89 protein-coding genes and 1 tRNA gene (2 of these 90 only partly in view) are annotated in these 115343 nt (G+C 62.0%); 23 read left to right on the top strand and 67 right to left on the bottom strand.

Annotation, left to right across the window (positions count from 1 at the left end; translation table 11 throughout):
* A protein-coding gene (locus EKO19_RS24705) for a CocE/NonD family hydrolase (protein WP_129779561.1) crosses the window boundary here: on the top strand, window positions 1-1371 show its 3' portion. Its footprint begins 540 nt before the window's first position; only the last 1371 of its 1911 coding nucleotides appear in the window; the start codon falls outside the window, past its left edge; the stop codon is at window positions 1369-1371.
* Between the two features lie 81 nt (window positions 1372-1452).
* Here EKO19_RS24705 and EKO19_RS24700 read toward each other — a convergent pair whose 3' ends face one another.
* The 5 genes from EKO19_RS24700 to EKO19_RS24680 form a co-directional block, all read right to left on the bottom strand.
* Window positions 1453-3897 carry a M20/M25/M40 family metallo-hydrolase gene (locus tag EKO19_RS24700; protein WP_129779559.1) on the bottom strand — a complete coding sequence of 815 codons (2445 nt, stop codon included), beginning with the start codon at window positions 3895-3897 and terminating at the stop codon, window positions 1453-1455.
* Entirely contained in the window at window positions 3894-4886 is a 993-nt protein-coding gene (locus tag EKO19_RS24695; protein WP_157995423.1) for an alpha/beta hydrolase, read from the bottom strand. Before EKO19_RS24695 ends, EKO19_RS24700 begins: the two co-directional genes overlap by 4 nt.
* Before the next feature lies 1 nt (window position 4887).
* Window positions 4888-7359, bottom strand: coding sequence for a TonB-dependent receptor (locus tag EKO19_RS24690; RefSeq protein WP_175597175.1), 2472 nt, complete (start codon window positions 7357-7359; stop codon window positions 4888-4890).
* A gap of 86 nt (window positions 7360-7445) precedes the next feature.
* Window positions 7446-8414: a FecR family protein gene (locus EKO19_RS24685; RefSeq protein WP_129779553.1), complete on the bottom strand. Its 969-nt coding sequence runs from the start codon at window positions 8412-8414 to the stop codon at window positions 7446-7448.
* Window positions 8387-8956: an RNA polymerase sigma factor gene (locus EKO19_RS24680; RefSeq protein ID WP_129779551.1), complete on the bottom strand. Its 570-nt coding sequence runs from the start codon at window positions 8954-8956 to the stop codon at window positions 8387-8389. Before EKO19_RS24680 ends, EKO19_RS24685 begins: the two co-directional genes overlap by 28 nt.
* An 819-nt stretch (window positions 8957-9775) precedes the next feature.
* Here EKO19_RS24680 and EKO19_RS24675 point away from each other — a divergent pair.
* The gene (locus tag EKO19_RS24675; RefSeq protein ID WP_129779549.1) at window positions 9776-11005 is read left to right on the top strand and encodes a hypothetical protein; all 1230 of its coding nucleotides are present in this window, start codon (window positions 9776-9778) and stop codon (window positions 11003-11005) included.
* A 43-nt stretch (window positions 11006-11048) separates the two neighbouring features.
* On the opposite strand, the gene EKO19_RS24670 is transcribed toward EKO19_RS24675, so the two are convergent.
* From EKO19_RS24670 to EKO19_RS24660, 3 genes are all read right to left on the bottom strand, one after another.
* Window positions 11049-11351 carry a LysR substrate-binding domain-containing protein gene (locus tag EKO19_RS24670; protein WP_129779547.1) on the bottom strand — a complete coding sequence of 101 codons (303 nt, stop codon included), beginning with the start codon at window positions 11349-11351 and terminating at the stop codon, window positions 11049-11051.
* A 201-nt stretch (window positions 11352-11552) separates the two neighbouring features.
* Window positions 11553-12992, bottom strand: a complete 1440-nt coding sequence (locus EKO19_RS24665; protein ID WP_129779546.1) for an amidohydrolase family protein — start codon at window positions 12990-12992, stop codon at window positions 11553-11555.
* Between the two features lie 38 nt (window positions 12993-13030).
* A complete protein-coding gene (locus EKO19_RS24660) occupies window positions 13031-13834 on the bottom strand; it encodes a tryptophan 2,3-dioxygenase (RefSeq protein ID WP_129779544.1) in 804 nt (267 codons plus the stop codon).
* A gap of 131 nt (window positions 13835-13965) precedes the next feature.
* On the opposite strand from EKO19_RS24660, the gene EKO19_RS24655 reads away from it, so the two are divergent.
* Window positions 13966-14421, top strand: coding sequence for an Lrp/AsnC family transcriptional regulator (locus EKO19_RS24655; RefSeq protein WP_175597174.1), 456 nt, complete (start codon window positions 13966-13968; stop codon window positions 14419-14421).
* A gap of 3 nt (window positions 14422-14424) precedes the next feature.
* Here the strand turns inward: EKO19_RS24655 and EKO19_RS24650 are convergent, their stop codons facing one another.
* The gene (locus tag EKO19_RS24650) at window positions 14425-15573 is read right to left on the bottom strand and encodes a serine hydrolase domain-containing protein (RefSeq protein ID WP_157995422.1); all 1149 of its coding nucleotides are present in this window, start codon (window positions 15571-15573) and stop codon (window positions 14425-14427) included.
* A gap of 153 nt (window positions 15574-15726) precedes the next feature.
* On the opposite strand from EKO19_RS24650, the gene EKO19_RS24645 reads away from it, so the two are divergent.
* Window positions 15727-17001 (top strand): O-acetylhomoserine aminocarboxypropyltransferase/cysteine synthase family protein, encoded by a 1275-nt coding sequence (locus tag EKO19_RS24645; RefSeq protein ID WP_129779540.1) that lies wholly within the window; start codon window positions 15727-15729, stop codon window positions 16999-17001.
* A gap of 1 nt (window position 17002) precedes the next feature.
* Here EKO19_RS24645 and EKO19_RS24640 read toward each other — a convergent pair whose 3' ends face one another.
* The 4 genes from EKO19_RS24640 to EKO19_RS24625 all read right to left on the bottom strand — a co-directional run bounded on the left by EKO19_RS24640 (window position 17003) and on the right by EKO19_RS24625 (window position 23335).
* Complete coding sequence (locus EKO19_RS24640; protein ID WP_175597173.1) at window positions 17003-19069, bottom strand: prolyl oligopeptidase family serine peptidase; 2067 nt, start codon at window positions 19067-19069, stop codon at window positions 17003-17005.
* Window positions 19066-21645, bottom strand: a complete 2580-nt coding sequence (locus EKO19_RS24635) for a TonB-dependent receptor (RefSeq protein ID WP_175597172.1) — start codon at window positions 21643-21645, stop codon at window positions 19066-19068. Before EKO19_RS24635 ends, EKO19_RS24640 begins: the two co-directional genes overlap by 4 nt.
* Before the next feature lie 105 nt (window positions 21646-21750).
* A complete protein-coding gene (locus EKO19_RS24630) occupies window positions 21751-22806 on the bottom strand; it encodes a FecR family protein (RefSeq protein WP_175597171.1) in 1056 nt (351 codons plus the stop codon).
* The gene (locus EKO19_RS24625) at window positions 22799-23335 is read right to left on the bottom strand and encodes an RNA polymerase sigma factor (protein WP_157995421.1); all 537 of its coding nucleotides are present in this window, start codon (window positions 23333-23335) and stop codon (window positions 22799-22801) included. The genes EKO19_RS24630 and EKO19_RS24625 overlap by 8 nt, the downstream gene beginning before the upstream one ends.
* Window positions 23336-23804: 469 nt before the next feature.
* On the opposite strand from EKO19_RS24625, the gene EKO19_RS24620 reads away from it, so the two are divergent.
* From EKO19_RS24620 to EKO19_RS24615, 3 genes are read left to right on the top strand one after another with little or no spacing between them, the layout of a single operon-like run.
* The gene (locus tag EKO19_RS24620) at window positions 23805-25430 is read left to right on the top strand and encodes an SMP-30/gluconolactonase/LRE family protein (RefSeq protein WP_217705555.1); all 1626 of its coding nucleotides are present in this window, start codon (window positions 23805-23807) and stop codon (window positions 25428-25430) included.
* Complete coding sequence (locus EKO19_RS38400; RefSeq protein ID WP_157995420.1) at window positions 25427-25597, top strand: hypothetical protein; 171 nt, start codon at window positions 25427-25429, stop codon at window positions 25595-25597. Before EKO19_RS24620 ends, EKO19_RS38400 begins: the two co-directional genes overlap by 4 nt.
* 28 nt (window positions 25598-25625) lie before the next feature.
* Complete coding sequence (locus EKO19_RS24615) at window positions 25626-26279, top strand: hypothetical protein (protein ID WP_129779530.1); 654 nt, start codon at window positions 25626-25628, stop codon at window positions 26277-26279.
* 36 nt (window positions 26280-26315) lie between these two features.
* Here the strand turns inward: EKO19_RS24615 and EKO19_RS24610 are convergent, their stop codons facing one another.
* The 13 genes from EKO19_RS24610 to EKO19_RS24550 all read right to left on the bottom strand — a co-directional run bounded on the left by EKO19_RS24610 (window position 26316) and on the right by EKO19_RS24550 (window position 46355).
* Window positions 26316-29081 (bottom strand): TonB-dependent receptor, encoded by a 2766-nt coding sequence (locus tag EKO19_RS24610; RefSeq protein WP_129779528.1) that lies wholly within the window; start codon window positions 29079-29081, stop codon window positions 26316-26318.
* A 261-nt stretch (window positions 29082-29342) separates the two neighbouring features.
* Complete coding sequence (locus EKO19_RS24605) at window positions 29343-29900, bottom strand: helix-turn-helix transcriptional regulator (protein WP_129779526.1); 558 nt, start codon at window positions 29898-29900, stop codon at window positions 29343-29345.
* Window positions 29897-31228, bottom strand: coding sequence for an efflux transporter outer membrane subunit (locus EKO19_RS24600; RefSeq protein WP_129779524.1), 1332 nt, complete (start codon window positions 31226-31228; stop codon window positions 29897-29899). Before EKO19_RS24600 ends, EKO19_RS24605 begins: the two co-directional genes overlap by 4 nt.
* A gap of 2 nt (window positions 31229-31230) precedes the next feature.
* Window positions 31231-33180: a MacB family efflux pump subunit gene (locus EKO19_RS24595; protein ID WP_129779522.1), complete on the bottom strand. Its 1950-nt coding sequence runs from the start codon at window positions 33178-33180 to the stop codon at window positions 31231-31233.
* On the bottom strand, window positions 33180-34370 hold the full coding sequence (locus EKO19_RS24590; protein WP_217705554.1) for an efflux RND transporter periplasmic adaptor subunit: 1191 nt from the start codon (window positions 34368-34370) through the stop codon (window positions 33180-33182). Before EKO19_RS24590 ends, EKO19_RS24595 begins: the two co-directional genes overlap by 1 nt.
* A gap of 97 nt (window positions 34371-34467) precedes the next feature.
* Window positions 34468-35958, bottom strand: coding sequence for a serine hydrolase domain-containing protein (locus tag EKO19_RS24585; RefSeq protein ID WP_129779520.1), 1491 nt, complete (start codon window positions 35956-35958; stop codon window positions 34468-34470).
* A gap of 25 nt (window positions 35959-35983) precedes the next feature.
* Window positions 35984-37663 carry a serine hydrolase gene (locus tag EKO19_RS24580; protein WP_129779518.1) on the bottom strand — a complete coding sequence of 560 codons (1680 nt, stop codon included), beginning with the start codon at window positions 37661-37663 and terminating at the stop codon, window positions 35984-35986.
* 14 nt (window positions 37664-37677) lie between these two features.
* On the bottom strand, window positions 37678-40086 hold the full coding sequence (locus EKO19_RS24575; protein ID WP_129779516.1) for a TonB-dependent siderophore receptor: 2409 nt from the start codon (window positions 40084-40086) through the stop codon (window positions 37678-37680).
* Between the two features lie 68 nt (window positions 40087-40154).
* Window positions 40155-41123, bottom strand: a complete 969-nt coding sequence (locus EKO19_RS24570; RefSeq protein WP_129779514.1) for a FecR family protein — start codon at window positions 41121-41123, stop codon at window positions 40155-40157.
* Window positions 41120-41698: an RNA polymerase sigma factor gene (locus EKO19_RS24565; protein ID WP_129779512.1), complete on the bottom strand. Its 579-nt coding sequence runs from the start codon at window positions 41696-41698 to the stop codon at window positions 41120-41122. The genes EKO19_RS24570 and EKO19_RS24565 overlap by 4 nt, the downstream gene beginning before the upstream one ends.
* A gap of 81 nt (window positions 41699-41779) precedes the next feature.
* On the bottom strand, window positions 41780-44005 hold the full coding sequence (locus EKO19_RS24560) for a S9 family peptidase (RefSeq protein WP_129779510.1): 2226 nt from the start codon (window positions 44003-44005) through the stop codon (window positions 41780-41782).
* Between the two features lie 18 nt (window positions 44006-44023).
* The gene (locus EKO19_RS24555; protein WP_129779508.1) at window positions 44024-45766 is read right to left on the bottom strand and encodes a CocE/NonD family hydrolase; all 1743 of its coding nucleotides are present in this window, start codon (window positions 45764-45766) and stop codon (window positions 44024-44026) included.
* 91 nt (window positions 45767-45857) lie between these two features.
* Window positions 45858-46355: a helix-turn-helix transcriptional regulator gene (locus EKO19_RS24550; RefSeq protein WP_157995419.1), complete on the bottom strand. Its 498-nt coding sequence runs from the start codon at window positions 46353-46355 to the stop codon at window positions 45858-45860.
* Between the two features lie 185 nt (window positions 46356-46540).
* Here EKO19_RS24550 and EKO19_RS24545 point away from each other — a divergent pair, with 185 nt between their 5' ends.
* Both EKO19_RS24545 and EKO19_RS24540 read left to right on the top strand, forming a co-directional pair.
* A complete protein-coding gene (locus tag EKO19_RS24545; protein WP_129779503.1) occupies window positions 46541-47242 on the top strand; it encodes a response regulator transcription factor in 702 nt (233 codons plus the stop codon).
* Entirely contained in the window at window positions 47239-48552 is a 1314-nt protein-coding gene (locus tag EKO19_RS24540) for a HAMP domain-containing sensor histidine kinase (RefSeq protein ID WP_129779501.1), read from the top strand. The genes EKO19_RS24545 and EKO19_RS24540 overlap by 4 nt, the downstream gene beginning before the upstream one ends.
* On the opposite strand, the gene EKO19_RS24535 is transcribed toward EKO19_RS24540, so the two are convergent.
* From EKO19_RS24535 to EKO19_RS24510, 6 genes are all read right to left on the bottom strand, one after another.
* Window positions 48549-50171: an amidase family protein gene (locus tag EKO19_RS24535; protein ID WP_129779499.1), complete on the bottom strand. Its 1623-nt coding sequence runs from the start codon at window positions 50169-50171 to the stop codon at window positions 48549-48551. The two genes, EKO19_RS24540 and EKO19_RS24535, sit on opposite strands and share 4 nt — an antisense overlap.
* A gap of 11 nt (window positions 50172-50182) precedes the next feature.
* Window positions 50183-51649 (bottom strand): serine hydrolase domain-containing protein, encoded by a 1467-nt coding sequence (locus EKO19_RS24530; protein WP_157995418.1) that lies wholly within the window; start codon window positions 51647-51649, stop codon window positions 50183-50185.
* Window positions 51650-51737: 88 nt separating this feature from the next.
* Window positions 51738-53270, bottom strand: a complete 1533-nt coding sequence (locus EKO19_RS24525) for a serine hydrolase domain-containing protein (protein ID WP_129779495.1) — start codon at window positions 53268-53270, stop codon at window positions 51738-51740.
* A 17-nt stretch (window positions 53271-53287) separates the two neighbouring features.
* Window positions 53288-55855 (bottom strand): TonB-dependent siderophore receptor, encoded by a 2568-nt coding sequence (locus EKO19_RS24520; protein WP_175597170.1) that lies wholly within the window; start codon window positions 55853-55855, stop codon window positions 53288-53290.
* Window positions 55856-55963: 108 nt separating this feature from the next.
* On the bottom strand, window positions 55964-56956 hold the full coding sequence (locus tag EKO19_RS24515) for a FecR family protein (RefSeq protein WP_129779491.1): 993 nt from the start codon (window positions 56954-56956) through the stop codon (window positions 55964-55966).
* The gene (locus EKO19_RS24510) at window positions 56953-57435 is read right to left on the bottom strand and encodes an RNA polymerase sigma factor (protein WP_129779489.1); all 483 of its coding nucleotides are present in this window, start codon (window positions 57433-57435) and stop codon (window positions 56953-56955) included. Before EKO19_RS24510 ends, EKO19_RS24515 begins: the two co-directional genes overlap by 4 nt.
* 203 nt (window positions 57436-57638) lie before the next feature.
* Here EKO19_RS24510 and EKO19_RS24505 point away from each other — a divergent pair, with 203 nt between their 5' ends.
* The 3 genes from EKO19_RS24505 (at window position 57639) to EKO19_RS24495 (ending at window position 61545) form a co-directional block, all read left to right on the top strand.
* Complete coding sequence (locus EKO19_RS24505) at window positions 57639-59192, top strand: leucyl aminopeptidase (protein WP_129779487.1); 1554 nt, start codon at window positions 57639-57641, stop codon at window positions 59190-59192.
* A 32-nt stretch (window positions 59193-59224) separates the two neighbouring features.
* Window positions 59225-59446, top strand: a complete 222-nt coding sequence (locus tag EKO19_RS24500; RefSeq protein ID WP_129779485.1) for a hypothetical protein — start codon at window positions 59225-59227, stop codon at window positions 59444-59446.
* 296 nt (window positions 59447-59742) lie between these two features.
* The gene (locus EKO19_RS24495; RefSeq protein ID WP_217705553.1) at window positions 59743-61545 is read left to right on the top strand and encodes a glycoside hydrolase family 18 protein; all 1803 of its coding nucleotides are present in this window, start codon (window positions 59743-59745) and stop codon (window positions 61543-61545) included.
* Between the two features lie 60 nt (window positions 61546-61605).
* On the opposite strand, the gene EKO19_RS24490 is transcribed toward EKO19_RS24495, so the two are convergent.
* From EKO19_RS24490 to EKO19_RS24450, 9 genes are all read right to left on the bottom strand, one after another.
* Window positions 61606-61947 carry a hypothetical protein gene (locus tag EKO19_RS24490; protein ID WP_129779481.1) on the bottom strand — a complete coding sequence of 114 codons (342 nt, stop codon included), beginning with the start codon at window positions 61945-61947 and terminating at the stop codon, window positions 61606-61608.
* Window positions 61948-62121: 174 nt separating this feature from the next.
* Window positions 62122-64476: a S9 family peptidase gene (locus EKO19_RS24485; RefSeq protein WP_129779479.1), complete on the bottom strand. Its 2355-nt coding sequence runs from the start codon at window positions 64474-64476 to the stop codon at window positions 62122-62124.
* Window positions 64477-64496: 20 nt separating this feature from the next.
* The gene (locus tag EKO19_RS24480; protein WP_129779477.1) at window positions 64497-67187 is read right to left on the bottom strand and encodes a TonB-dependent receptor; all 2691 of its coding nucleotides are present in this window, start codon (window positions 67185-67187) and stop codon (window positions 64497-64499) included.
* Window positions 67188-67277: 90 nt separating this feature from the next.
* On the bottom strand, window positions 67278-68321 hold the full coding sequence (locus EKO19_RS24475) for a FecR family protein (RefSeq protein WP_129779475.1): 1044 nt from the start codon (window positions 68319-68321) through the stop codon (window positions 67278-67280).
* Window positions 68318-68842, bottom strand: a complete 525-nt coding sequence (locus tag EKO19_RS24470) for an RNA polymerase sigma factor (RefSeq protein ID WP_129779472.1) — start codon at window positions 68840-68842, stop codon at window positions 68318-68320. The genes EKO19_RS24475 and EKO19_RS24470 overlap by 4 nt, the downstream gene beginning before the upstream one ends.
* Before the next feature lie 61 nt (window positions 68843-68903).
* Window positions 68904-72119, bottom strand: coding sequence for a S8 family serine peptidase (locus tag EKO19_RS24465; protein ID WP_157995417.1), 3216 nt, complete (start codon window positions 72117-72119; stop codon window positions 68904-68906).
* A 20-nt stretch (window positions 72120-72139) separates the two neighbouring features.
* Window positions 72140-75328 (bottom strand): TonB-dependent receptor, encoded by a 3189-nt coding sequence (locus EKO19_RS24460; protein WP_129779468.1) that lies wholly within the window; start codon window positions 75326-75328, stop codon window positions 72140-72142.
* Between the two features lie 97 nt (window positions 75329-75425).
* A complete protein-coding gene (locus EKO19_RS24455; protein WP_129779466.1) occupies window positions 75426-76475 on the bottom strand; it encodes a FecR family protein in 1050 nt (349 codons plus the stop codon).
* Window positions 76453-77034: an RNA polymerase sigma factor gene (locus EKO19_RS24450; protein ID WP_129779464.1), complete on the bottom strand. Its 582-nt coding sequence runs from the start codon at window positions 77032-77034 to the stop codon at window positions 76453-76455. The genes EKO19_RS24455 and EKO19_RS24450 overlap by 23 nt, the downstream gene beginning before the upstream one ends.
* A 383-nt stretch (window positions 77035-77417) precedes the next feature.
* On the opposite strand from EKO19_RS24450, the gene EKO19_RS24445 reads away from it, so the two are divergent.
* Window positions 77418-78410 (top strand): alpha/beta hydrolase, encoded by a 993-nt coding sequence (locus EKO19_RS24445; RefSeq protein WP_217705552.1) that lies wholly within the window; start codon window positions 77418-77420, stop codon window positions 78408-78410.
* 3 nt (window positions 78411-78413) lie between these two features.
* On the opposite strand, the gene EKO19_RS24440 is transcribed toward EKO19_RS24445, so the two are convergent.
* Both EKO19_RS24440 and EKO19_RS24435 read right to left on the bottom strand, forming a co-directional pair.
* On the bottom strand, window positions 78414-78854 hold the full coding sequence (locus EKO19_RS24440; RefSeq protein WP_129779462.1) for a type II toxin-antitoxin system VapC family toxin: 441 nt from the start codon (window positions 78852-78854) through the stop codon (window positions 78414-78416).
* The gene (locus EKO19_RS24435; protein WP_217705551.1) at window positions 78851-79120 is read right to left on the bottom strand and encodes a type II toxin-antitoxin system Phd/YefM family antitoxin; all 270 of its coding nucleotides are present in this window, start codon (window positions 79118-79120) and stop codon (window positions 78851-78853) included. The genes EKO19_RS24440 and EKO19_RS24435 overlap by 4 nt, the downstream gene beginning before the upstream one ends.
* 363 nt (window positions 79121-79483) lie before the next feature.
* Here EKO19_RS24435 and EKO19_RS24430 point away from each other — a divergent pair, with 363 nt between their 5' ends.
* Window positions 79484-80083 (top strand): hypothetical protein, encoded by a 600-nt coding sequence (locus EKO19_RS24430; protein ID WP_129779458.1) that lies wholly within the window; start codon window positions 79484-79486, stop codon window positions 80081-80083.
* A gap of 206 nt (window positions 80084-80289) precedes the next feature.
* On the top strand, window positions 80290-80532 hold the full coding sequence (locus tag EKO19_RS24425) for a hypothetical protein (protein ID WP_217705550.1): 243 nt from the start codon (window positions 80290-80292) through the stop codon (window positions 80530-80532).
* Between the two features lie 131 nt (window positions 80533-80663).
* On the opposite strand, the gene EKO19_RS38715 is transcribed toward EKO19_RS24425, so the two are convergent.
* A complete protein-coding gene (locus tag EKO19_RS38715; RefSeq protein WP_175597169.1) occupies window positions 80664-81563 on the bottom strand; it encodes a Fic family protein in 900 nt (299 codons plus the stop codon).
* A 57-nt stretch (window positions 81564-81620) separates the two neighbouring features.
* On the opposite strand from EKO19_RS38715, the gene EKO19_RS24415 reads away from it, so the two are divergent.
* Window positions 81621-82157: a hypothetical protein gene (locus EKO19_RS24415; RefSeq protein WP_129779456.1), complete on the top strand. Its 537-nt coding sequence runs from the start codon at window positions 81621-81623 to the stop codon at window positions 82155-82157.
* An 878-nt stretch (window positions 82158-83035) separates the two neighbouring features.
* On the opposite strand, the gene EKO19_RS24405 is transcribed toward EKO19_RS24415, so the two are convergent.
* On the bottom strand, window positions 83036-83338 hold the full coding sequence (locus EKO19_RS24405; RefSeq protein ID WP_129779454.1) for a hypothetical protein: 303 nt from the start codon (window positions 83336-83338) through the stop codon (window positions 83036-83038).
* A 482-nt stretch (window positions 83339-83820) separates the two neighbouring features.
* Between EKO19_RS24405 and EKO19_RS24400 the strand changes: the two genes are divergently transcribed.
* Genes EKO19_RS24400 through EKO19_RS24390 form a run of 3 tightly spaced genes read left to right on the top strand, consistent with a single transcriptional unit; the run spans window position 83821 to window position 84637 of the window.
* Entirely contained in the window at window positions 83821-84036 is a 216-nt protein-coding gene (locus tag EKO19_RS24400) for a hypothetical protein (RefSeq protein WP_129779452.1), read from the top strand.
* Window positions 84033-84251 (top strand): hypothetical protein, encoded by a 219-nt coding sequence (locus tag EKO19_RS24395; protein WP_129779450.1) that lies wholly within the window; start codon window positions 84033-84035, stop codon window positions 84249-84251. Before EKO19_RS24400 ends, EKO19_RS24395 begins: the two co-directional genes overlap by 4 nt.
* Window positions 84248-84637 (top strand): helix-turn-helix transcriptional regulator, encoded by a 390-nt coding sequence (locus tag EKO19_RS24390; RefSeq protein WP_129779448.1) that lies wholly within the window; start codon window positions 84248-84250, stop codon window positions 84635-84637. The genes EKO19_RS24395 and EKO19_RS24390 overlap by 4 nt, the downstream gene beginning before the upstream one ends.
* Before the next feature lie 62 nt (window positions 84638-84699).
* Here the strand turns inward: EKO19_RS24390 and EKO19_RS40000 are convergent, their stop codons facing one another.
* The 5 genes from EKO19_RS40000 to EKO19_RS24365 all read right to left on the bottom strand — a co-directional run bounded on the left by EKO19_RS40000 (window position 84700) and on the right by EKO19_RS24365 (window position 88659).
* Window positions 84700-85014, bottom strand: a complete 315-nt coding sequence (locus EKO19_RS40000; protein ID WP_217705549.1) for a helix-turn-helix transcriptional regulator — start codon at window positions 85012-85014, stop codon at window positions 84700-84702.
* Window positions 85015-85610: 596 nt separating this feature from the next.
* Window positions 85611-86147: a toll/interleukin-1 receptor domain-containing protein gene (locus EKO19_RS24380; protein ID WP_129779446.1), complete on the bottom strand. Its 537-nt coding sequence runs from the start codon at window positions 86145-86147 to the stop codon at window positions 85611-85613.
* 60 nt (window positions 86148-86207) lie between these two features.
* Entirely contained in the window at window positions 86208-86693 is a 486-nt protein-coding gene (locus EKO19_RS24375) for a TIR domain-containing protein (protein ID WP_129779444.1), read from the bottom strand.
* 18 nt (window positions 86694-86711) lie between these two features.
* Window positions 86712-88154: an SIR2 family protein gene (locus tag EKO19_RS24370; RefSeq protein WP_129779442.1), complete on the bottom strand. Its 1443-nt coding sequence runs from the start codon at window positions 88152-88154 to the stop codon at window positions 86712-86714.
* Between the two features lie 7 nt (window positions 88155-88161).
* Entirely contained in the window at window positions 88162-88659 is a 498-nt protein-coding gene (locus EKO19_RS24365) for a TIR domain-containing protein (RefSeq protein WP_129779440.1), read from the bottom strand.
* A 927-nt stretch (window positions 88660-89586) separates the two neighbouring features.
* On the opposite strand from EKO19_RS24365, the gene EKO19_RS24360 reads away from it, so the two are divergent.
* Window positions 89587-90717 carry a toll/interleukin-1 receptor domain-containing protein gene (locus EKO19_RS24360; RefSeq protein WP_129779438.1) on the top strand — a complete coding sequence of 377 codons (1131 nt, stop codon included), beginning with the start codon at window positions 89587-89589 and terminating at the stop codon, window positions 90715-90717.
* Window positions 90718-90888: 171 nt separating this feature from the next.
* Here the strand turns inward: EKO19_RS24360 and EKO19_RS24355 are convergent, their stop codons facing one another.
* The 8 genes from EKO19_RS24355 to EKO19_RS24320 all read right to left on the bottom strand — a co-directional run bounded on the left by EKO19_RS24355 (window position 90889) and on the right by EKO19_RS24320 (window position 99120).
* Complete coding sequence (locus tag EKO19_RS24355; RefSeq protein WP_129779436.1) at window positions 90889-92601, bottom strand: hypothetical protein; 1713 nt, start codon at window positions 92599-92601, stop codon at window positions 90889-90891.
* Between the two features lie 260 nt (window positions 92602-92861).
* A complete protein-coding gene (locus tag EKO19_RS24350) occupies window positions 92862-93758 on the bottom strand; it encodes a nucleotidyl transferase AbiEii/AbiGii toxin family protein (protein WP_129779434.1) in 897 nt (298 codons plus the stop codon).
* Window positions 93755-94351 carry a type IV toxin-antitoxin system AbiEi family antitoxin domain-containing protein gene (locus EKO19_RS24345; protein ID WP_129779432.1) on the bottom strand — a complete coding sequence of 199 codons (597 nt, stop codon included), beginning with the start codon at window positions 94349-94351 and terminating at the stop codon, window positions 93755-93757. The genes EKO19_RS24350 and EKO19_RS24345 overlap by 4 nt, the downstream gene beginning before the upstream one ends.
* Before the next feature lie 140 nt (window positions 94352-94491).
* On the bottom strand, window positions 94492-94902 hold the full coding sequence (locus EKO19_RS24340; RefSeq protein WP_129779430.1) for a cold shock domain-containing protein: 411 nt from the start codon (window positions 94900-94902) through the stop codon (window positions 94492-94494).
* A gap of 118 nt (window positions 94903-95020) precedes the next feature.
* Window positions 95021-96043, bottom strand: a complete 1023-nt coding sequence (locus EKO19_RS24335) for a tyrosine-type recombinase/integrase (protein WP_129779428.1) — start codon at window positions 96041-96043, stop codon at window positions 95021-95023.
* Between the two features lie 1242 nt (window positions 96044-97285).
* On the bottom strand, window positions 97286-98605 hold the full coding sequence (locus EKO19_RS24330; RefSeq protein ID WP_129779426.1) for a tyrosine-type recombinase/integrase: 1320 nt from the start codon (window positions 98603-98605) through the stop codon (window positions 97286-97288).
* Between the two features lie 166 nt (window positions 98606-98771).
* Window positions 98772-98847 (bottom strand) — tRNA-Arg (locus EKO19_RS24325).
* Between the two features lie 33 nt (window positions 98848-98880).
* Window positions 98881-99120 carry a hypothetical protein gene (locus tag EKO19_RS24320; protein ID WP_129779424.1) on the bottom strand — a complete coding sequence of 80 codons (240 nt, stop codon included), beginning with the start codon at window positions 99118-99120 and terminating at the stop codon, window positions 98881-98883.
* Between the two features lie 147 nt (window positions 99121-99267).
* Here EKO19_RS24320 and EKO19_RS24315 point away from each other — a divergent pair, with 147 nt between their 5' ends.
* The gene (locus tag EKO19_RS24315) at window positions 99268-100926 is read left to right on the top strand and encodes a response regulator (RefSeq protein WP_129779422.1); all 1659 of its coding nucleotides are present in this window, start codon (window positions 99268-99270) and stop codon (window positions 100924-100926) included.
* Here the strand turns inward: EKO19_RS24315 and mgrA are convergent, their stop codons facing one another.
* From mgrA to EKO19_RS24295, 4 genes are all read right to left on the bottom strand, one after another.
* Window positions 100927-101943 carry an L-glyceraldehyde 3-phosphate reductase gene (gene mgrA / locus EKO19_RS24310; RefSeq protein ID WP_129779420.1) on the bottom strand — a complete coding sequence of 339 codons (1017 nt, stop codon included), beginning with the start codon at window positions 101941-101943 and terminating at the stop codon, window positions 100927-100929. It abuts the gene before it with no gap.
* Window positions 101944-102011: 68 nt separating this feature from the next.
* Window positions 102012-103259: a putative porin gene (locus EKO19_RS24305; RefSeq protein WP_175597168.1), complete on the bottom strand. Its 1248-nt coding sequence runs from the start codon at window positions 103257-103259 to the stop codon at window positions 102012-102014.
* A 191-nt stretch (window positions 103260-103450) separates the two neighbouring features.
* Window positions 103451-103735 (bottom strand): Lrp/AsnC family transcriptional regulator, encoded by a 285-nt coding sequence (locus tag EKO19_RS24300; protein ID WP_129779416.1) that lies wholly within the window; start codon window positions 103733-103735, stop codon window positions 103451-103453.
* Window positions 103736-103776: 41 nt separating this feature from the next.
* Window positions 103777-104232: an Lrp/AsnC family transcriptional regulator gene (locus EKO19_RS24295; RefSeq protein ID WP_217705548.1), complete on the bottom strand. Its 456-nt coding sequence runs from the start codon at window positions 104230-104232 to the stop codon at window positions 103777-103779.
* A 132-nt stretch (window positions 104233-104364) separates the two neighbouring features.
* Between EKO19_RS24295 and kynU the strand changes: the two genes are divergently transcribed.
* Window positions 104365-105639, top strand: coding sequence for a kynureninase (kynU, locus tag EKO19_RS24290; protein ID WP_129779414.1), 1275 nt, complete (start codon window positions 104365-104367; stop codon window positions 105637-105639).
* 20 nt (window positions 105640-105659) lie between these two features.
* Window positions 105660-107264 carry an AMP-binding protein gene (locus EKO19_RS24285; RefSeq protein WP_129780254.1) on the top strand — a complete coding sequence of 535 codons (1605 nt, stop codon included), beginning with the start codon at window positions 105660-105662 and terminating at the stop codon, window positions 107262-107264.
* A gap of 377 nt (window positions 107265-107641) precedes the next feature.
* On the opposite strand, the gene EKO19_RS24280 is transcribed toward EKO19_RS24285, so the two are convergent.
* From EKO19_RS24280 to xrtD, 5 genes are all read right to left on the bottom strand, one after another.
* Window positions 107642-107926, bottom strand: coding sequence for a hypothetical protein (locus EKO19_RS24280; RefSeq protein WP_129779412.1), 285 nt, complete (start codon window positions 107924-107926; stop codon window positions 107642-107644).
* A gap of 91 nt (window positions 107927-108017) precedes the next feature.
* Complete coding sequence (locus tag EKO19_RS24275; protein WP_129779410.1) at window positions 108018-110060, bottom strand: hypothetical protein; 2043 nt, start codon at window positions 110058-110060, stop codon at window positions 108018-108020.
* A gap of 34 nt (window positions 110061-110094) precedes the next feature.
* Window positions 110095-112482 (bottom strand): tetratricopeptide repeat protein, encoded by a 2388-nt coding sequence (locus EKO19_RS24270; RefSeq protein WP_129779408.1) that lies wholly within the window; start codon window positions 112480-112482, stop codon window positions 110095-110097.
* Window positions 112483-112622: 140 nt separating this feature from the next.
* Window positions 112623-114266 (bottom strand): glycosyltransferase family 4 protein, encoded by a 1644-nt coding sequence (locus EKO19_RS24265; RefSeq protein WP_129779406.1) that lies wholly within the window; start codon window positions 114264-114266, stop codon window positions 112623-112625.
* Between the two features lie 7 nt (window positions 114267-114273).
* On the bottom strand, window positions 114274-115343 hold the 3' portion of the coding sequence (xrtD, locus tag EKO19_RS24260; RefSeq protein ID WP_129779404.1) for a VPLPA-CTERM-specific exosortase XrtD. The gene runs 532 nt beyond the window's last position; only the last 1070 of its 1602 coding nucleotides appear in the window; its start codon lies beyond the right edge, outside the window — the gene reads right to left on this strand; its stop codon occupies window positions 114274-114276.

Below are 115343 nucleotides of genomic sequence, written 5' to 3'. Positions count from 1 at the left end.
TCCGCGGGCGCGGGCATCGGCAAGGTCGGCCGGTTCCAGGAGCAAGGCAATTGGTACACCGGCGGCGTGCCTCGCAATCTGTTCTTCGTGTGGCTGTACCACGTCGACAATCCATTGCGCGCACAGCTGCCGGCCGAGCTCGATCCCAAGATCCGCTCGCGCATCTCTCAGTACAACGACCTGGATGCGAAGAAGCCCGATGTCGTATGGACCCGGCAGATCAAACATCTGCCCGTCGACACGATGCTGACCGATCTCGGCGAGCCGCCTGGCACGTTCGAGGAGTTCATCAAACGCAGCCCGGCCGATCCGGGCTGGCGCACCGGCGGGCTTTATCACGACGACATGGGCTGGGGTGTGCCGGCGCTGTGGTTCAACAGCTGGTACGACGTATCGATCGGCCCGAATCTGGAATTGTTCAATCACGCACGCAACGCCAAGACCGATGCGGAAGCGAGCGCCAACCAATACGCCGTAGTCGCGCCCGTGGCTCACTGTCAGTACGCCAAGCTCAGCTCCGAGACTGAAGTCGGCGAGCGCTCGATGGGCGATGCGCGCTTCGACGTGGACGGCACCATCTTCTCGTGGTTCGACCGCTGGCTGAAGGGCGACAAGAACGCGTTCGCGCCGTCGACCCCTCATGTTCAGTACTTCACGATGGGCGAGAACGCGTGGAAGTCGTCGCCACAATGGCCACCGAAGCCGGCGAAAACCGTTCGTATGTATCTGCGCAGCGGCGGCAGCGCCAATAGCTTGTATGGCGACGGCCGACTGGAGCTCGCGGCTCCGCCCGCCAACGAAAAACCCGATCAGTTCTCCTACGATCCGTTGAATCCGGTGCAGACCATCGGCGGCGGCGATTGTTGTAACGGCGGCATCGTGATCCCCGGCGCGTTCGATCAGCGCGCCGTCGAGTCGCGTGCCGATGTGCTCGTGTACAGCACCGAGCCACTGAGCGAGCCGATGGAAGTCACGGGATTCGTCGATGCGGTATTGAAGGTCTCATCGAGCGCCAGGGACACGGACTTCGCGGTGAAGCTCGTCGACGTGGCGGCCGATGGCACGGCGTACATCATCGGCGACACGATGTTCCGTGCACGCTATCGCAACGGCTTCGACAAGCCGGAGCCGATGGCGAGCGGCAAGATCTACGAGATCCGTCCCACGCCGATGGCCACGAGCATTCGCTTCGACAAGGGACACCGCATCCGCGTCGAGGTCACCTCCTCCAACTTCCCGAAGTTCGTTCGTAATCTGAACACGGGCGGCGCGAACGAAAGCGAGAGCGAACCGGTGATCGCCAAGAACACGATTCATCACGCTGGCGATGATGCGTCGTATGTGGAGTTGCCGGTGGTGTCGAGCCGCTGAGCTACCGGTCCTGCATCGACGCTCGGGCAACACGCGTCATTGAGCTCGACGAGCGGGCGCCAGGGGCTCGGGCCCTTGCGCTCACCGAGCGCCGATCACGATATGGCTCATGAACAGTGAGTTCTCCGACAGGCGCGCCGGCATCGTTTCAGCCGGTGGCGCCGCGGGTAACTTCAGGCCTGCCGGCCAACCGTCGACGATTTCGATCGCGTGCACTTCGATGCGTCCGAGCGCAGTGGTATCGAAGCGGAGCGTCAGCCCCTCCGGTCCGGTCGCGTACGCGGTGAAGCGCCCCCATTCATTCGCACGAGAGAACCACTCCGCGCGAACCGGATGCCCGTTCAACGTGACATTGCGGACTTCATTCGACGTACGGATGTGAACCGCAATCTGCCGCGCCTGATGCGGGCTGCCGACCCGAATCACGACCTGCGTTCCCTCTGCCGCTGTCGTGTGTTCCGCCGCAATCGTCGGTCCGACGGCATTGGCGAACCCGGTTTCGGCGAGCCACATCGGCTGCGTGAACACCGGCTCGAGCGTCTTTTTCTCGGGCTTCGCGCCATCGATCTGCAGCGCTGACCAGGACCACTCATCCGGCTGTGGCAGCGTACTGGCGCGGTAGTAGCGACCGCCCGTCACGTCGGCGATGAAGAATGCGTCGCGCGTTTCCGGAGCATCGACGCTGGGACTGCGATCCATGCGTGAATAGGCAACGAGCAATGCTCCCGCCACGAAGGCGAAAGCACAGGCCGCCAATCCGGCACGCGCCGAAGCGCGAATCAAAGGAAACAACACGAGCACTGCAACCGTCGCGAACGGCGCCAGGATCAGCGGCAACAGGGCCCCGACGGCGCCAAAGATAGTTGCCGCCCAATAGGCCAGCTGAGCGAACAGCACCGTGCCGAGCAACCCACTCGCCAGCACTACGCGCCCATCCATCTCCTTCGGCGCTACCAACAACGTGAGAACTGCCAGGATGGCGGCGCCGAGTATCGGCCACATCAGCATGAACGCGCCGAGCGGCGCGAGCCCCTGAGCAATCGCCGCCAGAGCGGCGCAGGTTGCGAGCCCCCCCAACCAATAGCCCCACGCGGACGCTGCTTTCCGCAATGTCACCAGTCCCAGAATGCTCACGAACGCGGCAAGCCCGATCGCCACCCAATCGACACTGCCCGAGACCAGACAGGAGATCGCCGCCACGATCCATGCAGCGACGAACACCGCACGGGCGCCGGCACCGCGCAATTGAGCGATGACCAACATCACCGCTATGCCCCCCGCAAGACTCGCCGCACCGGCAAGCTCGAATGTATGTCGATCAAACAATGCATATATCTGCGAGATGGAGCTCTTCAGAATCCCCGCGCCCGCGGCCTGCAGACACAGCGCTGTGGCCGAAAGCACCAACAGCGGCGCACTGGCGCCGCGCGCGAAATCCCAGCCGGTCGCGAGGTCCATGCGACGTGTGCGAATGATTGCGAACACCACGAGCGCCATCGCCAGAATCGCCAGCCCCCAGCCGATCCAGGTCGGATACAGCATCAGCGCCTTGCCGAGAACATCGAAATGAACCACATCCGGATGCGCGGCCGGCAACTCTGAACCCTTCGCGAGCGCCAGCACGATCGGCAGCACCTGATCCCCGAGATGCTGAAGACTGCCAACATCGAGCCGCTCGGGCGTGGCCACCATCGTGTGATAACCGAACTGATCGCCGAGAAACGCAAAGTTCAGCCCCGGCAGACCGCGTTTCAACGGAACGGTCAGATCCGTGCCGTTGGGCATGCGTCGATACACGCTACCCATCAATGAATTTGCAACGGGCAGACTCGCGTGCGCGCTCCATAGCCGAACCAGATCGCCGGCACGCTCGCTCGTTTCAAACATCATGGCGCGACCGCTGGTACCCCGAGCTTCCATGTTCAGCACGACGCCGACGCGCCGGCTCAGCGGATCGCTCTCAAAGAATGCAGCTGCGCCCAGCAGCCCGACTTCCTCACCGTCCGTGAACAGGAAGATCACCGTGCGATCCAGCGGCTCGCCCGCACGCAGATTCGCGGCCAGCTCCAGTGCTGTAGCCACACCCGCCGTGTCGTCCCCGGCGCCGGGTGAAGTCGGCACGGTGTCGTAATGGCTCATGATCACGATGGCCGGCAACTCCGGCGAGCGCCCGGCTAGCACGCCGACGACGTTCTCGACCGAGGCCAGCACGGGCGGCAATCTCCAGCCATCGAAAAAGGCCTCGTCTCGCTGGACATGCGTTTGCAGGCCGAGTGTTTGCAATCGGCCGGCGATGTAATCCCGAACGCGCGCCGCGTCTGCCGAACCGATGGGATGAGGACGTTGCGCGATGACACGCACATCCTGCATCGCTCGCTCGGCGGAAAAGACCGTCGCAGGGGCCGTCGCGGCAACCGGCGCGGGCGTTTGCATTGCCGAGGCGGCGAGCATCACACCGATGACGAGACAAACCAGCAGCGGCAACGCGCTAAGGAACGAACCCTGGCGTCGAACGGAATCTTTCATCGTGGCTCACCCGCCGCCCGAGACTCTTGCACGATCTGCAGAATATTTCCGACGACCTCATCTGCATGTCTCTTCTCGCCAATCAAGGAGATGTGTCCTGCTTCCGGCAGCGTGACGTGACGGCCTCGGGTGGAAAGCGCGGCGAGCTTCGCATGCAACGCCGAGAAAACCCGCAGGTGTTCCTGCGCGCGCGCCAGTTCCTCCGGGTTCGAGTGCTTCCTCAGCTCGCCTGCGGTGATGACCACCACTGGCCGATCCCCCAGGCTGTCGACCAGCGCCGCCTCGCTGGCATCGGCATCGAAATGGTCCAGCTCGGCACGCGACGTGGCATAGGTTCGAGGGTCGTCGAGGAAGTAGTCGAGCGACACCTGTACCTGCGCAGGCAGCCGCTCGAACCAATCCCCCGCCAACTGTGAGCGAAACAATCCAGCCCCCCCTAAATGCGCTGCGACTTTCATCGCGCTGTAGAAATATTTGCCCCGTCGCTCGTCGCGCTCGTAGTTGGGGAAGCTGGCCTTCTGCTGCGGATGGCTCGAGTCGAGGAACGCCAGACCGGAGACTTCATCGGGATAGCGCCGCGTGTACGCGAGGATGAGCAATCCACCGAGTGAATGTCCGGCCATCACATAAGGCGGCGCCACGTGCGCCGCCTCCAGCAAGGCATGCAGCTCATGAACCATATGCTCTGCATCGCGTGGCTCGGAACTGCTGTCGCTCCACCCCAACCCGGCACGATCGTATGAACACACGCGCGTACGTTGTGAGACTCCGGCTTGCACCCAGTGATAGAACGCGGCCATCCCGCCCAGACCCGCTTCGATGATGACCGTAGGTTGCGCGCCCTGCGGCCCGGTGCAATACAGATGAAGCTCGACCCCGCCGATATCAACTTTCCGCCCGAGCGGAGGCGGTTCCGATGAGCAACCGGACAGAGCGACAGCACAGACCGCACCCAGCGTTGCGACTCGCGCGATCAATCTCCCTGCCACTTCAAAACTCATAACGCGCCTCGAAGCCGACGGTGCGGGGTCGCAACTGCACTGCTGTCGCAGGGAACAACAGTTGTCCCGCCAGCGACGAAGCGAGCGTGGCGGTGGTTCTGCCATCCTCGTTGAGCAAGTTGTCGACGTAGAGCATGAGATCGATCGCCGACAGCCGCAGCGTGCCGCGAAGATTCACGAGGTGATAATCCCCGAGCTTCGGGCCACTGGACGCGAAGTCCACATACGAGGCACCGACATAACCATGCTCGGCACGCACTGTCGTTGCCGCCGTCGGCCGGAACTCCAGATAGGTCGTGCTGGTGAATTCCGGCGTCGCCGGCAAGCGCTCGCCCGATCGAACGCCGAGCGCCCCGCCCGGTCGCGTGAGCGTCGGCACGTCTTCGGTCACCTCGGCATGCCCCCCGAACAGCGCCGAGCCCAGCGTCCAGCGCGAGGTCATCCGCCAGACGGCCTCGATCTCGACGCCGTAGGACTCCGCCGCACCGGCATTGCCGGTATAAGCCACGCCGCTGCGGGCCAGGCCGAGTTGCAGATCCTGCCAATCGATGTAATACAGGGCCGCGTTGAAGGCGATGCGACGATCGAGCCAGTGACTCTTCAACCCCAGCTCGTAGTTCCATAGAGAATCCGGCTCGTACGTGCTGGGAATGCCGAGCAGTGTGGACGCCGTTGCATTCGGACCGCCGGTGCGAAAGCCTTTCGCGGCCTGTGCATACATGCGCGCGCTGTCGGAGAATGCATAACTCAATGCAAATCTCGGCGTGACCGTATCCACGTCCTTGTCGCCTGAGAACGTGTTGACTCGCGTGAAGGAGCCGGTGGCGAGATATCCGGCGGCAATCGTGTCGAAGCCAATGCTGGTACGACTGGCGCGCAGGCCGGCGGTCGCGGTGAAGCGGCTGGTGATATCCCAGGACAGCTCGCCGAACAGCGCCTGTTCGCTTTGCGAAGATTGCACATCCAAGGCGTACAGATTGGGAGAGCCTACCAAAGCGGTGAGCGCTGGCGCGACGACCCACTGGCCGCCTCGCGTATCGCGATCGATATAGATCGCACCGACGGTCCAGTCGAGGACCTGCTCCCCCGTCGACGCCAGCCGCAACTCCTGCGAGAACTGGTGCGTCGAGGACGGCGTCAGCGCCGGCGTCGGCGTGGTAAGCCCCCCCGGCACGCCCAGCAAGCGGGAGATGGCGGTGAGATAGGGCGTACCGTCATCGGTGAGCGTGAACTCGCGCTCGCTATAGCTGGTCGAGGACAGCAGCGAAGCAAAGCCGAGATCGACCTGCCCGACGAAATTGGCCGCCGAGAACTCCAGCTCGTTGCGGCTGTTCACGCTCTGTATCGATTTATATTCTTCGACGGGCGCGCCGAGACCGGGAGTCACGACCGACGCAAAGCCGCCGAACGTCTTACTGTTCTGATACAGCAGCGTCGCTTGCAACGACAGCCGGTCCACCGGCTGCGCAGCCACTATCAAACGGCCGCCGCGCACATGCTCCGAATTCACATCCTCCTGACCGAGCCTGGCGTTGTCCACATAACCGCCTTCGTTGTGCGCATAAGCCACGGCACGCAAGCCGAGCCGGCCCTGCACGAGAGGTACATTGAGCATCCCGCTCACGCCTCCTCCCAGCTCACCGTCCTCGATCGATTCGCCGCGCGCCTCCGTTGTAACGTGAAACGCTTCGAGATCCGGCTTGTTGGTGATGACGCGCAGGGCGCCACTCAGCGAGCCGGAGCCGAACAAGGTTCCCTGCGGACCCCGCAGCAGCTCGACGCGCGCCACGTCGAACAAACGCGAATCGAGCGTCGTGCTCGATCCGGCGCCCGAGTCTGTCACGATTTCATCGATGAACTGGCCGACCGTCGCCTGCTGCAGAAACTGGCCCTGCGACGTCGAGATACCGCGCACGGCGATGCGTTCCCGGTTGGCTCCGGCGCTGGTCATCGAGAAGCCCGGTGAATAGCGCACGACATCCTGAACGCGGGTTGCTCCGGCCCGGGTCAGATCGTCTTGAGTGAGCGCGGTGGTGGCGATCGGCACCTCGCTCAACGACTGCTCGCGATGGGTCGCTGTGACGATCACTTCCTCGACGACGATTGCGGTCGGCCTGAGATCGGCGACACGCAGCGTGACGACATTGCCGTCCCGCGAAGCGATGATCAGCCCTGCTTCGATCAACAACCGGTCGAGCACTTCCTGCCTGGTGAGCTCGCCCTGGATGGCACGGATCTGTTTGTTCTCGACCGCGTCATAGGGGAAGAGCAACCGCAGGCCGGACTCGCGCGAGAAAGCATTCAAGGCGTCGACGACGGGCTGCGCCGGAATATCGACTCGTTGACGCGGCTCCTCGGCCACGGCGTTCTGACTGAGCAACGCGCCGAGCGCCGCGGCCACCAGGGTCTTACGCAGGCACCGGGCAATCGAGTTGTTGTTGGATTGTTTTCGTGACGACATCGACATCCTCCCCGCCAGCTGTTGCTGGGTACCGATGTCGAAACGAAGCAAGTCGCCGGAGCTGCTAGTCGGGCGTGAAATTTTTTTCAGTCGCGGTGGACCAGATACACGGTGCCATCGGCACCCTCAATGATCCGGACCGGAAAGCCGGACTGCACCGAGCGCAGGAACGCATCGGCTTCGTCGCTCGGGAAGCGCCCGCCGATCCGGATGGAGGCGATGCGCGGATCGGCAACGATGATGCGTTTGGTCCGGTATCGACTGAATTCCTCGGCGGCCTGCTCCAGGGTCTCGCCGCGCAACTCGATCACTCCTTCGCTCCAGGCGAGACGTTGGCGGAGCACATCCGGCGCAAGCTCGCTCTTGGCGACTGTTGTACGGTCGACAACCGCCCCTGAGCCGGCAGCAATCTGCCTGGCCGGGTCCGGCGGTGGCGATGTCTCCGGTGCTTCGACGACCACAACAGTGCCTTCGGTCACTGTGACCTCGGCGAGATCGCTGCGCAAGCGAACGCTGAACGCCGTGCCCAGGGCGCGGATATGTGAGCTCGCGGCTTTGACGACGAACGGACGCAACGGATTGTGAGCCACTTCGAACAGCGCTTCACCGCTGACCAGATGTAACGACCGCTCCGAGTCCGTGAATCGGACGCGCAACACGCTGGCGGTATTCAAGGTGACCCGGCTGCCGTCTTCCAAAGCGATGATCCGGCGCTCGCCGATGGCACTCTCATAAGTGTCGGGGAGCGAAAAAATCCACCACCCGGCGGCACTTGCCGCGCATAGACCGAGTCCACCGGCGAGCGCAATTCGCCGCGTCATCCGCCAGGGAGCAACCGTCTGCTCCGGCGCGAGCGATGAAACCGGCACCGCTTTGAGTCGCTCCATGCGCTCCCACGCGGCCTCCGCCCGCAGATAAGCCACCGCGTGCGATGGATCCGCATCCATCCAGCGCGCCAGTTCGTCCCGCACCTCGCGCGTGACCTCCGGCCCGTGAACTCGAGCGACCCAGGCGGCCGCCTCGCCGCTCAGCGCGTTTCCTTCACTTTGCGCCATGATCGTCCGAACCTGTGTTGGGGAGCCCGATGCTCGGCGAGCGCGCTGGTGACGAGCGCAATCGCCTTGGTCAAATGTTTCTCCACGGTTGAAATCGAGAGCGACAGCTCGGCGGCGATCTCCTGCGTCGATCTTTCCAGCACCCGGCGCAGGATGAACACCCGGCGGCATTGGGGCGGCAGCGTATCGATGATGGCTTGCAAGCGGCGCAGCTCGTCCCGCACGGTGACGACCTCCTCCGCCGAACCGCCGCCGTCCGCGACGTTGAGCACTTCCAGGTCGGCCATCAAATCGAAAGAAACCACGGCCTTGCGCCGTGCCGCGTCGGTCAGCAGGTTGCGCGCGATGGTGAAGAGATAGCTGCGACCCTGCTCGATGCGCGCCCAGTCCGTTGCCACATACGCACGAGCCAGCGTCTCGGCGACAACGTCGTCGATCTCCACGGCAGGCAGCGCCATCCGACGCAGTTGACGGCGCAGTGCCGGCTCATGCACCAGGATGATCGACTTGAACCAGGCGTTGCGGGCATCGCGGTCGTGCACTTGGCTGCTCACCTCCAGCGGCCGGCAGCCTAAGGGACGAGCCGCAGCCGCGCAACTCGCGCTTGACAGATCGCAACCGGTCGTTGCCGTGAAGTGATCCACAAAAGTTGTGGGCAACCCTGTGGATATCTTCTTGAGCACACTCTCTCGCGGCGAAAATCGGGCGTGCGCGTCACATGCTCAACTTTTGATCATCCGTGAGCTCGATGAGTACGGTTCTGCGCGCGTGCCGGCATTGCTCACCGTCGTGCATCTGGTCGTGGGCTCGCGTTTCTTCACGCCGGCGAACACCGTTACAAAGCTGATCCAGCTGTCGGATCCGGTCGTCACGTCCGGCGGCGGACGCGAAACTCGACGCCGATCGGCACGCAAGGCGCGGCGCCGATCCTGGAACTGTTGCAGGAAACGTTGCTCACTTCTGGCGGCTCGTTGCCGGAGACGACGAGGTCGACACTGTCCTCGATGAAGCTCGGTGGTCAGGGTGCGCGGATCGCAAAGGCGCTGCTGGGATAGCGACGCTGCCAGCGTGCAATTCAAGTCTTGACAGGTCGCGCGGCTTCGTCGCCGACGAGTCATCCACAAAAGTTGTGGGCAACCCTGTGGATATCTTCTGGAGCACGACCTCTTGCCGCGAAAATCCGCGACGCGCATCACGTGCTCAACTTTTGATCATTCGTCGTGCCAGTGAGCATCGATCCGCGCGACCGACCAACGGGCATGGCTCCGAACGCTGGCTCCGAACGCTGGCTCCGTCGATGGATGTCGATCGCACGCTGACTCACCACACTTCGTGACCATCTGCAACCCCAGAGGAACACGATGATGAGACGGAGTGTGGCCGCGCTGATGTGCGCCACCATCGGCGTCGCGGGCGGTCAACTCTCGAGCGACGATGGCGCCTTGACAGTCGAAGTGCCCGCGGGCGCATTCGATCGGGATCGCACGCTCTCGATCCAGCAGATCACCAACACCGCTCACGGCGCGAAGGGCCGCGCTTATCGGATTTCGCCGGAAGGTCTGAGAACCGCGACGCCGATGACGATCCGCTGGCACTACACGGATGACGACGTGCTCGGCACCGATGTCAATGCGCTGACCATTGCTCATCAGGACTCGGCGCGCCTGTGGCACGTTTACAAGGAACCGACTCGCGACACCGTGGCGCGCACACTCGCGGTGCCGACGACGCACTTCAGCGATTGGTCGCTGGTCGCGGGGGCTCAGTTGGTGCCGAATCGGGTGACGCTCAATGTCGGCCAGAGCGCGCAGTTTCAGGTCGTCCTCTGCGATGAGTTCGAGGATCCACCGGAACCGGAACCTGTGCCCGACGATGAGCTGCCGGGACGCGCAACCTACACCGCGCCGGCGACGCGCCCGACTCCTAACGTCGTCACGGTATCGGCGCGATATAGAGGCGAAGCGGCGTATCAGTTGCTGGTCGCGAACGTGACGATTCTCGATGACGCCGCGACCTGCGACCGGTTCCGCACCGTACAGGAGTTTCGAGCCGAAGCGTCCTTCGACAACTTCCAATTCAGCTCCACCGCCGACGCCCGGACGCATGCGGGAACCCATCGAGGCCGACTGACCGGCACGCTGCGCAAAGTGGATACCGGTCCGGCGATTGGATTCTGGACCTCGGCGGGCATCGCGCTGGAGAGCGGGTTCGTGAGCATCGACGACATCTTCTCGTACACACCGGCGAGCGGCGACGGTTACACCGGCAGTGTGGTGGGCAGCGGCCCGCCGACGACACCAGGCCGCTTGATCACCCTGACGCTCGACTATGCGACGTGCACCTTCGATCTGCACTCCTCGTACACCGTGGATGCGGTACTGCTCAAGAACGGCGCTACGTATCAAGGACCGCTCGGCGTCGGCGAGCTGTACCTCTACGATCAGCCGATTCCGCTCGATCAGCTGGGCGGCACCATCGAAGGCAAACGCCGCGTGCCCGCGGGCAACAATCCCGAGATGACCAACTACATTCCGGCCCACGACGTGCTGGCGGAATGGAATGAGCTCGGCAGCACTAACGCACGCTGGTAGTTGACCCCGAGGCAATAGTCGAAGTCACATCCGCGTCGCCCGACTATCGGGCGACGCGTTCACGCACGGCTGCCTTTGCAAGATCGATGAACGCCCGTGTCTTCGCGGGCGGCGCGATGTTCCCTGGATACGCCGCGTAAAGAAACATGTGGCGCATCGCCCAGCTCGGCAACAGGCGAACCAGCCGCCCCGTATCCACTTCATCCCGAAAATCCGTCGTGCAAGGGAAAGCGGAGATACCGGCGCCTTGGATCACCATGCGCAATGACGAATCGGTCATCGGGCCGATGCGGATCGAAAGATCGAAGCGCTCGGCGATCAGATCGAGCTTTCGATCCGTGGGCACGTTCAGGCACCGGACCGACTGCCGGCCTGCAGCGCCAGGAACACTCGAACTCTTCGCGGCCACAGTGTTCAAGCCTGCCTACGAGGCAGGTTTATAACAATCGTCAACGCATGCAGGCACTTGGCCAGGCCGCCCTGCGCGCCGAGAAACTGGACCCTGGCGTGCAGGCCGAGGCCACCGCTTCGTAACGTGGTTCGGCTCTCAATCGATTCCGACCGTACCAGCCAGCGTCTTCTTGATCGCGACCGGGTCATAGCCCACACCGTTCTTGAAGACGCTGGCCACGCGGTCGATTGCATTCGCATCCGCGGGCAGATCGCCATTCAACAGCACCAGATCGGCGCGCTTGCCGACCGCCACCGAACCGATCTCCCGGTCGCGCCCGAGATAAATGGCACCGTTGAGACTCATGATTCGAATCGACTCCGGCAACTGGAAGCCGCCTTCGAGCATCAGGTGCAGTTGTCGCTGCGCCGTCGTGCCAGGCACGGTGCCACCATAGCTGGTCGGATCGGAGCCGGCCATCAACAAACCGCCCGCGGCAACGAATGCACGCTCGAACTGCAGCAGCTTGGGCATGAAGCCCGTCATGATGTTGACCATCTGGCTCGGCTGCAGCCGCGTCCACATCGCATCGAAACTGCTGCGCAATCCGGGTGATAGCGGCGCGAGCGTTTCCTCGCTCGGTCGATGGCCGCGCATCAGGACTTCGGCCACGGGCAACGTCGAGGTGAGCGCCACCTTGCGATCGACCAGCAACTTGATCAGCCGCTGTATTTCGGGCCCCTGCGGGTCGAGCGCCATGAGCGAGGCCATTCGCACCTCCCATGGCGGACACTCCTCCGGTTTTTTTCCGGGCACGAAGTCGCTCGGCTCCATGAAACTGTGTTCCAGATTGTCGATGCCGGCTGCAATCGCCTCTTCGTAAGTGATCGAGCAGATGTGACCGGTGACTTTCAGTCCACGCGCGTGCGCGGCTTCGATGGCGGCGCGCAGATCCGCGCGCGAGATGTGCTCATACACTTTGAATGAGGTGACGCCCTCGTCCGCCCAATAGTTGACGAGCTCGCGCACCTTGTCGGGTCCATGCACCGAAGGCATTCGATCCAGTCGCGGCACGCCCTCGCCTTCGATATAAGGTCCCGTGACATCCATGTCGGGACCGATTCGTCTGCCACTGCCGATGGCCCGCGCGACGGCGAGGTCGGCATAGGGATCGAGTGACCCGGCGGTTCGAATCGTGGTTGCACCGGAGGCCAGGTACAGACGCGTGAACTGCTCTGGATAGGTGCCGTAGCGGCCCTTGCCGATCGGATAAAACATATGCTCGTGCATGAGCACGAATCCGGGCAGCACGGTCTTTCCCGTGCCGTCGATGACGGTCGCTTCCTTTGGAACGTGAGTGCTCGACGACGGGCCAACGGCTGTGATGCGTCCAGCGACGAACAGCACGGTCATGTCTCTGGCAGGTGCCGTACCGGAGCCGTCGATCAGCGTTCCATGGGTGATCGCAATCGACGGCTGGTGGTACGCCACGAATGCCTGGTCCGACGCCAGCCGCCCCGAACCATTCTGAGCCGGCACCATGCCCGCGATCGACATGCCGAGCAGCGCCGCGAGGCTTGGAAACAGTGCGCGCATCGTCGTACCCCCGTGCGCCCGCGTTGACGCGGCTCGAATCAGAGTGCCGTGCGCACCGAGAAAAGCTCCGGAAAGAACCGCTGTTCGATGACCTTGGCGAGGTACGGCACGCCCGGTGTGCCGCCGGTCCCGGGCTTGCGGCCGATGATACGCTCGACCGTGCGCAGATGCGCATAGCGCCACAATTGAAAGCGATCTTCCAGATCCACCAGTTTCTCGGCCAGCTCGTACAGCTCCCAGTAACGCTCGGTGTTTCGATACACCTTGGACCAGGCGATCTCGACCTCGCGCGACGGCTCATAGGGCTGACTGAAATCGCGGGAGATGTAACTGCTGGGGATGTCCAGCCCGTGCCGCTGCAAGGCGCGCAGCGCTTCATCGTAGATACTCGGCTCGTTCAACGCCTGCTGCAAACTCCGGTACGCGGAGTCCTGATCGCGAAAGCGCTCCACATGCGCCGCGCTCTTGTTGCCCAACATGAACTCGATCAATCGATACTGCTGCGACTGAAACCCCGAGCTCGTGCCCAGCCTGTCGCGGAAGCTGAGGTAATCCGCCGGCGTCATGGTGCCCAACACGTCCCAGGAATGGATCAGCTGTTTCTGGACACCCGCGACTCGCGACAGCATCTTGAATGCCGAACGCAACTGATCGCCGGCGATGCTGATCCGCGCCGCCCGCAACTCGTGCAAGCACAGCTTCAGCCACAGCTCGGAGGCTTGATGAATCAGGATGAACAGCATCTCATCGTGGCTGTCCGAGGCCGGGGCCTGTTGATCTAGCAGCGCGTCCAGGCGCAGATAACTCGCGTAGGTAACCGGCGACTGATCGGCATTCGGCATGGCTGCTCCACCTGCAATGGCTGACCAGTGTGCCGCCGGTGCCCGGAAACATTGTTCCGTTCGGAGCGGGTTTTACCCCTCGCGCGCGAACAACGGTTGTCAGCCCCGCGCCTTTCCGAAACAATATTCAGATGCTCGACAAAACCGAAATCGCCCTGCTGCGTGCGTTGGAAGACGACGCCCGCCTGTCGTTCGCCGAATTGGGCGAGAAGGTCGGCCTGTCCAAGACCCCTTGCTGGTCGCGCGTCCAGGACCTGGAGAAGCGCGGCATCATCAAGGGCTACCGCGCCGAAGTCGATCCCGCCGCGATCGGCCTGCACATCCACGCGTTCGTGCAGGTCACCATCACCTCGACCAAGCACGTGGAATTCGAGGCGGCGGCCAACCGGCATGCGTCCGTCGTGCAGTGTTTTGCCACGGCCGGCGATGGCGACTATCTGCTCCAGGTGCTGGTCCCGGGCATCGCCGACCTCGATCAGTTGCTGCGCCTGGAGATTTCGCGGCTGCCAGGCGTGCAACGAATCGTGACCACCGTGTGCGTCAAGGCCATCAAGCATCGCACGGCGACCATCGACTGCGTGCGCTGAGCGCTATTCTTTCGAAGCCAGGCTCAACGCAATCCGCTCGATCCGTTTCGTGATCTGCCCCACGCCGACCTTGGGGCCGATGCCATTGGCGATGACGGCAATCGTGACATGGTCGTCGGGAAACTCCTGCAACGACGAGTTGAAACCGAAAATGCCGCCGCCGTGTCCGATGCGGGTGTGGCCTTCGACCTTGGCGATGCCGAGCGCATAGCCATACTCGCTGGGCAGCGCATCGCCCTCTTTGGTCATCGCCGTGCTGCTCAACTTGCCGTCGTTGAGCCGGCCCGGCGCGATCATGGCCTGGAAGCTCGCGGGCTGCAGCACCTTGCCGCCGAACAAGGCGGCATTCCATTTCACCAGATCGCTGGCCGAAGAACGCATCGCCCCCGCGCCGCCGGGAATGGTCATGGAGATCAGCCGGGCGTTCTTGAATTTGCCCGGCGCCTCGGCGTCGTAGCCCGCCACTCGCCCCGCGACGATGTCCTGCTCGTTATCCAGCGCCGTCTGTTTCATGCCCAACGGCGTGAAAAAACGCGTGGCGAGCACGGTCGCCAGCGGCTTGCCCTCCACTTTCTCGACGATGCCGCCGAGCAGGAAATAAGCCGTGTTGCTGTAAGACCAGCGGGTGCCGGGCTCGAAATCCTGGGTCTTGGTCATGCGGCCGAAGCGTTCGACCCATTGATCGGTCGTCAATGTCACCGCCGCCTCGCGCCCGAGAATCACCTCATCGTCCGTGTAGTTGTGCAGGCCGGAGGTGTGATGGAGCATCTGTGCCAGAGTCACATCGGCGGCGCGCGGATAAGCGGGGTAGTACTTGGAGAGCTTGTCGTTGGTAGACAGCTTGCCCTCTTCCTGAAGTTTCAGCAGCGCAGCCGCGGTGAATTGTTTGGTCACCGACCCGATCCGAAACACGCTGTCGTTGCCGACCGGCACGTTCAATTCAAGATTGGCCGAACCATAGCCTTTCACCAGCACCGGCGCGCCATCCTTGAAGACCGCCACCTGCAGTCCCGGACTCTCTCCTGCCGCGATGGCCGCCTGGGCCGCGCGATCGATCGCCGCGGCCATCGCGGAAGTGTCCGCGCAGAACGCGGGGAATGAAACCAGAGTCAGCAGCGCCGACAGCAACAAGCCCCGAGCCGGATGGTTCACGAACAGCCCTCCCAAAGAAAACACCATTCTAGTCCGCGACCGTCCCGGCAAGAGGGACGTTGGCAATCCATGAGACAGAGATCCCGTCTGCGGTCAACCTTGCGGGACGCTACCGCATGGTGGACGATAGCTTCTTTACAGTCGAGAAAGCTCATGAAAGACCAGACGATCGCCATCCACGGGGGCTACGAAACCGAACCGACCACACATGCCGTGGCCGTGCCCATCTATCAGAACGTCGCGTTCGAATTCGACAACGCCCAGCATGGCGCCGATCTGTTCAACCTGGCGGTGCCGGGCAACATCTACACGCGCATCATGAATCCGACCTGCGATGTGCTCGAAAAGCGGATCGCGATGCTGGAAGGCGGCGTGGCCGCGCTGGCTGTTTCCGCCGGCAGCGCCGCGATTCATTACGCGATCGTCAATCTGGCGGAAGCCGGTGACAATATCGTCACGACGCCGCAATTGTATGGCGGTACGTACACCCTGTTCGCTCACATGCTGCCGAAGCTGGGCATCCAAGTGCGTTTCGCCGCCAGCGATTCCGCCGGCGATCTGGAAAAGCTGATCGACAAGAAGACCAAGGCGGTGTTCTTCGAGTCCATCGGCAACCCGGCCGGCAACATCGTCGATGTGGCGGCCGTGACCGCGATGGCGCGCAGCCATGGTGTCGCCACCATCGTCGACAACACCGTCGCCACGCCGGTGCTGCTCAAGCCCTTCGACTACGGTGCGGACGTCGTGGTGCACTCGGCCACCAAATACATCGGCGGCCATGGCACGACCCTCGGCGGCCTGATCGTGGACTCGGGCAAGTTTCCCTGGGCCTCGCACAAGGATCGTTATCCGATGTTCAACGAACCGGAAGCGTCCTATCACGGCGTCGTGTATGTCGATGCGCTCGGGCCCGCTGCATATATCGGCCGTGCGCGTACCGTGCCGTTGCGGAACACCGGTTCCGCGTTGTCACCGTTCAATGCATTCCAACTGCTCCAAGGCATGGAGACGCTGCCGCTGCGCATGCAGCGCCATTGCGAAAACGCACAGCGCGTCGCCGAGCATCTGCAATCTCACAAAGCGATTCAATGGGTGCGCTATGCGGGCTTGAAGGATCATCCGCATCACGCCCTTGCGCAGAAATATATGAAAGGTCGCGCCGCGGGCATTCTCACGTTCGGCGTCAAAGGTGGCTTCGAAGCCGGCGTGAAGTTCTACGACGCTCTCAATCTGTTCAAGCGCCTGGTGAATATCGGTGACGCCAAATCGCTGGCCTGTCATCCGGCCTCCACCACCCATCGCCAGCTCAGCGAGGACGAACAGCGCAAGGTCGGCGTCACGCCGGAGGCGATCCGGCTGTCCGTGGGCATCGAAGACATCGAGGACATCCTCGAGGATCTGGATCAGGCGCTGGCCGCGGCGCGTTGATCTATTCGTCCCAGCGATCGAGCCACGCGACTTGTTTGTGAGCGCTGTCGTTACGCAACGACGGCTCGGCAAGCACGTGGCCGGTGCGCGGATAAACGACCAACTCAGTCGGCGTGCCTGTTTGCTTGACCCCTCGGAAAAACTTCAGGCACTCCGATCCGGCGAGACTGTCGGCACCGCATTCGATCAGGAGGGGCGTGCGCACCTTGCTCACATTCGCCAGAGGTGACTGCGCCGCGAGAACATCTCGATCAGCCGGATCGAATGTATCCGCGACACCAAAGATCGAGCGCATGTGATCCATCGCCCGCGGATTGCCGGCCACGAGCGCCGCGCGAGCGATCAGATCGGCAGCGCCTTCGTTGGCCATGATCGCGCGGAACCTGTCCGTGTGCCCGGCGGTGAAATAGGAAAGCCCACCGCCATAGCTGAACCCCGCCAGCATGAGCCGACCTGGATCGGCGATGCCCAGCGCATTCACGACGTGATCCACACCGCTCATCACGTCCGAAAACGGCGCCTCGAACAGCGACTTTTCGCGCGTGATGGCTTGCGCAAACTCCAGGCCATAGCCGCCGCGCCCTCGCGTGTTCGGGATCAACACCGCATATCCCCGCAGCAGCGCGGGGCCAATTTGATGGATGCCGTTGGGATTGTAGACCGACGGGGTGACCATGCTCGGCCCGCCTGTCAGTACAACGAGCAGTGGCCGGCGGCCCGCGTGCGGCGCGGTCGGCTCGATGAGCACGCCGTGGATCGAGAACTTTTGATCCGCGCTTGGCCACGCCACCACGCTGAGCCGCGTGGCGGCGAGCACCGGATCGTTTGGCAGCGACGAGAGGCTGCTGGGTTGCCAGCGACGCGGCGACGAAACGATCAGATCGCCCCGGCTCGCAACCGACTCGCGTACCACATACACCTTGCCGTCGCGCCTCGACACAGCGGTGCCGTGACAGCTCAGATCATCGGGCGTCAATTGTCTGCTGCGCGGTGAGCCGGTGGATGACACCGCAAACAGCGCACAGCCCATGCTCTTCATGCCGACAAACATCACGTCGTCCCCCGACCAGGACGGCGCATAGGGCGAAAACCAGGGATCGTCCGCTGTCATCAGCGCACGAATGTTCCCAGAGCTCACCTCGAACAGCGCAAGTCGCGCCGGCATCCTCCACGTCTGCTTCTCGCCGGCTGTGATGAATGCCACGAAGCGGCCGTCGGGAGACCAGCGCGGCGAGCCATCACGCCCGGGTCGCTCCACGATCCGGCGCGTCGTGTTTCGCGTCCTGTCGAAAATGTAGATATCGCTGTTGTCACCTTCTGCCGGAAGTAACGACGCTGCCCGCGCGCTGAACGCAAAGGCATCCCCGCGTGGAGACCAGTCGAGCGCTTGCCCGAAGCCTTCAACGGCCATGTCGGCCGGCGTGACTGCCAGCGCGGTCCCTGAGGTCGCATCGACGATGGCGATCCGGCTGTGCTGATCGCCGCGCAATTCTCCGTCCCAATCCACCGACACACTGACCGGCCCCTGGGGAGGTGGAAGGCGCTGCTCCCTCAGCGCCACGGCCAGCTCATCCCTCACGGGAGACCATTGCACATCCATCCACATCGCCGGGTTGATAGAGGCATCGAGCTTCGAGAAATCCACCGGTAATTCACGTATCGAGCGGCGATTCACATCCACGATCGCCAGTGCCCCGCGCGTTCCATACCCAGTGATCGCGATCTGCGAAGCGTCCGGACTGAAGGTGGGATTGACTGCAAGCGTGGTCGACGCGCGACGAACCTCCAGCAGTTCCCGCGGCGGTTCACGCGATCCCACGTGAGCGATCCACAAGCTCACCCGAATCGTATTGCTCGCGATTTCGGCGCGCTCCATTGCGTACACCACCCACTTGCCGTCGCGCGAAACATCGAACTGCGGACGGCCGGTGAAATCGAATGCATTCAGAATCGATGGAGCTTCGAGCGCACCACGAATCGCAGTCTCCGTCGCCTGCTCCAAGGGGGGAGCCGCCAGCGACGGGGACGAGAGCATTGCGAGACTGACCGTGGCAAGCCACCCGCTCATCGCCATGACTTCGTCACCTGCAACGAGAGCATGCGGCCGACGACGCTCGCGTTGGTCGGATCGTAGAGCGGATAGTCTCCGGGCGCCGATGCGTACGGGCGCACGTAGGGTGGATCCTTGTCGAACAGATTGCGGACCACGAACTCCGCCTCCACGCCCGACAACACACCGCTCCAGTTTGCGAAGCTCGCGCCGATGTTTGCGTCGACAGTCGTCCAGGAGGCGACGTCGGTGGTCGGCACATAGCGCTTATCCTCGAATCGACTGACGTAGTCCACGGTCAACCCCGCCCGCATCACGCTCCATCGGGCGCTTGCGCCCAGACGACTTCTGAACTTGGCCGGAAAAAAGGCGCTGCCGACGCGCTCCACCTCGGGTGCGCTCGCCGAGATTGCAGTGAGATGATCGAGTCCGATGGTGGAGCGGTTGGACACCGTGAGCTCACCGCCCAGCGCCGGGAACGACCAGCGCGCATCGAGGTCGAGCCCGCGGACTTTCGCGACCGAGAGATTGGTGTAGCGGTTGTCGATGATGACCTCGACCTGATCCGCCGTATGCGTCATGCCAGTGAACGAGCCCACGCCGTTCACGCTCGCGAGCACAGCTTCAACCTCGCTCACGCTGGGATTGCGAACGAAATAGGGTTGCGTGTCCGGCAGATCGAGATTGAGCAGGTTGGTCACCGCCTGGGACGGATTGGCGAGCTTGTCGTCGTAGTCGACGCTGAAGTACGTGAGCCCCAGCGTCAAGCCTGCCACCGCGGCCGGCGAGAAGTCGATGCCGAAGGTGTAGTTCTCCGATTCCTCGGGGCGCACCGATGCGCTCGGATTGCCGTTCACGAATAACGCCAGCGATCGGCCCGTCGGGTTGGTCGAGTCGGTGACATATCTATACAGACCGGCACTCACCTGGCCGTGCATGTCTTTCAGCGACAGTGCGCGGAACGAAGTGGAATATGTGCCGCGGACACGCACGCCTTCCAGCGGCGTCCAGGCGATACCGAGCTTTGGATTGGTGGTGCCACCGAAATCGCTATAGTCGTCGCGGCGCACGGCGGCGGAAACCTCCAATGTATCCGCCAGGGGAATCTGCAATTCGACGAATGCCGAGCGAATGTCACGAGTCACATCGAACGGTTTTACCCCGTCGCCGAAGCCAGTGAGCTCACGCTGTTCCTCGCGGTACTCGCCACCAATGGCGGCGCGCACCGATCGACCCAACAACTCCACCACGGGGCCGGACAAGGTGGCGCCCGTCGAAAACTCAGTGCCCTTGAATATTTCATCCAGCAGCAACGCCTGACTGCCACCGGTGATGGTCGGCTTGGAGCTCGCTCCGGAGTACTGCCCGAAGGCAGTGAGGCGCCAGCGCTCGGTGAGTCGAACGTCGGCGGTCAGCGCGCCCAGAAACTGATCGGTGCTGGTATCGAACCATTGCGGCGAGCCCGTGACCAGCGTTTCACCGTCGAAGTCGCGACGCGAGTACAGTCCTTCGAACCCCAATTGCACGGCACTGCCCACGTCCTGCTGAGCATTCACATAGGCGGAATGCTGGATCTGATTCGGCATGACGTACCGATTGGAAGTCATGTTCGTGGTTCGCTTGCGCTGCCGGGCGCGCAGCTCGTCCTGATCGTCGAACTGATAGGCGAAGAACGCGGCACCGCTCGACCATTGAGTGCCCAACGCCTGACCGAGCTGCCACTGTTCGAATCCGGCCTGGGTGGGCGTGCCGAACCGGGCCCGCGATTCCACGACCGACTCGTTGCGACGCGTGATCAGGTTCACCACGCCCGCGATGGCATCGGCGCCGTACACGGGAGACGCGCCGTCCGCGAGCACCTCCACTCGTTCCAGCGCGATGAGCGGGATCAACGACAAGTCCACTGAATAGCCATTCGAGGCGGTCGGCAGACGGCGACCGTTCAGCAGCGACAACGTCGCCGCCGCGCCCAGACCGTGCAGATTCGGTGCGGTCGCACGGCTGCGGTTATATGAATTGTTGCTGAGCCCGCCGCCTTGGCCGGCGCCGGCGCCTTCGCCGCTGAAGTCGCCACTGAAGTTCGCGGGGATATCGCGGAGCGCGTCCTGCAGCGACGCGGAACCTTGTGAGCGAAGCTCGTCCCGATCGATGCGCTGGACCGGCGATGCGCTCTTGGCATCGCCGCGAATGTGGCTTCCCGTCACCACGACCTCATCCAGCTCGACGACATCGCCGCCGCCCTTGACCCCCTCCACGCCGGTCACGCCCGTCGAATCGCGCTCGGCGTTCTCGGAGAAGATGGTGATGGTGTTCTCGTTGAGATAACGAAAGCTGAGACCCGTGCCGCCGAGGATGCGCGTCAGCGCCTCATCGACCGTGATCTCCCCGACCGCCCCACTCGTTCGCAGGTTCTTGACCGCATCGGCGAAATACAACAGCTGCAGATCCCGCGACTCGGCAAATTGTTTCAGCGCCGTGCCGAGCGCCTGCGGCTCGATGTTCGTGGCACGGCGAATGGCGGCGACTGCTTCGCCGGCCGATGCCAGGCCCGCCAACGCACAACACACAGCAGCAGCAATGATAGACGTACGCACCAGCTCCCCTCCGCCTCTGACGAGGCTTGTAATAGCGAGCACCGGAACATCCAGCGCTTCGATGGAGGAATAGAGCGTTCGCATCTCAAAAGTGGGGGTAGCGAGTCAGTGAGCTCGACGTCGCGACACACGGATCTGCTCCGGCGTCTCGACAATTTCCAGGAACGGCTGGGCACGCAGGAATTCGATCAGCGCCGCCGGATCGGCAGAGGAATAGCGACCGCTGATACCGATCCGCTGCAGGTCGGCGTCGACGATCACCAGACGCTGCTCGTTATAACGGTTGAACTCTTCGGCGACGTTGTGCAGCGGTGTGTCTTCGAAGACCAGTCGCTTGTTGGTCCACGCAGTGGAGGCAGTCACGTCGACTGCCGCGATCTTCTTCATCCGCGTCGACACGACCGCGAGTTGCTCGCCGGCGGCAAGCAGAACCTCCTGCGATTCGTCATTGGGTGGCTCGTCGCGTCTCGGCTGCCACAGCGGTGCCGCCTGCCACACCGCCACTCGCCCCTCCACCACCGTAATCGTCGTGCGTTCCGGCTTGCGGTAAACATCGAACTCCGTGCCTACCGCACGAATCCGAGCAGTACCGCCGTCCACCACGAACGGCCGATGCGGATCCTTGGCGACTTTGAACAGCGCCTGCCCTGCGAGCAACGCGACCCGTCGCTCCCCGGCCGACAGCTGCACTCGGATCGCACTTTGCGCATTGAGCTCCACCGTCGAGCCATCCGCCAGCCGCAACGTACGCTGCTCGCCGGTGCCGGTGCGATACACGCTGGATTCGCGAATAGCGAGCCAGACCAGCGGAATCAGGGCGCACAGGACGACCGCAGCCGCGAGGGCACGCATCGATTTGCGGGGAGCTTTCTCGCTCGGCGATCCGGGTCGGGCCGGCAACGCGATCACGTTATCCGACGTGCCACGCGCCGCTGCGATCATGGCTTCGATGTCGAAGCGATCCTGCGCATCGGCCGACGGCAAGGCCGCCCAGGATTCCGCCACCTCCAGATAGGCACGAATGTGATGCGGCGAGGTACGGATCCATCGAGTGAACCGATCCCGGTCCGACTGGCTCAACTCACCGGTACGAAACTCGATGAACCATGCCGAAGCTTCAGCCACCGTGCCGGCGCCGGGCTGCGAGGTAGCGTTACTCATGGGAGTCTCCATACTCTTTGCCTACGCTCACGTTGCGACAGTGCTCCGCGGCCCGCGCCAGATACTTTTTCGCGGTCTCACGCGAGACCCCGAACTCATCGCCGATTTCCTGCACGGTGTAGCCGAACACTTTGTGCATGATCAGCGCGGTGCCGACTCGTGGCGGCAGATCCTTCAACATGCGCTCGAGGCTGGCGATCGCTTCGGCGCTCTCCGCTTTCGCCGTGGGCTCGTCGCCGGCAAGCGCGTGAAGTTCCGCAACCACCTCGGCGATATCCACCGTCGAGCGATCGACCGAAACACGCGACGCGTGCTGATGAAGCACATGCCTCGCCACGGTGAACAGATATGCCTCCGGACTGCGGATGCTTTCGTGCTGATCCACCCTCAGCAGGCGCAGGAACACCTCTTGCGCCAGGTCCGGCACGTCCTGCGAATTGCGCAGGCGGGTCGACAGGAATCGGCGCAACCGGCTGCCGTACCGCTTGGCGATGGCTGTGACGAAAAAGCGAGCGTCGGTCTCTGGCAAAGGTCGGTCCCGCGAAATGGCATGCCCCGACCCAGTAGAGCGATTTTTCTCAAAAGTGGGGGTAGCGCCACTGTACCCCGCCCGGTAAAAGACGGTTGAGAAGACTGACCCAGGCGCTTCCTCGGCGACCCGCGGACCTATGGCATTACGTTGCGATGTGAATTCTGATCGATCCTGAGCGCGGCTAGCCCGCTCGAACCGGCGGCCAGATCACCAACAAGGCGAGCGACGCCGCAATCACGCTCACCGTGGCCATCGCCGGCTGTAACGCCGCTTCACCGCCGAACCCGTGGCAGACGTTAGCGCCGCGATTTGTAAAGTGCAGTCAAGCGCGGTGTACTTGGCCTGGCTGGCTCTTAACCGCGATTTACTTGCGGCCGCCCGGATGTCACACGATGCTGCCCACCCGTGACCGGCTGAGAGAAGGAACGGTGCTACGAATTCACGGCAACATCATGGGAGGCGTGCGGTGAGCGGATCCACTTTGCGAAAGGTTGCGGGCGGCATTGGACTCGTGCTCGTAGCAGTCGTCGCCTACTTCTGTTTCTGGCCCGTGCCTGCAGAGCCCGTAGCTTGGGTCGCTCCAACACCGCCCGGCTATGCAGGAGCTCATGCGCAGAACACGCGTCTCGCCAATCTGCGCACCATCGACATTGGCAATGAGTTCGGCCCGGAGCACATGGTGATCGGACCGGACGGCAAGCTCTACGCGGCGATGACCAGCGGCGCGCTGTTGCGCATGGATCCCGACGGCGGCCATCAGGAAGTCTTCGCAAACACCGGCGGCCGGGTGCTCGGCTTCGACTTCGACGCCAACGGTCAAATGATCGCCGCCGATGCCATGAAGGGCCTGCTCATCATCGCCGACGGCAACGTTCGCATGCTGGCCGATCACGTCGGCCCCGATGATCCGATCGGCTACGCCAACTCCGTGGTCGTGGCATCGGACGGCATCATCTATTTCACCGACGCGTCGACGCGCTTCTCACCCTCGGAATGGGGCGGCACCTATGAAGCAAGCGTGCTCGACATTCTCGAGCAGGCCGCCTCCGGTCGTGTGCTCGCGCATGATCCTGCGACCTCGACCACCTACGTCGTGGCGCGTGGCTTCTCGTTCGCCAACGGCATCGCGTTGTCGGCGGATCAACAGACCTTGTTCGTGGCCGAAACGGGTAGATACAGCATCTGGAAAGTCGACCGCCGCGCGCGCGATCTGGAGGTGCGCAGCGGATCTCCGCAAGCGAAAGTGCTGTTCGATAATCTGCCCGGCTATCCCGACAATCTGATGCGAGGGCGCGACGGTCGCATCTGGGCGGGGCTGTTCAGACCGCGCAATCCCGCGGCGGATGGTCTCTCACAAAAGCCGTTCATGAGAAAACTGTTACTGCGGCTGCCACGGTCCGCGCTGCCCCTCGGTCAGCCCTACTCACACGTGTTCGCCTTCGATGAGACCGGTCGCGTGACTCAGGATCTGCAGGATCCCAGCGGCGCGTATCCGGAAACGACGGGCGTCACCGAAACCGCCGATCGTCTCTACATCCACAGCCTGCATGCGCCAGTGATCGGCTGGATGGCGAAGAGCGAAGTGATGGCGGACGCCGGGCGCGAGGATATCTACATTCTGCGCAGCATCCGCGAGCCCCATTCACCCGCGACCGACGAGTGCGCGGCGTCGAAGACCGGCTTCGATCCCTTTCCCACCGATGCCGAACGTTTCTTTTCTTTCTGGAGTGTCGATGCGCGAGGCGAGGACGGGAAAGTCCTCGACGCGAGACGCTCGCGCGTCGCTGAACTGCGGGGCTGCTTCGGCCCGACGCAGGATCAGGCCCGGCAGAACTTCTACGCGGAGATCCAGCTGGGCGAGATCTCTTTTCGCGGCGCCGGCGAGTGCCTCGCGCTCATGCTCGATGTTCCTCAGACCGGCCTCTTTCCGGTGCGCTGTCATCTCATCTTGAGCGGCCTGCCCGCGCCATTCGTTGGCGGGCTGCTGACAACCAACACGCTCACCAGCGGCGCCCGCTTCGGCGGCGACACGGAGCCCTCGGGATACACCCAGGCGTCGATCGCAACCCTCCGTTTGTGGAGACAGCCATGACTGCCAATCCGAACGGCCGTGCGCTGTGGTATCGCAATCGCTGGATCCATTCGACTCAGGTCAGCAAGGCACTGGGCGAAGTCGGCGAGATCCTCAACATTATCGCTTACCCCTGCAGAACCGTACCGTCCCCTCATCCTGAGTCCGTACGCCAGCCGTTGCTGTAAGCTCCCGACCTGTGAGTTCGGGGGCGCAATGACGGAAGCCGGCGATAGCATCGACTCCAAGTCCCGCGTCATCGAGGTACGCGTTGCGGAGCTGCGCCAGCTGTTCAATGAGATGGACCCGGCGCCGTTTCGCAGTCGGGACATGGACCCGAATGCCGAAGAGTTCATCGTTGCGTGGGGACGAGAGCTACCCCGCGATAGCCCGCTGGCGCTGCTGGTCCACCTCGATCGCTCCCCGGGCCGCCCCGACGAAGCGGCGATTCTTCGTGATTCAATCCATGAGTATTTCGATGGCAGGCAAGTCGCGGCCCGGCAACGATTGCGTGCTCTGTTTGGTCGCGGACGAGTCAGTCTGGTCATCGGGCTGGCGTTTCTGGCGGCGGCAATCGCGGTGAGCCAGTTGCTCGATACGCTCTATCCACGCAGCGGCTTGATCAGCATCGTGCGGGAAAGTCTCCTGATCGGCGGCTGGGTCGCGATGTGGCGGCCCATCGAAATCTTTCTCTACGACTGGTGGCCGATTCGAGCGGAGGCGCGATTGTTTGCCCGACTGGCCACGATGCCCGTGCGCATCAAGTATGGCAGCGAACACCCGACGCGGGCCTGGCAACAGGACTGGCCCGCGGCGTCACAGGATGCATCGAGCAATCCGCAACGCCAGAGTCGCGCACCGGCTCGCTGAACAGCCTCCCGCTCCAGCAGAGGGAGGCTGTGCCGCTCAGAACTTCATGCGGGCGCCGATGCTATAAATGGTCTCGTCGCCGTTGAGCTGGAAGACCACCCGTTCGCTGCCCCAGTAGCTGGCGGTCTTGTTACGCAGGATGTTGGTTCCGCCCACATCCACCCGTAACGCATCGTTCACGTCATAGCCGATGCTGAAGTCGAGACGGCCGGCGGGCCGGACATACGTCAGGAACGTCGGCACATAGGCCTCGTTGACGCGCTCCGCATCGAAAGGCCGCAGCGCCACGCCACCGGTGTTGTCGGCGTTGATGTATTTGGAACGATAGGTCCAGATCAGGCGTCCGCTCAGACCGAACTTGTCATAGAGCAGACCGGTCGTGTAGTTGTACTTGGAGACGCCGACCAGAGGATTGCCCGCGAGCGGATCGTCGCCCTTGATCTCCGAATCCGCCAGGGTGAAGGCCCCCTGCACGCCGAAGCCCGACATCGCCCCCGGCAGGAAGTCGAAGAAATATTGGGCACTGATTTCGACGCCCTGCAGATCCACCGAACCGACGTTGCGCGGGCTCGACATCAGGTAATTGAGTCCGTCGATCGTTTCCTGAGTGGTCGAGGTGACGACGCGGTCCTTGATCGAACGGTAGTAGCCGGTTACCGCGGCATAGCCGCTGTCGAAATAATATTCCGCCGTCAGGTCGATGCTGTCCGATGTCTGCGGCTTCAAGTTCGGATTGCCGCGCGTGCCGGTGTTGAGCAGGAACACGTTGCCCACCAGCGTCAGCGATTCGGTCGGATTGAGCGAGGCAAAGTCCGGACGCCGCATGGAGCGCGAATACGCCAGGCGCGTCTGGAACGATTCGGTGAACTGCAAGCGTGCCGTCGCCGACGGCAGAACGTCGACGTCCGACGTATCGGCGCGCACCGGACTGAATGTGTTGCCAGTCCGCTCGAAGCCCTCGATCGTGCGCTCGGTCTTGACCACGCGCGTGCCGATCACGCCGTCCAACATGAGCGATCCCAACGGGATTTCATAGGCGCCCTCGACATAGGCGGCGTAAGTCGGCTCCTCGGCATTGAATTCCTTGGCCGGCTCGAAGCTGGGCTGGCTCAGCGGCAAATTGAACAAGGCGCGCAGCTCGTTGCGCCCACGCTCCGAGCGCAGATAAGCCGGATTCACACCGAGGAACTCCGCCCCGCCATTGAGGCGCGGCGCCTCGCCAATGACACCCAGGAAATCGGGTGACAGCCCCAGACTGGAGACCAGCCGCGCGTTCGCCTCGGTCGCGGTACCGATGTTGCCAAAGCCGATCGACTGGACCGTGTTGGTCTGTCGCACTTCCTGGAACCGCGATTCGCGGCGGGCGAAACGCAGACCGGACTTGAGCTTGGGGAACAAGCCGCCCAGCTCGAACTCGCCGTCGAGCCGCGCCTGCAACAGCTCGCCCTCGCCCAGCGTGTAGTTCTGGTTGATCGAGTTACGCAGCGACAGGTTGGCCGAGCTCAGTGGAATCGACGGATCGATCGTGAAGGACGGGCCGTCGTCGTCGTTCATCTCCACGAAGATCGTCGGTACGCGCTGGCCGATCTCGGCATTGAAGTTCTGGAGGAACGAGCGCGACGTCTGATAGGCCACATCGAAATTGAGCCTGGCCCGATCCCGCACGAAGTTGAAGCCGGTCGCGATCATCTTGTTTCGCTGAGTCACGTCCTCCGACGAGGAGTTCTGATTGATCACGACGTTGTCGAAACGCGCGCTCTTCAGCTCGCAGACCCGGCGCACCGTGAATGGCTGGATCGACACCGTGCCGTCGGCATTGTTGATCAGCGTCGGATTGGTGCCCTGAGCGTTGACGCGGGCATCGAAGCAGTAGTCGCTGAGCGTGACATCGGAAATCCGCGAGTCGTTGGTGAACGGCTGCGGATTGAAACCCGCGAAGCCGGTGGTGCTGCGGAAATGGGTGTAGAGGCCGTCCGCATAGACCTCCAGCTCCGGCGTCGCCTGCCATTGAATGGCCGCATTCGCCTGCTTGCGATCGATGTCGCCCACGTCGGGCATGTTTCTCAGCACCTGCGGAATGAGCAGCCCGGGCTGATTGAGCGGCGCCACGCCCGAGTAGCGGCGCTCGCCGAGGTTGGACACGCTGCGGATATTTTCCGCTTTGGAATAGGTGGCATTGATCAGCGCACCGATCTCGCCGATCGAGGTGTCCGTCTTGCCCGCCGCGAGCAGGCCGAACTGCGGGTTGTGCGCTTCGGCGATGGTGGCGTAGTTGTCGCGAGCGGTAATCACCGCCGTCGGTTCGCTGAAGCTGAAAGGACGGTTGAGTCGCAGGTCGAGCGCGCCCGCCACACCACCTTCGATCTGATCCGAGGTCTGCGACTTGAACGCGTCGATCCGGGCCAGCGCCTCGGCCGGCACGTCCTGCAGGTCGAAGCCGCGTCCGGTGGTGGTGATCACCTCGCGCCCATTGACGGTCGTCAGGATGTCGGTCAGGCCGCGAATGCGCACGCCCGACAGCTCATTGTTACGGTCGTTCTGCACCTGGATGCCCGGCACTCGCTGCAGGGCTGCGGCGACCGTCGGATCGGGAAGCTTGCCGATGTCGGTCGCGACGATGGAATCGACGACCTGGACCGATTCGCGCTTGACCTCCGCCGCGCGTTCGAGCGACTGACGAACGCCAGTCACCACGATCTCTTCGAGCCCGCCCTGCGCCGCCGCCTCAGTCTCCTGGGCCCCTGCCGGCAAGGAAATAAACACAGCCGTCGCTGAGACGGCGCTCAATAGATTGAACCGCATGTTGCCCCCTTTCTCACGCCTTGATCTTGTTCGCCAGGCCACGGCCACTGTGGCGAGATTGGGCGGATTAATATTATAAAACTGAAAAATGGTCAACTGCCCCGCTCCGCGACCGGGGTCGCGGCGGGGTTCAATCGCTCAACGGGGTGGGGTCCGGAGGGGGCTACGGACGCTGCAACTGAAGCCAATGACCCAGCGAACTGCGTTGTCGCGGGGTCGTGACCCGGCGCATCCAGGTAAACACCTAGATCCGATCGAAAATCAGCGGCTCGAACAGACCAGTGCGCGCACCAGTTGCGACCGGCAGGTCACGTCCAATTTTCTGAAGATGGCGTGCAGCTGGCTTTCGATGGTTCGACGCGAACGCTGCAGCCGTTGCGCGATGTCTTCGTTGCGCAAGCCCTCCGCCACCAGCAAAGCGACGCGCCGCTCGCGAGGCGACAGACGATGTAACGCCAGCTCGGCGCTGGCCGCATGGCCCAGCGACGCATCGACGCTGAACATCAAGAGGCAATAAGCACGCGATTTCATCCGCGGCAGAGAGCTGCCCCAGTGAATCGCTACGGCGAGCTCCGATTTGTTGGGATGTCCGACCCGCACGCCGCTCGCCATTGGATCGCAGCCATTCCTGGAAGCGAGACGCAGCAGCGTGCCGATGCCAGTGGGCAGCCTGAATTCGGCGCCCGGAGAGCCGCCCTCCATCTTCAACTCCTTGTTCCAGAGCTCACACATCCTGTGCGCTTCGCCCGTCGCGAACAGCACCACGCCATGCGCGTCCAGACACATCACCGCCGGCGGACTCGTCGGCGCGATGCTCATGTTTCCACATCTCCGCCCAAGGCCTGATACAGCGTGACCTGGTTCTGCAGCTGCCTGACCCGGTTCTCCAGCACCGCCGATTCCGCTCCCCGGCGTGCCTCCTGCGCCGCCAGCCAGTCGTTCAGTGCAACTGCGCCGCTGCGATAGCGAATCTCATACATGCGCTCGGCGGTACGCGCATTGCCGAGTGCGGCATCCAGATACTCGAACTCTTTCCGGTACTGCGTGCGCGCAGACAATGCGTTCCCGACATCCGCCAACGCCTGCTGCAAAGTCTGCTGAAAATCGAGCACCTCGGCGTCGTATCCCGTTCGTGCCGCCGCAGTCGTCAGTCGTGCTCGTTGCACATTCACGAAAGGTAACGCGAGGCTTGCAGCCAGCGTGCCGACCGGATTCGACAGCAGATTGCTCAGCGATGAGCTTGCGGCGCCGGCCTCCGCCGTCAAGGACAGCGTTGGATAAAACGACAGCGACGTCGCATCGGCCGATGCCAGGCTCGCACGTAGACGAGACTCGGCGGCACGCAAGTCGGGACGCCGGCCGAGCACACTTGCCGGCACATCGACCTCGATGCTCGGCAGCGTCAACAGCGACGGCGACGTTGCTTCAAAGGCCGTCATATCCTCGCCATCGAGCAGCACGGTGAGCGCGTTGCGCGTTTCCGTCTGCAACTGAAACAACTGAGTCTGCACTGCCAGCTGAGCCTGCAACGTCCGTCGCGCCTCCGCGATCTCGAGCGCCGAGGCCGCACCGGAGGTGTACTGCGTCTCCACCAGCGCCAAAGTGCGACGTGCGACCGACACGCTCGCCTCCTCCATCGCCAGTCGATCCGCGATGTAGCCGAGCTGAAAGTACAGCGACGCCGTCGTGCCGATCAGCGCCAGACCGAGCGCCTCGCGATCCTGGTCCGTGGCTTTCGCTTCCCAGTCGGCGGCATCACGCAACGCGCCCAGCCTGCCCCAGAGCTCCGCTTCGTAGCCCACCGACACGTACGCGCTTTGAGATTTCGACGTGGGGCCTTGTTTGAAGTCACGACTTCCCCGAGCCCCCATGCCGGCCGCCAGTTGCGGATAACGATCGTTGGAGGACAGACGCGCGAGCAGCTGTGCCTGACGTACCCGTAGCGCCGCAGCCCGCAGCGCCGTGTTGTTCACTTTGACGCGTTCGATCAGCGAATCCAGGCGCGAGTCGTCGAAGTTGCGCCACCAGTCCGGTGCTTGCGACTTGCTGCTCGTCGGCACCATCGGCGATTCATACGCGGTGCGAGTGGCACAGCCGCCAACCAACAGGGCGGCCAAGACAGCGATCAGCTTGCGAACAGTCGACATGATCATTCTCTGGACAGCGCCTGTACCGGATCCAGATACGACGCATTGCGAGCCGGCAGATAGCCGAAGATGAGACCGATGCCGGTCGAACAGACGAACGCGGCGACGATCGCACCGAGCGAATACACCACCTGGAACTGCGAGACGAATCGATCGATCACCTCGCCCGCCGCCAGCGCCAGCGTCACGCCCAGCACGCCACCGAGCAGACAGACCAGAATGGCTTCGATCAGGAATTGCGACAGGATGTCCCGGCGGGGCGCGCCCACCGCCATGCGCACGCCGATCTCGCTCGTTCTTTCACTGACGGACACCAGCATGATGTTCATCACCCCGATACCGCCGACCACCAGCGAGATCACGGCGATGGCCGAGATCAGCAACGACATGGTCTTGGCGGTGGACTCCATAGTGCGACGGACGGTGTCGCTGTTCTCGATGCGGAAGTCGTTCGCGCCACGACGCATCGCCATCAAGCGAGTGATCGCCGCTTCGCCCGCCGCCGTCGAGACGCCGTCGCCGATCTTGACGATGATGCTGCGTAGCCGGGTTCGTCCGGTCATGCGACCGCGCACCGTCGAATGCGGCGCGAACACGACCAGGTTTTCTGCGTTCCTGATCGTTGGGTTGTCCTCGGCCACCCCCACGACCCGCACCGGCAATGTTCCCAACAGGATGATCTGGCCGATGGGATCTTCGCCCTGAACGAACAGGGTCTTGCGGGCCCGTTGATCGATGACCACGTCCTGCGCACGCCGGTACACGCTCGCCTCGTTGAAGCCGGTGCCCTCGGCGAACTTGATTCCCATGACGTCGAAGTACTGTTCGCTCACGCCCATGATCGATGCGGTGGCGGCGATGTTACGAAAACGAGCGGTCGCACCCAGCTCGACCTTCGGCGACGCTGCCGCGATGTACGGCTCACGTGCCAGCGCGTCGGAGTCCGCTGGCTGCAGCCCCGCCGTTTGCGCGGCTCGCGGGTCGCCCCAGTTACGACCCACCCACACCTCGACGGTATTGGTCCCCATATAACTGATGTCGGCGAGGACCTTCTGGCGTGAGCCCTCACCGATGGCGACGACCGTCACCACGGACGCAATGCCGATGATGATGCCGAGCATGGTCAGGAACGTTCGCAGTCGCTGCGCCTTCATGGCCAGCAGCGCGATACGAAACGCTTCGGTGAACAACTCCGCACGCACGCGCATGCCGCTCAACGCCCGTTGAGCCACGGCCGCCCGAGGCCGGGCGGCTGCGGCCGTTCGCACATCGCTCACCACGACGCCGTCGGCAATCTCGATGATGCGATCCGCATGTTCCGCGACGTGACGATCGTGGGTCACGAGGATGATGGTGCTGCCGTCCGCATGCAGCTCGCGCAGAATCTTCATCACCTCCTCGCCGCTGCGACTGTCGAGTGCACCGGTCGGCTCGTCAGCGAGAATGATGTTGCCGCCATTCATCAATGCGCGCGCGATGGAAACGCGTTGTTGCTGGCCGCCGGAGAGTTGCCCTGGGCGATGACCGAGTCGCTCCGACAGCCCGAGACGACCCAGCAGCGCGGCGGCTCGATTGTGACGATCGGGCCTGCTGACACCCGCGTAGATCGCCGGCATTTCGACATTGCTTTGAGCCGACAGATGACCGAGCAAGTGATATCGCTGGAACACGAAGCCGAAACGCTCGCGACGCAAAGCTGCGAGCTCGTCCGCGGACATGTCGCTCGTATCCCGGCCCGCGACCCGATAGCTGCCGCGCGTGGGCCGATCGAGACAGCCGAGGATGTTCATCAACGTCGATTTGCCAGAGCCGGACGCGCCTATGATCGCGACCATCTCGCCGGCGGCGATCGACAAGTTGATGTCGCGCAATACCGCGACCGTTTCGTCGCCAGCGGCAAACTCCCGCCAGAGATTTTTCACCTCGATCAGCGGTGCCTCGCCGGAGCTCATCACCTCGCTCTCCCGCTGGGCGCGGCACCTGCAGAGTCGCCGACGACGACGTGCTCTCCAGGCTGCAAGCCTTCGAGGACCTGCGCTGAGATGTTGTTGTTCAATCCGACCTTGATCTCTTTGGATACCGCCCGGCCGGTGCCATCCAGCACCCGGATCTTGTACAGACCCGAGGGGGTTTTCTTGCCGAGCGCCGTCGCGGGAATCACCAATGCGCCGGGAGCTTCTTCCAGCACGATCGACACCTGAGCCGTCATCGAAGGCCGCAGCTCGCCGTCCGGATTCGGCATTTCAAACAATCCGTTGTAGTACACGGCGCTCGCGGTCGCCGCGGTCTGGGCCGCACTCGCGCTGGACGATCCCGCAGCCTGGCTGGCAATGGCGGCGGGCGCCGGCTCGACCGTTCGCAGTGTCGAGCGGAACCGTTTGTCAGGTTCGCCCAAGGTGGTGAAATAAACTTTCTGTCCGGTGCGCACCCTCGTCACGTCGGCTTCGGAGATTTCCGCCTTGACGCGCATGACATCCAGCTTCGCGATCATGACGATGGTCGGCGCCGACTGGTTCGCATTGACGGTGCGTCCCTCTTCCGTCACGACCGCCACCACGACGCCACTGATGGGCGCGGTGATGCGCGTGTAGCCGAGATCGACCTTGGCAATATCGACGGTGATCTCGGCCTGCCGGATTTGAGCGTCGAGCGCGTGAATTTCGGCGCGCGTCGTTTCGAGTGCCGCTTCGGCCGCCTCGAACTCTTCGCGCGGCGTGGCATCGGCCGCCAGCATGTTGGTCTGACGCTCGTAAACGAGCTCGGCCTGCTTGAGTGCCGCGAGCCGCGCCAGCCGCTGCGCCCGAACATTGCCGAGCGCCGCTTCCGCATTACGCAACTTGTTCTGTTGAGGCAGAGAATCGATCTGGCCGATGAGCTGACCGGCTTCGACCCGATCGCCCACTTTGACCTCGAGCTTGCGCAACTGGCCCGACACCTGCGCGCCGACGTTGACCAGCTTGATCGGCTCGATGAGGCCGCTGGCGAGGATGGTGAGCTCCAGGTCCTCGACGCGGGCTTCGGCGGTGATGTACGCCGACTCCGTCGTGCTCGCGAACAGCTTGGAACCGCCGTATCCGAGCGCGCCCAAAGCGGCCAACGCGGCGAGGCTGACGAACACGGGGCGCATGAGTGACTTAGACATGGACGCTATATGCCACGCCCCGGCTGCAAGGTACGTAAGGCCAGTGAAAATGGAGTGTAAGCATTTCGCAAACACGCCAGATTCACTGGCCGCTTGGTCACTGCGAGCGGCGCAGTTCGGTCCAGTAAGGCAGCGAGTAGATCCAAAACTGGCGCGACTTGTCCTCTGCGCTGGCGCGGACATAGCCATTCAGCACGCCATCGCGCAATTGCAAGGCCACGTCGACGGTGTGCGGACTACGCCGCGTATCGGAGGTCTCGATCAAGGCCGGCGCTACCCCCGACAGCAAGCCGTTACGAAACGCCGCCTGGCTGAGCAACGTCGGCAACTGATCGGCGATCTGCAGATGAATGTCGCCCGAGGCGAGGATCTGCAGCTTCATCGGCTGCGCGCCCTCGTGCGTCTGGATGTTTCCGCTCCAGTCGCCGAGCAGGCTCGAATCCGGCTTGAGCGGCTCGTCCGGGGCCGCGTCGCGAACGTTCAGATCCGTGCCGACCTCGCGCCACTGCGGCAGCAGTGCCTTGAAGATCGCGAGACTGATCGGCCCGAACCCAATGTCATTGGCGTTGGCCAACAACACCACGCCCACTCGCTTTTCGGGAATCATGTTGAAGAACGTTTTGACGCCGTTACTCGAACCGCCGTGGCCCTGCACGGTGTAGCCGCCTTTGGCCTGCACCTGCCAACCGAACGCGTAGCCGTTGCCGGGGCGAACCATGATCGGCGCACGCATCATCTCATCGATGGACGCATTGCTCAGGATCGCTTTCTGATCGCGCTGACGGTCCTTCATGATGAACAGCCCGAAACGCGCCAGATCGTGCGCACTGGAATACACCGACGCGGAGCCCGGCTCGGTGTGATTGTAGAACGGGATCGGATCGCCAAGCCGGTCGTAGCGCACGGCGGCGTGCTTTTCCAGGCCTGGACCGATGTCCACCGAGGTGTGCGTCAACCCCAACGGAATGAACACCTCCTGGCGCAGATAGTCCGCATAGCTCCTGCCAGAGACGTGTGCGATCAAATAATCGAGCACACCGTAGCCCACGTTCGAATATTCGAAACGCTCACCCGGCGGCTTCATGATCTGCGCGTAACGCTGTAACGCCAGCACCTGCGGCGGCATGTGGCTCAGCTCCTCCGTTCCGAAGAACGTCTGCCCCGCTCCAGGAATACCCGACGTGTGATTGCCGACCCGGCGCACCGTGGCCTGGTTGCCATCGCCGATACGCACGGTCAGCTGCGCCTCGCCTAGATAATCATTGACGGGTCGATCCAGATCGACCTTGCCCGCCTGCACCAGGGTCATCAGTCCCGTCGAGGTGAAGGACTTGGAGAGCGAGGCCAGCGAATACATCGTGTGCTCGGTCGCGGGCACACGGTTCTCTCGATCCGCCCAGCCGAAGCCTTCTTCCCAAACGATCTTGCCATCCTGCACGACCGCGACGGCGATCGATGGAATGTTCTTCTCGGTGATCTGCTCTTGAATCAGCGCGCGCGCCGCGCTGAAGCGATCTGAGCTGGCCCACGCAGGTACGGCACTCAATGAAATGGCAACGCAAATCCCTGCGCGCAACAGTTGTCGCATGATTGACCTCCAGGCCTGAAAAAAATTAGTGGGTGACCCGTCGCAGCCGCACGCCGACGGTGTCCAGAATCAGTTGAGTGGGCTGGCCCTTCGCATCGCGCACGAACGACACGAGGGTGGGACGGAAGCTGTCCGAGTCGAAATGATCGGCAGTGACCTGTGTCAGCAGGATTGGATCCACGAGCCACTGCGAGCGCGCGACCAGCCGGCCGTTCTCGACGCCGATGGTGTACGTGATATCCAGCTCATCGCTGCGATAGTCGCCCGCAAGCCGGGCCAGCTCCGCCGCACTGCTCGTCACTCGCGCGACGCGTTCGAATCGGTCGCTGGGCAAGCCAGAAACCTGCACACGTTCGAGTGCCACCACTGCGCCGCTGGCTGCACGAACGGCGCGGAAGGAATATCGTCGGCGCGGACCTACGTCGAAGCTGCCGTCGGCACGAAACACCACCTCGAAGACTTCGCTCGAATAACGCTCTCGCCCCACCAGACGGTCACCTTTGCGCTCGAGCGTGACCGACCTGTTAGCAGGATGCAGATAGGTTCCCACCAGCGCCTCGAGCTGAGCGAACGCAGGCGGCGCGACGATGGCAGGCACGGTGCTCGCCGGTGACTCGTTCGGCGGCAAATAAAGATCGGCGATGGCTGCGATCCGTTTTGGCAGATCAATGCCCGTATTCGCCAGGATCGTGATCGCGAAGTCATGCTCGGGGTAGTACACGAAGTACGTAAGGAACATCGCGTCCGAGCCGCTGTGGCCAATGGCGCGACGGCCGCCCACGGACGGCTCGAACTCAGGCAGCTCGAACAGGCCGAAGCCATAGTGGGTCGGCGTGCCGTCGTTCAATGTCCCGCCGCGGCTGACCTGATCGATCAACGCGGCATCGCCGACTCGCGGCTTGCTGAAATTGCCGGCCCACAGCGCGAGATCTTCGACGGTGGTGGTCAGATTGGAGGCGCCGACCATTTCGAGATTCAGCAGATAGCGCAGCCACGGCCCGTCTCCCTCTCGATAGTAGGAGTGCGCGCGCCCGGGCACTACCTCCCGCACGTCATCGTAAAAGAACGTGTGCTTCATGCCGAGCGGCGTAAATATGCGCTCGGTGGTGAATTGGCGCAGCGTTTTACCCGTCACCGAGCGCACGATCTCCGCGAGCAAGGTGTAGCCGGTGTTGGAGTACTTGAAGCGCGTTCCCGGCGCAAACTCGAGCGCCTGCTGCCGCTTGACCATCTGGATGACCTGCTCCTGGCGCAGCACGTCGCGTATGTCGCGACCGCCGAGCATGAACAATGTCATCTGATCGCGCAGGCCGCTGGTGTGCTGAATCAGCTGCCGGGTGGTGATCTTCACGCCAAGATCGGGAAAGTAAGGCAGATAGGTGCGCACGTCGGCATCGAGATCGACCTTGCCCTCGCGAGCGAGCAGCGCGATGGCGAACGCCGCGAACTGCTTGGACATGCTCGCCACGTGAAACGGTGTCCGCGGCGTGATGGGCGCGCCGGACTCCAGATCGGCGAGCCCATAGCCCTTCGCGAAGATCACGCGACCGCCTCGATAGATGCCCACCGCAGCGCCGGGACTGCCCGGCGCCGCGAGCTCGGCAAACAAAGCGTCGACCGACGCTTCCTTGTTCCGATCGGTTGTCGATGCCTGCGCGATGCCGCTCGCAACCAGCACCAGCAGGAGAGCGAATAAACGTTGCATGGCTGACCCGCGAATCACATTCTGAAGTTGATTCGTGCCAGCACGTTACGCGGCAGATCCAGCTCCACCAGATTGGGACCGGAGCCCGAGAACACATCCTCATCGGTGACATTGTTCAGCAGCAGGCTGAAATCCGTCCGTTCGCTGAATGTGTAATAGACACCGAGGTCGATACGCGTATAGCTCGGCAGCAGCAGCATGTTGCCATCGTCGATGTAGCGATCGGCAACGTAGTTGGCCGCGGCCGAGAAGCCGAGCCCCGCCAGCACCCCGGACTGCAGATCGTAGCGAGTCATCAGCGACACCGTGTCGCCAGGCGCATGACTGAGCCGATTGCCATCGAGGGCCGGGCTGTTGCTCTCCACCTCTGTGTCGGAGTAAGCATACGACGCGTACATCGACCAGTTGGGACGCAGATATCCCTGCACCGAAACTTCAGCGCCCTGCGATGTGACTTTTCCGAGCGGCACCTGGAAGCCCGGATTGGCCAGATCCACGGTGAGCACGTTGGGCTTCTCGACCTGGAACAGCGCGACGCTGCCGTTCAACCCGCTGCGGCCGATATCGAACTTGGTGCCCAACTCATATTGCACGCTGCGCTCCGGCGCGAACGCAGCGCCACTCCCCGTGGTCCCTCCGCGCGGCATGAACGACTTCGACTGGTTGGCGAAGATCGAAATGCTGTCGCTCACGTCATAGAGCACGCCGAACAGCGTCGGCCAGGCAGACTGATCCACTTTCGTCGGCCGCTGCGGCGTACCGCCGGCCGGAGTGAAAGTATTCGACGTGCGGATCTTCGCATAGCGCACGCCGCCGATCAGATGCAGGCGCTCGAACAGAGAAACGCGATCCTGCAGGAACACGCCCTGAGTCTCGCTTTCCAGCAGTGAGCCGTTCAGCAGCAGCGGATTCGGCAAGGTCGCGGTGTAGGTTGGATCGAAGATATCCACCGACGTGGTGAAGAACCCGCCGCGGCCGTCTCTGAAATCGTCGCGCTCCGAGACATACTCGCCGCCGATCGAGAATTTGTGCTGCAACGGACCGGTCGCGAACTCGCCCGACAGGTCCATGTGATAGGCGTAGTCGTCGCTCCGGGAATCCCGGGCGATGAAGAAATACCGGCGCAGCGTGCGATAGTCGTTGTTCAGAAAGCCCTGCGACAACATGTTGCCGTCGTTCTGGTCCCCGTAGGTGTACGAGACAGCGGCGCGCCCGTGCAGAGTGTCGGTGAACCGATGCGTTAGCTGAGCCGCGACCCGACCCGATTTGCGATCCATGCCGACGCCCGGCTCATCCGGATCGGCGATGAAGAACGATCGGCTGTAGTTGCCGTACGGATTCGGCGTGATCAGCCCTGCGGCTGGCGTGCCGATATAAGCACCCGCTGGCGCGCGCTCACGGGAATACTGAGCTTCGGCGAGCAGCTGAGTCCGCTCGCCCAGATCGAACGCAACCACCGGCGCCACGAACACTTTGTTGCTCGACCAGGAGTCGAGGAAGGATTCGCGATCCTGATACGCGAAGTTCAGTCGGGCGCGCGCCTGCTCAGAAATCGGGCCGCCGACATCGGCGGTCACACGGTAATTGTCGTAGCTGCCGAGCCCCGCGCCGAACTCCCAATGAAATCGATCCAGCGGCTGCTTGGTCACCAGATTCACGACCGCGCCCGGCTCCATCGAGCCGTACAGCACCGATGCCGGTCCCATCAACACTTCGACGCGCTCCACGCCTTGCATGTCGAGCGGCTGAATCATCGTGTTTCTGCTGGTGCCGTTGAGCGTTTGCGCGGCGTAGAAGCCGCGAATGTTGAACTCCTGAGGCAGGTAGCCCATCTGGGTGCGGCGGTTGGTCGCCGAAGGCACGAAGCGCAGCACGTTGAACAGATCGGTTGCGCCGGTGTTCTCGAGAAACACCTTGTCGAACACCATCACGCTCTGAGGCACTTCCCGCACCGTCTCCGCCTCGGTGCGCCCGAAGACCGTGACCACTTCCAGGCGCACCTCATCGACGCTCTCATGCGACGCAACGCTCTGGGTCGATGCGCTCGAGACTTCAGACGATTGCGTGAAGCTGATCGCGCGCTGGGCGGGTGCGCTCGTGTCCTTGGGGTCCGCGACGAACACTCGAATCGTCTGTTCGTTGATCAGCTCGAATCCCAGCCCCGTTCCCATGAGCAGCCGCGCGAGCGCCTCGCGTGCGGGCAATTCGCCTTCGACGCCCGGACTGCGTCGGCCCCGAACCTCCGAGCCTACTGATACGACCTGCACCTTGGCCTGATCGGAGAACGCGAGCAGCGCCGAGGCCACCGACTGCGGTTGAATCGACAACCTGGCAACCGTATTGAGCGCATTGGCAAGCGCGGAACCCGATGATGTGAGCAAGCCGGCTGCGAGGACTCCGAGCACGGCACGACGAAGACGCATATTCCACTCCCCTTTCTAAATGTTGTCCGATGCCAAGAAAGACGTGCGGACAACCCGAGGCGGAAATGTCACTCGCGAGGTTCGATCACCACGGCTTCGTTACTCACGCGGATGCTCACAGGAAATGAGCGCTCGATGGCGATCAGCCACTCATCGAGTCGATCCGGTTGGAACGTTCCGGTATAGAAGTGCTGATGCAGATCGACGTTGCGCACCTCGATGTGGCGCGGCGAATAACGATTGACGTTGGCGATCACGGCGTCGAGCGGATCGTCCGAGAACTCCAGCTTCTGTTCGCGCCAGGCCAGCGCGCGTTGCGCATCCTGACCTCGTGTGACCACACTCAAGCGATTCGATGCTGGATCGTAGGTCGCCTGTTGCCCCGCCGAGATCATCGGATGATCGCCTGCGCTGCGACCGGAACGCGCGATCTGCACCTTGCCTTCAGTCACGGTCACCGTCACGCGCTCACCCGTCTTGCGCACGTTGAACGCTGTGCCGACGGCACGAATCGAGATCGAGCCCGACTGCACGATGAAGGCTCGCGGGCCGCGCTCGTGATGGACTTCGAAGAACGCCTCACCCTCCTTCAAGCGAACATCCCGCACGGTTTCGCTATACACGGCCTCGATCGAGGTCGCGCCGCCGAGCGACACCTTCGAGCCGTCGGGCAGCGGCGCCTGACCGATTCCGGCGACCGGGGTCGAGAAAGCCATCGTCGCTCGCGGCGCCTCCGGCTGCAGTCGCCACATCGAGACTGCTGTAACGGTCAAGAGCACGAGCGCCGCTGCGGCGTACCACTTCACGCGCGAGACCCGGCGATGCCCGTTCGTGCGCTGCTCCCCCGTCGCTCGCAGACGTTGAGTCAACTCCTGAATCCGCTGATAGGCCTCGCGATTGTCGGCGTCCGCCTCGATCCATTCGAGCCAGTCCGAGACCTCCTCCGGCGACACGTTCGGCTCCTGCAAGCGCGCCCACCATTGCGACGCCGCCTCCAGGCGTTCCTGTTCCAGCGGGTAAAGCGGTACTCCATTCATGACGATGTTCCTTCTTCATCGAGGCGCGCCCGACAATGGGCCAGGGCCCGGGCAAGGTAGTAGCGCACCATCCGATCGGTAAGGCCCCATTCCGCGGCGATGGTCGCCACGCTCTCTCCAGTCAGAAAATGCCGGGTCAGCGCTTCGCGCATTTTTTCGGGCAGCTCGGCCAGCGCGCTGGTCAACGTCACTTGCTCGGCCGCATCCAGCGCCTCTTGCTCCGGCGAGCGTCGCTGAAACCACTCGGCGAACAGTTCGCGCGTGGGAGCTTTTGCGCGCACGGTTCGGTGGCGCAGACGATCCATGGCGAGATTGGTGGCGATCCGGAACAGGTAGGCCCGATGAAAGCCGATCGCATCCGGGCGCTCGAGCTGGAGCAGCCGTACGTACGCCTCCTGCGCCACCTCCCGCGCCTCCGCCTCCGAATTCAGCCGCGTGACCAGGAACGTAATCAGCGCCCGATTGTGGTCTCGGAACAACTGCTCGATGAGCTTGGCGCGGTCCTGGCTCGCACTGGCTGGCGATGGTTCGGTGTTATGGCCCAATTCTGGTGTCGGATCCGGCGAGGTCGGCATCGGCTGGAATTCGCCCCATGGTGACAAGATAGACGAGCGGGAACAACCGTTCGGAAATGCCGATCGCCATTTTCCGCGCCGTCAGTCCTCGACACTCATGGTCCGCTGATACGCCGGGCCGTCGTAATCCGGCACCTTGACGCCCGTGGGCGGCGTTGCGTGCAGCAGGTGCTGGGCGAAGTAATCCCACGATTTGCGGATCATGTAGCCGTCCTGCCAGAGATCCTTGTGATTGCGGGTCGGGTGGATGAACAGGTCGAAGTCCTTGTTTTCCCGGATCAATGCATCGGCCAGTTGCAGCGTCAACGCCATGTGCACGTCGTCGTCGTTGGCACCGTGGGCCAGCAGCAGCTTGCCCTTCAGGTTCGCCGCCAGCTCCATGTTGGACTGCTTGTCGTAGCTCTCGGGATATTCCTGCGGCCGGCCGTACCAGCGGTTGTGCCCCGACACGAACAAGTAGTTGTCGTGGCTGCCCGCCGTGGCGACGCCGACTTTGAAGAACTCAGGGAACTGCAGGAGCGCCCGCGCCGCGCGATAGCCACCCCAGGAGTGACCGTAAATGCCGGCACGCTCGATGTCGATGAAGCCGTAGCGCTCGGCCAGTTGCTTCATGGCGGCGATGTGATCTTCCAGAATCGCTTGCGAGGCAACGCCGGTGCCGAAACCAATGTCCTGCATCGACTGCCGCCGCAACGGCGTCGCCCGACCGTCGAAGTGCATCACCGCGAAGCCGACCTGCGCCAGCGCCATTGCATTCCAGCGATCCTTCAAGAATTCGCGCGGGGCCACCAGCGTCTGAGTGCCGGAATACTGCGCGTCGATGATCGGATACGAGCGCTGCTTGTCGAAGTCGAACGGCAGGAACAGCACGCCATACAGATCCGTCTCGTTATCCGCCGCCTTCACCTTGAAACGAATCGGTGGCGTCCATCCCAGCTTCACCAGCCGGCTCACATCCGCACGCAACAGCTCCTTTACTTCAGTGCCATCGCTCGCACGCAGCACGTGCACAGGCGCCTCGGTCACGGTGGAGTAGCTATCGACGAAGTAGCGACCGTCCGGAGAGAACTGGACGTTGTGTTGAGCATTCTCCGGCGTCAGCAATGTCAGCTCGCTGCCGTCGAGACGCACGCGATACAGGTGCGAGTAGTACGGATCGCGATCCGCCTCGCGGCCGCCCGCGGTGAAATAAACCCAGCCGCCGGCAGAATCCACGCGCTTCACTTCGTGCACGGCCCACTCGCCTTGCGTGATGGCGTTCTTCAGCTGGCCGGTGGCCGCATCGTAGAGATACAGATGCCCCCAGTCGCTGCGCTCCGAGTACAGAACGATCTGCTCCCCGTTGCCGACCAGATAGAAACGTTTTGCCTCGTCGACATCCGGGCGGAACGGCAGCTTCGCGGCATCGCTGGCGACCGCGCGCGCCTTGCCGGTAACCACATCCGCTTCGTAAACCGTGATGGAACGGTAATCGAGCGACTCGGGCGCCGCGAATACTTTGGTGCCATCCGGACTCCAGCGCAGTCCACCTTCCGGCGTCGGCTCGAAGGCGACGCGCGGCTTGGGAATCTGCAGATTGGTGCGCTTACCGGTGCGCATGTCGAACACCATCAGCTCACCCAGCTGAATCTTCTCGCTGTCGGGCCAGGCGGTGTTCTGATAGTGCACGTACGGAACCTGATGCTTCGCGCCGGGCACGATGCTGACCACGAACGGCAGCTTGTACAGACCGCGCTCGTCGACTCGATAGGTCAGGAATTTGTGGCCGTCCGGCGACCACACCCCGAACGCGAGCAGCGGATCGTTGGCCAGGCGCTTCGACAGCGAGCGCAGATCGGAGTGTGGCACCAGGCCATACGCGTAGTCCGGCTCCGCGTCGGTGGTGAGTTGCGTCTGTTTGCCAGTGGCGATCTCGATCCGATACAGATTGCCGTCGATGACTCGCACGCCCCACAGACCGTTGCGAGACACGACCACATCACGCGGCACCTCGGCCGACGTCTTCTTGGTCTCCGGCGGTTGCTCCGAGCGCAACAGCTCGCCGCCGTTGCTCAGATCAACCTGTACATACTCGGTCCGACCGTTGTTCGTCGTTTGGAACCGCAGACTCTGGCCGTCTACGCTCCACTCGGGTTGGACGGTCAATCCATCGACGTATTGTCTTATCCGCCACGGCAAGTACGCCGAGGCGTGCTCGTAGCGACTGGCGAGTTCGGTAGTGGCCGGCTGCTCCTGCCTGGCACAGCCCACCAACATAAAACCTGCAGTGGCGGCCAACGAGGCCGCCACGATCCGAGCTGATGACATTCGGCGGACTCCCGGGAACTAACGCGGAATCACGGGCAACGTGATGTGCGACGGATACTGACGCGAGTGATGAATGGTCTGCGTCGCCGTGCGCAACTCCGCATCCTCGCCAAACTTGTGGCCGGTGTTGGGATTGCGGTCGTACTTCGGAAAGTTGCTGCTGGAAAGATCCACGCGAATCTGGTGGCCCTTCTTGAACACATTGCTGGTGGCCCACAGGTCGATCTTGTATTCGTAGACCTTGCCCGGCTCGATCAGCGCCGGACGTTCCAACGATTCGCGATAACGCGCGCGGATGACGCCGTCCGCCAGGTTGTAGGCCTTGCCGTCGGGATGCACATCGACCAGCTTCGCGGTGAAGTCAGTGTCCGGCGCACTCGAAGCGGCGTACAGCGTCACGGAGATATTGCCGGTCACTTCAGTGTCCTGAGTCAGCGGTGCAGTCGTGAATACCAGCACGTCATCGCGCCTGGACACTTCACCCTGCTCCGCCGGACCTGCGCCGAGGCTCACCGGCAACAGGTTGCCGCCTTTGGTCGGCACGGGATTGGCCGGATCGTATATATAAGTGTTGGTCCCGCCGCCCGAAGGCGCTTTGGTGACGAGCTGACCATCGCCGGACGCCGTGTTCGCCTTGCCCGCACTCTGCAGGTAGTACTTGGTGTAACGCGTGCGTGCGAGCGGCCACTCCTGCTCGTCGCGCCAGCGGTTCTCGCCCATCACGAAGATGCGAACCGGCGCCTCCTGCATGACGCCGTTGTCCTCGCCCTTCAACCAATGGTCGTACCAGCGGCGCTCCAGCGCATTGAAATCCACCTGAGCATCGGGGCCGAAATCCAGCGCCGCGCCGTTCATCGGACGACCCGCGAAATGATTCCAGGGACCGACGAGCAGCTTCTGGCCGCGTCGTGCCCGGTCGCTGTACGCGCCTTTGCTCATCGACGTGTAGCTCGCGAGCGTGCCGCGCAGGAACGCGTCGTACCAACCGCCCATGTTGAACGACGGCACGTCGATATCGTTCACGCGTGCTTCGACGTCGAACACTTTCCAATAGCTGTCATAGCTGGGATGCGCGATCCAGTCGCGCCAGTGCTGAGTGTTGTAGCCGAACGCCTGATCCATCGTCTTCAGCGGCAGATGCAGACGCATCTTGTCCCAGTCGAACCCGGACTGCGCCGTGCGCCCGGACATATAGAACGCCCAGTCGAGTCGCGACGCGAGCAGCAACGCGCCGCCCGAATACACCACGTCTTTATAGTAGTTGTAAGGCGTCACACGCGGCGCGATCGCGGTGAGCGAAGGCGCCCGCAGATGCGCCGGCAGCCATTGCACGGCGGCTCGATACGATTCGCCGATCATGCCCACCTTGCCGGACGACCACGACTGAGCACCGGCCCACTGCTGCGTGTCGTAACCGTCGTTGATTTCGTAAACGTAGGGGTAGTAACTGCCCTCGGAATCGTAACGACCGCGCACGTCCTGGCTGACGTACACATAACCGTGGTCGGTCCATTTGCGAGCCGAGGCAATCGACCCCGAGCCGTTACCATACGCGTCACGAAACAGGATCACCGGATAGCGCCCCGGCTTGGCCGGACGATAGATATCGGTGGAGAGTCGCGTGCCATCGCGCATCGGCACCATGACATTCATTTCCACCACGATGTCGCTCGCGGGCTCGGCGGCCAACGACACCGGACTCAGCGACAGCAGCGACACCGTCCACAGCACTCGCGCCGTGCGAGCAAAATTACCTGTCATCGAAGTCAATGTACCACCCACCCTGTTTATGACTTGCACCCACGAGATCGGCAGCCACGAGTGAGTGGCCGCATCGAAGCAAACACCGAAGTCAACTTTCCGCAGCGAGCGCCAGCCGCAACACCAGCTGAGCCCGGCAGCTGATGCCCAGCTTCTGGAAGATGGTGTTCATGTGGCATTCCACGGTCCGATTGGAAATATTGAGGGCGTCGGCGATTTGCTTGTTGCGCAGCCCCTGCCCCGCCAGATGAGCGATGCGTCGCTCGCTCGGAGTCAGCGGCTGCAGCCAGCTGTCGGCGGTGTCCGGTGTCCGCTGCGAGAGCACGACCATGTAGTGGGGAATGTGGCTGAGGCCGATCGCTCTCGAGTCCAGGCACGAGGTGATCATCACATCCACATCCGGCGTGCTCACCAGGCGGCTCATCCCGGCCCTTGGCGATACACCGGCGGCCAGACGATCCTGCACGACCGCGCTGATCCCGCCGGAAGTCGCTGCAAAGCCGATCTCGAACCGACTGCACAACGCCCGCGCTGCCGGCGTGCTGAACAGCGCTCGGCCCGAGGCATCCAGCATGATGACCGCAGGCATGTCGACGAGATCGCGCCGTGCGGTCCACGTTGCCGGCGGGCTTGGGCCGAATGGTGCCTTCTGCTGCATGAGTCCTATATGCCAGCCCGCGCCCGAGGGTTGGGTAAGGTCGGTGAAAAGAGACTGTAAGCATTTCGAAAACGCACCTGACGGCCCGCCCCGATTGGGGCATAGTGAGGTGTGTCATGACCCAGCCCACCAGCCAGCGCGTTCTGCTGATCGACGACGATGCCGAGCTCAGCCGGATGCTCAAGCAATATCTGGCCGGCGAAGGCTTTGAAATGAGTGCGGCCGCCGACGGCGAGGAAGGCGTGCAAGCCGCGTTGTCGGGCCGTTTCGATGCGGTGCTGCTGGACGTGATGATGCCCCGGATGAATGGCATCGAAGCCCTGCGCCGTATCCGTCGCGTCAGCGACGTACCCGTGATCATGCTGACGGCGCGTGGCGAAGGCCTGGATCGGGTCGCCGGGCTGGAAACAGGCGCCGACGACTACATCGCCAAGCCGTACTACCCTCTGGAACTGGTTGCGCGCCTGCGCGCCGTCCTGCGACGGCTGCCAAAAACGATCCGTCCCGAGCAGCCGTCGACTTTGCAACTGGGCAATCTCGAGCTCTCGGTCTCGCAGCGTCGCGTACTGGTCGGCGCAGCGACGCTCGTCGATCTCACCGCCACCGAGTTCAACGTGCTCGAAGCGCTGCTGCGTACCGGCGACGCCGTCCTGTCCAAGGACGACCTGTCGATGCAGGCGCTGGGCCGCAAGCGCGAACCCTATGACCGCAGCATCGACGTGCACGTCAGTAACATTCGTCAGAAGCTCACCGCCGCAGGCGCGACGGTACAGATCGAAACCGTGCGAGGCATCGGCTATCGAATCGGGCCGTCATGAAAAGCCCGCTGTTCTGGAAAATCATGTTCGGTTTCTGGCTCGCGTTCATCGCCGTCAACCAGTTCGGCTGGCTGGTGATACGCATGTATTCGGAGCCGCGGCCGTCGTACTACCGTTCGTTGGCCGAGAAAATAGGGCCGGTGCAGCTCGGCGCCGTCAAGGCCGCCCTGGAGAGCGGCGGCCTGCGCGCGGTCGAGAGATTGCAGGCGACGTGGTCCGAAGATGTTCGCGACGCCGTCGAGATCCAGGCAATCGATCCCGAGGCGCGCGACATCGCACCCGAGCGCGGTTATTTGTGGAACACGGCGGTGGCGCGCAACGGCACGCACTATCGGCTCACTTACAAGCTGCCCCGCTGGAGCGCCGATTGGAGCCTGATCGAGGCGCTCAATCCCGACACCCGTTTGCTGGCCATGGGGATGGTCGGCGCTCTGTTGTTCAGCGGAGCGCTCGCCTTTTATCTCACCCGCCCGGTGCATCGGATTCGTACCGGCTTTGCGCGGCTGGCGGGGGGCGATCTGTCGACACGGCTGCTGCCATCGGTGGGGCGTCGTCGCGATGAGATCGCCGATCTGGCCAAGGACTTCGACACCATGGCCGAACGCCTGCAACAACTGGTGTTGATGCGCGATCAACTGCTGCACGACGTGAGCCACGAATTGCGCTCACCGCTCGCCCGACTCAATCAAGCGATCGCGCTGGTGCGCCAGGACCCGGCGAATACCGACCTGTCGTTGCAACGGATCGAAACCGAGATTCGCCGGCTCGACGAGCTGGTCGGCGAGCTGTTGTCGCTGGCGCGCGCCGAGAGCGGGGAATCCAGCGGCGACCAGTATTTCGACTTGCCCGAGCTGATCCAGACCGTGGTCGCCAACGTGAATTACGAAGCCCGCGCGCAAGGCGTCGTCGTGAATTTCAACAGCTCCGCCGCGCAGGAGGGCTTGGTCCGCGGCAATGTCGAGCTCATGCGACGCACGCTGGAAAACGTGCTTCGCAACGCGCTGCGCGTCTCGGCCGCCGGTCAGATCATCGATGTCGAGCTGTCCACGCCGGATCGGAACAGGACATTCCTGGTGAGCGTGACGGACACCGGGCCTGGCGTGCCCGACAGCAAGCTGGAAAAGATGTTCGAGCCGTTCGTGCGGCTGGGCGATGCCGGAGCAAACAAAGGCTACGGTCTCGGCCTCGCCATCGCCCGCCGCGGCATTCTCGCGCTCGGCGGCAACATCGAAGCCCGCAATCGCCAGCCTCGCGGGCTGGAAGTGCGAATCACTCTGCCGGTTCATTCACTCGGCGCCACGACCGGTTAGTCGCTCGGCACTCGAATGAACTGCCCCGGCAGCAACGGTGTATGCCGCGGCAGCCGTCTCGCGTGGCTGGCTTGCTCGAATGAATAGCCGAGCGAGAGCAACTTCGGTTCGGTGAACGCACCGCCCAGGAATGAAATGCCCACCGGCAGCTTGTCGCTGGTGAAACCCGCGGGCACCACCAGTTCCGGAAAGCCACTGAGAATGGACAGATACACAGCCGACGGACTGTCGCCGCTGCTGCCGCTGGCGCCGTTGATCAGCCACGGCCGGCGGCGCTGCGCCGGATAGACGATGGCATCGAGATTGTTTTTCTTCAGCGCGCCGTCGAGGATGGCGCGCACCATCGGCATGCCATGTTCTTTCACGGCGAGGTAAGCACTGTCGTCGAGATCGACTGCCGCGGCTTCTCGCTTGAAGGCAGCCCAGCGCCAGGGGCTCGGGCCCGCGCCATCTTCACCGAGCGAAACGTACTTCTTTGAGCGCGACATCAAATCGTCGAGCGTCTTCGGATACCCCGGCCCGGTCGTCGCCAGGTACTGCTCGATCTGCACGCGGAATTCCGGAAAGTGAATGGCGCGATCAAAGCCGCTGCCGAGGGTGAGCAGCCAGGACGGCAGGCTCACGTCCACCAGCGTCGCACCGGCGTCACGCAATGTTTGCAGCGACGCTTCCATGATCCAATCGACGTCGCCATCGGCACTCTTGAAATCGCGAGCCACGCCGATGCGCGCTCCCTTGAGCGCGGCGGCATCCAGATGTTTCTCATAGTCCGTGCGAAACAACCCTTCACTCGCCTGGGTCGCCGCATCGGCGGGATCGACTCCGGTCAGGGTCGAGAGCGCCGCCGCCACGTCATAAACGTTTCTTGCCATCGGGCCCGCCGTATCGAACGACAGCGCGAGCGGGATGATGCCGTCGCGACTCACCAGCCCCATCGTGGGCCGGATTCCAGCAATCCCGGTGAAAGCCGATGGCTCGCGGATCGAGCCGCTGGTATCGGTGCCCATGCCGAAGGTGGCGAATGCCGCTGCGATGGCGGCCGCAGTCCCGCCCGAGGAACCCGACGTGGAACGCGCTGGATCGTGCGGATTCAACGTCTGTCCAATCAACGAGCCGTGCGTATCGCCGTAAGCAAACTCGGCCATATTGACCTTACCGAGAATGATCGCGCCCGCCTCGCGCAGGCGTCGCACAGTGTACGCGTCATCGGGCGCCATCGATCCTCGCAACAGGATCGAACCGCCCGTCGTCGGCAGATCGAGGGTGTCGATGTTGTCTTTGATCAGCACCGGAATGCCGTGCAATGCCGAACGCGGCCCCTGCTTGCGACGCTCCGCATCCAGCGCGCGAGCAGTGTCGAGCGCTTTGGGATTCAGAACGATGACGCTGTTGAGCGCCGGTCCCTGCTTGTCGTAAGCAGAGATGCGCTTCAGATACATGCCTGTCAGCTGTTCGGCGCTGAGCGTGCGGGCATCGAAAGCGGCGTTGATGTCGGCCAAGGTCGCCGCATCCAGTGCAATGCTCTTGGTGCTCTTGGTCGCTTCGGCTTGACCGGTCAGCGCCGCGAACAGCGCAACGACCGCGAACAGCCGCCGCAGCGGCCGCGCACGTTGTTCCATCGGACCGAATCTCACTGCTTCTTCAGTTCGATCCAATGCGCCAGCGCGTTACGCACGCGCGGCCCATCGGTACCGTCGGCGCTGGCATCGCCATTGAGCACGTCGCCGCGCAGTCGCAGGGACAGCTCAATCGTGTAGGGCGTGCGCTCGGTATCGGGGGTACCGATGCGAGATGCGAGATAGCCGTGGAACACTCCGTCCTTGAAGCTGGGCTCATTGACCAGCGTGGTCAGCTGATCGCCGAACTTGGCATGGACATCGCCGCTGCTCAGAAAGCGCAGCTCGACGGGAACGTCGTTCACGTAAGTGGCGAGCGAGCCTTTCCAGGTGCCTACCAATGCCTGCGACGGCGCGAATGGCTCCGGTTCCTGACGCTTGCGCTCCGGCGGCAATGGCCACTTGGCCAGCATCTTGTTGGCGATCCGATCGGCCACCTGGCTCGGCAAGCGCGCGGCCGAGTTGGCGAGCACCACGATCGCCAGCTTGTCGTTGGGAAACAGCTGCATCTGCGTGTGCACGCCGCCCATGCCGCCCGAGTGCGCCACCATCTCATGATTGTTCTTGTTGCTGGTGGCGAAGCCGATGGCGTACCCATTCTCCGACGTGCCGGCGGTCCGCACATGCATCTGATCGATGGATGCATCGGTCAGGATGGGCTTCTGATCGGGTAAGTGCGCCTTCAAATGGAACATGCCGAAGCGCACCAGATCGTGAGCGCTGGAGAACACCGCGGAAGCGCCGGGATGATCGAAGTCGTAGAACGGAATCGGCAAGCCGTCCTTGCCGTAGCGAGTGGCGGCGAACGGCTCGAGGCCGGGGCCGATATCGACCGAGGTCCGTGTCATGCCCAACGGCACGAACACTTCGCGACGCATGAACTCGGCATAGCTCGTCCCCGAGGTGCGCGAGATGACGTAGTCGAGCACGCCGAAGCCGATATTCGAATATTCATAAGTCTCGCCCGGCGCCGTGACCAGATTGCCGTAGCGAAGAATGGTTTCGTCCATCGACGGGCGTGTGTAGGGCTCGTCGGCGTAGAAGAACTGGTAGTACGTGGGCAGACCCGACGTGTGGTTGGCTACCCGTCTCACTGTCGCGTCCTTGGCGTCGCCCACGCGAGCGCGCAGCTTGGCGTTGCCCAGATAGTCGTTGATGGGCTTGTCCAGATCGACCTTGCCTGCCTGCACCAGGGTCATCAGGCCAGTGGCGGTGATGGGCTTGGAGATCGAGGCCAGCGAATACATGGTATGCGGTGTCGCTTCGATGCGCTTCTCGCGGTCCGCCCAGCCGAACGACTCCTCCCAAAGAATCTTGCCGTCTTTGGCCACCGCCACGGAGATGGACGGCACCGACTGCTCGACCATCTGCGCACGGATGTAACTGCGAATCTCATCGAAGCGATCGGCCGCGATGGCCGGCGCGCCTGCCACCAGCAACAGCACTGCCACCATCGGGCCAGCTTTTTTCGATAGGGTCATTCTAGGTCCTGGAGTTCTGAGCCCGACGGGCATACCGATTCAGTGTTTTCGATGCCGCGACCGGGCCGCATCGGCGAAACCACCTAAATCACCGGTCGGAGGTCTTCTTCAATTCCGTCCAGTATGGCAGACCGTAGATCCACAAGCCGTCATAAAGCGAGACCGCGGTCGCGACACCGTTGAGCACCTGTCCGCGCTGCTTGAGATACAGCGACACCGTGTGCGGATGGCGAGCCGTATCGGTGGTCTCGATCTGACTCAGCGCCTTGCCGGTCAGCTCACCGTCCTTGAACTTCACATCGTTCAGCAGCGCCGCCATGCGCACGGTGCTCCGGCTGGGAAATTTCGGATCGCCACCGATGCGTACGTGCACGTCGCCCGAGGCCTCGATATCCAGCGTCATCGGCAGATCGCCTTCGTAGGTGTGCACCCGGCCCTGCCAGCGGCCGGTGAGCTCGGCGTTCGGTTTGAACGCATCGTCGGCCGCGACCGGTTTCTTGGATGCCGGTGGCGGCTCCTGCCATGAAGGCAACATCGTCTTGAGCACGTCGTATTGCAGGTCAGTCGGCACCCCGCCGTCGATATTGGCCAGCATCACGATGCCGGCGTTCTGCTCGGGCACCAGCACGAAGTTGGAACTGACACCGGAAGCGGAACCGGAATGACCGATGGTGTGATGGCCGCCGATATCCTCGATCACCAGACCGATGCCGTACGAGGAATCGGCGCTCTCCCGGGCCGGTTGCCTGCTCATGCGGTCGATGCTCGCGTCGGTGAGCACGGCGCGTTGATCGGGCAGCCGGTTCTTGAGCATGAACATGCCGTAGCGAGCCAGGTCGTGCGCGCTGGAATACAGTGTCGCCGATGCAGGCTCGACCGATGCGTAGTCTGGTATCGGGCGACCGGCGTAATCGTAACGCTGCGCCTTGTGTGCCTCGAAGCCGGGCATGACGTCCAATGCCGAGCGAGTCATGCCCAGCGGCGTGAACACGGCCTCCTGCATGAACTGGCCATAGCTCTTGCCAGACACACGCGAGAGCAAATGCCCGAGCACGCCATAGCCAAGGTTGGAGTAACGATAGCGCTCGCCCGCGGGCGCGACGAGAATGCCGTAGCGACGAATCGCATCGCTGATAGTGGGCGCATCCGCCATCGCCGCGCCGTAGAACCATTGATCGCTGCCCGGCAAGCCCGACGTGTGATTCGCGAGCGTGCGCACCGTCACGTCTTTGGCATTGCCCACGTACGAAGTGAGCTTGTCGTCACCGAGATAGTCGTTGGCCGGCTTGTCCAGATCGACCTTGCCAGCCTGCACCAGCGTCATCAAGCCCGTCGCCGTGAGCGTCTTGGACAACGATGCGAGCATGTACATGGTGTGCTCGGTCGCGGCAATACGGTTGGCGCGGTCGGCCCAGCCAAGTCCCTCCTCCCAGACGATCTGGCCGTCCTTCCAGGCAGCGATGGCCACGGAAGGAATATCTCGCTCCTGCATGCGTTGAATGATCGCCGCCCGCGCCGCCTGCATCTTCTCCGGTGGAGGCTGAGTCGCGGTGGCCGGTGCGCTCATCCCGAAACCAACAGGGATGAGCACGGACAACAATGAAGCCGTTGCTTTATTCATGAGTCTGATCGTTTGAATTAGAACCTGGCGCGCACGGTCAGCACATAGCTGCGCGGAGTGCCGTAGCTGTTTTCCGTATAAGTGCTACCCAACACCGAGTAATACTTCTTGTCGAACAGATTGTCGCCATACAGCCCCAGCGACCAGGTCTCGTTCAAACGATACTGCACCGATGCATTCCACACCGAGTACGCGTCCTGCGCGAAACGGAAGGGAACCGGCGTAGTGCTGCCCGCGGTTGCGAGCACCGTGCCCTCGACGTAATTCTCGCTCTGCGCGATCACCCCGGCATTCACGGTCACTCGCGACCAGGCGCCCGGCAACTGCCAGGTCGTCCAGATCTTCGCCATGTGCTTGGGCGTGATGTTCAGGAAATAGCCGCCGCTGCCCCAGAAGCCATCCTGTGCACCCTTGTATTCGTTGGTGTTGTACGTGTAGCCGGCAAACAGCTGCAGCCCCGGCAGCAGCGTGCCGCTGATCTCGGCGTCGAGGCCCTTGCTGATGACCTCGCCCTGATCCAGATAACAACAATCGCTGCCGTCGGTCGGGTCGAACACGGGCGGGTAGCGCGGGTCGGGGTCTCGCACGCCCTGCCCGCTGCGCTTGACTTGATAGATAGCGAACGCGGTGTTGAAACCGCCGATCTCGCCTTTCACGCCGAGCTCGACGCTATCGCCCACCACCGGATCGAGCGGCGACCCCGGCTCCGGCCCCTTGAGCAGATTCGCCTGCACCTTGAACGTTTCGCCGTAGCTGAGGTACGCGGACCAGTCGCTCGCGAAATCCCAGCTGAGGGCGGCGCTGGGAATGAACTTGCTGTCGTCGTAACGAGTCCGTGAAGGATCGCCGAGCGAACCGTCGGCGTTGACGGGGCGATAGATCTGCTCGTACTTGTACACGCCATAACGACCGCCGAGCGTGAGTCGCAGCGGCTCCGCCAGCTGCAGCCCGAGTGTGCCGTAGAAGCCGTGCTGCTTCTGACCGTTCTCGGGATAGACGCCGGTCGTGACCAACTCGGGTCGCGGATACAACGATGGATCGAACGGCGCGAACACGTCGATCGCCGGCCCCGGATAATCGTAGCCGACCATCTGCCGCCCCCTCTGCCCGCCGCCGTCGATCTCTGAGTAGTCGACACCGAGGGTGTAACGGTGTTCGCCGCCGAACAACGGGAACGTGCCGTTGGCCGACAGATCGGCCAGATTCTGCTTGGACGCAAAAGTGCTGGAACGGCCGTAGGAGACCGTGCCCGCGCGAGTGATGGGATCGACCGAACCGTAGGCGATGTATTGAACGTTCTCGCTGTCCTGCTGCAAGCGGGTGAGATTCAACTTGAGCACACCGCTGTCGCCATAACGTTGCTCCACGCGCGCGAACGCTTCCTTGCTGGTCAGATACCAATGGCTCCAGTCCGGCGCCATGCTTTTACTGCGCGGCAGATTCAGATCGGTGCCATCCGAGAAGCGCGGAAAGCCCTGGATGAAATAACCGTCTTCCTTGCGTCGCTCGTAGCTCACGCCGGCGATCAGCAGCGTCGCGGCAGTCAGATCGTATTCGAGCGTGCCGAAACCGATTTTCTTGTCCGACTCGCCGCGATCATAGAAGTAGTCTTTGTTTTCATACGCGCCGACGATGCGGCCCCGCAGCCGGCCGTCATCGGTGAGCGGCCCGGTCGCGTCCACTTCGACCCGTCCGAAATTCCAGCGACCCGCCGAGACATTCAAACTCAGCGCTGGTGCGTCTTGCGCACGCTTACGCACCAGATTGATTACACCGCCCGGCTCGCCGGCGCCCGTGTACATACCGTCCACACCACGAAGCATTTCCACGTGATCGTAAACCGCCATGTCCGGAGTCAGGAACGCACCGAAGTCGCCCGTGTAAGCCGGCGCTCCGCCATCCAACTGCATGGTCTGCACCCGGAAGCCGCGTGAGAAGAAAAAGCTGTCGACGCTGCTGTAGCTCGCGAGCGTGACACCGGTTGTTTGATTCAGCGCGTCGACCAGAGACGTGAGATTCTGCTCTTCGAGTCGCTCGCGCGTCACGATGGTGACGGACTTCGGCGTCTCGCGCAGCGATTGACCCGACTTCGAGCCGATGCTCAGTTCGTTGTCGAGCGTGCCGAAGACATTGACAACCTCGAGGGTTTCGCCGTTGTGGTCGAGCGTGGGCCCGTTCTGCGCCGACACTGCTAACGGCCCCATCAATGCCAGCATCATCGAGGCGAGCGAAAAGCCCGTGGTTTTGGATCTTTCGAGCGAGGACGACTCGACGATCGGTGCCAGCACGACGGTGCGCTCATCGATGAAGCGGTGACGCAGCCCCGTGCCGAGCAGCAGCCGTGCCAGCACTTCATCGAGAGTGAGCCGAGCCTTGAGCGCCGGCACGTCGTGATCCTTGACCAGGTCACGATCGATCAGGATGTTCGTGCCGGTGCTCTTGCTCACAGCACGCAACGACTGTTCGAGTGTCTGAGCGGGCAGATCGAATTGCAGGCCGCCGTCGGCGCAGCTCGCCGGGCTCGCCACCAATCCACAGGACGCCATCACCGCCGTCGCGCCGAGCGCGCGGATCTTGTCTTGCATCGCTTTGCTCCCCGTCGTTATCGGTCTTGCCAGTGCCGTGTTGACCCGGCAAATGACCAGACGGACGACGTGAGCCGTTACCTCAGCGAAGCACTCGAAGAGTTGCATTTATTTTGCGAAGCCGTTCGAGGCTCGCGGCTCGCCTTCGAGAACGATGGTGTCGGGTGCGCTTACCACAGTGAGACCATAGGTCGCCGCCAGCGCGGCGGCAAAGCTCGCGGTATCTCCAGTACGAAACACGCCGTTGACGCGCAGCTTCCGCGCCTCGGGTGTGGCGATGGACAGCTTGACGGTGCTGTAACGATTCATTTCTTCCGCCGCCGCTTCGAGCGTGGTGTCCTCCAGATCCACCTGTCCGAAACGCCATGCGACGACTTTCTGCACGACCGGTTCGTCCAGCGACGCCTCGCCGTTGGCGAACGTGACGCGCTGACCGGGCGACAACACTTGCGGCGCGGCTCGTTGGCCCTCGGCGCTGGCGACCGAGACCCGCCCTTCCATCAACACCACCGAAGTGCCCTTCGCGTCTTCGCGCACCACGAACGAGGTGCCCAGCGCGGTGATGGTCCGATCGCCCGCGACCACGACGAACGGCCAGGACGCCTCCTTCTTGACCACTTCGAACAGCGCCTCGCCCGAGCGCAGCTCCACTTTGCGCACGTGCTCATCGTAGTGAGTGACGATGCGGGTCGACGTATTGAGCGTGATCCGGCTGCCGTCTTCGAGCGTGAGCACTCGTTGCTCTCCGACGCTCGTGCTCACTCCCTCGGCCCGGAAATAGAACACCAGAGCGACCACCACGAGCACGGACATCGCGGCAACCACGGCCGACGCCCGCATGAAGCCTTCGCGAAAACCCGCGCGCTGCCACCGGCTCATGCGCGGAAACGGTTGGTGCTGAAGCCGCCCGGCAAGCTCCCAGCCATCGGAGACGATTTCGAAAGCCCGCGCGCGGCCCGGACTGCCCGCCAGCCAACGTTTGAAACCGCGCTCCACTTGCAGAGTCCGGTCGGGCGCATGCAATCGCGCGATCCAGACCGCCGCCTCGTCGATCTCGGCGGGAGTGCAGCCCGGCTGCGTTTCAGCGACTTCCTTGCTCATCGTTGCAGCAGCCTTCGTCCGACGACCGACATCGCCTTGGCAATGTGCTTCTCGACCGCACTGACACTGATATCGAAATGCTCGGCGATCTGGGCGTAACTCAGCCCATCGACCCGATGCAGGAAAAAAGCCTGACAGGTGCGCGGATTGATGGCGTTCAAGGCCTCGCGCAATTCGCTCAACCGCTGTTCGGCGTCCAGCACTTCGTCGGGACGCGGCGAGGTGTCGAGAATCGTGAACTCCTCGACCGGCTGACGCTCGTAGAGATCGAGGTGAGCCCGCTGGCGCGCGTCTCGCGCCAGGTTGAGCACGGAGCGCACCAGAAACGCCTCCTGCTCACGCACTTCGCCACCCTCGTCGCAGTAAGCCTGCACGCGCAGGAACGCCTCGTGAATCAGGTCTTCCGCATCCTCACGACTGTGACCGCGGCGGCGGAGAACGCTCTGAAGACGCCGCAGATGAGCCGTGAACCAGAACATGAATCGAAGATGACATAGCAATGAACGTGTTGCCAAGTCCTCGGCGGACGTCAGAAAAAAATTCCACTGGCGCCCATTTGGCGATGAGGTCCGGCCCGATACCACCCGTCTGATGTTCTTTATCAGTCTTGTTCGCCTGTCGCTGCACTCCGGCCTCCACCGCCGGTACAATCACCAACCTCATTGGCCACGAGCGAGAGACGATGCGAGGACTAGTACGGCTTGTTCCTGCCCTGTTGCTGACGTTGGGCGCTACGCAGGCCCTGGCACAGCGAGAGATAAAATTCGCCCCCTATGTAGTGCCGTCCTCGGGGACCATTGCTCTGTCAGTGCGACAGGATGTGCCGCAGGAAGGCGCGTTCGCCGAGGTCGACACGGCGTCAAGTGGCGCACTCCGGCGTGCGGTGACGGCGATGAATTACCGTGGCGAGCGCGATAAGGTGCTCGACCTGGGCGGCGTCGGACCTTACGAGCGCGTCATCTTGATTGGCACGGGCAACGAGGCTGCTTCCCCACGCTTGCTCGAGGATGTCGGCGGCTGGGTTGGCCAGGTGGCTGCCCGCAGCCCGGTCAAGCGGGTCGAGATTCTGTGGCCGGGCGCGCAAACCGATGCCGGCGCGCACCTGGCGTTCGGCGCCGAGCTCGGACAGTATCGATTCAACAAATATCGCCAGGCTCCTGCCAATGCGCCGGTGCTCGGCGAAGGCGAGATCATCGTCCGCACGCCGGCCGGCGATGCGGCCAGCGCAACGTATCTGGCGCAATGGCGGCCAGTAGCAACGGCGGTCCGGTTTACCCGCGACCTCATCACCGAACCCGCCAACGAAATCTATCCAGAGAGCTTCGTCGATCGCACACGCGAAGCCTTCCGTGGCCTCGCGAACGTTCGCATCGAAGTGCTGGACGTTCCGGCGATGGAGAAGCTCGGCATGGGCGGCATGCTCAGCGTCGGCAAAGGCAGCGCCCGTCCGCCTCGCCTGCTCGTCGTGCGTTACGACGGCAGCAAGTCGGGCGACGCGCCGTTTGCTTTCGTCGGCAAGGGCATCACCTTCGACAGCGGCGGCGTGTCCATCAAGCCCAACGATGGCATGTGGCGCATGAAGACCGACATGTCCGGAGCCGCCGCCGTCACTGGCGCGGTGCTGGCGCTGGCGGGCCGAAAGGCGCCGGTCAATGCAGTGGCGATTGCCGCGCTGGCCGAGAACATGCCCGACGCCGCCGCTTCACGTCCGGGCGACGTCGTTCGCACGATGTCCGGCCGGACGTTCGAGATCATGAGCACCGATGCCGAGGGGCGCATGGTGCTCTCGGATGCCGTGTGGTACGCGCAGAAGCAGTTCAAACCACGCGTCGTCATCGACCTGGCAACGCTCACGGGCGCGATTACCACCGCATTGGGAGATGACTACGCGGGTCTGTTCTCTCGAGACGATCAGTTGGCGGCCCATCTGATCAGCGCCGGCGAACAATCCGGCGAGTATCTGTGGCGCATGCCCCTGCACCCCTCGTACGCGAAGGATCTCGAATCACCGATCGCCGACATCCGCAACAGCACGGGCCGCACGATGGGCGGCGGCGCCGGACACGGCGCGCACTTCATTGGATCCTGGATCGAAAGCGGCACACCGTGGGCCCATCTCGATATCGCCGGCATGGCCTGGCGCGAAGCCGACGCTTTGGCCACTTCGCCTCCCGGCGCTGCTGCATTCGGCGTCAGGGTGCTCGATCGGTACGTGCGGATGATTACCGCTCGGTAATCCACCAAAGGATGGAGGCAAGCCAGCGATGAGTGGTCCGAAATATCTACCGCTCATTCTGGCCGGCCTACCGCGCCATCAACATGATCGGCAGCACCAGCAGTCCATCGCAGCTCGTCTATGAGCTCGCGGTCACGCCGGCGTCCGTCGGCATCGCGTTCGCACTCGCCGTACTGCTGGGCCTCATCGGAGGTTTGCTGCCAGCTCTACGCGCCACGCGCGTTCCGATCGCAGTGGGTCTGCGGTCGCGTTGATTCGGCCCTTCAGGCCCCTCAGCCCGGCCTCTTATTAGTACCAATATAAGACCAATTACATAGACTCTGGCATATCCTCAGGATTGGTACTATATTGGACCTAGCGTGGTCTCAGCCACGTGACGGCGATGGATCGCCTCAACTTTCGAGCACTGCCGACCAGCAATCGACATGGACGTTCTTCCCCATCGTGCAGTCGGCCCCGCCGACAGCCCAGGCGACCTCAGATTCGCCGGACTTCGCACACCCCCTGCCGGGATTCGGATCCAGCAATCTTTGTATGGAGGATATTTGCAGTGACCGCATCAATTGCACGGGCCCCGTGGAGCTTCCTCGCGGCCTTGTTCTGGTTGTTATATTCATCGGCCAGCCTGGCCCAGACGCAGCCCTGCCCCTTTCCCGCCTGGAGCAGCAGCGCGATTTACGTCGGCGGGAATCGCGTCACCTATCAAAACGCGGCGTATGAGGCGAAGTGGTGGACGCAGAATGAGATCCCGACGCTGTCCGGTGAGTGGGACGTGTGGCGCAAGCTTTGGGTCTGCAGTGGCGGTGGATCGAACCAGTTGCCCACAGCGAATGCGGGCGCGGATCGCTCGATTGCCACAGGTGCGGCGGCGAGCCTGCAAGGCTCGGGCTCCGATACTGATGGCACCATTGTTTCCTATGTATGGACGCAGACCGCCGGCCCCGCAGTCACGCTGAACGGCGCAAACACCGCCAATGCGAGCTTTACAGCGCCGCAAGTCACGGCGAACACGGCGTTGACGTTCCGTCTCACTGTGACCGACAACCAAGGCGGCACCGGCAGCGACGACGTCACGATCACAGTGACCAAGGGCGGCGACAACCCCGGCGGCGGCAAGCAGGTCGGCTCCTACTTCACCCAGTGGAGCGTCTATGGACGCAACTATCACGTGAAGAACATCGACACGAGCGGCGCGGCCGCGAAGCTCACGTTCATCAACTACGCCTTCGGCAACGTCTACGACGACGGTCGTTGCAACATCATCACTCGCGCCGAGAGCGGCAACGGCGACGGCGGCGATGCGTATGCGGACTATCAGAAATCCTATGACGCGGCCTCTTCCGTGGACGGCGTGGGCGATACGTGGGATCAGCCGCTGAAAGGCAACTTCAATCAATTGAAGAAGCTCAAGGCGCGTCATCCGCAGCTCAAGCTGTTCATTTCCCTGGGGGGCTGGACCTGGTCGAAGAATTTCAGCCGCTACTCGACGACGGCCGCGTCGCGCCAGACGATGGTGTCCTCGTGCATCGATATCTATCTCAAGGGCAACCTGCCGGTCGGCGATGGCGCGGGCGGTCCGGGCGCGGCGGCCGGTGTCTTCGACGGTATCGACATCGATTGGGAATATCCGGGCGGCGGCGGTCAGCCGTACAACACGGTCAGCCCCGACGACAAGCGCAACTTCACCCTGCTGCTGGCCGAATTCCGTCGTCAGCTGAATGCACTGTCGTCGCAGACCGGTCGTCAGTACTACCTCACGATCGCCGCGGGCGCCGGCACCGACAAGATCGACAATACCGAGCCCGCTCAGTATTCGCAGTCGCTCGACTGGATCAACCTGATGACCTATGACTATCACGGGGGCTTCGAGCCACAGGGTCCGACCAACTTTCAGTCGAACCTCTACATGGACCCGAACAATCCGGCGACCGGCGTCGCGAAGACGTATGCAACCGAAAACGCAGTCAACAAGCTGCTCGCTGCCGGCGTACCGGCGCAGAAGCTCGTGATCGGCATTCCGTTATACGGTCGCGGCTGGACCGGTGTCCCGAACGGTGGCGCCAACGGTTTGTATCAATCGGCGAGCGGCCCGGCGCCCGGCACTTACGAGGCGGGCATCGAGGATTACAAGGTGCTCGCGCCGCGTAACGCGCCGAAGTTCTATCACCCCGTCACCAAACAACTGTGGACCTACAACGGCTCGCAGTTCTGGAGCTTCGATGATCCGGTGGTGATCGCGACCAAAGCCGCCTATGTCAACAGCCTGGGCCTGGGCGGCCTGTTCTCCTGGTCCCTGGACGGCGATGACTCCGCCGCCACGCTCGTGAAGGAGACGGCGAAGGTCCGTCAATGATGGCGCGATAGCAGACGCGGCGTCGGAGCTCGTCTCCGGCGCCGCTCTGCCGCCCGATGGCTAGAACTGCAGGATCTCGGCCGCCACGATCTCCAGCTGTGACGCACAGCCGATGGCTCTGCCCCCGGACGGCGACAGGATGAACTCTTCCTGCATCTGCTTGGCCCCTACCGCCGACCACCGGACCCGCACCTTGATGCTCCGGTAGGTATGTTTATTGGTCACCACCCAGGAACGATTGAACTCATCGCACTGTTTGTCCGTGCTGGAAACGATGAACTCCGTGGCCGGAGGTTCCTTGGCCGGAGCCTCTTCGGCCGCCGCGCACAGTTCACCCAGCACGATTCCAAATGCCAGCACCGCGACCGGTAACGACCGGCTCTTCCCCTGAACTTGTCCCATGATGCAGTCCTGTTCTGCGCCCCGGCGCAAATGAGACGGCTAATTATTCGAACGTCGTGCAAGCATGGGCGCAACGAGTCAACAGACCTGTTACTCAGCTCTCATTTGTGAGATCCGGCCGGGACCCTGCGCATGAGATTTGTGAAGGGCGTCAAATGGCCGCCCGGAGGGAGCTCAAGGCTCCCCGATATGTTTCCGGAAGAACTCCAGCATGCGTCGCGTGGCATCGGCGGCATTCGCCGGGAACCAGGTGGTGATCGCGTGTCCGCCGCCCTTGTAGATGGCCAGCTCCACGGGCCGGTCCAACCGCTTCAGCGCCGAGTACAGCTTCTCGGCATCGGTCACGAAGGTGTCGTCGGAGCCCTGCATGATCAGCATCGGCGTCTTGATCTTGTCGGCGCGATAGTAAGGTGAGTTCTCGATGTAGCGGAACACGTTGGCCCACGGATGGGTGCCGACGCGCGGCCCGCCGGTTTCGACCCACGACATCCATAGCGGGCTGCTCTCGTCATTGATCGGGAAACGTTCCGTGTACAGTCGCCCATAGATGCCGCCGAGATCATACGGGCCATTGCTAGGCACGGCGGCACGGAACAGATTTGTCCGGCTGACGATGGCTGCCGTCCCGTAAGCACCGGCGGACTGGCCACGCAAAGCCAGGCGCCTGATGTCGATGTAACCCAGTTCCGCCGCGCGATAGACCTGCGGCAGGACCGAGTCGACGATTTCGTCGATGGCATCTCCCGCATTGGTCCCGCCCGGTCCCATGTCGGCATTGGTGAGCAGTACGGCGTAACCGCGGCTGGTATAGATCAACGGCGGTTCGCCCGGATAGCCGCCCCCACCGAAGTACGTGGCATCGCCACTCAGATCGATATCTGGATACATCATGACGATCGCCGGCAACTTGTCGCCGCGCTTGGCGCCGGGCGGCAACAGCACGGCGCTCCTGAGCGTGACGAGCGTGCCGTCGTAGCTCGGCGCGACGCTTTCAAAGACCTCGGCATTGCCGACCTTCACGGCGTCGAGCCTCGGCTCCACCGAAGTCACGCGTCGTCGGCGCGAGAAGTCACTCGAGAACGCGTGCAGATTCAGCGGCGTCTTCAAGTCTTCGTAAGCAACCAATAACTCACGCGACTGCGCCACCGGCATGACGTTCGTGACCCGCGCCGGTGCGGTCCAGAGAATCTTGCTCTCGCCGCTGCGGGGGCCGAGCCTCATGATCGCCAGATCGGTGGTGGAACGATGACGCATCACCGCCGTCACCGTGCCCTTATCCGGCTGCCACACAGTGCGCGGTGTCGACTTGATGACGTCGTAGAGCTTCCACTTGTCATCGTACGTGAGCTTGGTAATCGGCCCGCCGTCCAGCGGAATCGCAGCCAGCGCGCTGCTGTCCGCATCGAAGTACAGATTGCCGTGCTCGACCGGCTCGATGCCGACGATGACTGAGTTACCGTCTTCGCTGAACCAGTTGATCGTCGGGCCGAGCGGACCCGCCGCCTCGCCAATCTGGCGCGGCGCCTGCGGGCCGTCCTCGCCCATTGTCACCAGCCACAGCTTGCGATCCTGGATATAAACCAGCAGGTCGCGCTGCGGATGCCAGCTGTAGTTGCGACGATGCAAGTCGTGCAACGACGGCAGGGCGGCGGCAATGGAATGCACTTTCCCGCCCTGCGCCGACACGACAGCGAGGTCGGTGACGGACTTCCAGGCACCCGAGGTGGGTTTACGAATGACCGAGAGATAACTCACCCACTTGCCGGAGGCGGAGACTCGCATCACGCTGGGCAGCGGATTCGCATCCGCCGGCGCAACGATCCTCGTTGTTCCCGTGCTCACATCGATCGCGGCCACAGCGGCGTTGTTCTCGAAAATAAAATGACCGCTGTCGGGTGCCGCCGGCGCGATCGGTGCATCGCCCTGTTTCGCAGCGGCACTACGCAGCACCAGCACGTCCACACCCTGCGCCTGACCGGGCTCAGGTTGGTTTCGCTCGAACCTGGGCGTCGCCGGCATCGTCGGCACATACACCGTACGTCCGTCCGGTGACCACTGCGCTTCATCGCCCGCCCACAACTTGGCTCTCACCAACGCGTCCGACACCTTCCGGCACTGGCCGCTCGCGCGCTCATACATCCACAACTGCGGCTTGCCATCGGTGTCGGCATAGAACACGAGCTTCTCTTCCACGGGCGACCACGACGGGCGCCACATCTGCCCCGTGTGCTGCGGACAGATGCGCTCGCTCTTGCCACTCTTCACCTCGGTGACATCAATGCGCGTGCCGAGCACGCCAGTGGGCGTGCCGTTCTCCTGGTAACGCGTGGTACCACTGAGATCCACATCGTTCGGCCGATTCTGCACCTCGTAGGCGACGTGACGACCCGAGGCCGACAGCGACATGACGCCACCGACCGAGAATTCAGTGCGGTCGAACGCGAGATCGAACGGCAGCTCGCCCTCCCTCGCGTGCGCGGTAACAACTAGAAGCGACAACAACACCAGCGGCGCTTGCGAAACACGCATCTCTCTTCTCCTATCTGTTATTACCAGCGCTTCACCAGGCGCAGCGACGCGTTGCGCCCGAGCGGGTTGGCGTTGGTCGAGTCGTAACGCAGTCCGTAGTAGCTGCCGTAGAACTCCGGTGGATCCGTGTCGAGCAGGTTGCTGATGCTGAGCGCGGCACTGAAACCGTTGAGCCAGCCGGTATTCGCCACGCGTGAGCCATCGAAGCGCAGTGTCAGGTCGACCGTGGTCCACGAATCCATCTTGGGATGGGCAGCCGACATGGCATTCTCATAGCCATCGAGATAGTTGATCTGCGCGTAAGCGCCATACGCCGCCCGGGTCCAGCCGAAGCTGGCGCGCAGCCGAAAATCCATCGGCTTGCCGACCTGGTTGATGAGGCTGAAGGTGGGACTGGTCGGCGTGACGTTGCGCTCATGCTCCAGCGTGTAGGTGGCGTTCAATCCGAAACTCAGCGTACCGATGCCAGTGACGCGTGAGCCATCGATGCTCAGGTCGAGACCGCGCAGCGTCTCGGTCGCGATGTTGTCGGCGCGATCGTCGAACAACACCAGATTGGGAAACACCGTGAGCAGGTCCTGACTGTTCGGGTCGAAGGGCGTCGTCACGTTGGGATCGATGCTCAAGCCGAGGTCGGTGATCGAGTTCAGAAACTGCGTCACCTGAGCGGCGCTGGGATTGCGGATCACCAGCCCGGGAAAACGCGACTCGTTGATGAGCGCGGTCTCGCGCTCGGTGAAGCTGAAGGCCGGCGAATCCAGACGGTCTTCGTACTCGATCTCGAAGTACGACAGCGACGCCTTGAACGACGGCGCGAACGATGGCTGATAGTCGAGACCGAGGCTCCAGGTCTCAGCCTCTTCCGGACCGAGCTGCGAATTGGTGCCAGTGAGCTCGAGCATGGGCGACAGCCCGCCTGGCACTGCCGGATCGGGCCGCATCGTCAACAGTCCATAAGCAAAGCCCGTTTGCTCGAATAACGACGGCGCGCGAAACGCAGTCGAGTATGCGCCGCGCACTGTGACTTGATCGCTCACGCCCCAAATCACGCCCAACTGCGGATTGAAGGTGCTGCCTACGTCTTCGTAATCGTCATATCGGCCCGCGACCGAGAGCTCCAGACGTCGCAGCCCCACGCCGCCATCGCTGACCAGCGGCACCAGCACTTCGGCGAATGCAGAATTCACGCGGCGCTCGGAATCGCGAATCAAGTCGCCGTCGGCCGTGAAGTAAAAACTCTCGTCGCGGCGCTCGACCCCGATCGCCATCTGTGGCGTGACCGCGCCGAAAGTGCCGAGCGGACCGCTCGCCACCGAGGACAGCGAAGTCATCTTCGCTTCACGAAACCAGTTCTGGACAGAGACCAGCGACAGTGTCGGTGTGTGATAGTCGAACGCCTCGGTGAAGTCGTTCTTGGCGAAGCTGGTGGTACCGGACAGATTGAGCTGCCATTGCCCGGGCAGGTCCGCTTTCATGCCGAGCGACCCGCCCAGCTGTTTGCTGGTGCCACTGGTTGCATCCGTGGTGTCGGCCGGAGACCCCGTCCTGAACGTGCGAGTGATGCTTTCGAATTCCTTGTTCGCGTACAGCACATCGCCGTACAGCTCGATGCGATCGGTCGCGGCGATGCGCCCGGAAAGAAACCCGGAGTGGCGCGTCATGTCGGGAATCAGATCGAGCCGTCGAGTGAACGTGCCGAGCGCGTTGGGTGACATCACCAGGCCGGTATCGACCAGGTCCAGAGGCTCGTCGCGCTGATAATCGTACGCCGCCACGATGCTGCCGCGCGCGCCGGAGGTGCCGGCGATCTGGCTGAGCTGCAACTTCTCGCCACCGCCGAATCCGGTGGGCGATCCATAGACGACCTGAGTCTCTGCGCCTTCGAACGAACGACGGGTCACGAGATTGACGACGCCGGCCACTGCGTCGGAGCCGTAGATGGCCGAGCGACCGCCGGTCACGATCTCGACGCGTTCGATGGCCGACAATGGAATCACCGAGACGTCGACCACTCGTCCATCGATGCTGCCGGCACGGCGCGTGCCGTTGACGAGCGTCAGCGTCGATTCGGCGCCGAGTCCGCGCAGATCGATACCACTGGCGCGATCGACGCCGTTGCGCTGAGCCACGCGCGATGCGCTCTCCAGTGCCTGGGCGCCGTCGAAGCTGATCGCGGCAAAATTCTGCGGCAGGTCATCGAGCAGCCCTTCGATGCTCGAGTAACCGGTCTTGTCGAGATCCTCGCGCGTCACCGTGATCGACGGCGCCGCCACTTCGGTGGCGCCGCGGATGTTGGTGCCAGTAACGACGATTTCTTCCAACTGAATTCGCGCCGAGTTCCTGCCCTCCGCGCTCTCTTCTCTGCGCTCCGGCGCAATCAGCCACACGCCCTGCGAGCCGCGTCGAAACTCCAAGCCACTGCCTTCGAGGAGTCGTCGGATCGCCTCCTCCGCCGTGAATTCTCCAAGCAACGCCGTACTCGTGCGTCCCGACACGACCGCGCTATCGAACGAGAGTTGCTGGCGCGAGGCACGCGCGAAGGCTTGTAGCGCATCACCCAGCGCTTGCGACGGAATCTCGAACTGATACTTCGTGATCTGTTCCGCCTCGATGGACCGCGGCGTTTGCGCGGCATGGGCCACTGGATACGTCAGCGCCGCCAACGTGATGACACTGCAACGAAGAGTGAATAGAGGCGAGATGACCGGCATGAGCTGCTCCCGATGTATTTTTTTCTGCTCGGCGATCACAGTTCGCGATCGCTCGGGCAAGTAAGACGCATCAGGAACGAATGTTTGTCACTATCGGACGCTGACGAATGCCCGTTGTCCACCGGACACCTCGATGCGGACCGGAAACACGCCAGTGATGCCTTCGACAAATGCATCCGTGTCGCCTGCCGCGTAGACGCCGCTGATCCGAATCGCCGCGGCCCGGGCGTCGCCGACCAGCAGCGGCGTCCGTGCGTAACGGTTCATTCGCTCGACCGCCGCTTCGAGTGTCTCATCGGTGAAGACCAGTTGGCCCGTTTCCCACGCGGCCGAGCGCACCAGATCGGCCAACTTCACTTCGGCGGTCGCAAGCTGCGTCGTGGAGATCATCTCCTCTCCGGGCGCAAGCGTCGCCCCGGCGTGTCGGGGAGCGTCGACGGACGCGCGTTGCTTCACTTGAACCGGCTTGGGCTTCTCGCCAGCGGCATCGGTGAACAGGTCCACGCTGCCGTGATACAGGATCACATGGACCTGGCTGGCAACCACCTCGACGCTGAACTGCGTACCGGTGGCAACCACGATCTTATCCGCGGCGGTGACGGTAAAGGGCCTGAGAGGATCTCTCGCCACGTCGAACTTGGCGCGCCCACCTACGAGCCGCAGCTCTCTCCGATCGTCCCGATAGCGAACATCGACGCGGCTTTGCGCGTCGAGTGAAATCATGGAGCCGTCCGACAAGGCGACCTGAAGGCGCTCGCCGATACCGGTCTCGTAACGCAGGGGCGCAAGATGCAACAGCAGTGTGGCGATCAGAACGACCGCGACCCCCGCCGCGAGCGCGATGAACAGGTGACGATGACGAGTGATGCGATTCCACTGCGAGGCATGGCTGCGCCGGAACGATTCGAGCGCATCACGGCGCATGTCGATCAGCTCGGGCGAGGTGCTGGTCGCCTCGAGCGACTGCCACGTTCCAGCGACATCGTCGAAGGCGCGCGCATTCTCCGGGACGGCTCGCCAGGCATCGAATTCGGTTTGAGCTTGCTCAGACAGACAGCCATCGGCCAGGCGCACACACCAGGCGCTGGCCTCCTCGATCGGATCGTTCTGCACGGATTCTGTATTGGGCTTCATGCCTCATCCTTTACGCGGCGGGTCACATGCGCCATGGCTCGGGCGAGCTCGCGCTCGACGCTGCTGAGGGAGATCTCGAAGGCGCGACCGATCTCACGCTTGTCCACGTTCTCCATCCGGTAGAGGATGAATATGGAACGGGTGCGTTCGGGCAGTTCGCGTAGCGCCGCGGTCAGCACGGAGAGTTCCTGCTGGCCCGCCGCCACCCGCTGAGCATCGAGCACGTCGACGCCCGCGTCCTCCTGCGCTACGGCGCTGGAGCGGTGATCGAAACGCACCTGGTGCCGGCGGCTACGATCGCGCAGCAGGTTCATGGCCATGCTGAAGACATAGGCGTCGGCGGACTGCAGGCGGTCCGCATCGACGCTCGCGAGGCGCACAAAGACCTCCTGGGTCAGGTCTTCGGCTTCGGCGTGGTTCTTCACTCGCCGCAGGAAAAAAGCCATCAAGCCGGGGCGAAACCGGCGAGTCAGTTGCTCGAAAGTTCCATCGGACGGCGGTGGCGAGTTCGCGCGGGGCATCTACCCTCCTCGGGCTTCCTTATACAGGACGCACGAGGAGGGAAAGTCTGTCACCGCGACTTCAACCGACTGGAATGACGGTGCTGGCGAGCCCGACCGGTTTCGCCGGGCGCTTCTTGTCCTCGGGCGCATCGTCGGGCGCAAGGGCAAGAATTCGTTGCGATTCCGCGTTCTCCAGCGCCTCATCGACGAGCTCCAGGTAGAGCACGCGTTCACTGTCGCCCTTCGCGACCGACTCAGGACGCGCGATGCTCGCGCGCCACATCGCCCCATCCCCCTGCAGCGGACTACGGGCGGCTTTGCCGCCGACGATCTGCTCCAGCGCAAATCCACCCGTGCCGTTGGCGGCAGGTCCAGCATTCACCGCCACCTTCCACCGTCCCGCCTTGGGCTTGCGTACGGTGATGACTTGCTCGGCCGCTGCCAGGCCCGCGTATGAGTGCCAGAAACACTGACCCGTGGTGCAATCGTAGAGGAACATCTCGATCTCGCTGCTGCCCGGGTCTGCAGTGGCACGAAGCTTCATTACGCCAGCGTCGTTCGGCACATCCACGGTGAGAATCCTCGGCTCACCATTCGATTGCAGGCGCTCGGTGCGTCGATCACGTGCAGCTGCATAGACATCGACGGCGGGAGATTCGATGGGACTCGCGTCTCGCGGCGCTCGAATCGACACCTGCCCACCACTGAGGACGCCTTCGATGCTGCTCGTCAGCGCCGTGAAAGCCAGCGAGTACTGCGCCTCGTCGGTTGAGACGCGCGACAAGTCCGCTTCCCGCCAACCCGAATCGTTGGTCAGCCCGAGGTCCCAGGTGCCCGCGGGCGGAGCGGCCACGACCCAGGTGTACTTGCCAGGCCGCAGCTGGGTGAACTGCAACGCCCCGACGTCTTCGGCCTTCGAGGTCGGATCCATCGAGCGCATGCGCGCGGTCAGCACCCCCTTGCGAACATCGATCTCGACCTTCAATGCCGCCACGCCGGCGGGCACCGAGATGAAGTGACTATCCGACTGCATCAACGGCACCTGACCATCGAGCTGCAACTGCGAACCCGGGGTCACCGGGATCGAGCGCGGCGCGACCACCGTGAGCAGGACTCGATGAACGATCGCGTCACTGCGCGAGTCATGCAGGTTCAGAATGGCGCTGTGTGGACCGAAGGAACTCACCTTGATGCCCACTGGCAACGACTTCGTTTCGTTCAACGGCAGACTCAGCGACTGCGCGGCGGTGAACGTGCCGTCGTTGCCAGTCCAACTGAGGCGATAGGCCTGCGCGCCCTTCGCGCCACTGCCCCGCGTGAAATGCATCATCCGCTCACCAGATTGCCCCGGTTGCCAGCCGCCGAACTCAAAGAGCCCCGGCCCCTGCGCGCCGCCCTGTGCGTAGCGAGTCAGCGGCTGAGCGACCGGCGCGCTCACGCGGATACTGGGAACATCGACCGCCCGCTGCAATTCCTTCCACGCGGCATTGATGTCCAATAAACCCGCCCCCTGCGTGTACGCCGGCACATCGGTTAGAAACCTGGCACCCGCGCTCAATGCGCGCCCCAACGACTCACGCGACACTTTCAGATCGTTCTGACGGGCCGCGCTGATCAGCAGCGCCGCCATGCCCGTGGCGTAAGGGCCGCTCGCCGACGTGCAGCAGCTGATGGAATAGCACGGCGGCAACTGCGCGGCGGGCTTGTTCTTTGGCAGGAAGATCTTGTCGTCGTTCGCGCACCTCTCGGCGGAGATGCGATGCATCGGCGCGATAAAATCGGGCTTCAACGCACCGTCGCCGCCCGGACCTTCCGACATCAACGGATGTTTCAAGTCATGCGGCAGCTCGGCGCCACCATACAACGCGGCGTAAGTCTGCGGACCGATCGAGCCGCCCACCGCAAACACGCCGTCGATCGCCGACACCAATCCCATGCCGGGAAGATTGTTGCCGCCGCTATGAAACACCGGTTTGCCCCAAGCCTTGGCGATGCGCTGGAACGCCATGCTGTAAAACTCCTGCGTCATGTTGGGCTGCGGCTCGACGCCGCGCGAGTCCGACAGAACGTCCACGTCCGGTCGCGCGGCGATCTGCGCGTAGCCTTCGATGAAATCGTAGGCTTGCGCCCCGAACTCTTGATTGCGCACGAACAACACGCGCGCATTGGGCGCAACCCCCGAGGCGAGACCGTCATCGGTCAGCGAACCCGCCGCGACACTCGCCGTCATCGCCTGATGTCCACCGCGCGATGTATAGATATGCAACGCGTCGGCTTCTCGAGCGGCGCCGACGACAAAGTCCATCGTGTAGCGCATGGGCTGAGTGAAGGTGAGCTGACGCACGTCGAATCGCTCATCCACCCGGCGCATGGGCGATTCATTCGCGAAGCTGGCATCGCCATCGCAGTCCACCCAGATATCTCCGCTGGTCGTGCTCCAGAGGACGCCGAAGTTCTGTCGCAGATTGCTTCCAACCGGCACGGAGTAGATGCCGAAGCGATAGCTGCCGGGCGTGGGAAGAATGTAGGTACGCCCATCGATGCGCTGCCAGGTGCCTGCAGCTTCGAGTCGTGTGCTCATCGCCACGCGCGTGTTGTCGCCAGATCTCGGATCGGTGGTGTTGAGAATGCCCGCGATCTTTGGTACTGGTTTTCCCGCGAGATCGAGCGCCGAACGCAGCGTCGGGTGCTGGAACTCCGGCTGGGCGCTCTCGAGCACTGCCACCGTTACACCGCGCCCATCCCACTTGGGATGCTTGGTGTGCCAGGCAGTGACACCCGTGTCGTTATCGGCCGTGAAGCCCGCCGCACGAGACTGCGCAGCGGTGAGCATGGGCAATCCCGCAAACGCCTTGTGTTGTTCCTGCGTCTTCTTGGAAGCACGCGATTCGCCACGCGGCGGCCAGGTTTCGTAACTGCGATACATCGTGGCCGTGGCTTCGTTGCGGCCTTCCTGCTCCCAGATCATGTTGGCGCCGGTCGCGATCTGGTAGCGCTCGACATCGGCACGTGCACCGATGTCGATCAGCTTCGCGATATCCAGCTCGACGCGCAGATATCCAATCTCCGGAATCTCCTTGCGTAGCGAACCACCCGCCTCGCTCACCGCCCTCTTGACGGACTCGATGCTGCCATCGCGTGCCAACAACATCACTTCGATACGTTGCTCGCCGGTCACGACCGCGCGGTTCAACAGCTGGCGATTTGAATAGGACATCGGCGCCGCGGCCTGCGCGCAAGCCGTCGAACAGATGAACCAGGCAATGGCCACTGCCCAGGGACTTCTGGATTTCATCGGAATGCTCACACTCATGGTTACATGCTCGCGCGGATGGACAGCCAGTAGCTGGCGAGTCGTGGATCGCCATAGGGACTGTAAAATCCCGCGCTGTAGGCATAAGCATCCAGCGGCGGCGACGTGTTGAACACGTTGCGCACACCGAGCTGCACTTCCAGTCCATTCAGGAATCCGCCGAGGCGACTGCCCACGCCGCCCGACATATCCAATGAATGGCGAATCACCAGATCGTGATACAGCTGGCTCGGCACGTGGCCGTTGTGGCCTTGAGTCAGCACATACGTCGCATTGGAGTTGAGCGAGGGATCGGCGGTCACGTACGAATCGAAGTAGCGCGACGACCAACCCACCGACCAGTTGTCGAGACTCCAGGTCACCGACGCATTGCCTTTGAAACGCAGCGGATAGGTGGCCGAGACCCCGACGTAGTTCGTGAGCGGGGCGCCATCCAGGAGCTGCACCTCGTACTTCGTCTGAAGCGTGCCCGCCAGAGCCACCGCCAGTTCGCCCTTTGGCAGCGTCGTCCGCCAATCCAGCGCTGCGTCGAAGGCCTCGACATTGACCTGACCCAGGTTGATCGAGGTCGCGTCGACGTGAGTAATCGCGCCGACACCGTAAGGATCGCCAGGTGCGGGCGCGGCACGGACGACCCGACCTGGGAACAGATTCTCGTACTGGATGAAGCCCAACACGCCACCGGGCGGCAAACCGATCAGATCGTCCTGCTCGGCCAGCACGTAATCGAGCGACAGACGCAGGTCCAACGCGCTGGGCGAGAACACCAGGCCCGCGGAGAAACTGCGAGACTGTTCCGGATCGAGACTGGTGGAACCACCGCCTTGTGACGTGGCAGCGATCACTTCATTGCCTCGACGCGGATCGAGATAACCTTGCCCGGCGGTGATGAGGCCGGGACTCGAGGCCACCAGCTGGGTTACCGACGGCGGCATGAAGCCCGTGCCATAGCTGGCACGCAGCGCCAACGACTTCACCGGCGAATACATCGTGCCGAACGTGAAGTCCGTCGAGCCGAGCCGCTTGGTGGCACGATCGACCTGAGGTGGCGAAGCGCTGAGCGCATAAGCGCCCGTCGAACCGTTGATCTCGTACTCATCGCGACGTACCGCCAGCTGCAACTGCCAGTTCTCTACGAGCGGCTTGCGATTGCTTGCGGACACCAACGGCACCGTGGTCTCGAGATAGGCGCTCGTAATCGTCTGCGAGCGATCGGGAAACACATACACCGCTTCCGACACGCTGTTACCCTGGTAGTAGGAGCCCTCGTCCATCTTCTCTTCGCGACGCTCCAGCAAACCGGCGAACGTCAACCGCCCCGCCGGCAATTGCCAGGCGGGTTTCGAGAACCGCAGCGACCCGTTCTGAACGGTGCTCTTGAACGGCTTGATCGAATACTGCGAATGCGCGAGATAGGGCAGGAAGTCCGTCTCGTAAAAATTCGGGTCGCGTAACGCGTCGACCGCGCCAGTGGTGACCGCCGCCGTACCCGCTGGAGTGATGAATCCCCGTGGAAATTCGAACTTCAGCTCGGCTCGGCTCCAGCCGTAGTCCAACGACACAGCGAGGTCGTTCGGCAATCTCGCGATCAGGCCCGCGTTGAGCGTTTGCCCCAGATTCCGGTTGCTGGTCTGAGTGACGAAGTCGCTGCTGGGCACCCGTACCATGACGGCTTGCTGAAAGGGATTGGTCGGCGCGTTCGCCGGCAACGTAAACACGCCTCCGACGCCCAACTCGCTGCCGCCCAGCTGCTCGTTCCACATACCGCTGACGTAACCGTCCAACGACGACGTGAACGCGTGCCGCACCGTCAACATCGCCGAGTTCAGCTCGCTCGCCTGCAACAGCGTGCGCTCACCGCCCGTCGAGACCGGAGTCAGTGCGACCTGTGCGGTCGGCGACACCGCGAAGTTGTAAGAGCCGGCATTCGCTACCAACGCCGCGCCACCGTCGCTCGCCGCCCCGGCATATCCGGCGGGCGCGTACGTGAAGAGGGAGTTGAGCGGCGTCCCGTTGTCGAGCACCAGGTTCTGTCCATTGGCGCTGGCGATGTTGGTCGTCGTTCCCACCGGCAACGTCTGCACGCTGTATGCCCCACTCGGATTGTTTTGCAACATCCGATAGCGGGCCCGTGCCAGGAAATCGCGATCGCTGGTCGACATGCCATTGGCATTCGAGGTGCTCGCGAACCCTGTGATATTGGTGCGTCCATTCGCCGAGGACCAGCCGCCGGCGACGTCGGCCCGCTGCATGGAGGAATCCGTGTCGAAAGTATTGTCGTAGCCGAACCGCACGTCGACGCCGGAGAAATCTCGTTTGAGAATGATGTTGACCACACCACCGGTCGCCGCGCCACCATAGATACCCGCGGACGTGGCCGGCAGCACTTCGACGCGCTCCACCGCACCGAGCGGGATGGTGTTGATGTTTGCCTGATACACCGTGTTGTTGAACGACGGGGCGCTGACGCGGCGACCGTCGATCAGCACCAACGTCTTGTTGCTGCCCATGCCGCGCAGATTGATCTCGCCCTGCGCGCCGCCCAGCTGTGCACCGGCATTCTGTACAGCACTCGTTCCCGTGCTGTTCATGGTCAGCCGTTGTTTGAAGAAGTCGTTGAGATCGGTGGCCCCCGAACGCTCGATCGCTTCACGATCGAAGGTGACATACGGCTGCACGTCATCGCGAGTGCGCCGGATGTCCATGTTCAGAATGCGCGAGCCCTCGACCAGCACTTCAGGAACATCCCGCCCCAACGCTGAGTCCTTCACGGCCGCGGACTTGTCGGCATCTCGTGGCAGATCCGCTTGAGCAAGCCGCACGGCTCCGTTGCCACCGGCAACGGCGAACGAAGACTTCTGATAGCCAGCGGGCGTCGTCGCCGTCGGCGCCACGATCAGCAATGCTCCGGACGATTTATCCGTGGTCAGTGTCAGCGACGTTCCCTGCAGCAGTTTCGTCACCGCTTCTTCGGGCGACAGGTTGCCGCGTGCCCCCTGCGTGCGCAGCCCCTTGAGCTGCTCCGTCTGATAGAAGAACTCGACACCGGCTTGCTTGGCCAACGACTCCAACGCGACGACCAGATCGCCCGCGGGCACGTCGATCAACTTCGAATCGGCGTGCGCGGCAGTGAACAAGGCCGACGAACAAAGAATGGCTGCGATGGCAGCGCGCAGCGAGGCAGGTTTCATATCTACGTTGCTCCCCGAACGGCTCTAACGCGGCCGTTGTAATTACCGGGACGAAGCAACGACACGAATCCCGAACGGTTCGACCCAACTAATTCGATCAATTCGCCGTCAACACGATCCGCTCGCCGTGGCGCTCCACTCGCACCGGAAAGCTGCGCTCGACCAGACGCACGAAAACCTCGACATTGTCGGAGCGGAAGTTGCCCCCGATGCGCACGGCGCCGACCGCCGCATCGTCGATGACGATCTTGGTCGCGTTGTAACGATTGAACTCGGCCGCGGCCTCCGCAAGCGGAGTGGCGCGAAACATCAAGAAGCCGGTACGCCAGGTCAAGTATTCGTCCACTGGTCGCTCGGGTTGCGCATCCAGCAGGACGCCCGCGCCACTGCCACGCGCGATGTTTCCGGCAGCGACGGTGACCGGCGGCAACTTCACTGCGCTCGTTGGCGGCTCCATGCGAACGCGCCCTTCCGTCACCACCACTTGCACTTCATCCGAGCGGTGCTCGAATCGACGCACCGAGAACTTGGTGCCCACGGCAACGACCCGCTGCTCTCCAGCCACCACCACGAAGGGCCGCGTAGGATCCTTGGCGACATCGAAAAACGCTTCGCCCCGATTCAATTGAATACGCCGCTCCGTGGCGCTGATCTCGACCCGGATTTTGCTGTCGGTGTTCAGCAGGACGCGTGAACCGTCGGCGAGTGTCACGCCCTCGATGCTGCCGACATGCGTCTGATACGCCGGCCCAGCCGACTTCATCATCCACGCCGTGCCGACTGCTATCGCTCCAACCAGGACACTGGCGGCGAGCACACGAAGCCGTACGACAGGTCGATTGCGAGGCTTGCCTGATGCTGTCTGCACCGTGACGGGCCGGCCCTGTGGCGCCTTCTTGCCAAGGAAAGGCGATCGCTGCCATTCACCCGGCGCCGGCACGACGCCCACACCGACGCCGGCGCCCAACGCCTTGAGACGATTTGCCTCACGCCACATCGAATCCAGGCGAATGAACGCCACGCGATGAGCAATGGACGCCTGCAACCAGGCCGCGAGCTCCTGCTCATCGGCCTGAGACAGGTCCTTGCGATCGCGCCTCGCCACCCAACGGGCGGCCGTCTCTTCAATCTGCGTTCTGCTTTCCATGCTCCGTCTCCGTCCGGGCGGCCGCGGTAGCGCCGCCGATATCGTCGGCGTCGCCGCCGTAGTAAAGCTCTGCCAGCAACCTGATGCCTTTGGTGATGCGTTTCTCCACCGCCCCCTCCGTAATGCCGATGCGAGCCGCCACCTCTCGCTGGGAAAGTTCTTCGACCTTGCGCATCCAGACCACGTCGCGACATTTCACGGGCAGCATGTCGAAGGCATCGGCGAGACGTCGCAGATCCTGCCGAGCACTGGTGTGATGCTCCGGCGAGATCTCATCTACCAGGACGTTCAAGGCGTCCAGATCCGCCGTCGCTTCGATGGAAACGACCCGTTCGCGCCGCACCCGATCCACCATGAGATGGCGCGCCGTGGTGAACAGGAATGACTTGGGATTCTGCGGCCGCGACCTGAGCGCGGCCTCATACACCCGGATGTAGATCTCCTGGCGCAGGTCATGAACTTCGTGATGCCTGGGCCAGATGCGGGCCAGGTACCGGACGAGGGCCGGTTCGTGCGACAGCACTTCGCGCGCGAACCAGTTGTCGAGTTCCTCGTCCATGGCCGGAGACTAACCCGCGCCGACGCGCAATACACTGGAAATCCAGCCATTTCCGCGCATACGAAGATTTTTTCGGCGCCCAGGGTGGATCGGGCGGTTTGGTTCGTCTAGGTAGGGTTGGCCCCGTGGCGCCGCTGGCTGGCTCGGGGTGCGTGTCCCGACATCTCGTACCCGCATGCTCATCAGCATGCCATTCTGTGGCACCGGCAAGGCCGGTGGCGTATTCGCGCTGGAATGGAAACTCGCGACTCCAGTTCACATTGATTCTGCCGGTCGTCGACAGGCACTCGGTAAACGCCGCGTTGTAGGCCGAGAACCGTTTCCAGGCTGCGAAAGCTCAGGCAGGATCTGCCTCAGGATATATTTCAACCAAAGGACGCCCCATGATCATCGACGCACGGAAACAAACGATCGCTGCGCTGTACGGCTGGGTGCTGACAATGACTCTCGCAGTCACGACAGGCGTAGCCGCGGAAACGCCGCGAAATCCGGGAGACTATCCCCTGCAGCCCGACTCGCTGGTCCAGCCTGGAGTGCCTCAGGGCAACTTGCTGGGACCGCTCGAGTTTCACAGCAAGATCTTTGCCGGCACCGTCCGTCGCTACTGGATCTACGTGCCGGCCCAGTACGACAAAGCCAGGCCCGCGAGCGTGCTCGTATTTCAGGACGGCCAACGCGCCACCAACCCGCAGGGCTCCCTGCGCGTGCCGACGGTGCTCGACAACTTGATTCACCGAGGCGACATCCCAGTCACCATCGGCATCTTCATCACGCCGGGCCACCTCGCCGACACCTATCCGGATACCCTGGGCATGAACAATCCCGATCATCGCGCGGCGGAATACGATGCGCTGGACGATCGTTACGCACGATTCATCGTCGAAGAAATGCTCCCCAGCATCGCCAGCCGCTACCACCTGACCGACGATCCTCGACAACGCGCGATCGGCGGCACCAGCAGCGGCGCCATCTGCGCTTTCACCGTTGCCTGGCACCGGCCGGATGTCTTCCGCAAGGTGATCAGCATCATCGGCAGCTACGTATCGATCGGCTATCGCCCGGCGCAGGACGGACAACCGCCGGTGTTGGGAGGCGATCTATATCCGGGACTGATCCGCAAGAGCCCGATCCGGCCGCTGCGAATCTTCCTGCAGGACGGCTCAAACGATCTCGATAACGAGCACGGCAACTGGTTTCTCGCCAATCAACAGATGCTGGCGTCATTCAACTGGGCAAACGCCGAGGCTGATCGGAGGAAATCATCAGGCCCGCGTTACGAAGTCACTCATGTCTGGGGCGACGGCGCTCATTCGGATACGCACGGGGGCGCACTGTTGCCGGATATACTGCGGTGGTTGTGGAGGGAGGATCGCTGATACTCAGGAATCAGACAAAGTGTCCACCCATGGATTGAACACTGGCACGCGCGCCTTTGTATATTCGGCGGTATCGCGCGAGACAACTGTGAGGCCGTGATGCTGGCCGGTCGCGGCGATGATCAGATCGGGTTGCGAATAGGTATGCCCGCTCTTACGCCCCTCCTCGACCATGAGCCGCCACTTGAACATGACGTCTTCGCATACCACGAGCGCGCGTCGCTCGAACATGGGCCGGACTTTGTGAGAGAGCCAGTCCATGAGCTCGGAGCGCCGTCCGGCATCGGGCACGAGCTCGATACCAAAGCGGATCTCAGCCAGCGTCACGACGCTGATATGGAACAGATCGAGGGGTTGGCTCGCAACGAAGGCGACCACCTTACGCTCCGGCCTCGGCCGACGCAGTTCTGAAAGAACGTTTGTATCCAGCAGCCAGCCCGTCACAGAGACATGTCTCGCACGGGCATCGGCTCGCGTTCTGGCGCGATCTCAATGTCACGATAAGGTGATGCCTGCATCGCTGCGATGAGCGCCTCACCGGTCACGTCACCTTGCATGCGTCGAAAGTCCTCAGCAGCGATCACTACCACTTCGTCGCGCCCATGCACGGTCACGTGCTGCGGCCCTTCGCTCCTGACCTTGCGGACCAGTTCGCTGAAACGCGCCTTGGCATCCTGCAGGAGCCAATACCCCCGTCGATTCTTGGCCATGGCGCGCTGGGGCTTCTTGGGGGGGCCGGATTTGGATTTGGGTGATCTAGTCATGCTGACTAGATTAGCACGACTCGCGGACTCGTGTGGCGTCGAGGTAAAGGGCGGCGATCCTTGGCAAGTCCTTGATCTATCGCTACATGTCCGTTCCCCAAGGTCATCCCTCATGTAACAGCAGCCCTCCCAGATGTCGCGTCCGCCGGCCGACCAGTTGTCGAAATCGAGGCTGCAGTCTCGGGAACCTGCTGTCAGTTGCATTGGCAGGATGCACTCGCGCCGAGGCAGCAGACAGCCTCGACTGGCGTCGGTGCGCCAACGTCCAACATGAGCACCAGAATTCCGGCAGGTCAAAGGATCGCCCCCATGGTTGACTTCGATAAGCCTTTTGACGAGATACGCAAACGCGCCGAAGCCGGTGATGGGGAAGGCGCTTTCCAGCTCTATCGTATCTTGCTCGCATGCCGCCGCCTGTCTGCCACCCAGGACGTTCCGCAAGAACGAGTCGCTTATTGCGCCACGATCCCTGCTTCGGAGAGAGCGTTGGAGTTGCACTGGCTCCTCAGAGCGGCGGAAGCGGGAGTGACGAATGCTCAGCTCGCCTTTGTGCAAAAAAGCGAGGTATGGTCAGAGCACGCGACACAGGAAATCGTTCAGGCGCGTGCGAGCATCGTGCAGTCGTTGGATAGGTCAGCTCGCGCGGGAAATCGAGCCGCGTTGGAACGTGTCTGGGAACTTCATTATTCGGGTCAGATGGGATTGCCACAGAACAAGGCGGTGGCATATGCCTATCTGATGGCTTCTGTGGATCTGAATCCGGAGCCCGACTTCAGGCAACGTCTCGAGCAGTTCGTCGACGATCCGAATCTTTATTACCGGCAACTGCGCGACCAACTCACGCCCTTTGAATTGGAACAGGCGAACACGCTGCGCCGGCAGATCGTGGAGTCGCCGCCGCCGCACTGACGCGTTCCGGCACCCACCGACGCTCAATCGCCGAGCGTGGACTCGACGCCGTTGGTCCAGTGAGGGTCCAGAGATCTTGCACCTCCCATTTTTCGGAGAAGACCGTGCGCAAGTGAGCAAACTGGCCTGGCACTTCTCTACATGCTGATGATCCGATTCTTCGGATCGCATGAGGACTACAAAAAGGTGAATGCGGAGACCGTGTAATGAAGACCACACTGATCGTCCTCCAGAACGACGCGGATCACGCGCAGGCCAAGGCGCTGATTGAGAAGCTGATGAACTCGAAGGATCCGGCCGACCAAGCCCGGATGGTGGCTCAAGCGTACCTGACCGAGGCGTATGAGCGCTCTCGGTGGCCGAGATGTGCGCCGTCGCTGCCCGACTGGTTTCACATTCCCGCGGATTTGCTCATCCCGCCTTTTAGACCATCCGAAGTCGTCGCATGAGCGTCGACTTAGAAGCAAACCCGCCGGACGGAAAGTGAGCGCCACGGTTCGGCCAACGACGTCACGCGGGCCAGATAGCAAGCTGGCACTGTCATTCGTCCCACCTTTTCCAGCAAAGTCGGAATGACTGGCTAAATCGCCCTTCCCCCATCCCCAATCTCCAAACGAAACCTCCTCGGATCCTCCTTCATCGCATTCGATTGCGCCAGCGCTCGAAACGCCTTCTCCTTCGAGCTGACATCGAGCCATCGACTGAAGCCTGCAGCAAAGGCCAGCATGCGGGGCAACGGCACGGGATGACCATTCGACATCGCCTTCAGTGCGCTGAGATAGTCGTCACGATAGATCGTGGGAATGATGATTCTTGTCAGCCCTGCATTCGACAAGAAATGATTCATGGCGATACGCGCGGTACGACCATTGCCGTCATCGAACGGATGCACTTCGGTGACGACGAACATCGCCAGCGCCGCCCGGTTGGCAGGTGTTGCGGCCGCCATCGTGACTTCATAGCCTTTCATCAGCGTGCCGACGACCTTGTCCGGGTCGACGAAGACGGTTTGCCCGGCCCGGTTTGCCGCCGTTTTGAAATCGCCTGGGTGCTTCTCCCGGCGGGATTCGATGACGAGTCGATTCCAATCTTTGAGCTGAGCGATAAACGCCTCCGCACTCTGCGGGAGGCTTGGGTCGCGCTTCGAGCGCAGGATGGCGCGGTAGGTTCCCAAGATGTCATGGGAGTCATCTTCGCGATACTGCAGTGGCCGGTCGTTGACCACGATGTCGTGCGCCACCTCGATCTCAAATTCGGTTCCTTCGATGAAGTTCGAGAAATATGTTTCGATGAACGCCTGCAGCTGCGGATCCTCATTAGCAGCCGCGGGCGGCACCACCATCGGGTTGCTCTGAAGTTCAGCGGCGAGCGTTTCGAACAACGTCACCCGATCATCGTCGTATGGGCGACGTGCGGCGCGCGCGATCGCCTGAGGCGTGATCAATGTCGCTGCCCGCGTGCCGAGCAGCGAGCCGATCATCGCATCCAGCCTTTTGAATTCCTCGTTGAGACCCAATGAATCCGCAATCGATCGGGCATGGTCGCGAAGCTTGTTGACTTCATTGCTCACGTCACGACTGATGAATCGCTCGAGCCACTCCTCTACGAACGAAGCCCCCAGCGTGCGTCGTTCGGCGGGATCGCCGCGGCTGAGCGAGAGATTCTCCAGCAGAGCCCGAGCCTGACTCGAAATGAATGCATCGGCACTCTGCAGTGGCAGTTTGATGTCTGTGTCGGTGGGACCAGGGCCCCGGGCGTAACGCAGCTTCACTCCAGGCAGTTGCACCTCGCGCCGGTAGGGGCCGGTGAGGAAGTACTGTCCGCCGGTTGTCGGCCGGTGCTCGAACGCGGAACGATGCGACACAATGCAGCCAGGCATGATGAGCGCGCAGATCTCATTGAGGTGCCTGCGGGTAACCGACTCGATGGGCGCATCCAAGTTGTCGGTGTAGATGCCGGGCGCCAGCCGCTGCAATTGCCCTTGCCGAGCCAGCCGCTGCAGGCGCCTGGCCTCGGCCCGGTCATTGCCGGCGAGCTTCAGCACGTCGCTGTTCTCCACATAAGGAAGGCATAGAAGGAAGGGCTGATGGTGTCGCTATTTTAGGGGTAAGATAGCCATTATGTCGCCATTTTAGACACAAGACGACACCTGTGTCGCCATTTTGGTCGTAATTAGGCCCTATTGTCGCCAAACTCGGCACAGCGGTTGTCGTTGACAGGCGTGGCGTCCAGGATGAAATCGGACACAGGAGTCGATGTCCTGTCTACGACTTCATCGGTTTCGGCTCGGGATCAGAGCCGACGAACTCGCCGGCAGCGTCCACTGAGTGTCTGCTTCATCCCACCCTGCTGAGCTTCATTTGGGCACTCTCAAGATCCCAACCAATCACGATCCACCCCCATGATGAAGTTGGGAACGCCGAAAAATCGCAGTGAGTCTCTGCGCAGAAAGGACAGCATGTCCCGCGTCGCGCGTTGGACGGAAGGTGTCTCACATCCAAGCGAGCATTAAGAGCGCACCTTCAAAACAAATTTTTCGGCGTGGGTGGAGCGCGACAATCGATAAAGATATCGTTCAAGAGCATAGCGCGTGAGCACCTGCCGATGGATACCTGCCTCCGCGAAATCGCGCGCGGTTGCGCCCTGCCACCGCTTGGCAAGCCGCAACGCGTGCTGACTGGATGGAATTACCATGTGTCAAAGTGTAGGCGGTTATTCATAACTGCCAACGTTTTGGCACATGACCCTCGCCGAGAAGTCGACCGACGAAGTCGTAGACGCACCTTCCGGCGTTCGTTCCAGAACCACGCGACAATGGCGCCAGCCGCCGGAATGACCAGCTTCAGAAAGTCGCTACTGACGATAGCGTCAACGAGTTCGCTCATCAGCCGCCTTCTCTTTTGCTTGCTGGATGCGTCCCGGCTGTTGCAACGATGATCTGCGTGCGCACCTTCATTCCGAAGGCGTGTCCACGCCGAACTTTCTGGCGGTGGCGTCAAACTTCTTCGTTCGCTTCATCAGCTTGACCGTACTCATTCGGCCATTTGCTGAAATCGTCGCTCCGCTAATGAGCAACCCGACCTGCTCATACGCGGCGCCGTCGCCGATCTGATATCCGCCGCGAACCCTTTTAATTCTGCCGGCCGCGATCAACCGATCCAGCGCGGCAAACTGCGCGTACATCTTAGTGATGCGTTCTCGCCCGCCTTCTCTGACCGTACGAATGAATTCCGGCGTCAGCTCATCCGATGTCATGGCATCCGGTTCCCGCTGTTGTTATGGACCCGATCCCACATAAGTGCGCGGCGATCTTTGCCGAGAGGCGATCCGCAGCCGCAGCCTACACTGTGCCTACATAGAGGTATTTGAGTCTCAGCCGATAATCTTAAGTTATTAATTTGACTTGGTGCCCCCGGCAGGAGTTGAGCGAATGGAGTTTTCGGCTGATTTATAGGCTATAAGGACCATCGAGGGATCGAGATACCCCCGCAGGTACCCCCGCGCTGAAGCTGCAGCCATGAGCGGCTGTCGCCGGTAGTGAGACACTGACGACGGCCTGACCACACCCTCAAAACTGAGGTGCCGTCCATGGCTACGCCCATCGTCCCCCGTCGGGTCCGGGGACGCTTCCGCTTCCCTATCGCGGACGATCTCTTCCTCTCCGCTCGAGTCGATACCGCCTCGTTCCGCGGCGAGCCTCATCCGCTCCACCTGCCTGACCCGGCCGCAGGTGACCGATGAACGCCGCAACCCAGCTCGCCGAGACGCTCGCTACTTCGCAGGTGCTGCGCGCGACGGCGAGGGCTGATCGCGCCGACCAAAGCTCGCTTCACTTCCGGCTCAACCATGCCGCCGATGCATTGGACAGCATGGTGGCGCTGGCCATGCGCTGCTTGGACCGAATCGAGCAATTGGAACAGGAGCTTCGCAAGCTCCGGGCGAAGGGCCCGTGAAGGCTGCCAAGGCCTCGGCGCGGCGAGAACGCGCCCAAGTCCACGCCCCGCACCGTCGCATGCAGACAGCTTTGGCGGTCGCGAAGTGCATCGAGATTGCCGCCGATCATCCTGACGAGCATCAGCAGCTCGATCTCGCGGACGCCGTCGCCGGGCTCAGTACGCTCGTGGAAAGCGCGATTGCCATGCTCGGCCAGTCGGAGAGCAGGACATGACCGCAACTTTGTCCCCACGAATCAGAGCAGAGTCCAAGCGCTACTTCGCGCTGCTCGGCGCGCAAATCACCCAGCTGCGCAAGGCTCGAGGCATGACGCAAGCCGAGCTGGCTCGCGCCATCGGCGTATCTCAGCAAGCCGTCTTCGCGTACGAACTCGGCGAGCGCCGCACTTCCGTACTCGTGCTTGCCAAGATCGCGAAGGTGCTCACCGTTCCGGTAGAGCATCTAATCGGACTAGCCAGGCAGACACCCGCTCACAAAGGCCGGCTGTCACCCAGAGCGATGCGTCACGCTGAGCGGCTTCAGGCACTCAGCAAGACGCAACAGCGATTCGTGATCCGGATCATCGATACGCTCGAGGCCGCGAACAAGAGGACCGGATGATGTGCCAGCCCCGACTAGGCTCGCAAGGTCCATGGGCCCGAGACTCTCCGCGCAGTGGATCGTTAAGAATCCGCGCATCTAGTTCCAACAGCCACGGCACTCGCTGTCGGCACTGGTTCTCGGGCTGTGTCACAATTCGCTGCGCGGCGGCTTCGTCGGTGGCTCCCGGACGACTGCGGCGTTTCAGAGTTCAGTTCGACAATCGGGCGCGAGTCGACCCATTCCTTGATCTCATCCTCTCGCCACGCGCTGGCGCGCTCACTTATGCGTCGTTGACGCGGGAATTGACCAGCGCGAATGTAGCGGTAGATGGTGTCCCGGCCCAATGCGGTGATCTCAATGACCTGCCGCAGCCGTAGTAAACGAGGCGTGTTCATCTTACGCCCTCCCATGATGTGCGAAGAAGCCACGCATTCTTATCGTGACCTAACCGGGATGAATGCATTGTAAAAGCAAAGCTCATCCTCGCCGATCGGCGCGCAAAGAGAATCGTCGGAGACGCATGCATGGTGAAGAATTCCCGGTGAGGATGGTGACCCGCGGGCGATGGGAAGCCGTCTGTCTTGCGACCGTAGTGGACGCATGCGGTCGAGGTAATCAGCTCGCTGATTGGCTGGTCAGCGTGCGACGTCTTCATTGAATCGGACAGAACAGGCGTTCTGACGGATTCACTGCGGGTGCCACCGATGACCAGGAAGTTCTTCGGCGGCCAAGTCTAATACACACCTGATGGTGCCCAGATGGAACGTAAGTCAGAAGGAACAGGACGTCAAGAACTGGGCGAGAAGGCGAACTCAACGAAAAAGTTTCAGCGATTCGCACCGCTGTGGTCACAAGCTATACCGTGACGATCTCGAGCGATAGAAAGACGAAGCGGAATGGGCTGACGTCCCCATCCCATCATTCCCTTCATTCGGCCCTCCTTCGCCCCTCGGTATCACCGTTGTCGCGATGATAAGGCTTATGGCCGAAGTTAGACGTGCAACTGCGGATTCTCGCCAGCGATCCACTGTTGTAGGGATGTCCATTCGCGGGGTGCACGCTGGATGAAGAACCTACCGACTGTAAGGTCAAGGTATGGATACAGACCTAGGTACTCGCGCCCTTCAAACGATTCATTGTCTTCGAGAATCGGCGCAACCGCAATTCTGCCGGTTTTAGCATCCATGTACCCAAGCTCCCAAGGCATCCAGAGTGATTGTGCGGCGGATTGCGACGTAAGATAGATAAGTGATAAACACTGATTCATCCTGTCGCGAAGTGTTCTTGCGGTAGCCTCGTTCACTCGCCCGCGGTCTAGGTGATCATCCTCCATCCAATCGACATAGACCGTATGTCCCGCCTCCTCGATCATTTCCTTGATCAGTAGCACGATGCGAGCATCATCGAAAGAATGAGATAGAAACACGTCGTATTTGGTAGTGTACGAAAAGGCTTTGCCCGCCTCCATCAACCTATACTTCGAGAACTGCTTTTCACCGCCTTCCGACAGACGCGTCGTCTGCCTCAAGTTATATCGCCTCAGAAGGTCGCTCTTCGAAAGGACGGCCAATTCAGAAATCTCCGCACTTCAACGGCGCTTGGCCCGTGCAATAGCATCTGCCACCCAGTACTCAAGGTTGTCTTTGATGTCTGCATAGGCATCCCAAGAGTTAGGGTCGTGACATGTGACCAGGTTCGCCATTGATTGGCCATCTACAGTGAAGTTTGCGAACGGATTTATTCCCTTGGAACAGGTTGTACGGGTTCGAAGGCATTTGAGGTTGTGAATGTAGATACCGACCAGCCCTCGCCCGTCATTCCAGGCCTTCTTGATCTCGTACTTCACCCAAGGACGACTTGCGGTCTCGGAGCCGATGAGCACAACAACGCACCGCTTGTACTTCATGTTATCGTCGATCCACCTTTCGACGCCGCCGGATCGTCTCTTGAGTTGCTCCCACTCATTTGCCGAAACGGGCTCATCGCCCTCGATTACGCCCATGTTCCGGACCTGCTGAACACGAAACACGTCGTTGTCGAAGTGAAAGCTGTAGAAGACTGGTTCTCTTGCCATAGATCTTCCTTGGTTGACTTACATTTTCTGTAGCTCGACGAGAGCGTCGACTGTCGTTGTCAGCTGCTCGGTCAGCGTTCTTGTCGTGTCGCCAAGATGGCGGAACTGCTGTTTGAAAGCAGTGGTTGCAGTTGGATAATACGCCCCAAATGAGGCAAAAACCTTTTCGTAGAGCTGCCGAGCCACATAGCCTGTAAAACCTAGCGGCAACACCCGCGTTCCCTTGGCGCACGCAATCTCGAATTCCTCGATCATTCCGTTCGAGTCGACTACAGATGGCGTCGCGCCACCTTCAAGTTTGTTTCCGAACATGAATACTGCCAAGCCGGCGTAGGCGAGCATGTCGTGGCGGTAGCTGGTCCATAGCATCTTTCCGGTAACTGACTGAGGGAAAGGTCGAATGAGCAACTGATCCGTAAGCGATCGTCGTTGCACCTGATAGATTTGTTGGAGCGCTCCGTCAACGATGGTGCTGCCAACACCGAGCCCGAGGCCAGTCACGATCCTGAAGTCACGGTCGATCAGGGTTTTCCCGAGTGAATGCACAAAGCCGAGCGCATCCCTTTCACTCAGCGCTCCGTATTCGTGCGCGGCGCCAGAAACAAACACCGTCTTGCTCTTGTATCGATTCTCAACCAGCGACAGCACTCGCGTGATGTCCTCGTACGCATCGATCACTACCGCCCGAATGTTGTAGCGACCAAGGTCGCGAATGAAGAGTTCCTGCTTGGCAACGCGATACTCGAGGTCGCCGGGAGCATCTGCCGCCTCAGCACTCTCCTTCTTCACGAAGCAATAATGTTTGCGCTGATTTCTCCCATGGCGCGTATAGAGGCGACCGAGGACATAATCAAGATTCGGGTCGGAGAAGCTGAAACCGACAAACAAAAAGGTCTTCGACAAAAGGTCTCCGGCAAGCGCCGTAAGAAAGTCTCCGTGACTAACTGGATACCTCTCGTAGTCCTCTTTGCAGAGGATCGTCTCGCTGGGATGCGAGTGGTCGCCATGCATCTTGTAAACGATGGCGCCACGCCCATGGAGCGTGTGTGGCAGCTGTTTTGGATCGTGCTTCACGTCCGGGTTCTTTCCGGCAGCGCGCAGCGCCTGTTCGATGCAGGAATCGTAGTTCGTGGTCCAGAATGTCTGTATTGGCAGCCGCGCGAGGATGCGATGGTTCTCTGTGACCCGCGCTTCCTTCTCGGCGAACTTGTTCAAGACCGCTTGCGTGAGGTCATGGCGGTTGCTGTCGTGGTGATTCACGTGATACTGCGCGATGCGTACTAGGTCGTGTTCTCGGTCTACGTCGAGGCCGAGCTCGACCGCAAGGGGACGCAGCAGGCCCTTCCAGTTCACAAAGCCGGCATCGACGGAAAGACCAGCGCCGGCGAATATCGCAGCATTGCGGTCGCGCAATTCGGACGAAAAATCTTCTATAAACGACTCGAGACTGACTATTGCCATGGGGATATCAGCTCTGCTTCCGGGGTGCGCCCGCGATCCAGGTGGCGATGTTGTTGCGACCGTCAGCATTCACCCAGTCGTAGACGGGGACACTGAGCTTGTCAGCAATGGAGATTTCGCCAAAGAAGCCGCCGGGAACTTTGACTTTCTCGAAAGGGTTTGCGCCTCTCAAGAAACTGATTTGGCCGCCCTGGTCTTTGATGTTGTCCAGCCATATCCCAAGCAGGGCATTGCCGCGTTCGTAGCTCTTGCGGATCTCGTATTGCACGTACGGGCGATCTGCGGTCCCGAATCCGATCAGCACTATGGTGGTAGATGTGCCTTCAAGCTGCTCGTCGATCCACCGTTCAACCGAGTTTGCGCCTCTGCGCTTGATTTTCTCGAACTCGGCTGCGTCAATGAAGCTGTTCGTCTCACTCTCTTTCTTGATGAGCTGGGAGAAGCGGACTTGATTAACTCGCCATATATCATCGTAGTGGAAGCTGAAGAACACCCGTCGAGCCATTTCCGTATCTCCCCAAAAGCTCAAACCATTAGTGACAATTTGATTCTTATGCGGTCTCGGCGCCCAGGAATTTCAAGCGATTTAGGATCTCACAGTATTCGACCTACGATTCGCAGCGTGACTGTGCTTTGTCATAATATTCTACCTGTCATTCTAGCTGCCGACCGCCCTGGTGACGTTAGCGAGCCGTTGATGATACACCACCACGCCGTCCATCCCGAACGCGCGTTTGAACGACCTCTTCGATGTCGCTATGACTCGAACAACCGGCAGCGATGAGCGCCCACCTTCCTCCCTCGCGTCGTTACATCTCACTGCAGCTGGTGCTCTGCACGGGCTATGCTATGAGCTGTTGAACGGTCGAAGCTCTCGCCGCAGCCCTACGGAAGTTAGCTATCGAAACCAAGGACGCTGGCGCGTAAGGCAAGACACGCTCGAGCGTGCTTCATGCATCCAATCACATCGATGTTTGATGCGGGTGGTACGAGACTTCCGCTCGTTGGCATCTGCTGAATCGACAATAGCTGAGTTATTCTGGACACGCGCAATTGCGCCTCCATACTGCTGCCTCATTGCCTCCGCGTCTAGTGGCGCCCGACTCGCGCAGCAAGATCTGTAAAGGAAATCGGCGGTCATTCCACCGTCGGAGTCGAGAGCAGCTCGATTCGCCGCCAACCGCCACCGCCGTGAGGCTCGGCAAGATTAAGCGCGCCTTCACACGAGCGCAAGAACACTAGGTTTCGCAGGCCATACTGTTGCCGTCAATATCCAGTGATCTGTCGAAACATTACTTTATCTGTTGATAGAATCGCGCACAGCTTCGAACCTGCTAGTCCAGCGTACTTGCGCGCACCGCGATGCGGCAATATGCAAGTTATGTTTAGACTCTAAGTGCCCACTGAAGCGTGCGATGGGAGTAAAGACTGGATGAAATGGGATCTGTTCATTAGCTACGCGAGCGAGGACCGGATTCCCTTTGTAACCACACTCGCCAATGGATTGAATGCGCAAGGCTATAAGGTTTGGTACGACGAGTTTTCCCTCGTACCGGGAGACAGCCTCCGGCGCTCTATCGATCATGGATTGGCTCGCTCAGCAGCGGGAATCGTGGTTTTGAGCCCGTCCTTTTTTGAAAAGGAATGGCCTCAGATGGAACTTTCCGCGCTTACTGGTCAGGAAGTGGCGAGTGGAAAGCCACTGGTTACAATCTGGCACAACATGGATCGAGATGCAGTAGCGCGTTATTCACCGCTGATCGCTGACAAGATCGCGATACCTTCTGGTCTTGGGATTACTGACGTAATTGAGAAGATCAAGCAGGCCCTACATGCACGGCTTAATCGGGACACGAGCGCGGCGATCGGACAGTTCTCAGAGGGACGCCACCATGTGAGATCGCTTACGTTTCGATCGCTAATGAATTTCCACCAAATTGCAGCGTACTACAGCGCGTACGATCTGAAGATTAAGGAGGAGTTTGAAGCCAGACCCGACAACTGCAACGAGGACGACGATGACGACTCGCACGACGAGGCATTCGAGCGCCGTATGCAGGCTTGGGAGGGAGACGCGAGAAGACGCTTTGGAATACCCCCAGACGCCTATATCGTACCCGACGGCCCGCTCACCAGCGGAGTAGTTACGGATATAGAGCGCAGACTGAAGAAATGGTGCAATGGCACCCTGGGTCAGCACGGAAGTGCAGCCCTATTCTTTGATCTTGATCACTGGCTGGACGCTGACTATCTCTACATTCTGTACTCGATTCCGAACTTCAGCGTAAGTCCTCGCCAAAGGGAGGAGTTGGAGCACGCGATAGCAGCGATCGGTTCCAGCAAGTGTAGTGAGGAAACAATCCCGTGGGAGACACTCCTTGCGAAAGTAGTGGCGTCTGCTCGTTCCCAGTATAAGGGCCGAGTAGTATCGCAGCGGCACGGGCAGCCCAGCGACAACGACCCACCAGGCTCAACAGTGAACGTCACTCCCCAACGGAAACATCGACGTAGCGATCTGGATACTCAGAACGGACACCCCACCGTCAGCTCACTCCCCGAGTGATTCTGACGCCCGAAGAAATCGCGACCGAATCATTCCGAAGAGTTAACGGCACCGATGGACGCTCTCCTTGAGGTAGGGAGCCGTCGCTCCCTGACAAGCTTTCTTCTCTGCCTCTCCAAACTGCACGTTGGTCGCTCCGTTGAGAGCGGCATCGGGCGAAAGCCAGGCCCCTTACTGTTGAGCCGGCCGCTCCGCCCTAGGCAATATGACATCGCGCCAACTAATCGGGACAGTCGGCTGCAAATTCATCTCGAACTCCAAGAGACCAGAAAGCCCAGGATAGTTTTCGACCGCCAACGCCACGATAATCTCACATCCTTTCATATCACCCGCACAGCGATATCGCTCGGCCAGTTCCAAAGCCATAGCAGCCTCGAAGGCACGCGGAAATCTCAGACCGCTTGCAGCTGCGCGCCGACGCCAGTAACTATCTAGAGCCGCTTGATGAACTTCCAACGACCATGGTGCGGTTTGATCGGACAGCGCATGAACAATGAGACTTTCAGGGGACGGCTCGCCAAGTTCGTGCTGAATTAGCGTGCTGATTGCCGGAGGAGTCTCGATCGAGTCCTGCTTCGCCACATGCATGTTAAAAAGCTCATGCAACGCCAGATATGGCAACCTGAGGTGCTTCGGAAGGCTTGGTAGAAACTCGGCGACCGCTGTCAGCACCGGGCGCATATCTGTGAGAACCGCGTTCAGCTCCTTGAGGAGGCAAGACGCTAGTTGTTCTAAGAACCCCTCCAGCTTGTCACGTCCCTGCTGAGTAATATCACCTTCTGTGCTACCGACCCAGTACTGTGGAGCTAGACGCAATCGAACAACGCCGCTTTGCTCTGATCGGTAATTGTACGGTTCATGCTCCAACGAGGGCTGACGCATGACGAATTCGATTATCACGTTGCGCATCAGTCGTGAAAGCCCCTGCAGCGTCAGATGCGTGCTCCGACCTTCAAGCACCGTCTCACCGTAGCCCTGCCCCAATGTCACGAGATCCGGGAGCCGCCGGAGTTGGTGCACGTATTTGGATCGCGACTGGTAGGCAGCTCCAAGCGCCCCAGCAAGCTCCGATTTTGCAAGCTGCGGGCCATCAACAGACACTTGGCGAAAGTAGGCCGGCGAGGTATGCGCCACCGCGAACTCTCGGAAGCGACGCGCCAACGCGACGTGCTCGACCGTGAGCAAGGCTCGTCTAACGCGTTGTGCAATCACCTCGTCTGCACCACACAATGCCTTATCAATCGCTTTTCGCTTGCGCTCATCAAACGAATCCCAGTCACTTTCATGACCATCAAAGTCTTGAGCAAGCGACTCTACGGACGCAACCAGTAACGTGTACGCCAGTTCCAAATCATCAGCGATACGATGCATTCCATTGACATAGGTCCGAAGCGCACGCATGACGCCGAGAAAAGTTCGTCTCGGCAATCCAACGACCTTGGCGATGAAGTCTGCCAGAAACCTTAGCTCACCCGCATTACACCAAAGCTCTCTGTCGAAGAACCTGCGAACGAGCACTTGCGGAGCGACCATTGTCGCCAATCCACGCTGGCCGCTCGTTAGCCTCCTGACCAAATCAACGTCGGGTGCACATATGCAATTCAGCGCAAACGAGACCACCAGCGAATAGTCTTGGAGGTAAGGTTCGACACCGGAAGACACGAGCACGCCCGGCCCCTGCTCTTCAGCTTCTATACGCTCAGTAAATTCATAGACCAAGACATTGGGACGTATCGAATAGCTGGATGACGGCAACAATCGTCCCGCGACGGTATCTACAGCCCCGTCTTGACTGAGAATTGCATTCGTATAGAGCATGCCGCGCAAACGATTCTCTCTGCTTGCAGGCCTGGTAAACAATTTTCCAGTGGCAATCTGAAGCACGCGCCCTCCAATTCAATCGCGGCACATATCCGCGACCGCTGAGACTATCGGACAAGCCGCTTGCCTACTGTTTGTCTTTATTCGCGGCAAACGATTGCAGCTCATGACTACCGGCCCGCCAAGCCCCTAGACGCATCTCTGGCCGCCCCTGTGCAATCCGGTTTGGCATACCTAGCCTGATGCCCCGATCGTCGGTCTCTCCAACAACGCACATCGTTCCACTCAATCCCGGCTCTTGATGAGTTGGTTATAGGTTCGAGCTAGTCATGCCACCAGCGCCGCTCGGGATTCCAGGTTCCGCGCCCGCCCGGCTGACTAGCGATGATCGGGTCGGCAAACGAAACAACGTAATCCAGTACGGCGGAAAACTCGGTTGGTACCGTCGTCTCGAGCCTCTGCTTCCTCAGCCACGCACTCCACCGCGCCTGACCGATTTCCGAGTACCCAATCAGCACGGAAGCCAATGGCGCAAGAGCAACCTTCCGGTACTGCGCCACTCGATCAAGAGAGGCGCGGAAGGTTGCGCCATTCACCGGATGTCGCCTGGCCAATGTATATAGATCTACGAAGTCGCGCCATCGAGTGTTCGCCGTGCCTCTGACAATCGCGGTCGCAACCTTCTCGGCCAGCACCATCTCCAGGGGATATCCGCGCACCCGTAGAGCCCCATCGAGCAGCCGCGGCAGGCTGACGTGCTGCGGCTCTGGCCAGATCGGATCGCCAACGTTCACATCAACATGGAGACGAACCGTGGCGCGCGACAATGTTCCGCCGAGCGTCACACGTATGCCACTGTAATCATCCTCCTCTCTAATCACCTCGGCAGTGGCCTGCGCAGGATCGAACGCAATGCCATCTTCCAGTGAGATGTCAGCAATCTTGCGAACGACCCCCAGTATCTCGGCCTCCGTGTTTCGGAGCGCAGTAGCAGCCAAATCGATGTCTCTTGTTGGACGGCGGGCGTCGAGAGCCGCGAGCAACACCCCACCCTTGAGCACTAGTTTCTGCTCATAGTCGGACCGCGTCAGGCGATCGAGAAAGCACTCAAGCGCGTATAGCTGTATCAATTCGTCGGTCGGTCGCCCGGTTAGCCGCGCTTTGCGCTGGAGATCAAGATATCGCGCACCGGCAACTGACGTGCGATCCACTGGACTCATAAAACGACTTCCAGTGCCGCCCGGACAGCCTTTTCCGCGCCGCGAAAGTGTTTTGCGATCGTCAGAAGCGCAGCGGGCTTGGAACCTTTGCGCGAAATCCAGCGGCGAAGCGCCTCCCACGCGACAACCGACCCTTCACGATGTCGCAGCCGAATGACATCGACGATCGTACGCTCCGGAGAGTAAATGCCGATGGAAAGTTTATCGCCGATGCTGATCTCATCTCGACCGAGTTCGAACATTTCTCGAGCGAAGACGTGAACTTGGATCGTCTCGCGCAGCGCTGGAACGCGGCTACCTCGGGGCAGCGCAATGTCGATGCGTGGCGGAATGATATCCGTCAGCCCGTGGCGAGCCAGCGCAGTGACCAAGCAGAGCGTGCCTTGCGGCGCGCGATGAGCAATCTCCAATAGATCCTGATCGATCTCGGGTGCATCGGCCCAGCGATACAGCCCGCGGGCGACCTGATCGATAAGGCCCTGGGAACGATAGGCGTACAGCCGCTCGGCCGAGATACCGGCAGCCCTGGCCTGCGTGTAGGTGAAGGCCGAAGGTAAGGCCTTTCGACCCGGAATAATTGCTCTGCGATTCATCCGATGAAAGCGTACACAGGATTCCCTATCCTGTCTACGATTTCATCGGCCATGACTCCGGGCAAGAGCCCATAGACTCGGGTGGCAAGGCTCCGGTAAGTAACTGATTCACATGGAGCTGTATCTACGCATTCTCAGGACTAGAACCATCCAATGAAGGCAACCAAGATAAAGACCACCACCACAACCCATCCCCATATAGAAGTTGAGGGCGGCAAGAAGTCGCAATAAGTCTCCGCACAGAACGGACACACCGATCGCTCAACTTGTCCTTGGTAGCTAATGATCCGCGGCACCATCTTCCTTCCACAGTTGCCGCATTTCACGCGGTCATCGCTACGACGGCCATCCTCGCTTCGGGCGACCAACTGAATTGCCGACGCTCGTAGACCCTGACTCGTATCTTGCGATTGAAACTGAACCTGATCTCCGGACGCCGGCAGGTCCGCGCCTCGAACGTCCTGCACAGAGAAGTAGTGATCGCGCGCCTGCTCATCTGTGATGAAGCCGTAACCTTTCTCCCGAGAAAACCATTTTACTTTGCCACGCATAGTCGCCTCGACTGTCAGTGCACTCAGTCGAGCGATAGCATGGATGACCAAATCTGCAAGAGGGTCTGAGCGGCCCCGGCTCCATTGCCGAGACCTTCTTCGCGAATGTTCCTCCTGATCAACCTGCCCCGCCCTGCTCGGCTTTTCCCTCTCCGGTCACACGGGTACCGCCGATATATGCCGACGCAATCGACGCTCGCGAGTGCCCCAACTCGCTGGAAACAATCTCTCGAGCCGCACTATCAGCGGGACCATCATCCTCAGCCAGTGTGCCACCCTGCACAGGCGTCAGATGCCACGTCACTCGCTGATACTGGCGCTGGGCGTACGAGTGTCGAAGGGAATGCGGCGTGACGCCTAACTTGGCCCGCGTCAGGCCAATTCTTCGGGTCACCCGATAGAAGATGGCCTTCCACTTCTTGAGCGAACACCCTCTCGGCACCGTCGACTCCGGCGCTGTGGCAGCGAAGGTCTTTGCAAGCTCGATCAGATGCCACTGTTCGTCCGTCAGTGGCCCGGAGAGCGAGCGTCGGCGGCCGCCCTTTGTTCCCCAGTTCACGCACACGAATCCATCCTGCACTGCTAGATGCGGCCTGAAACACCAGGCCTCTTGGGCCCGTAGACCGAAATACCAACAGAGCGCCAGTTGGACTGCCACACGCGGGTTGAGAGCATCGGCCGCTGCGAAAATCACCTCGAAATCGAGACCAGCACCTTCAATGGACTTATCTCTTGTGGCGACTAGATTGCGCCTCAAGATGCTCGGGTCCGAAAAGAGACTGTCGCGGTCATCCAGCAGTTGCGACTTGCCGAGCTGCCTGAACAACACCGCCAGGTGAGAAAGCTCCGTAGCGATCGTCGCAGGACGCAGCTTTCGCTCCTCCAGATCCTTGCAATATGCCTGGATGTGCTTGCGCTTGAGATGCGTCACGGAATGAATCTCAAACTCCGCGACGACCCAAAAGACGAATTTACGCAGCGTGATGGCGCGATCGCGCCGGGTTTTAGCACCGACTAGTCGCACGCCATTCGCGGACTTCAGTAAGGCCGCTGGAAACTCTTGGCGCACCTGGCGCCAAACTTTATAGCCCAGCCTCATCACTCGTGATCCACGGGTCTTCAGCCTGTCGAAGGAACTCATGACTTTCTCCGCGTTAGAAAATGAAATGGATTGGGGGATCGGCGCTCTCCGTTCGGTGTTACACACCAGGCAGTTACTTGAGGGTTGGGTGCTCGCGCTCAGGCAAGCGCATTCGCTTCCGCGGCTTCGGCCGTCGGGCCGTCCATCGGGAGCGCGATTCAGGAAATTGCAGGTCGTGAGAGCACACCGCGTTGCCGACGCGGCTTCGACCTTGTGCACCAACGTCCTGAGGAGCTACGCCTGGTAGCTGCTACAGGGGCGCCGGATCCTCTGATCCGCTGGGTGCGCGAGCAAATTCCGTAGTGGGCCGAGTGGTTCGACGTCGTGCGTAGGCTTGCATGACGTTAGAGCCAGTGCCGAATGCGACTGGATCAAAACGAGCTGTGGTCGCTCACGCGATCTAAGGGGCGGGCTTAAGATGTGCCAGCTTGACTAGCTGGCTATTTCGTGTGGTCTAGACCGGTTAGTCGGACCAGACATTCCAGGCCGGTTTGGGTAGCGTCGGCTTGCGCTGCTCAGGGCCTTCGCCCTGTCGGATCGATTCACGATCCTTCGATACGGCAATCATTCTGCGCTTGCCAGCGCAATTTTCAATGCTTTCTCCAAGAAAATTTCGTGCGCGGTCGTGCATCGCTGCGACAGGGATGCAACTCTGCGTTGAGTCGCTCAGAATGTTTCTGCAAGAGCGCTGTGATTTATAAGCGTTTGATGGCGGGCACTTTCAAGCAGTTGGTTGTCCACAGTGCAATCACTCTGTCTTGCACGAGGCAATTCCAGACACGCACTTGGCACTCCAATTGATGAAGTCGGCGCGGCTTGTCATGCGCACCCCATCGCCTCCGCGCGCCCGCCCCTGTTCTTGATTGGTCGGACGACGCCGCGCGGGTGAAAGAACGAAACGATGAATGCCCGGCACACGCTTTTGGTCCCGCCTGCGCAGTTTGTCGTGACGTTCAGAAGAAAAGGACGCCATTTCCCATTCGTCGGCCGGAGAAATGGCCGCCATTTCGACGTGATGACCAATGAAATGGTCGCCAATTCGAACTCTCGTTGTGTGAATCGACGCGTTTCTTCGTACAGCCGGCGGGAATCGACGCGTTATGGCCCAGGGCGGTGCCAGAATCGACGCGCTCTAGTAGGGATCGAACAACTACCGATACCGCTCAGTGGCGATTGCTCAAGCACGGTGTGTCGCGATGTGTAGAAGTGGCATCCACTCCTTTCTCGGTAAGCATCTGACGATCACCTCGTTGGCGCGGCACGAGCGCGGATCGGTGGAGGCTTGCCACCGACACGCAGCCCATCAAGATAATCAGCCCACGCCTGCATCATCCTCCGGCGATCCGGCAGCCGTTTCGACTTGTCATAGGCCCGCTTCACATCGTTCCCGACATCGTGCCCAAGCTGCCGTTCAATCAACTCATCCTCCCAGCCCAGCTCACGTAGCAGCGTGGTCGCGGTCGTACGGAAACCGTGCCAGGTCATCTCATCGCCGGAATACCCCATGCGACGCAGAGCGGCAGTAATCGCGTTCTCCGACAGCGGTCGCGTGGAGTTTGTGAGCGATGGGAACACCAATCCGTCGGGACCGGTCAGTGGATGGAGCTCATTGAGGGTCGAAACAACCTGCGACGCGAGCGGCACGACATGCTCACGGCGCGTTTTTGTTCGCGCCGCTGGAATGCGCCATGTTGGGTCGTCGCCGGTCAGATCGAATTCCGACCACTCAGCCGCGCGAAGCTCGCCCGGCCGAACAAACAAGTATGGCGCTAGCTTCATCGCAGCCTCAGTCACGGGCTGCCCGCTGTAGCTGGCAATCGCACGGAGCAACTCGCCAACCCGACGCGGCTCGGTAATCGCCGCGTGGTTCTTCACAGCCAGCGGCGGCAGCTTGTCCCGCGGATCGGCGCTGTCTCGGAATGCGGCGGCAGGATTGATCTGCATTCGCCCGGTGCCAACGGCATACCGAAACACCCGCTCGACACGGTCAATCATGCGGTGAGCGGTTTCGATCTTGTTCCGCTTCTTCAGGCCATTGATAACGGCCGCAATGTCATCTTTCGAAATAGTTTGAATTGCCCGATCGCTGATTGCTCGCAACGGATGTGGCGCATCAGCCTTGTTCTCCTTCGCCCGATACTCAGCCAGGTTCAACAGCCACTGAGTCTTGACGATCGTCGCTCGCGACAGCGCCCTCTGCCCCTGCTCCCTTTGCTCGCGATAATGAGCGAACCACTCCTCGGCCACCGCCGCGAACGTATTCTCCTTGGCAACCTTGTTCGCCTGCTTGTGAGCCTTGCGAAGTGAGCTCGGATCGATCTGCCGATCAAGCAGCTGCCTCGCCTCATCCCGCTTCTCGCGAGCACGCTTCAGCGAGACCTCCGGATAGACGCCGAGCGCCAGCGTCTTCTCGAGCCCACCATGCCGATACTTCAGACGCCAGTACTTTGCGCCCGTGGGCTTCACCAAAACGAACAGGCCAGCACCGTCGAACAGCTTCACTGGCTTGTCCGAAACCTTGACCGCCTTGATGGCTGAATCGGTCAGAGTGTTGATTGCCATGCGTGGGGGTACCAGGAGCGATTTCTGGGCAGGTACCCCCACAGATACCCCCGACGGTGCTATGCTGTCAACGGATGGCTGCAGATCTCAGCAGCGGGAATTTCGGCGGAATTCTAGGGTTTTTCGAGTTCTTTCAGTCGGCCTCGGATGGCTTCGGAGGCAGGACTGGTGCCCCCGGCAGGAGTTGAACCTGCGACCTACCGCTTAGGAGGCGGTCGCTCTATCCACTGAGCTACGGGGGCAGCCGGGCGGCATTCTAGCAGCTCGCGCCGGGATCATGCCGCCGCGGGGTCATTCTTCTTCGCCCCACGCAGGTTCAGGACGAACAGGCCGACCTGCAGGACGATCAGTGCCCAGGCGTCCTCGCTCCAGCCCCAGATGATCCAGAGCACGTTGCTGACGATGAAGGTCCAGAAGCCCCAGCTGCGGCGGGTCTTGGATTGGGAGGCGACCAGCCAGGCGGCGGCCAGGGTGATGACCATCGCGGGCCATTGCAGCAGCGACACTAAATCCATGAAAGCCTCGAAACACAAGGTTGGACAGCGGCACGAAGGCGTTTCTGCAATCGTCCAGAGACGCGACGGGTTCCGGTGCGGGGTGTCGGGAAAGCACGCGCTTTGCTAGATTGCGCGCTTTGTCAGCGCCGGGCCGCCGCCGATCCAATGCTCGTCAGACGCATCCGCAAGTGGTACGAAGCCACGCAATTCCTGCGCGAGCACGCTTGGCTCGGTTATGCCTTTGGCTTGTTGACCAGCATCGGGGCCATGTACGTGCGGGTGCTGCTCAGTGGCATCCTGGAAGGTTTTCCGTTCATCACGTTCTTCGTCGCCATCGTGCTGACCGCGTTTGTGTTCGGTTGGCGGGCCGGGGCGCTGGCCGCGGTGCTCGGTGCGCTCATTTCTGGCCACTTCCTGTTGCCGCAGGACTGGTCGCTGACCGGCGCGGGCATCTCGAACTGGATTGGCATGGGCTTCTACGCCACGCTGGCCGGCGTGATTCTGTTGCAAACGGCGGCCATGCATCGCGGATTTGCCGAATATGCACAGGACGATCGGCAACGTCGCTTGATGAACGACCTGCTCGAGACTCGTGTCGCCGAGCGCACCGCCGAGCTGGAAGCCGCGAATCAGCAGTTGCGCGACGAGGTCGCGTCGCGAGCCGCCGCGGAAGCGCAGATCAGGCAGATGCAAAAGATGGAAGTCGTCGGTCAGCTCACGGGCGGCATCGCGCACGACTTCAACAACATGCTCGCCATCATCGTCGGCTCGCTCGACATGGCGAAAAAATACTTCCCACGCGATCCAGTGAAGGCATCGCGGTCCATCGATCATGCGATGGAAGGCGCCACGCGCGCCGCCGAGCTCACCGCACGACTGCTCGCCTTCTCCCGCCAGCAGCCGCTCGATCCCCGCCCCGTCGACACCAACAAACTGGTGAGCGGCATGTCGGAGTTGCTGACGCGAACGCTCGGCGGCAACGTGCGCATGGAGACGGTGCTTGCCGGCGGCCTGTGGCGAATGTTCGCCGACCCGCCGCAACTCGAGAGTGCGATTCTGAATCTGTGCGTCAACGGTCGCGACGCCATGCCCGACGGCGGCAAGATCACGCTGGAAACGATGAACGCGCATCTCGACGATGCTTACGCCGCGACCCATGCCGAAGTGCGACCGGGTCAGTATGTGGCCATCGCGGTCAGCGATACGGGCACAGGCATGACTGCCGAGGTTATGTCACGAGCCTTCGATCCCTTCTTCACGACCAAGAAGCCCGGTCAGGGCACGGGCCTCGGCCTGTCGCAGGTCTATGGCTTCGCGAAACAGTCCGGCGGGCATGTGAAGATCTATTCAGAGCTCGGCCAGGGCACGACGGTGAAGCTCTACCTGCCCCGCTACACCGGCGAGGACGAGCCGGTTCATTCCACGCAGCCGGCGGATCGCCCGCTGGAAGGCACGGCGGCGGAAGTCATTCTCGTGGTCGAGGACGAGGACCGCGTGCGTCAGATGTCGGTGCAGTTGCTGAGAGATCTCGGCTATACCGTCATCCACGCGAGCGATGCGAAGCGCGCGCTGGCGATGTTGGAAACGGATGTTTCCTTCGATCTGCTGTTCACCGACGTCGTGATGCCCGACATGAACGGCAAGCAGCTCGCCGATCGGGTACGCGAGCTGCGGCCCGGCGTGAAAGTGCTCTACACCACCGGTTATACCCGCAATGCCGTCATCCACAACGGCATGCTCGACCGCGACGTGTCGTTCCTTCCCAAGCCCTTCACCATCCAGCAGCTCGCGACCAAAGTGCGCCAGGTGCTGGAACAGAGGTAATCACGCCGGTCCGGGGGCGATGCGGTCGATCGCGGCCAACTCTTCTTTGCTGAAGCTCAACTGCTCCAGCGCGCCGAGATTCTCACGCACCTGCGCCCCGCTGCTCGCGCCGATGATGGTGGAAGTCATCCGCGGATCGCGCAGTACCCACGCAATCGCGAGCTGAGCGAGTGATTGGCCACGCGCCAAAGCGATCTCATTCAGCGCGGCTGCCTTCTTCACGACCGACTCGGAGACGTGCTCCGGCAATAGAAAACGGGTGCCCCGGCCAACGCGCGAATCGGCGGGAATGCCCTGCAGATAGCGATTCGTCAGCAGCCCCTGCGCGAGCGGCGAGAACGCGATCATGCCGGCGCCGACACTCTCGACCGCCTCGAACAATCCCGCCTCGATCTCCCGGTTGAACATGCTGTACTTCGGCTGATGAATCAGCAGAGGAATCTGCCACCGGCGCAGTAACGCTTCCAACTCCAGCGTCTGCTGTGGCGAATAGGCGGAAATGCCGACGTATAACGCCTTCCCTTGTTGAACCGCTGTCGCCAGCGCCGACGCGGTTTCCTCGAGCGGCGTCTCGGGATCGAAACGATGGGAATAGAAGATATCGACGTACTCGAGCCCCATGCGCCGCAGGCTCTGATCGAGACTGGCGAGCACATATTTGCGCGAGCCACCGCCCTGCCCGTACGGGCCCGGCCACATGTCCCAGCCCGCCTTGGTGGAAATGATCAGCTCATCACGATGCGCCTGAAAATCTTCCTTGAGGAGGCGGCCGAAATTGATCTCGGCACTGCCATACGGCGTGCCGTAGTTGTTGGCGAGATCGAAGTGAGTGATCCCGAGATCGAATGCCGTGCGCAGGATTTCGCGTTGACGTTCGAGCGGCGTGTTGTCGCCGAAGTTGTGCCACAGCCCCAGTGACAGGGGCGGCAGCTTCAGACCGCTGCGGCCGACCGGGCGATAGGCGAATCGTTCATATCGGTCGCCGGCGGCGACGTAGCGAGTGGCGGGCGCTGTCATGCCCGGATCGTAGCAAACGGCCCTTGGTTGGAGTACCCAAGGGCCGTGTCTCAGCCGCTCGGGTCAGCTCAGAACGAGACCAGGAACGCGACCCGAACCCGGTCCAGCCAGTCGCCGATGGCATTGCTGCCCGCGTCCAGGGCGTTGTCCGGCTTGTAGTGATACCAGTAAGCCGTGAGCAGCGTCTTCGGCATGGGCACGTAATCGACAGTCAGCGCGTGCAACTTGTAGTTGGTGCCGATGCCGATGTTGTCGTGTGAGAACGCGCCGAGCACCGAATCCGTTTCGGCGACCGAGTAGCCGTACGTCACGCGCCAGTCGTGCTGCTGAGTGACCCGACCGATGCCCAGATCCGCGCCGAAGCCGGTGTCTTCCGAAGTTTCGGCACCGAAGTTCTTCACGTAGTCGCCGACGAAACGCACCGGCCAACGCGAGCCCAGACCCGACCAGGTCGCACCGACGATCAGATCGCCGAGATTGAAGTCGGACAGATAGCGGCCATCGGGGCGGCGCAGGTTGTTACGGAAGTCGCCGGCATCGGCGCCCGCCACGCTACCCAAGGTGTAGTCGTAGTAGGCCGCGGACACGTCGAACTTGAAGTCGCCGAGCTGGGCGGTGTCGTAACCGACCTGTCCGCCGACCATCGTGCTGTCGGCCGCGACGGCGTTTTCATCGATGACGAAGAACAAGCCGCTCGCGCGCAGCGCCGAGCCGTTGCCGAGCTTGTGCTTGTAGACGCCGCTCAAGCCTTGCGGATTCACGTCGCCGTCCCACACCAGATCGGTGCGAGCGAACGGCTGCGGAATCTTACCGCCGTAGATATTCAGATCGCCGAAGTTGACCTGCGCGTACGCCAGATCCAGGCTGACCTGAAAATCGTCGTCCCAGTTCGACAGCTGCACGTCGGTGCTGTTCGGGTCGTCCGGATCGCCGGTCGCGAGGCGAGCGCCGATGGTGACGCGATCGTTCACGGCATAGGTCGCGCCGATGCGGCCACGAACCTGACCGCTGCGACGGGCGCGGGCATCGTCATCGGAATAATCGCCCTGGAAGCGCAGACGCAGATCGCCAGTGACATTCAACTTCGAAGCGGCATCGGCGCTCGCGACCTGCGGAGCCGACGGAGCAACGGCCGGTGCAGGGCTTGCAACGCCCGCGCTGGATTCCAGCGCGCGAATCTTCGCTTCGGTCTGACGCTGCATCTCGGCGATGCGCGCCTGCTCCGCTCGCAGGGCTTCGATCTGAGCACGAAGCGCGGCGGCATCGGCGCTGTTCGCCGTCTGAGCGAACGCGCTGGGGCTCAGCGCGGCCAGCAAGATTGAAACGGCGAGAAGGGTCCTTGTTCTCCCCCCGGGCTGCATCGACGAAACGTCTGCGCTTGGGTTGTGCGAACTCATTAAATCTCCACGGTTGAAATCGAGCGCGCTCTACGGCGCGACCGTGGAGGATGATGCCCAAGCCGTACTGACGTTAACCTGACGCCTTTGTCAGCAAACGACAGGTACGCTCAACTGCCGAGATCGAACATCCCTTCGACCGCGGCCTTGGTGAAAACACGGAACGCGATCATGGTCTCGGTCAATTGCACGCCGGGCAGCTTGCGCATCTTGTCGCTCACCACCTCGGCCAGCTGCTCGTTTTCCTTGACGCGCACGATGGCGACCAGATCGTATTGACCCGCCACCGAGAACACTTCGGCGACCCCTTTGAGCTCCACCAGCTGTTGCGCGAGCTCGTTGACACTGGAAGTTTCGGCCTTGATGAGGACCACCGCGCTGACGCCGCCGACCATATTCGTTCTCCTCAAAACTCTGTCACGTTGACTGTAGCAGCTCACCGCAGGCAGGCCATGACCGAGCCGCGATGCTTGATGGTCTTCATGCAGACCGTCGTTTCCAATCGTTGCACGCCGGGCAGACGCGAAATCTGTGAACGCAGCAAATCGTCCAGCTCACCGATGCCACGCACCAGCACGTGGAGCAGATAGTCCGCCTGCCCCGCCGTCGTGAAGCACTCGAGCACCGACGGGTGGCGATTCACCGCCGCCTCGAAGTCGGTGTGTCGCGCCGAGTTGATGGTCACCTGCACGAACGCATGTAGATCCAGCCCGACCGCCGCCGCATCGATCTCCGCCCGATAACGCCGGATCACGCCCTGGCGCTCCAGTTCCCGCACCCGGGACCAGCAGGGACTCTTCGACAAGCCGACCTTCTCGCCCAGCTCGGCGTACGAGAGTCGTCCGTCGTCTTCGAGCAATTTCAGGATAGTGGTCTCGGTCTTGTCCAGCATCGGGACATTGTCCTTCGGATTGGGGTATCTCCACTACTAACGTTCTTCCCGGCCGTTGGCAAGGGCGCGCTTTCGGAACAATGTCTCGGGGCGCTGGCGCGACACTTTGACGTAAGTCAAGGGGCTGACCAGATGCACCGAAAATTCGACAAGATCACGACCTTCGAGCGGCGCGATGCGATTACCTACCCGGCGATCCGCCGGTGGGATCAGGAAGATCCGTTACGCCATCGTCGCGAGGACTTCGAACTGCCGGGCGGCGTCATTTATCTGGATGGCAACTCGCTCGGGCCGCTGCCACGGGCCACCCGGGGCCGCATCGATGAGGTGGTCGCCAGGGAATGGGGCCAGGGCCTGATCCGCAGCTGGAACGAGCATCGATGGATCGACGCCCCACTCCGGGTCGGCGACAAGATCGCCAGACTGATCGGCGCGCGCAGCGGTGAGGTCGTCGTGGCCGACTCCACCTCCGTGAACTTGTTCAAGCTGCTGGGTGCGGCGCTGGCCGCCCGCCCGGACCGCTGCGTCGTGCTCTCCGAGCCCGGCAACTTTCCCACCGACCTGTACATGGCCGAAGGCGCCATCGGCACGCGCAGTTGTCCGTTGCAGCTGCGGCTGGAATCCGCCGAGCGCATCCTCGACGCCATCGATTCGAACACCGCAGTGGTCATGCTCACGCATGTCCACTACAAGACCGCCGCCATCCACGACATGCGAGCCATCACGGCCAAGGCTCACGAGCATGGCGCGCTGGTGATCTGGGATTTGAGTCATAGCGTCGGCGCGATCGAGGTCGATCTGAACGGCTGCGAAGCCGACATGGCCGTGGGGTGCGGCTATAAATATCTAAATGGCGGGCCGGGCGCGCCGGCGTTCCTGTTCGTCTCGCAGCGATTGCAGGCCGAGCTCACCTCACCGCTCAAGGGCTGGATGGGTCACAACCGTCCGTTCGAATTCATCGACAACTACGAGCCCGCCGAGGGCATCCGACGTTTCCTGTGCGGCACGCCGTCCATCCTCGGCGTGCTCAGCCTCGAGGTCGGCGTCGATCTGATCTTGCGCAGCCGGATGCAGGACATCGTGCAGAAGTCCCGCTGGCTGAGCGAATTGTTCGTCGATCTGATCGCCGACATCTGCCCGTCGCTGCGGCTGGTGAGCCCCGCGAATGTGAGCGAGCGCGGCAGCCATGTTTCTTTCGCGCACCCGGAAGGCTACGCGATCATGCAGGCGCTGATCGAACGCGGCGTGATCGGCGATTTCCGCGCGCCGGATTTATTGCGCTTCGGCTTCACCCCTTTATATCTGCGCTATCAGGATGTCTGGGACGCCGCCTATACCGTGGCCGATGTGGTTCACAGCGGTTGCTGGGCCGATCCTCGTTACGCCGTTCGCGCCGCGGTGACCTGATGTTTGCCGAGTCCTTTCGCATGCCCTACTCCTCGCACGTGGATGGATTCGCGAAGGAACGGCTACCGCCGCCGCATCTGTGGCCGGAGTTTCGATTCGACTTGCCCGAGCTGCAATATCCCGAGCGCATCAACTGCGGCGTCGTGCTCATCGACGATGCCGTCCGCGAAGGTCACGGCGATCGAGTCGCGCTCTACGCCGACGGTGGCACGTGGACTTACGCGCAACTGCTCGAACGCAGCAACCGCATTGCCAATGTTCTGGTGAACGACATGGGCGTCGTGCCCGGCAATCGCGTGTTGTTGCGCGGCCCGAACAATCCTACGCTGGTCGCCTGCTGGCTGGCCGTGATGAAGGCCGGCGCTATCGCAGTAACCACCATGCCTTTGCTCCGCGCACACGAGCTATCGATCATCGCCGAGCGCGCGCAAATCGATCACGCACTGTGCGACTCACGCTTCGCACAGGAGCTGCAGCAGGCGGCGAAACTCGGCGGGCGTCTGCGCAACATCGTGCAGTTCGGGGATGGGCACCTGGAGAAAATGATGAACGGGCAGGCCTCGACGTTCGACAATGTCGACACTGCCCGTGATGACGTTTGTTTGCTCGCGTTCACCTCCGGAACGACCGGCACGCCGAAAGCGACCATGCATTTTCATCGCGACGTGCTCGCGATGCGCGAGATCGTCGCCGGACATCTGCTCGAGACCTCACCGGAGGACATTTATGTCGGCAGTCCACCGCTCGGCTTCACGTTTGGATTGGGAGCCTTGCTCGTCTTCCCACTGGGTCGCCGTGCGGCCAGCGTCCTCGTCGAGCAGCCCAGCGGTGAAAACCTGCTGGCGGCCGTGCAACGCTTCGGAGCGACCGCCGTGTTCACCTCGCCGACGGCGTATCGCTCACTGATCCCGCTGCTGCCCAAGTTCGATATTGCCAGCCTGAAACGCTGCATCTCCGCCGGCGAAGCCCTGCCGAGAGCCACCTCGGACGCCTGGTTCGCCGCGACCGGCATGCGACTCATCGACGGCATCGGCGCCACCGAGCTGATCCATATTTTCATTTCCGCCAAGGGCGAACAGATTCATCCCGGCACGACCGGCAAGCCCCTGCCCGGCTATCAAGCCTGCATCCTCGATCCCGATGGCCTGCCCTTGCCGCCGGGAAAAATTGGACGACTCGCCGTGAAGGGACCCACGGGATGCCGTTATCTCGACGACCCACGCCAGCGTGACTATGTCTATCAAGGATGGAACGTCACGGGCGATCTGTATTCACAGGACGAGGACGGTTATTTTCATTTCGAGGCGCGCGCCGACGACATGATCATCTCCGCCGGTTACAACATCGCCGGACCGGAAGTGGAATGCGCGTTGTTGGAACATCCTGCCGTCAAGGAATGCGCGGTGATCGGCGTACCGGATGAAGCGCGCGGCCAGCTCGTGAAAGCCTTCGTCGTGCTCCATGACGGACACGACGCGTCGGCGGAGCTCGTGCAAACACTGCAGCAGTTCGTGAAACAAACCATCGCGCCGTACAAATATCCGCGCGCCGTCGAATTCCGCAGCTCGCTGCCGAAAACTGCGACTGGAAAATTGCAGCGGCATGCGCTGCGCACCGCCATCTAACAAAGTCAGCTGCCAGTGCGTCCCGGGTACATGGATGTACCCCGCCGCCACAGGCGGCGGCGAGCTGCTAAAAGTCACGAGGGTCGTGGCAGGAAGCCCGATCCCGAGTTTGATATGAGTGCGAGCTTGAAACGGCGCTGACACGCTCGCGTCACGTTGGGAGGGTTGAATGTCCCTTCCCCGCTGACCGCCATGCAAGGCGCCGCCCATGAAAGATCTGATCCGCTCGCCACTGCAATACGTCCGGCCCATGACGGACCCTGAATGGCAGGACCTGGTGGCACGGGCCGGTCATCGTGAGCGGCAACGGCTCAAACGTCACCAGCCTCAGGCCAAAGTCAAAGCCGTCGAGCCGAGCCGCCGGCGTGGCGATCAGCTCACGCGGAGCGCTGCTTCGGCTTCGCTTTGAGGGTGGCGTCGGGGCCGAGCAGTTTCTTCAATTTCTTGCTCAGGCCTTCCAGCTCGGCGCGGGCTTTTTTCGCAACCTTCTTCGCTTCCTTGAATAGCTTGCGTGCTTCACGGGCGCGATCCTTGGCGTCGCGCGCTTCCTTTCTCGCGGACTCGGCTCGCTTGCGTGCATCCAGGGCCCGCCGCTGCAGCTCGCCGACGTTCTTTTTCTTGCCCTTCTTTTCGGCCTGGGCCGGCGCAGACTTCTTTTTCATGGCGGTCCCCGGTTCGCTGAACGGTGGCCAGGGAGAATAGAGCAAGCCCCGGCCACCGGCAAATCAGTCCTCTCTTATCAACAAAATAGGCTCACTTCATTACACGAGGCTGACGGCGCGCGCTCGCCAGCGTCAACAGGCTGGCCAGCGACACCAGCAGCAGCGGATCCAGATGACCGCCGCCCCCGCCGCTGCTACCCGAGGTCGGCGCGGTGACCGTGACTGTCACGGATGCGCTCCCTCGACCGCCCGGGCCGACGCACTCCAGCGCGAACGTCGTATTCGAGCTGGTCGACAGTGCACCGGTCGACTGGGTCCCCGAGGCCGTCTTGGTACCGCTCCAGCCATTGGTGGCCGTGCAGGAGGTGGCATTGGTTGCAGACCAGGTCAGCGTGGACGCTTGTCCCGCCGTGACCGACGTGGGCGAAGCCGACAGCGTCACGACCGGCGCCGGTGTCGAGTCAGACACCTTCACGCCGAACGCACCGTAGCTGGTGTTCGCGGCGGGCTGGCCGATGAAGTTCAGGACATGCACGCCGGCTTCCAGCTGCAGGTTCTGAATGGGGCTGCTGCCGATCACCTGACCGACCAGCTGCGTGCCGTGCGTGACCGCGAGCCAGCTGATGCGCAGCCGGGCCGGGAATTCGAAATCCTTCAGCTCGATGTCGTAGCGACCGGCGGCGGGCAGATTGACCACCTTGGCGTTGAACAGACCGCCGACGCCCTGAGTGCTTTCGAACACGATGGCGTTGTTAGCAGCTTTCAATGCCAGCGCGAACGCGCCATTGCCGGCCAACGTCCCGGACGCCGGCGGCGGCGTCGCGGCCACCAGCACTCGCACCTTGCCCGCCGCCAAGGCAATGGGGGCGCTGCTGCCGGAACCGTTCAGCCGATCCAGCGGCAGCCCTTGCTGGACCAGCATCGCCTGCAGATTCGGCAGCTCGTTCGGAAAACGCAGGTCGTCCAGCGACAAGGTGTAATTGGCTGCGGCCACTGGCTCGCTGGGCGAGAAGGAATAGATCGCCGGCGTCGTCGCATCGGCTGACGCGTCGATGATGTGAACATCGCCGTACGCCACCTGCCCACCGCTCGACAGCAGTGCCGACACTGTGCCCGTCGTCGCGGCAGTTGAATATACAAACAACTGCGCTGGACCCGCGCTTAGTGCGACATCGCCGGGCGTGGCACCGGTCACACTGCCGACGAACGTGTCGCTCTGGATGATCGCGGCAGAGAACGCCGTGAGCGCCGCCGGGAAATGCAGATCAGTGAGCGCCAGTGAGTACGTAGCCGCAGTTGGAATGCTCAACGGACGCGCCGGTGGCAAGCGCCCGACGCCGTTCTCGCTGCGATAGATCACAGCATTCGTAGCAACATTTTGCACGAGTGCGCCATACAAGCCCGCGCTGCCGACACCCGCGGTCGAGATGACGATCAGCTCATAAGTCTCGCCGGCCTGCGCGCTGAATGTTCCAACGTCGCCAGTGGTGAACGCGCCGGTGCTGCTCACGACCGGCGTTTGAGTCGAACTGCGGATCACCAGCACGCTTCTATCGGTCAATGCAGCCGGAAAGCCCCGATCGAGCGCGAGCACTCGATAGGTGCCCGACGCGCTCACTGTAAATTCGGTCTGCAGCACCGATTGTTCCGATGGCGGCGCGCTCTGAGTCGCGATCGCATCGGCGACATTGAACACTGCCGCGCCACCTGCCGAAGGAGCGACATCGACGCTGAACAATCCGCCGGCGCCGTTCGTCGCAATCGCGCCTAGCACGTGCACGCGATAGATGCCGGGCGTACCCGCAAACGTCTGCGTCTTGGGCAGCGGCGCCACGGTGTTCTGACTCGGGTACTCGACGGCGAGTCGGGCGACGACCTGCAAATCGCGCGTCACCAGCACCTGCAACGACTGCAGCGACTGGGGCAGACCGGAATCCACACTGATGTCTTTCAACGTCACGACGTAGTTGCCCGCGGCAGCCAGCGTGAATTCATACGTTGGCGGCAACTGCGCGGCGGCTTCGGGCGTCGCGGCCACCACCTCCGATGTATCCAGGTGAGTGACGGCTCCGGCCGGAACGCCGACGCCGAACGCCAGCCACGCGGCCAGCGCCATGATGACTTTTTCAAGCACAAATGCTCCCCACGCGGCGCACCGCGCGTCTGCCCTAGCCCGCTGCTTTGATCTGATCGAGCGCGGCCTGCGCTTCCTTGGCGCCGTGGAACTGCCGGCCCGAGCGCACCGCCGCTTCGAGATTCTTCTCCGCCGAGACCCGATCGCCCGTCTTCAACTGCGCCATGCCGAGGTGATATCGCATGAGCGGCGACTCGGGCGATTTCTCCACGGCCTGCTGAAGCAGCGCCACGGATTCCTGGAACTCGCCGCGCTTGAACTTGACCCAGCCGCGCGTATTCAGAATGGAGGGTTCGCTGACCTTGTCCAGCTTGCTGGCCAGCTCGCCGGCGCGCGCCAGACTGTTGGAGTCAGTGCGATAGCTCACCAGCAACATCGCCAGATTGTTTGCCACCGCGACCGAGCCGGGCTCGCGGCTGATCATCGATTCGTAGATACGAATGGCGTCGTCCGGCCGGTTCACGCGTTCGTAGAGCGCGGCGAGATCGGTGCCCAGGGAAGCCGCGCCGGTTTTTGCCAGGCCGTCTTCGAGCGTCTTGATCGCATCCTCATTGCGCTTGCCGGCGAGCTGCGAGAGCGCGAGGCCGCGATACGGCATCCACCACTTCGGCGCTTTGACGATGGCGTCGTTGAAAGAAGTCGCCGCCTTGTCCAGCTCGCCTCGCGTCGTCAGCAATTCGCCCTTCAAATTGTGGGCAATGGCATTCTCCGGCTGCCTGGCGATGATCTTGTCCAGTCGCGCCAGCGCCTGCGGAACCTGCTTGCGAGTGGCATCGACGCGCACCAGTGCAGTCAACGGCTCACCCGCGCTCGGCTGAATTTGCAGCGCCCGTTCATAAGCGGCGATGGCGGCGTCATATTTCTTTTCCGCTTCGTCGACGGCGCCCTGCAGATACCAGCCGAGCGGCAGATCCGGCCGCGCTTGTTTGATCCCTTCAGCGGTGAGGCGCGCGGCCGCCAGATCCTTGGTCGATGCCTGTACGCGAAACAGCGCTTCCATCGCCGGCACATCGTTCGGCGAATCCTTCACCAGTTGCTCGAGCACCGGACGTGCCTGCTCCGGGCGACCGCTCTGAGTCAACAGCTGCGCCAGCTCCATCCGGACCGACTTGTCGCTCGAATTGGCCTGCGCCGCCGTCCGCAATGTTTCTTCGGCCAGCGCCGGCTCATTGTTCTGCAAGTGAGCACGCGCCAGAGCACGCAGCACCGGCGCTGAATTCGGCTGATCACGCAACACCGAGCGCAGATCGGCAATCGCTGACGGCGCATCGCCTCGTGACAAGGCCATATTGCCACGCAGAGTCAACGCGTCGTTGTCGCGCGGATTCTCCTTCAGCACTTCATCAATCAGCGTCGTCGCGCCCTGCACGTCTTGCTTTGCGAGCAACAACATGGCGAGCCGGGTGCGCGCGGTCAAACCATCGGGCTTGATCTCCTGCTGCTTGATGACTTCGCCATAGACGCGCTGCGCATCGTCGGACTTTTGATGCGACTCGTAGAAGCGGGCCAGCGCCAGTTGCATGGCCGCGCTGACCTTTTCTTCCGCAGCGAATTGCTTCAGCTCGGCTTCGGCTTTGTCGGCCTCGCCATTCGATGCCAGCAGCTCGGCGAGCGCCGCCTTCGGCTCGACACTGTCGGGTTTGATCTTGATGGCATCGCGCATCACCTGCTCGGCCGCGGGCAGGTTCTTGGCAAGCATATGAAAGCGCGCCAGCCGATAGCGATGCGACAGATCGTCCGGCTGCAGCTCGATCACCTTCTTCAGCTGCGTCTCAGCTTCGGACTCCCGCTTCTGGGCCAGCAACAGATCGGCGAGCACGACCCGCAGATCGACGCTGTCCGGAACGCGGTCGATGCCGGCGCTCACGACGTTGATGGCTTCGTCAGTGCGCGAATTCTGCCGATACAGCGAAGCGAGCAACGCGATGGCATACTCGTCGTTGGGCGCGAGCTTCGCCGCAGCTTCGGCGTCTTCGAACGCGCTCTTCACCTCACCCTGCTGTGCCTTCGCGGCGCCACGTACCGTCAGCAACTGGGCGTTGTTCGGATCTTGCGTGAGACCTGGGGTCACCAGTTCAAGTGCGCGCGCCGGCGCGCCACCCAGCAGATACAAACGTCCGAGCGCTGCGCGTGATTCCAGATCGTTTGCGTCCTGATCGATGACCGCCTGGTAGTAACCCGCCGCTTCGCGCGGATTGCCCAGCTTCTCGGCGATGTGACCGAGCTGATAACGGGCATGCCCATCGTTGGGATCGATCTGCAAGGCGTTGCGGAATTCGACGCGCGCCTTCTCGTAGTTGCGTTCGGCGAGATAGCGCTCGCCCTTTTCGACATAACCGGCCTTGCGTTGCTCAGTGCCGCCACAGCCAGCCATCAGGCTGGCGATCGCCACCGCGCACACCAGTTTGCTCAGGGTCTTCATCGCTTCGCACCGGAATCTTTTATTTGCCGCGCGGGATGTGACTTGGCGCGGCGCTTCAAGGATGACGAGCGTATGCGTGACAGTTGACGGTCAGATGACAACGTCGTTGCAAACCGGACGACGCTGTGTCAAGCAAAGCGTCAGTACAGGCTGTGCAGCGAACAGGCGAGCAGATAACCGAACGCCGCCAGGCTCGGCAGTCGCCACCAGTGAGCGGCGGCGCTGAACAATGTTTCCACGCCGTACATCAGCACCACGAGCTTCGCGATGCTCTCGCCCACGGTGGCGGCACTTATGACGGATCCGGGCAAGTTGGGTACGGCGACCGCGATGAATATGACGAGTATGTCCAGCGGCGTGACCCGAAAGCGCCGGTCGCTCGCCAGCCGAAAACGTATGACGATTGCAATCACCAGCGCCGCGAACAGCGCAATCTGCAACGCGGAGCGCTGTTCGAGCAGCGTCGTTGTCTGACGATCGAAATACACAGCGATCACCAGCGCCAGGAACGCCGCTCCCCGCAGCATCCAGCCCGAGTCCGCTTCCCGCCACCGCATGACCATCAGGCCCAGCATGCTGAGCGCGACGACGGCCGCCAGGATCTGCACGTCCGTGCTGGGCCGCGGGCTCACCACGCTGACCGCGAACAGATACGAGGCGACGCCGCTGCCGATGACGACCAACGACCAGCGCGGCAGTCGCGTCGGAGCTCGCAGCCAGGCAACCAACCGCCCGACCTTGGATGAGTTGTCGCTGCCCTTGGGACTCACGGGACGCAGCCGCCAGTTCACCGCCACGGCGAGCTGCAACGAGCCGATGGTGAGCAACGACAGGCCCGCGAACACGGCGATGATGGTCACATCGGACTCGTAACGCAGATACCAGGCCGTCACGAACAGACACGCCTGCAGAAAATAAATCCCCATGACGGCCTCGTGATGATCGAAGCCGAGCCCGAGCAGCCGATGATGGATGTGGTTGCGATCCGCCTGCAGCGGCGAGCGGCCTTCGAGCATCCGCTGGGTCATCACCATCAACGTATCGATGATGGGAATGCCCAGCAGCAGCAACGGCAGTGCCGAGCTCAAGGGTGTCAGCTCATCCTGCGTCAACACCACGGCCAGCACGGCGGCCGAGTAGCCCAGGATCTGACTGCCACCGTCGCCCATGAATACCCGCGCCGGATGCGTGTTGTAGCGGAGAAAACCCAGAATGGCGCCGACGATCACGATGGCGACGACGCCGACGAACGGCGTGCCCGAGGTGAACGCCAGCAATGCCAGCGCCGACAGCGACAACAGCGTCGTACCGCCGGCGAGACCGTCGAGACCGTCGGCCAGATTGATGGCATTGGTCACGCCGATCAGAAACACAAAGGTCAGCGGCCACGACACCCACACCGGCAACTCGTGCCGCTCGGTCAAGGTGATGGTGCCGATGGTCACATCGCCCCACACCATGATGAACAGCACCGCGATCACCTGGCCGATCAGCTTCGGCCCGGCGCTCAGTGTGACGCGATCGTCCCAGACACCGAACAGCAACAACACCAGCACGCCGGCCAGATACGCCGGCATGGGCTGCGCGAACTCACCGGAAAGTAACAATGCGAGCAACGTGCCCGCCGCCATCGCGATACCACCGACTCGCGGCACCGGCGTAGTGTGTACTTTGCGTGCCTCGGGCGCGTCCAGAAACTGCCAGCGCGCCGCGGCCTGCATCAGCGGCGGAATGAGCGCCATGGTGACGCTCATTGCCAACAGGAACCCCAGCATCAAATCCATCTGCGTCTCAATTCGGAATATAACGCTCGAGGCGTGACGACACCTGGCCCGCGAACTCGGCCAGCCTGCGATCCGCCTGCTCCACCGGCTCGCCGATTTCCAGCGGTGTCACCAGGCGCACCAGCGCGCCGTCGGTCCGCTGTCGGGTCAACGAGTCCACGAACAGATACCACTTCACCATATATTCGTTGGTGATCACCCGGCCACGTTGCTGGAACCAGTAGTACACCAGCTGCTTGCGGTTACCGAGCTCGATCTGCACTCGATTCACTCGCAACGGCTTGCCCGCCACCCGAACCTCGGGAACGTCGACCTGGCCGAACTCCTTCATGTGCCAGCCGCCACCGGGCAGACAGGAACGCGGCGAATGAGCGGAATTGCCGGCACGCTGCGAGTCGTACCAGGCCACATAGAAATTCACGACCTCGCGCCCGCCGCGCATGTAGTCGGCGATGACGTAGTCGTCGAGCTTGAGCGCATCCAGATAGATCTGCTCCAGCGCGCTGCGCCGGCCGGTCCAGGTCTCGACCTGGGTGGGAAAGCCAAAGAAGGACTCACGCTTCGGAATGGTCTCGCGCTGCTCCGGCGCGATCATCACGCCGACGACGAACGCGCTGACGATGACGGTGCCGGTGATGAACGACGCCGGCACGCTCCGGGATACTGGCGGCGCGTTCTTATCGATAGGCTCGGCGGCATCCAGGCCGAACACCTCGCGCCACGGCCGCCGGTTCTTGCCGATGCTCGCCAGCACCATCATCTCCAGCAGCAGCACGCCGGCGCTAGTCATGAACACCGCCCAGCCCTGGAAGTCGTGCAGAAAGCCTTCCGCCATCGACTGGCCCCAATGCTCCACCATCACGCCGATGGTGCCGATGCGGAAGCTGTTCATGAAGATGGTCACGGGAATGCTGGAAACGAACAACAGCACCCGCTTCCACATCTGCACCTTGAACAGGTAGGCCATGATGAAGCCCAGGGTCAGCAGCGGGAACAGATAGCGCAACCCGTCGCACGCCTCGGCCACCTGCAGCTTGTAACCGCCGAGGTCGATGACGTTGCCTTCGACGAACACGC

This window comes from Peristeroidobacter soli, assembly GCF_004138485.1.
GTDB lineage: Bacteria > Pseudomonadota > Gammaproteobacteria > Steroidobacterales > Steroidobacteraceae > Steroidobacter > Steroidobacter soli.
Note: the sequence above shows the minus strand (reverse complement) of the source record. Positions and strands in the feature narration are given on the sequence as shown.

Excerpts from the sequence above, each read along its gene's own strand:
- EKO19_RS24605 (WP_129779526.1), bottom strand. The coding sequence starts at position 29,900 with ATGAGCATCGCGCCGACGAGTCCGCCGGCGGTGATGTGTCTGGACGCG.
- EKO19_RS24640 (WP_175597173.1), bottom strand. The coding sequence starts at position 19,069 with ATGAGCGGGTGGCTTGCCACGGTCAGTCTCGCAATGCTCTCGTCCCCG.
- EKO19_RS24415 (WP_129779456.1), top strand. The coding sequence starts at position 81,621 with ATGGTCGCGAAGCTTGTTGACTTCATTGCTCACGTCACGACTGATGAA.
- EKO19_RS24580 (WP_129779518.1), bottom strand. The coding sequence starts at position 37,663 with ATGCAACGTTTATTCGCTCTCCTGCTGGTGCTGGTTGCGAGCGGCATC.
- EKO19_RS24575 (WP_129779516.1), bottom strand. The coding sequence starts at position 40,086 with ATGCGTCTTCGTCGTGCCGTGCTCGGAGTCCTCGCAGCCGGCTTGCTC.
- EKO19_RS24545 (WP_129779503.1), top strand. The coding sequence starts at position 46,541 with ATGACCCAGCCCACCAGCCAGCGCGTTCTGCTGATCGACGACGATGCC.
- EKO19_RS40000 (WP_217705549.1), bottom strand. The coding sequence starts at position 85,014 with ATGAACACGCCTCGTTTACTACGGCTGCGGCAGGTCATTGAGATCACC.
- EKO19_RS24320 (WP_129779424.1), bottom strand. The coding sequence starts at position 99,120 with ATGGATTTAGTGTCGCTGCTGCAATGGCCCGCGATGGTCATCACCCTG.
- EKO19_RS24525 (WP_129779495.1), bottom strand. The coding sequence starts at position 53,270 with ATGAATAAAGCAACGGCTTCATTGTTGTCCGTGCTCATCCCTGTTGGT.
- EKO19_RS24285 (WP_129780254.1), top strand. The coding sequence starts at position 105,660 with ATGCCCTACTCCTCGCACGTGGATGGATTCGCGAAGGAACGGCTACCG.
- kynU (WP_129779414.1), top strand. The coding sequence starts at position 104,365 with ATGCACCGAAAATTCGACAAGATCACGACCTTCGAGCGGCGCGATGCG.
- EKO19_RS24665 (WP_129779546.1), bottom strand. The coding sequence starts at position 12,992 with ATGCGCGCACTGTTTCCAAGCCTCGCGGCGCTGCTCGGCATGTCGATC.
- EKO19_RS24555 (WP_129779508.1), bottom strand. The coding sequence starts at position 45,766 with ATGACAGGTAATTTTGCTCGCACGGCGCGAGTGCTGTGGACGGTGTCG.
- EKO19_RS24505 (WP_129779487.1), top strand. The coding sequence starts at position 57,639 with ATGCGAGGACTAGTACGGCTTGTTCCTGCCCTGTTGCTGACGTTGGGC.
- EKO19_RS24585 (WP_129779520.1), bottom strand. The coding sequence starts at position 35,958 with ATGCGACAACTGTTGCGCGCAGGGATTTGCGTTGCCATTTCATTGAGT.
- EKO19_RS24645 (WP_129779540.1), top strand. The coding sequence starts at position 15,727 with ATGAAAGACCAGACGATCGCCATCCACGGGGGCTACGAAACCGAACCG.
- EKO19_RS24700 (WP_129779559.1), bottom strand. The coding sequence starts at position 3,897 with ATGAAAGATTCCGTTCGACGCCAGGGTTCGTTCCTTAGCGCGTTGCCG.
- EKO19_RS24295 (WP_217705548.1), bottom strand. The coding sequence starts at position 104,232 with ATGCTGGACAAGACCGAGACCACTATCCTGAAATTGCTCGAAGACGAC.
- EKO19_RS24400 (WP_129779452.1), top strand. The coding sequence starts at position 83,821 with ATGAACGCCGCAACCCAGCTCGCCGAGACGCTCGCTACTTCGCAGGTG.
- EKO19_RS24690 (WP_175597175.1), bottom strand. The coding sequence starts at position 7,359 with ATGTCGTCACGAAAACAATCCAACAACAACTCGATTGCCCGGTGCCTG.
- EKO19_RS24560 (WP_129779510.1), bottom strand. The coding sequence starts at position 44,005 with ATGTCATCAGCTCGGATCGTGGCGGCCTCGTTGGCCGCCACTGCAGGT.
- EKO19_RS24630 (WP_175597171.1), bottom strand. The coding sequence starts at position 22,806 with ATGAGTAACGCTACCTCGCAGCCCGGCGCCGGCACGGTGGCTGAAGCT.
- EKO19_RS24450 (WP_129779464.1), bottom strand. The coding sequence starts at position 77,034 with ATGGACGAGGAACTCGACAACTGGTTCGCGCGCGAAGTGCTGTCGCAC.
- EKO19_RS24470 (WP_129779472.1), bottom strand. The coding sequence starts at position 68,842 with ATGCCCCGCGCGAACTCGCCACCGCCGTCCGATGGAACTTTCGAGCAA.
- EKO19_RS24365 (WP_129779440.1), bottom strand. The coding sequence starts at position 88,659 with ATGGCTCGACGGGTGTTCTTCAGCTTCCACTACGATGATATATGGCGA.
- EKO19_RS24510 (WP_129779489.1), bottom strand. The coding sequence starts at position 57,435 with ATGTTCTGGTTCACGGCTCATCTGCGGCGTCTTCAGAGCGTTCTCCGC.
- EKO19_RS24270 (WP_129779408.1), bottom strand. The coding sequence starts at position 112,482 with ATGAAGACCCTGAGCAAACTGGTGTGCGCGGTGGCGATCGCCAGCCTG.
- EKO19_RS38715 (WP_175597169.1), bottom strand. The coding sequence starts at position 81,563 with ATGATCGGCTCGCTGCTCGGCACGCGGGCAGCGACATTGATCACGCCT.
- EKO19_RS24300 (WP_129779416.1), bottom strand. The coding sequence starts at position 103,735 with ATGGTCGGCGGCGTCAGCGCGGTGGTCCTCATCAAGGCCGAAACTTCC.
- EKO19_RS24485 (WP_129779479.1), bottom strand. The coding sequence starts at position 64,476 with ATGCGTGTTTCGCAAGCGCCGCTGGTGTTGTTGTCGCTTCTAGTTGTT.
- EKO19_RS24550 (WP_157995419.1), bottom strand. The coding sequence starts at position 46,355 with ATGCCTGCGGTCATCATGCTGGATGCCTCGGGCCGAGCGCTGTTCAGC.
- EKO19_RS24535 (WP_129779499.1), bottom strand. The coding sequence starts at position 50,171 with ATGGAACAACGTGCGCGGCCGCTGCGGCGGCTGTTCGCGGTCGTTGCG.
- EKO19_RS24340 (WP_129779430.1), bottom strand. The coding sequence starts at position 94,902 with ATGCGTGGCAAAGTAAAATGGTTTTCTCGGGAGAAAGGTTACGGCTTC.
- EKO19_RS24430 (WP_129779458.1), top strand. The coding sequence starts at position 79,484 with ATGGTTGACTTCGATAAGCCTTTTGACGAGATACGCAAACGCGCCGAA.
- EKO19_RS24375 (WP_129779444.1), bottom strand. The coding sequence starts at position 86,693 with ATGGCAAGAGAACCAGTCTTCTACAGCTTTCACTTCGACAACGACGTG.
- EKO19_RS24445 (WP_217705552.1), top strand. The coding sequence starts at position 77,418 with ATGATCATCGACGCACGGAAACAAACGATCGCTGCGCTGTACGGCTGG.
- EKO19_RS24345 (WP_129779432.1), bottom strand. The coding sequence starts at position 94,351 with ATGAATCGCAGAGCAATTATTCCGGGTCGAAAGGCCTTACCTTCGGCC.
- EKO19_RS24350 (WP_129779434.1), bottom strand. The coding sequence starts at position 93,758 with ATGAGTCCAGTGGATCGCACGTCAGTTGCCGGTGCGCGATATCTTGAT.
- EKO19_RS24265 (WP_129779406.1), bottom strand. The coding sequence starts at position 114,266 with ATGGATTTGATGCTGGGGTTCCTGTTGGCAATGAGCGTCACCATGGCG.
- EKO19_RS24465 (WP_157995417.1), bottom strand. The coding sequence starts at position 72,119 with ATGAAATCCAGAAGTCCCTGGGCAGTGGCCATTGCCTGGTTCATCTGT.
- EKO19_RS38400 (WP_157995420.1), top strand. The coding sequence starts at position 25,427 with ATGACTGCCAATCCGAACGGCCGTGCGCTGTGGTATCGCAATCGCTGG.
- EKO19_RS24280 (WP_129779412.1), bottom strand. The coding sequence starts at position 107,926 with ATGAAAAAGAAGTCTGCGCCGGCCCAGGCCGAAAAGAAGGGCAAGAAA.
- EKO19_RS24475 (WP_129779475.1), bottom strand. The coding sequence starts at position 68,321 with ATGAAGCCCAATACAGAATCCGTGCAGAACGATCCGATCGAGGAGGCC.
- EKO19_RS24660 (WP_129779544.1), bottom strand. The coding sequence starts at position 13,834 with ATGCCGAATGCCGATCAGTCGCCGGTTACCTACGCGAGTTATCTGCGC.
- EKO19_RS24515 (WP_129779491.1), bottom strand. The coding sequence starts at position 56,956 with ATGAGCAAGGAAGTCGCTGAAACGCAGCCGGGCTGCACTCCCGCCGAG.
- EKO19_RS24335 (WP_129779428.1), bottom strand. The coding sequence starts at position 96,043 with ATGAGTTCCTTCGACAGGCTGAAGACCCGTGGATCACGAGTGATGAGG.
- EKO19_RS24390 (WP_129779448.1), top strand. The coding sequence starts at position 84,248 with ATGACCGCAACTTTGTCCCCACGAATCAGAGCAGAGTCCAAGCGCTAC.
- EKO19_RS24685 (WP_129779553.1), bottom strand. The coding sequence starts at position 8,414 with ATGGCGCAAAGTGAAGGAAACGCGCTGAGCGGCGAGGCGGCCGCCTGG.
- EKO19_RS24655 (WP_175597174.1), top strand. The coding sequence starts at position 13,966 with ATGCTCGACAAAACCGAAATCGCCCTGCTGCGTGCGTTGGAAGACGAC.
- mgrA (WP_129779420.1), bottom strand. The coding sequence starts at position 101,943 with ATGACAGCGCCCGCCACTCGCTACGTCGCCGCCGGCGACCGATATGAA.
- EKO19_RS24540 (WP_129779501.1), top strand. The coding sequence starts at position 47,239 with ATGAAAAGCCCGCTGTTCTGGAAAATCATGTTCGGTTTCTGGCTCGCG.
- EKO19_RS24425 (WP_217705550.1), top strand. The coding sequence starts at position 80,290 with ATGAAGACCACACTGATCGTCCTCCAGAACGACGCGGATCACGCGCAG.
- EKO19_RS24435 (WP_217705551.1), bottom strand. The coding sequence starts at position 79,120 with ATGGCCAAGAATCGACGGGGGTATTGGCTCCTGCAGGATGCCAAGGCG.
- EKO19_RS24610 (WP_129779528.1), bottom strand. The coding sequence starts at position 29,081 with ATGCGGTTCAATCTATTGAGCGCCGTCTCAGCGACGGCTGTGTTTATT.
- EKO19_RS24590 (WP_217705554.1), bottom strand. The coding sequence starts at position 34,370 with ATGTCTAAGTCACTCATGCGCCCCGTGTTCGTCAGCCTCGCCGCGTTG.
- EKO19_RS24600 (WP_129779524.1), bottom strand. The coding sequence starts at position 31,228 with ATGTCGACTGTTCGCAAGCTGATCGCTGTCTTGGCCGCCCTGTTGGTT.
- EKO19_RS24570 (WP_129779514.1), bottom strand. The coding sequence starts at position 41,123 with ATGAATGGAGTACCGCTTTACCCGCTGGAACAGGAACGCCTGGAGGCG.
- EKO19_RS24595 (WP_129779522.1), bottom strand. The coding sequence starts at position 33,180 with ATGAGCTCCGGCGAGGCACCGCTGATCGAGGTGAAAAATCTCTGGCGG.
- EKO19_RS24530 (WP_157995418.1), bottom strand. The coding sequence starts at position 51,649 with ATGACCCTATCGAAAAAAGCTGGCCCGATGGTGGCAGTGCTGTTGCTG.
- EKO19_RS24565 (WP_129779512.1), bottom strand. The coding sequence starts at position 41,698 with ATGCCGACCTCGCCGGATCCGACACCAGAATTGGGCCATAACACCGAA.
- EKO19_RS24330 (WP_129779426.1), bottom strand. The coding sequence starts at position 98,605 with ATGGCAATCAACACTCTGACCGATTCAGCCATCAAGGCGGTCAAGGTT.
- EKO19_RS24675 (WP_129779549.1), top strand. The coding sequence starts at position 9,776 with ATGATGAGACGGAGTGTGGCCGCGCTGATGTGCGCCACCATCGGCGTC.
- EKO19_RS24455 (WP_129779466.1), bottom strand. The coding sequence starts at position 76,475 with ATGGAAAGCAGAACGCAGATTGAAGAGACGGCCGCCCGTTGGGTGGCG.
- EKO19_RS24520 (WP_175597170.1), bottom strand. The coding sequence starts at position 55,855 with ATGCAAGACAAGATCCGCGCGCTCGGCGCGACGGCGGTGATGGCGTCC.
- EKO19_RS24405 (WP_129779454.1), bottom strand. The coding sequence starts at position 83,338 with ATGACATCGGATGAGCTGACGCCGGAATTCATTCGTACGGTCAGAGAA.
- EKO19_RS24315 (WP_129779422.1), top strand. The coding sequence starts at position 99,268 with ATGCTCGTCAGACGCATCCGCAAGTGGTACGAAGCCACGCAATTCCTG.
- EKO19_RS24490 (WP_129779481.1), bottom strand. The coding sequence starts at position 61,947 with ATGGGACAAGTTCAGGGGAAGAGCCGGTCGTTACCGGTCGCGGTGCTG.
- EKO19_RS24370 (WP_129779442.1), bottom strand. The coding sequence starts at position 88,154 with ATGGCAATAGTCAGTCTCGAGTCGTTTATAGAAGATTTTTCGTCCGAA.
- EKO19_RS24480 (WP_129779477.1), bottom strand. The coding sequence starts at position 67,187 with ATGCCGGTCATCTCGCCTCTATTCACTCTTCGTTGCAGTGTCATCACG.
- EKO19_RS24615 (WP_129779530.1), top strand. The coding sequence starts at position 25,626 with ATGACGGAAGCCGGCGATAGCATCGACTCCAAGTCCCGCGTCATCGAG.
- EKO19_RS24360 (WP_129779438.1), top strand. The coding sequence starts at position 89,587 with ATGAAATGGGATCTGTTCATTAGCTACGCGAGCGAGGACCGGATTCCC.
- EKO19_RS24460 (WP_129779468.1), bottom strand. The coding sequence starts at position 75,328 with ATGAAACCTGCCTCGCTGCGCGCTGCCATCGCAGCCATTCTTTGTTCG.